At 62.3% G+C, this 99134-nt stretch carries 89 protein-coding genes, 1 tRNA gene, 1 pseudogene and 2 riboswitches (1 of these 93 cut by a window edge); of the genes and pseudogenes, 57 read left to right on the top strand and 34 right to left on the bottom strand.

Annotated elements, in window-relative coordinates; genetic code table 11:
- Nucleotides 1–106 (top strand): annotated as a pseudogene (locus tag LQK84_RS17785) (IS110 family transposase); the annotation flags it as partial.
- Between the two features lie 77 nt (nt 107–183).
- Here the strand turns inward: LQK84_RS17785 and infB are convergent.
- From infB to rimP, 4 genes are all read right to left on the bottom strand, one after another.
- On the bottom strand, nt 184–2850 hold the full coding sequence (infB, locus tag LQK84_RS17780) for a translation initiation factor IF-2 (RefSeq protein WP_230830063.1): 2667 nt from the start codon (nt 2848–2850) through the stop codon (nt 184–186).
- Nucleotides 2851–2952: 102 nt separating this feature from the next.
- The gene (locus LQK84_RS17775) at nt 2953–3615 is read right to left on the bottom strand and encodes an RNA-binding protein (protein WP_230830062.1); all 663 of its coding nucleotides are present in this window, start codon (nt 3613–3615) and stop codon (nt 2953–2955) included.
- 33 nt (nt 3616–3648) lie between these two features.
- The gene (gene nusA / locus LQK84_RS17770; protein ID WP_230830061.1) at nt 3649–5262 is read right to left on the bottom strand and encodes a transcription termination factor NusA; all 1614 of its coding nucleotides are present in this window, start codon (nt 5260–5262) and stop codon (nt 3649–3651) included.
- Between the two features lie 49 nt (nt 5263–5311).
- Nucleotides 5312–5917, bottom strand: coding sequence for a ribosome maturation factor RimP (gene rimP, locus LQK84_RS17765; RefSeq protein WP_230830060.1), 606 nt, complete (start codon nt 5915–5917; stop codon nt 5312–5314).
- Nucleotides 5918–6177: 260 nt separating this feature from the next.
- On the opposite strand from rimP, the gene LQK84_RS17760 reads away from it, so the two are divergent.
- On the top strand, nt 6178–7806 hold the full coding sequence (locus LQK84_RS17760) for an MFS transporter (RefSeq protein WP_230830059.1): 1629 nt from the start codon (nt 6178–6180) through the stop codon (nt 7804–7806).
- A gap of 199 nt (nt 7807–8005) precedes the next feature.
- Here the strand turns inward: LQK84_RS17760 and LQK84_RS17755 are convergent, their stop codons facing one another.
- The gene (locus tag LQK84_RS17755; protein WP_230830058.1) at nt 8006–8791 is read right to left on the bottom strand and encodes a class I SAM-dependent methyltransferase; all 786 of its coding nucleotides are present in this window, start codon (nt 8789–8791) and stop codon (nt 8006–8008) included.
- A 98-nt stretch (nt 8792–8889) separates the two neighbouring features.
- Here LQK84_RS17755 and LQK84_RS17750 point away from each other — a divergent pair, with 98 nt between their 5' ends.
- Complete coding sequence (locus LQK84_RS17750) at nt 8890–9663, top strand: helix-turn-helix domain-containing protein (RefSeq protein ID WP_230830057.1); 774 nt, start codon at nt 8890–8892, stop codon at nt 9661–9663.
- On the opposite strand, the gene LQK84_RS17745 is transcribed toward LQK84_RS17750, so the two are convergent.
- Together LQK84_RS17745 and LQK84_RS17740 are read right to left on the bottom strand one after the other, a co-directional pair.
- Entirely contained in the window at nt 9650–9856 is a 207-nt protein-coding gene (locus tag LQK84_RS17745) for a DUF1737 domain-containing protein (RefSeq protein ID WP_230830056.1), read from the bottom strand. The two genes, LQK84_RS17750 and LQK84_RS17745, sit on opposite strands and share 14 nt — an antisense overlap.
- A gap of 117 nt (nt 9857–9973) precedes the next feature.
- Nucleotides 9974–10828, bottom strand: a complete 855-nt coding sequence (locus LQK84_RS17740; RefSeq protein WP_230830055.1) for an HpcH/HpaI aldolase/citrate lyase family protein — start codon at nt 10826–10828, stop codon at nt 9974–9976.
- 116 nt (nt 10829–10944) lie between these two features.
- Between LQK84_RS17740 and LQK84_RS17735 the strand changes: the two genes are divergently transcribed.
- The 3 genes from LQK84_RS17735 to LQK84_RS25255 all read left to right on the top strand — a co-directional run bounded on the left by LQK84_RS17735 (nt 10945) and on the right by LQK84_RS25255 (nt 13006).
- Nucleotides 10945–11196: a hypothetical protein gene (locus tag LQK84_RS17735; protein WP_230830054.1), complete on the top strand. Its 252-nt coding sequence runs from the start codon at nt 10945–10947 to the stop codon at nt 11194–11196.
- A 119-nt stretch (nt 11197–11315) separates the two neighbouring features.
- Complete coding sequence (gene leuD, locus LQK84_RS17730; RefSeq protein WP_230830053.1) at nt 11316–11921, top strand: 3-isopropylmalate dehydratase small subunit; 606 nt, start codon at nt 11316–11318, stop codon at nt 11919–11921.
- Between the two features lie 98 nt (nt 11922–12019).
- Nucleotides 12020–13006 (top strand): glycosyltransferase, encoded by a 987-nt coding sequence (locus tag LQK84_RS25255; RefSeq protein ID WP_230830052.1) that lies wholly within the window; start codon nt 12020–12022, stop codon nt 13004–13006.
- Here the strand turns inward: LQK84_RS25255 and LQK84_RS17720 are convergent.
- Together LQK84_RS17720 and LQK84_RS17715 are read right to left on the bottom strand one after the other, a co-directional pair.
- Nucleotides 12957–14234 carry a TIGR03862 family flavoprotein gene (locus LQK84_RS17720; protein ID WP_230830051.1) on the bottom strand — a complete coding sequence of 426 codons (1278 nt, stop codon included), beginning with the start codon at nt 14232–14234 and terminating at the stop codon, nt 12957–12959. The genes LQK84_RS25255 and LQK84_RS17720 overlap by 50 nt on opposite strands.
- The gene (locus tag LQK84_RS17715) at nt 14231–15409 is read right to left on the bottom strand and encodes an alpha/beta hydrolase (protein WP_230830050.1); all 1179 of its coding nucleotides are present in this window, start codon (nt 15407–15409) and stop codon (nt 14231–14233) included. Before LQK84_RS17715 ends, LQK84_RS17720 begins: the two co-directional genes overlap by 4 nt.
- Before the next feature lie 207 nt (nt 15410–15616).
- On the opposite strand from LQK84_RS17715, the gene polA reads away from it, so the two are divergent.
- The 5 genes from polA (at nt 15617) to LQK84_RS17690 (ending at nt 21069) form a co-directional block, all read left to right on the top strand.
- A complete protein-coding gene (polA, locus tag LQK84_RS17710) occupies nt 15617–18601 on the top strand; it encodes a DNA polymerase I (RefSeq protein WP_230830049.1) in 2985 nt (994 codons plus the stop codon).
- A 63-nt stretch (nt 18602–18664) separates the two neighbouring features.
- Nucleotides 18665–19033: an ArsR/SmtB family transcription factor gene (locus LQK84_RS17705; protein ID WP_230830048.1), complete on the top strand. Its 369-nt coding sequence runs from the start codon at nt 18665–18667 to the stop codon at nt 19031–19033.
- Nucleotides 19034–19035: 2 nt separating this feature from the next.
- Nucleotides 19036–19461, top strand: coding sequence for an arsenate reductase (glutaredoxin) (arsC, locus tag LQK84_RS17700; protein WP_230830047.1), 426 nt, complete (start codon nt 19036–19038; stop codon nt 19459–19461).
- Nucleotides 19436–20161, top strand: a complete 726-nt coding sequence (gene arsH, locus LQK84_RS17695; protein ID WP_230830046.1) for an arsenical resistance protein ArsH — start codon at nt 19436–19438, stop codon at nt 20159–20161. The genes arsC and arsH overlap by 26 nt, the downstream gene beginning before the upstream one ends.
- Before the next feature lie 212 nt (nt 20162–20373).
- Nucleotides 20374–21069, top strand: coding sequence for an EF-hand domain-containing protein (locus tag LQK84_RS17690; RefSeq protein ID WP_230830045.1), 696 nt, complete (start codon nt 20374–20376; stop codon nt 21067–21069).
- A 42-nt stretch (nt 21070–21111) separates the two neighbouring features.
- Here LQK84_RS17690 and pcaQ read toward each other — a convergent pair whose 3' ends face one another.
- The gene (gene pcaQ, locus LQK84_RS17685) at nt 21112–22038 is read right to left on the bottom strand and encodes a pca operon transcription factor PcaQ (protein ID WP_230830044.1); all 927 of its coding nucleotides are present in this window, start codon (nt 22036–22038) and stop codon (nt 21112–21114) included.
- Between the two features lie 87 nt (nt 22039–22125).
- Here pcaQ and pcaD point away from each other — a divergent pair, with 87 nt between their 5' ends.
- From pcaD to pcaG, 4 genes are read left to right on the top strand one after another with little or no spacing between them, the layout of a single operon-like run.
- Nucleotides 22126–22920 (top strand): 3-oxoadipate enol-lactonase, encoded by a 795-nt coding sequence (gene pcaD, locus LQK84_RS17680; protein ID WP_230830043.1) that lies wholly within the window; start codon nt 22126–22128, stop codon nt 22918–22920.
- A 39-nt stretch (nt 22921–22959) separates the two neighbouring features.
- The gene (gene pcaC / locus LQK84_RS17675) at nt 22960–23337 is read left to right on the top strand and encodes a 4-carboxymuconolactone decarboxylase (protein WP_442966981.1); all 378 of its coding nucleotides are present in this window, start codon (nt 22960–22962) and stop codon (nt 23335–23337) included.
- A complete protein-coding gene (gene pcaH / locus LQK84_RS17665; protein ID WP_330166420.1) occupies nt 23334–24074 on the top strand; it encodes a protocatechuate 3,4-dioxygenase subunit beta in 741 nt (246 codons plus the stop codon). The genes pcaC and pcaH overlap by 4 nt, the downstream gene beginning before the upstream one ends.
- 1 nt (nt 24075) lies before the next feature.
- Nucleotides 24076–24693 carry a protocatechuate 3,4-dioxygenase subunit alpha gene (pcaG, locus tag LQK84_RS17660; protein ID WP_230830040.1) on the top strand — a complete coding sequence of 206 codons (618 nt, stop codon included), beginning with the start codon at nt 24076–24078 and terminating at the stop codon, nt 24691–24693.
- 49 nt (nt 24694–24742) lie between these two features.
- On the opposite strand, the gene LQK84_RS17655 is transcribed toward pcaG, so the two are convergent.
- Both LQK84_RS17655 and LQK84_RS17650 read right to left on the bottom strand, forming a co-directional pair.
- A complete protein-coding gene (locus tag LQK84_RS17655; RefSeq protein ID WP_230830039.1) occupies nt 24743–25339 on the bottom strand; it encodes a TetR/AcrR family transcriptional regulator in 597 nt (198 codons plus the stop codon).
- Entirely contained in the window at nt 25336–25854 is a 519-nt protein-coding gene (locus LQK84_RS17650) for a DinB family protein (RefSeq protein WP_230830038.1), read from the bottom strand. The genes LQK84_RS17655 and LQK84_RS17650 overlap by 4 nt, the downstream gene beginning before the upstream one ends.
- A gap of 273 nt (nt 25855–26127) precedes the next feature.
- Between LQK84_RS17650 and LQK84_RS17645 the strand changes: the two genes are divergently transcribed.
- Nucleotides 26128–26676 carry an RES family NAD+ phosphorylase gene (locus LQK84_RS17645; RefSeq protein ID WP_230830037.1) on the top strand — a complete coding sequence of 183 codons (549 nt, stop codon included), beginning with the start codon at nt 26128–26130 and terminating at the stop codon, nt 26674–26676.
- A gap of 190 nt (nt 26677–26866) precedes the next feature.
- Here LQK84_RS17645 and LQK84_RS17640 read toward each other — a convergent pair whose 3' ends face one another.
- Nucleotides 26867–29278: a methyl-accepting chemotaxis protein gene (locus tag LQK84_RS17640; RefSeq protein WP_230830036.1), complete on the bottom strand. Its 2412-nt coding sequence runs from the start codon at nt 29276–29278 to the stop codon at nt 26867–26869.
- Between the two features lie 314 nt (nt 29279–29592).
- Complete coding sequence (locus LQK84_RS17635; protein ID WP_230830035.1) at nt 29593–30354, bottom strand: IclR family transcriptional regulator domain-containing protein; 762 nt, start codon at nt 30352–30354, stop codon at nt 29593–29595.
- 130 nt (nt 30355–30484) lie between these two features.
- On the opposite strand from LQK84_RS17635, the gene LQK84_RS17630 reads away from it, so the two are divergent.
- The 4 genes from LQK84_RS17630 (at nt 30485) to LQK84_RS17615 (ending at nt 34432) form a co-directional block, all read left to right on the top strand.
- Nucleotides 30485–31192 carry a 3-oxoacid CoA-transferase subunit A gene (locus LQK84_RS17630; RefSeq protein WP_230830034.1) on the top strand — a complete coding sequence of 236 codons (708 nt, stop codon included), beginning with the start codon at nt 30485–30487 and terminating at the stop codon, nt 31190–31192.
- Nucleotides 31189–31890 carry a 3-oxoacid CoA-transferase subunit B gene (locus LQK84_RS17625; protein WP_230830033.1) on the top strand — a complete coding sequence of 234 codons (702 nt, stop codon included), beginning with the start codon at nt 31189–31191 and terminating at the stop codon, nt 31888–31890. The genes LQK84_RS17630 and LQK84_RS17625 overlap by 4 nt, the downstream gene beginning before the upstream one ends.
- A gap of 11 nt (nt 31891–31901) precedes the next feature.
- Nucleotides 31902–33107, top strand: a complete 1206-nt coding sequence (gene pcaF, locus LQK84_RS17620) for a 3-oxoadipyl-CoA thiolase (RefSeq protein WP_230830032.1) — start codon at nt 31902–31904, stop codon at nt 33105–33107.
- 266 nt (nt 33108–33373) lie between these two features.
- A complete protein-coding gene (locus tag LQK84_RS17615) occupies nt 33374–34432 on the top strand; it encodes a 3-carboxy-cis,cis-muconate cycloisomerase (protein ID WP_230830031.1) in 1059 nt (352 codons plus the stop codon).
- A gap of 29 nt (nt 34433–34461) precedes the next feature.
- Here LQK84_RS17615 and LQK84_RS17610 read toward each other — a convergent pair whose 3' ends face one another.
- Complete coding sequence (locus LQK84_RS17610) at nt 34462–35301, bottom strand: isocitrate lyase/PEP mutase family protein (RefSeq protein ID WP_230830076.1); 840 nt, start codon at nt 35299–35301, stop codon at nt 34462–34464.
- A gap of 154 nt (nt 35302–35455) precedes the next feature.
- On the opposite strand from LQK84_RS17610, the gene LQK84_RS17605 reads away from it, so the two are divergent.
- The gene (locus tag LQK84_RS17605) at nt 35456–36682 is read left to right on the top strand and encodes an AGE family epimerase/isomerase (protein WP_230830030.1); all 1227 of its coding nucleotides are present in this window, start codon (nt 35456–35458) and stop codon (nt 36680–36682) included.
- 457 nt (nt 36683–37139) lie between these two features.
- Here LQK84_RS17605 and LQK84_RS17600 read toward each other — a convergent pair whose 3' ends face one another.
- The 3 genes from LQK84_RS17600 to LQK84_RS17590 form a co-directional block, all read right to left on the bottom strand.
- A complete protein-coding gene (locus LQK84_RS17600) occupies nt 37140–37286 on the bottom strand; it encodes a DUF1127 domain-containing protein (protein WP_230830029.1) in 147 nt (48 codons plus the stop codon).
- Between the two features lie 320 nt (nt 37287–37606).
- Entirely contained in the window at nt 37607–38188 is a 582-nt protein-coding gene (gene phaR / locus LQK84_RS17595) for a polyhydroxyalkanoate synthesis repressor PhaR (protein ID WP_230830028.1), read from the bottom strand.
- Between the two features lie 170 nt (nt 38189–38358).
- Nucleotides 38359–38736, bottom strand: coding sequence for a DUF4189 domain-containing protein (locus LQK84_RS17590; RefSeq protein ID WP_230830027.1), 378 nt, complete (start codon nt 38734–38736; stop codon nt 38359–38361).
- 300 nt (nt 38737–39036) lie between these two features.
- On the opposite strand from LQK84_RS17590, the gene LQK84_RS17585 reads away from it, so the two are divergent.
- Both LQK84_RS17585 and LQK84_RS17580 read left to right on the top strand, forming a co-directional pair.
- Complete coding sequence (locus LQK84_RS17585; protein WP_230830026.1) at nt 39037–40218, top strand: acetyl-CoA C-acetyltransferase; 1182 nt, start codon at nt 39037–39039, stop codon at nt 40216–40218.
- A gap of 88 nt (nt 40219–40306) precedes the next feature.
- Nucleotides 40307–41032 carry a beta-ketoacyl-ACP reductase gene (locus LQK84_RS17580; RefSeq protein WP_230830025.1) on the top strand — a complete coding sequence of 242 codons (726 nt, stop codon included), beginning with the start codon at nt 40307–40309 and terminating at the stop codon, nt 41030–41032.
- 176 nt (nt 41033–41208) lie between these two features.
- Here the strand turns inward: LQK84_RS17580 and LQK84_RS17575 are convergent, their stop codons facing one another.
- Nucleotides 41209–41622 carry an acyl-CoA thioesterase gene (locus LQK84_RS17575; protein ID WP_230830024.1) on the bottom strand — a complete coding sequence of 138 codons (414 nt, stop codon included), beginning with the start codon at nt 41620–41622 and terminating at the stop codon, nt 41209–41211.
- Nucleotides 41623–42453: 831 nt separating this feature from the next.
- Here LQK84_RS17575 and LQK84_RS17570 point away from each other — a divergent pair.
- The 4 genes from LQK84_RS17570 to LQK84_RS17555 all read left to right on the top strand — a co-directional run bounded on the left by LQK84_RS17570 (nt 42454) and on the right by LQK84_RS17555 (nt 47458).
- Nucleotides 42454–45591, top strand: a complete 3138-nt coding sequence (locus tag LQK84_RS17570) for a helicase-related protein (RefSeq protein WP_269072169.1) — start codon at nt 42454–42456, stop codon at nt 45589–45591.
- A 15-nt stretch (nt 45592–45606) separates the two neighbouring features.
- On the top strand, nt 45607–46017 hold the full coding sequence (locus LQK84_RS17565) for an RNA-binding S4 domain-containing protein (RefSeq protein ID WP_230830023.1): 411 nt from the start codon (nt 45607–45609) through the stop codon (nt 46015–46017).
- Nucleotides 46018–46156: 139 nt separating this feature from the next.
- Nucleotides 46157–46495 (top strand): ferredoxin FdxA, encoded by a 339-nt coding sequence (fdxA, locus tag LQK84_RS17560; protein ID WP_112695207.1) that lies wholly within the window; start codon nt 46157–46159, stop codon nt 46493–46495.
- Nucleotides 46496–46879: 384 nt separating this feature from the next.
- A complete protein-coding gene (locus LQK84_RS17555; RefSeq protein ID WP_230830022.1) occupies nt 46880–47458 on the top strand; it encodes a CarD family transcriptional regulator in 579 nt (192 codons plus the stop codon).
- 124 nt (nt 47459–47582) lie between these two features.
- On the opposite strand, the gene LQK84_RS17550 is transcribed toward LQK84_RS17555, so the two are convergent.
- The 4 genes from LQK84_RS17550 to thiB all read right to left on the bottom strand — a co-directional run bounded on the left by LQK84_RS17550 (nt 47583) and on the right by thiB (nt 52577).
- Nucleotides 47583–49025: a M48 family metalloprotease gene (locus tag LQK84_RS17550; RefSeq protein WP_230830074.1), complete on the bottom strand. Its 1443-nt coding sequence runs from the start codon at nt 49023–49025 to the stop codon at nt 47583–47585.
- A gap of 277 nt (nt 49026–49302) precedes the next feature.
- Nucleotides 49303–49983: a thiamine ABC transporter ATP-binding protein gene (locus LQK84_RS17545; RefSeq protein ID WP_230830021.1), complete on the bottom strand. Its 681-nt coding sequence runs from the start codon at nt 49981–49983 to the stop codon at nt 49303–49305.
- Nucleotides 49980–51563, bottom strand: coding sequence for a thiamine/thiamine pyrophosphate ABC transporter permease ThiP (locus LQK84_RS17540; protein ID WP_230830020.1), 1584 nt, complete (start codon nt 51561–51563; stop codon nt 49980–49982). The genes LQK84_RS17545 and LQK84_RS17540 overlap by 4 nt, the downstream gene beginning before the upstream one ends.
- 9 nt (nt 51564–51572) lie before the next feature.
- Nucleotides 51573–52577 carry a thiamine ABC transporter substrate binding subunit gene (thiB, locus tag LQK84_RS17535; protein ID WP_230830019.1) on the bottom strand — a complete coding sequence of 335 codons (1005 nt, stop codon included), beginning with the start codon at nt 52575–52577 and terminating at the stop codon, nt 51573–51575.
- Nucleotides 52578–52619: 42 nt separating this feature from the next.
- A riboswitch (TPP riboswitch) is annotated at nt 52620–52728 on the bottom strand.
- 1236 nt (nt 52729–53964) lie between these two features.
- Between thiB and LQK84_RS17530 the strand changes: the two genes are divergently transcribed.
- The 11 genes from LQK84_RS17530 (at nt 53965) to LQK84_RS17480 (ending at nt 64224) form a co-directional block, all read left to right on the top strand.
- The gene (locus tag LQK84_RS17530) at nt 53965–54609 is read left to right on the top strand and encodes a thiamine diphosphokinase (RefSeq protein WP_230830018.1); all 645 of its coding nucleotides are present in this window, start codon (nt 53965–53967) and stop codon (nt 54607–54609) included.
- A gap of 1 nt (nt 54610) precedes the next feature.
- Complete coding sequence (locus LQK84_RS17525; RefSeq protein WP_230830017.1) at nt 54611–56437, top strand: ABC-F family ATP-binding cassette domain-containing protein; 1827 nt, start codon at nt 54611–54613, stop codon at nt 56435–56437.
- Between the two features lie 3 nt (nt 56438–56440).
- Nucleotides 56441–56902 carry a VOC family protein gene (locus tag LQK84_RS17520; protein ID WP_230830016.1) on the top strand — a complete coding sequence of 154 codons (462 nt, stop codon included), beginning with the start codon at nt 56441–56443 and terminating at the stop codon, nt 56900–56902.
- 96 nt (nt 56903–56998) lie between these two features.
- A complete protein-coding gene (locus tag LQK84_RS17515; protein ID WP_230830073.1) occupies nt 56999–57838 on the top strand; it encodes an AAA family ATPase in 840 nt (279 codons plus the stop codon).
- Between the two features lie 28 nt (nt 57839–57866).
- Nucleotides 57867–57944: riboswitch (SAM riboswitch) on the top strand.
- A 63-nt stretch (nt 57945–58007) separates the two neighbouring features.
- The gene (metA, locus tag LQK84_RS17510) at nt 58008–58946 is read left to right on the top strand and encodes a homoserine O-acetyltransferase MetA (protein WP_230830015.1); all 939 of its coding nucleotides are present in this window, start codon (nt 58008–58010) and stop codon (nt 58944–58946) included.
- Between the two features lie 68 nt (nt 58947–59014).
- A complete protein-coding gene (locus tag LQK84_RS17505) occupies nt 59015–59260 on the top strand; it encodes a BrnT family toxin (RefSeq protein ID WP_230830014.1) in 246 nt (81 codons plus the stop codon).
- Nucleotides 59260–59580 carry a BrnA antitoxin family protein gene (locus LQK84_RS17500; protein WP_230830013.1) on the top strand — a complete coding sequence of 107 codons (321 nt, stop codon included), beginning with the start codon at nt 59260–59262 and terminating at the stop codon, nt 59578–59580. Before LQK84_RS17505 ends, LQK84_RS17500 begins: the two co-directional genes overlap by 1 nt.
- A 130-nt stretch (nt 59581–59710) precedes the next feature.
- On the top strand, nt 59711–60898 hold the full coding sequence (locus LQK84_RS17495; protein ID WP_230830012.1) for a vWA domain-containing protein: 1188 nt from the start codon (nt 59711–59713) through the stop codon (nt 60896–60898).
- Nucleotides 60899–60926: 28 nt separating this feature from the next.
- Nucleotides 60927–61940 (top strand): aldose epimerase family protein, encoded by a 1014-nt coding sequence (locus LQK84_RS17490; RefSeq protein ID WP_230830011.1) that lies wholly within the window; start codon nt 60927–60929, stop codon nt 61938–61940.
- A 12-nt stretch (nt 61941–61952) separates the two neighbouring features.
- Nucleotides 61953–63617: a SulP family inorganic anion transporter gene (locus LQK84_RS17485; RefSeq protein ID WP_230830010.1), complete on the top strand. Its 1665-nt coding sequence runs from the start codon at nt 61953–61955 to the stop codon at nt 63615–63617.
- Entirely contained in the window at nt 63607–64224 is a 618-nt protein-coding gene (locus LQK84_RS17480; protein WP_230830009.1) for a ParB-like protein, read from the top strand. The genes LQK84_RS17485 and LQK84_RS17480 overlap by 11 nt, the downstream gene beginning before the upstream one ends.
- Before the next feature lie 56 nt (nt 64225–64280).
- Here the strand turns inward: LQK84_RS17480 and LQK84_RS17475 are convergent, their stop codons facing one another.
- Nucleotides 64281–65759: an NAD-dependent succinate-semialdehyde dehydrogenase gene (locus LQK84_RS17475; protein ID WP_230830008.1), complete on the bottom strand. Its 1479-nt coding sequence runs from the start codon at nt 65757–65759 to the stop codon at nt 64281–64283.
- Between the two features lie 3 nt (nt 65760–65762).
- A complete protein-coding gene (locus LQK84_RS17470; protein WP_230830007.1) occupies nt 65763–67043 on the bottom strand; it encodes a 4-aminobutyrate--2-oxoglutarate transaminase in 1281 nt (426 codons plus the stop codon).
- 135 nt (nt 67044–67178) lie between these two features.
- On the opposite strand from LQK84_RS17470, the gene LQK84_RS17465 reads away from it, so the two are divergent.
- Nucleotides 67179–67997 (top strand): MerR family transcriptional regulator, encoded by an 819-nt coding sequence (locus tag LQK84_RS17465; RefSeq protein WP_230830006.1) that lies wholly within the window; start codon nt 67179–67181, stop codon nt 67995–67997.
- 14 nt (nt 67998–68011) lie between these two features.
- Here the strand turns inward: LQK84_RS17465 and LQK84_RS17460 are convergent, their stop codons facing one another.
- The 3 genes from LQK84_RS17460 to LQK84_RS17450 form a co-directional block, all read right to left on the bottom strand.
- Nucleotides 68012–68404, bottom strand: coding sequence for a DUF5615 family PIN-like protein (locus tag LQK84_RS17460; RefSeq protein ID WP_230830005.1), 393 nt, complete (start codon nt 68402–68404; stop codon nt 68012–68014).
- Entirely contained in the window at nt 68401–69045 is a 645-nt protein-coding gene (locus LQK84_RS17455; protein ID WP_230830004.1) for a hypothetical protein, read from the bottom strand. The genes LQK84_RS17460 and LQK84_RS17455 overlap by 4 nt, the downstream gene beginning before the upstream one ends.
- 244 nt (nt 69046–69289) lie before the next feature.
- Nucleotides 69290–69364 (bottom strand) — tRNA-Gly (locus LQK84_RS17450).
- A 243-nt stretch (nt 69365–69607) separates the two neighbouring features.
- On the opposite strand from LQK84_RS17450, the gene LQK84_RS17445 reads away from it, so the two are divergent.
- From LQK84_RS17445 to LQK84_RS17430, 4 genes are all read left to right on the top strand, one after another.
- Nucleotides 69608–70117, top strand: coding sequence for a prolyl-tRNA synthetase associated domain-containing protein (locus LQK84_RS17445; protein WP_230830003.1), 510 nt, complete (start codon nt 69608–69610; stop codon nt 70115–70117).
- Nucleotides 70118–70172: 55 nt separating this feature from the next.
- Nucleotides 70173–71153, top strand: a complete 981-nt coding sequence (trxA, locus tag LQK84_RS17440) for a thioredoxin (protein ID WP_230830002.1) — start codon at nt 70173–70175, stop codon at nt 71151–71153.
- Between the two features lie 119 nt (nt 71154–71272).
- A complete protein-coding gene (locus LQK84_RS17435; RefSeq protein ID WP_230830001.1) occupies nt 71273–71941 on the top strand; it encodes an LON peptidase substrate-binding domain-containing protein in 669 nt (222 codons plus the stop codon).
- Between the two features lie 10 nt (nt 71942–71951).
- On the top strand, nt 71952–72140 hold the full coding sequence (locus LQK84_RS17430; RefSeq protein WP_230830000.1) for a Trm112 family protein: 189 nt from the start codon (nt 71952–71954) through the stop codon (nt 72138–72140).
- A gap of 66 nt (nt 72141–72206) precedes the next feature.
- Here LQK84_RS17430 and LQK84_RS17425 read toward each other — a convergent pair whose 3' ends face one another.
- Nucleotides 72207–73457, bottom strand: coding sequence for a ubiquinone biosynthesis hydroxylase (locus tag LQK84_RS17425; protein ID WP_442966978.1), 1251 nt, complete (start codon nt 73455–73457; stop codon nt 72207–72209).
- 77 nt (nt 73458–73534) lie between these two features.
- Between LQK84_RS17425 and tesB the strand changes: the two genes are divergently transcribed.
- The 9 genes from tesB to LQK84_RS17380 all read left to right on the top strand — a co-directional run bounded on the left by tesB (nt 73535) and on the right by LQK84_RS17380 (nt 84725).
- Nucleotides 73535–74419, top strand: coding sequence for an acyl-CoA thioesterase II (gene tesB, locus LQK84_RS17420; RefSeq protein WP_230829998.1), 885 nt, complete (start codon nt 73535–73537; stop codon nt 74417–74419).
- Between the two features lie 227 nt (nt 74420–74646).
- Nucleotides 74647–74997 carry a P-II family nitrogen regulator gene (locus LQK84_RS17415; protein WP_330166419.1) on the top strand — a complete coding sequence of 117 codons (351 nt, stop codon included), beginning with the start codon at nt 74647–74649 and terminating at the stop codon, nt 74995–74997.
- A 26-nt stretch (nt 74998–75023) separates the two neighbouring features.
- A complete protein-coding gene (locus LQK84_RS17410; protein WP_230829996.1) occupies nt 75024–76388 on the top strand; it encodes an ammonium transporter in 1365 nt (454 codons plus the stop codon).
- A gap of 255 nt (nt 76389–76643) precedes the next feature.
- A complete protein-coding gene (locus LQK84_RS17405; RefSeq protein ID WP_230829995.1) occupies nt 76644–77867 on the top strand; it encodes an ammonium transporter in 1224 nt (407 codons plus the stop codon).
- A 152-nt stretch (nt 77868–78019) separates the two neighbouring features.
- A complete protein-coding gene (locus tag LQK84_RS17400) occupies nt 78020–80698 on the top strand; it encodes an FtsK/SpoIIIE family DNA translocase (protein WP_230829994.1) in 2679 nt (892 codons plus the stop codon).
- 124 nt (nt 80699–80822) lie between these two features.
- Complete coding sequence (locus LQK84_RS17395) at nt 80823–81473, top strand: outer membrane lipoprotein carrier protein LolA (RefSeq protein WP_230829993.1); 651 nt, start codon at nt 80823–80825, stop codon at nt 81471–81473.
- 77 nt (nt 81474–81550) lie between these two features.
- Complete coding sequence (locus tag LQK84_RS17390) at nt 81551–82354, top strand: exodeoxyribonuclease III (protein WP_230829992.1); 804 nt, start codon at nt 81551–81553, stop codon at nt 82352–82354.
- Nucleotides 82355–82656: 302 nt separating this feature from the next.
- On the top strand, nt 82657–83691 hold the full coding sequence (locus LQK84_RS17385) for an aspartate-semialdehyde dehydrogenase (protein WP_230829991.1): 1035 nt from the start codon (nt 82657–82659) through the stop codon (nt 83689–83691).
- Nucleotides 83692–83906: 215 nt separating this feature from the next.
- On the top strand, nt 83907–84725 hold the full coding sequence (locus LQK84_RS17380) for a lytic murein transglycosylase (RefSeq protein WP_230829990.1): 819 nt from the start codon (nt 83907–83909) through the stop codon (nt 84723–84725).
- 89 nt (nt 84726–84814) lie between these two features.
- On the opposite strand, the gene LQK84_RS17375 is transcribed toward LQK84_RS17380, so the two are convergent.
- Complete coding sequence (locus tag LQK84_RS17375; protein WP_230830072.1) at nt 84815–85411, bottom strand: carbonic anhydrase; 597 nt, start codon at nt 85409–85411, stop codon at nt 84815–84817.
- Nucleotides 85412–85515: 104 nt separating this feature from the next.
- Nucleotides 85516–86430, bottom strand: coding sequence for a pyridoxal kinase (gene pdxY / locus LQK84_RS17370; protein WP_230829989.1), 915 nt, complete (start codon nt 86428–86430; stop codon nt 85516–85518).
- Nucleotides 86431–86679: 249 nt separating this feature from the next.
- Between pdxY and LQK84_RS17365 the strand changes: the two genes are divergently transcribed.
- Both LQK84_RS17365 and LQK84_RS17360 read left to right on the top strand, forming a co-directional pair.
- Complete coding sequence (locus LQK84_RS17365) at nt 86680–91452, top strand: NAD-glutamate dehydrogenase (RefSeq protein ID WP_230829988.1); 4773 nt, start codon at nt 86680–86682, stop codon at nt 91450–91452.
- A 42-nt stretch (nt 91453–91494) separates the two neighbouring features.
- Nucleotides 91495–92892: an MFS transporter gene (locus tag LQK84_RS17360; protein ID WP_230829987.1), complete on the top strand. Its 1398-nt coding sequence runs from the start codon at nt 91495–91497 to the stop codon at nt 92890–92892.
- A 55-nt stretch (nt 92893–92947) separates the two neighbouring features.
- Here LQK84_RS17360 and ispG read toward each other — a convergent pair whose 3' ends face one another.
- Nucleotides 92948–94195, bottom strand: coding sequence for a flavodoxin-dependent (E)-4-hydroxy-3-methylbut-2-enyl-diphosphate synthase (ispG, locus tag LQK84_RS17355; protein WP_230829986.1), 1248 nt, complete (start codon nt 94193–94195; stop codon nt 92948–92950).
- A gap of 87 nt (nt 94196–94282) precedes the next feature.
- Nucleotides 94283–94879, bottom strand: coding sequence for a TetR/AcrR family transcriptional regulator (locus tag LQK84_RS17350; RefSeq protein WP_230829985.1), 597 nt, complete (start codon nt 94877–94879; stop codon nt 94283–94285).
- A gap of 79 nt (nt 94880–94958) precedes the next feature.
- On the opposite strand from LQK84_RS17350, the gene LQK84_RS17345 reads away from it, so the two are divergent.
- The 3 genes from LQK84_RS17345 (at nt 94959) to LQK84_RS17335 (ending at nt 98165) form a co-directional block, all read left to right on the top strand.
- On the top strand, nt 94959–95417 hold the full coding sequence (locus tag LQK84_RS17345; RefSeq protein WP_230829984.1) for a (2Fe-2S)-binding protein: 459 nt from the start codon (nt 94959–94961) through the stop codon (nt 95415–95417).
- Nucleotides 95418–95421: 4 nt separating this feature from the next.
- The gene (locus LQK84_RS17340; protein WP_230829983.1) at nt 95422–97701 is read left to right on the top strand and encodes a xanthine dehydrogenase family protein molybdopterin-binding subunit; all 2280 of its coding nucleotides are present in this window, start codon (nt 95422–95424) and stop codon (nt 97699–97701) included.
- A 128-nt stretch (nt 97702–97829) separates the two neighbouring features.
- Nucleotides 97830–98165: a zinc ribbon domain-containing protein YjdM gene (locus LQK84_RS17335; protein ID WP_230829982.1), complete on the top strand. Its 336-nt coding sequence runs from the start codon at nt 97830–97832 to the stop codon at nt 98163–98165.
- Nucleotides 98166–98257: 92 nt separating this feature from the next.
- On the opposite strand, the gene LQK84_RS17330 is transcribed toward LQK84_RS17335, so the two are convergent.
- Nucleotides 98258–99134 carry the 3' portion of an NAD-dependent epimerase/dehydratase family protein gene (locus LQK84_RS17330; protein WP_230829981.1) on the bottom strand. It continues 77 nt past the right edge of the window, so the window shows 877 of its 954 coding nt (coding positions 78–954); the start codon falls outside the window, past its right edge; its stop codon occupies nt 98258–98260.

Raw genomic sequence — 99134 nt, 5'->3', positions numbered from 1 at the left:
CGGAAAAGCACCAAAGGTCGCCATCACCGCCATCATGCGAAAGCTCGTCGTCCTCGCAAACGCACTGCTCAAAAGCAACCGCAAATGGACACAAAAAACCGCTTGATCAACACGGATACTCTAGGCCCAAAACAAAAATGGCGGCCGAAGCCGCCATTTTCGAGATCTGGACCCTTGGCTCGATCAGAGCGTGCGGGTGATGTGCTCGACGCGGAAGCATTCGATGACGTCGCCGGCGCGGATGTCTTCGTAATTTTCGAAGGCCATACCACATTCCTGACCCATGTTGACTTCCGAGACTTCGTCCTTGAAGCGCTTGAGCGTCTTGAGCTTGCCTTCGTGGATGACGACGTTGTCGCGCAGCAGGCGCACGCCGACGCCACGTTCCACCTTGCCATCCGTAACACGGCAACCGGCAACCTTGCCGACCTTCGTGATGTTGAAGACTTCGAGGATTTCGGCGTAACCGAGGAAGGTCTCGCGACGTTCCGGCGACAGAAGACCGGACATGGCCGCCTTCACGTCATCCGTCAGATCGTAGATGATGTTGTAGTAACGGATCTCGATACCGGCCCGTTCGGCCGCATCGCGGGCCTGCGGGTTGGCACGAACGTTGAAGCCGATGATGGCGGCGTTCGAGGCTTCAGCAAGCGAGATATCCGATTCCGTGATGGCACCGGCACCCGAATGGACGATGCGCGCACGCACTTCGTCGGTTCCGAGCTTTTCAAGCGCACCGGCAATGGCTTCGATCGAGCCCTGCACGTCGCCCTTGATGACCAGCGGGAACTCCTTGAGACCCGAAGTCTGGAGCTGCGTCATCATCTGTTCGAGCGAACCGCGCGAACCGGCATGGCGGGCAACCGCCTTGTCGCGCGCCAGACGCTGACGATATTCGGAGATTTCGCGAGCGCGGCTTTCGTTTTCGACAACGGCGAAACGGTCACCGGCCTGCGGCGTGCCCTGAAGGCCGAGGATTTCCACCGGCATGGCGGGACCCGCTTCCTTCACATGTTCGCCGCGATCGTTGACGAGGGCGCGAACGCGGCCCCACTGATCGCCGGCCACGATGATCTGGCCCGGACGCAGCGTGCCCTTCTGGACGAGAACGGTCGCAACCGAACCACGACCACGGTCGAGCTGGGCTTCGATGACGCTGCCTTCTGCGGTACGCTCCGGATCGGCCTTGAGGTCGAGAATTTCGGCCTGAAGAAGGATCGCTTCGAGCAGCTTGTCGAGGTTGATCTTGTTCTTCGCCGACACTTCGACGTCGAGCACTTCACCGCCGAGCGATTCCACGAAGACTTCGTGCTGCAGCAGCTGCTGGCGAACCTTTTCAGGCTTCGCCTCGTGCTTGTCGATCTTGTTGATCGCCACGATGATCGGAACACCGGCGGCCTTGGCATGATTGATCGATTCGATCGTCTGCGGCATGACGCTGTCGTCAGCGGCCACAACGAGGATCGCGATGTCGGTTGCCTGGGCACCACGAGCACGCATGGCCGTGAAGGCGGCGTGGCCGGGGGTGTCGATGAAGGTGATCTTCTGGCCGTTATGTTCGACCTGGTAGGCACCGATATGCTGCGTGATGCCGCCGGCTTCGCCGCTGACAACATTGGCATTGCGGATGGCGTCGAGCAGCGAGGTCTTGCCGTGGTCGACGTGACCCATGATCGTGACGACCGGCGGACGCGAGGTCATCGCGGCTTCGTTGTCCTCGACATTGAAGATGCCGGTTTCAACGTCCGATTCCGAGACGCGCTTGACGGTATGGCCGAATTCCGAGGCGATGAGTTCTGCAAGGTCGGCGTCGATGACGTCGCCCGGCTTCATCATCTGGCCTTCCTTCATCAGGTACTTGATAACGTCGACGGCGCGTTCGGACATGCGCTGCGACAGTTCCTGAATGGTGATGGTTTCCGGCAGGATGACTTCGCGCATGACCTTTTCGCGCGTTTCCTGCATCTGGCTGCGGCGGAACTTCTCCTGACGGCGGCGCATGGCGGCCATCGAGCGGCCACGCTGCGAACCGTCTTCGTCCAGCGCCGTGTTCAGCGACAGCTTGCCCTGACGGCGACCGTCATCGGCCTTCGGACGGGCAGGAACCTTGGCCGGAGCCGGACCTGCGACCTTGCCGCGCGGAGCACCCGGACGAGCGCCACCACGATTTTCTTCTTCTTCGTCGTCAGCGCCACGGCGACCGCGGGGTGCAACGACTGCAGCTGCAGGCGCGCGTGCATCAGGACGCGGCGCGACCGGCTCAGGCTGCGCCGTGCGGCGGGTCTGGCCACCGGAAGGCTGGCCGGCGCGCGGTGCCGCGGCAGCCGGGGCTGCAACAGGTTCGGGCTCGGCGACGGGTTCTTCAACGACGGGCCGGTTGGCCTCTTCGATTGCGCGGGCTTCCGCCTCGATGCGCTCGCGCTCAAGACGCTCGGCTTCCTCGACCTTGCGGCGGGCTTCCAGTTCGGCGCGCTGCTTGGCTTCTTCCGCATCGCGGATCTGGGCTTCGGCAAGCGCGCGGCGACGGGCTTCCATCTCGCCGGCGGAGAGATCGTTGAGCACGGTGACGGGACGCGGGCGAGCCTGCGGCGGCGGCGCGACGGGCTGCTGGGTGCGCGTCTGCGATTCCGGCTGGCGCGGTGCTGCGACCGGCTGCGTCTGCTGTACGGGTGTGATTACTTTTTCGTCTTCGGGGCGGTTGATGCGACGCTTGCGCGTTTCGACCACAACGGCCTTGGTGCGACCCCGACCCATGTCCTGGCGGACGGTCCCCTGGTTGAAGCCGGAAGGCTTCAGGGTAAGCGTCTTCTTGCCAGCCATGCCGGTCTTGTCGTCTTTGTTGTCTGTCATTCCGTTCCAGTTCCTCAAGGACCGGGTACGGAATCGTCTTCACCGATCCGGTCGTTTAATCTTCGATAATGGGATTTCGCAAACCGGCGTGCGCCGGGACTTTCAACACTTGTTCATCAGGGCACCTGAACCCTTCTCCCTTGCATTGCCGAGGCTTCTGAAGCGCTCAAGCAGTCTTGCGCGCTTCACTACACCCTCTCCGGCCTTTCCTGCAAGCACACTTGCGTGAATAAAGCCGTTCTCGCCCATCAGTTTGACCATTTCTTCGGCAGAAAACGGCCTGTAGGCAGGAATTTCCTCGTCTGTCTCGGCAAGCATGTGAAATGCCTTGCGCGCCTGCCCCACCTTGCGCACGCCGTCATCAGCGGCATCCTGGGCATGAAGCACGGCAATCGCCTTGCCGGAACGCACGGCGCTATCAACCTTGGCGAAGCCCGAAACGAACTCGCCGGCCTTGCGCGCCATGCTGATCATGCCGGCCAGATCGGCAGCCATGAGATGGTCCACCTGATCGGCGAGACCCTCCGGCACGACGACCTTGACCTTCAGGGCGCGGGCAAAGAGGTTCTTCGCAATCGCCTTTTCCAGCACCGCCCGCTCGGCCTTCACCCAGCAGCCACGACCGGGAAGCTTGCGCTTCAGGTCCGGCACCACGGTTCCGTCGGGCGCAGCCACGAAGCGGATCAGGTCATCGACCGATCCGCTTTCGCGCGTCACGATGCATTGGCGGCCGTTCAATTCAGAAATGTCCTCATCTTCCATCATGAACGGCCCTTACCTTTTGAAGGAAGCCTGAAATCAGGCGTCCTGCTCGGCGTCGCCGGCTTCATCAAGCGCTTCGGCGTCGCTTTCGGTGGCAAGATCCTCTTCGGTGATCCAGCCAACAGCCAGGCGGGCCTGAACGACCATCGCTTCAGCTTCCGTGCGCGAAACCTCCATGTCGGAGAACAGGCCCGGGAACTTCTTCGTCTCGCCGTTCTTGCGCTCCGACCAGCCGATGAGATCGTCGGCTGCACAGCCAGCGAAGTCTTCCATCGTCTTGATGCCGTCCTTGCCGAGCGCGACCAGCATCTTGCGGGTCATGCCGTCGATGGAAAGCAGCTCGTCGGAGACGCCAAGTGTCTTGCGCTCTTCGTCGAGTTCGGCATCGAGGCGTTCCAGATAGTCGCGGGCGCGGTTCTGGATTTCCTGAGCCGTCTCTTCGTCGAAACCGTCGATCGAAGCGATTTCGTCGAGATCGACGTAGGCCACTTCCTCGATCTGGGCGAAGCCTTCCGAGGCGAGAACCTGGCCGACCATTTCGTCGACGTCGAGGGCATCCATGAACAGCTTGGAGCGTTCGTTGAATTCCTTCTGGCGGCGTTCCGATTCCTCGGCCTCCGTCATGATGTCGATGTCCCAGCCCGTCAGCTGCGAAGCCAGACGAACGTTCTGACCGCGGCGACCGATGGCGAGCGACAGATGCTCGTCCGGAACCACGACTTCGATGCGCTCTGCATCCTCGTCAAGCACCACCTTGGCGACTTCCGCCGGCTGCAAGGCGTTGACGATGAAGGACGCCGGATCCGGCGACCACGGGATGATGTCGATCTTTTCGCCCTGAAGCTCGCCGACAACGGCCTGAACGCGCGAACCGCGCATACCGACGCAGGCGCCGACCGGATCGATCGACGAGTCGTTCGAGATCACGGCGATCTTGGCGCGCGAACCCGGGTCACGGGCCACCGACTTGATCTGGATGATGCCGTCGTAGATTTCCGGCACTTCCATGGTGAAGAGCTTGACCATGAACTGCGGATGGGTGCGCGACAGGAAGATTTGCGGACCACGCTGTTCGCGGCGCACGTCGTAGACATAGGCGCGGACGCGGTCGCCGTAACGCATGGTTTCGCGCGGGATCATCTCGTCGCGACGGATGATGCCTTCGCCACGGCCGAGATCGACGATGACGTTGCCATATTCGACGCGCTTGACGGTGCCGTTGACGATTTCGCCGATGCGGTCCTTGAATTCTTCGAACTGACGGTCACGCTCGGCTTCGCGCACCTTCTGCACGATGACCTGCTTGGCCGACTGGGCAGCGATGCGGCCGAAATCCATCGGCGGCAGCGGGTCGGCGATGAAGTCGCCGATCTTGGCGTCGACATTGCGGTCGCGGGCCAGTTCCAGTGCGATCTGGGTCGCGTAGTCCTCGACCTTCTCGACCACTTCCAGAAGACGCTGAAGGCGGATTTCGCCGGTCTTCGGATTGATGTCGGCCTGGATGTTGCTCTCCGTGCCGTAGCGGGAGCGGGCCGCCTTCTGGATCGCGTCGGCCATTGCGGCCAGAACGATCTCGCGGTCGATGACCTTTTCGCGCGCAACAGCATCCGCAATCTGCAGAAGCTCAAGCCGGTTCGCACTCACTGCCATTTCATTCGTCTCCATTTGAGGACCGGGGCATCATAGTCAGGCCCGGCGGTCAATCGTCTTGGGGTTCGTCATTCTCGTTGGCGGCCTCGCGGGCGGCTGCCTTTGCATCCTTGTCGGCCTTCAGCGCATCGCGGATCAGGTCGTCGGTCAGGATCAACCGCGCTTCGGACAGTGCCGAATAGGGGATCTCCACCGTCAGCTCCTCGCCGTAGCCCGGCTGGTCGCGTTCGATCGAGAAGCCGTTTTCGCCGCTTGCCACCAGCTTGCCGCGAAAGCGCTTGCGATTGTCGACGAGAACCGAGGTCTCGCACTTCAGCAGATGGCCGATCCACTTCTCGAAATCGGACTTGCGCACCAGCGGCCGGTCGATACCGGGCGAGGACACTTCCAGATGATACGCCTTCTCGATCGGATCTTCCACATCGAGAACCGGCGAAACGGCCATGGAGACCTCTTCGCAATCCTCAACCGTCATCGTGCCGTCGAAACGCTCGGCCATGATCTGGAGCGTCAGGCCGTTCTGGCCGGACAGGCGCACGCGCACCAGATTGAAACCCATGGATTGCAGAAGCGGCTCGATCATTTGCGCGATGCGCAGGTCAAGACCCGTTTCGGTGATCAGACGCGCTTCTGGCGCGAATTCGGTATCGGACAAGGCCGTTTTCCCAAGGCTTGAAGAATATGCCTCTTGCCGGCAGGTAACAAAAAAGAGCGGGACCTCGCGGACCCACTCTTCATCTGCCGATCAAGAATTTGAGGCTGCTATAGGCCGATTTTCGCGAAAATGCAAGCCAATTGCGCGAACCGCACTTTTCACCAAACCCGGACACATTCTGCCATAGGTCCGCCTTGTCTTGCCGGCTATATTCGCTTCATCCTGACGACTCGATCCGCAATAGCAAAGCATTCCGCCCCATGCCCGATAGAAAACCGCTTTTCGCGCCGCTTTCCAACACGACGTTTCGCGACTTGTGGATCGCCAACAACATTTCCAATCTCGGCGGCCTGATCCAGGGCGTCGGTGCCGCCTGGATGATGACCTCGATTTCGGCATCTGAAAACATGGTCGCGCTGGTGCAAGCCTCGACCACGCTGCCGATCATGCTGTTTTCGATACTCTCCGGCGCGCTCGCCGACAATTTCCAGCGCCGGCAGGTGATTCTCCTCGCCCAGATCTTCATGTTCGTCGTGTCGGTCCTTCTCGCCGTCTTCGCCTATCTCGGCTGGATCGGTCCGTGGATGCTGCTTGCCTTCACCTTCCTGATCGGCTGCGGCACGGCGCTGAACAATCCGGCCTGGCAGGCCTCGGTCGGCGACATGGTGCCAAGGCAGGATGTGGCCGGTGCCGTGTCGCTGAACTCCATGGGCTTCAACATGACCCGCAGCGTCGGTCCGGCAATGGGCGGCGCGATCGTCGCCTTCGGGGGCGCGGCTGCCGCCTTTGCCGCCAATGCGGCAAGCTATCTGGCGCTGATCTATGCGCTCTTCCGCTGGCAGAACTCGGAAAAGGCCCGCACCCTGCCGCGCGAGGATATCGGCCCGGCAGTCGCCGCCGGCCTTCGCTATGTCGCGATGTCGCCCAAGCTTTTGAAGGTCTTTTTCCGCAGCTTCGTCTTCGGCCTTTCCTCCATCGCCATCCTCGCCCTCATGCCCATCGTGGCGCGCGACCTGATCAAGGGCGGCCCGCTGACCTATGGTCTTCTGCTGGGTGCCTTCGGCGTCGGTGCCATCGGCGGGGCCTTCGCCAATGGCTGGCTGCGCGAGAAACTGACGAGCGAGAATATCGTTCGCCTCTCCTTCGCCGGTTTCGCGCTCGCCGAGGCCGCGATGGGCGCAACCGAAAACGGCATCATTTCCGGCCTCGCAGCGGTCGTCGCCGGCGCCTGCTGGGTCGTGGCGCTGTCACTCTTCAACACGATCGTCCAGCTTTCGACGCCGCGCTGGGTCGTCGGCCGCGCCGTCTCCTTCTACCAGACCGCCTCCTTCGGCGGCATGGCGGCGGGCAGCTGGCTCTGGGGCGCGGTCGCCGAAAACGCCGGAAGCGGGACGGCCTTGTCCATTGCTGCCCTCGTGACGGCGGGCGGCGTGATCATCGGCTTCTTCATGCCCATGCCGGTCTTCGAGGACCTGGATCTCGACCCGCTCGACCGCTTCCGCGAACCGGACCTGAACCTCGAGATCCTGCCCCGCAGCGGCCCGATTGCCATCCATATCGATTATGAAATCGCCGATGCCGATGTCCGGGAATTCCTGTCGCTGATGGTGGAGCGCCGCCGTATCCGCATTCGCGACGGCGCGCAGGCCTGGGCGCTGATGCGCGATCTGGAAAACCCGCATATCTGGACGGAGACCTATCACACTCCGACCTGGGTCGATTATGTCCGTCACAACCATCGCCGCACCAAGGCGGATGCGCTGAACTTCGACCAGATCCGGGCGCTGCATCGCGGGGCAAGCCCGCCCAAGGTTCACCGCATGATCGAACGGCAGGTCATCCCGCCATCCGACGATGTCTTCCACAAGTCGCATATCGTGCCGCACTGAGGTTGTCCTGAAGGAGGAACCTCGACGGAGTGGATGTCATGCGGCACGACGGTCACTCTCCCTCCCCCTTGTGGGGAGGGTTGGGGAGGGGTCTTTCTCTCGCCAAACTCGGCGCCCGCGGTTAAGTCCCCCTCTGGCTGCCGCCATCTCCCCTTTGAAGCCGGGGAGACGGAAGGAGGCGCGCCCACCGCAAATAGCCTTACGCCTTCCCGGCAATCACCACGGCCGTATCGAGCATGAAGCTGCCATCGGCTTCAAAGGCAAAATGCGCCGCCACTTCCGCCGGAGCCTGCTGTTGCAGCGCGCGAATGGCAGCCGCATTGACCTCCGGCGTACGGATACGCTTGATCCAGGAGGCAAATTCCAGCCGGATGCGCAGGCGCTTGACCTCGCGCACGACAAAGCCGGCATCCGTGACCATGCTCTCCCACTCGCTGACCTTGAAATCACGGACATGCGAGGGATCGCGCAACAATTCGATCGATTGCAGCCATGTGTCGATCAACGGGTCTTCATGCGCCACCGCATCGGCAAACAGCGCCAAGGCTCCCGGCTTGGCCGCACGATGCATCTGGGCAAGCCCCGCTGGCACATCGCGCCAGTGATGCGCGCTGAAGCGCGTTGCCACAACATCGAAGGAGTTATCGGGACAGGGGAGTTGCTCCGCCGCGCCATTCTTCGTCACGACATTGGCAAGTCCGCGCTTTTCCGCCTCGCCCGCCACCGTCTGCAACATGTCGGTCGAGAGGTCATAAGCCACGATCTTCGCCACATGCGGCGCAAGCTTGAAGGTCACATGGCCGCCGCCACAGCCCATGTCGAGCGCAATGGCCTCAGGTCGCTCGCCGACCGCCCGCTCCATGATATCGAGATCTTCGCCGGCGCTATGCACGGCGCTTTCGAGATAGGCGCGCGCCTGCTGGCCGAATTGTTCGGTGACGAAACGCGCATGCGATTTCTGGCTGTTATCAGTGCTGGCCGACATGGGTCTTTTCCTCAAGCTCTTCTTTGGTTGACAACGGACAGTTCGCAGGGATTTTCTACTGGTACAAGATGAGCATTTATCCTGGTATAAAACCCACCATGAACGACGCCTCCACCAACAAGCGCCTTGGCGATTTCATCCGCGCCCATCGCGAGCGGCAAGCCCCGCCGCCCAATGCTTCAAGCCGGAGACGCACGCCGGGCCTGCGCCGCGAAGAACTGGCGGATGCCGCCGGCATCAGCGCCACATGGCTGACCTGGCTGGAACAGGGCCGCGAGGTGAAAGCCTCCGTCCCGGCGCTCGTCAGACTGTCCGAAGCACTGCGGCTGACGCCCGCCGAGCGCGCCTCGCTGTTCGATCTCGCCGGCAAGCGCGACCCGGATGAGACCGTGCCGGACGAGACAGAACTGCCGGCCGACCTCCTTGCCCTGCCCGGACAGTTTTCAGGCGCGGCCTATCTGCTCGATCATCTGTGGACGGCACGCGCCTGGAACGGCGCTGCAGCCGAACTCTTCACCGGCTGGCTCGATCCGCAATCCAGCGAGCGCAACCTGCTCGCCTTCGTTTTCCTGTCGGCAACGGCGCGCACCCTGATCGGCAACTGGCAGGACCGCGCCGGCCGGCTGGCGGCGGAATTCCGTGCGGATTTCAACCGGCATCCGGACGATGCCGCCATGCGCCAGCTCGTCGCCGACCTGACGGCGAAGAGCCCGGATTTCGCGCGACTCTGGAAAGCCCAGAGCGTGCTGGGCCGCGAGGGCGGCGAGCGGCATTTCAGCCACCCGACACGGGGGCCGCTGTCTTATCACCAGACGACCTTGCTGGTCGCCGCGCGGCCGGATGTAAAGCTCGTCTGCCTTACTGCTCGCTGAGCTTCATCTCGGGATCGTATTTCTTGCCCCGAACCTTCTTCACGACAGCCTGACCGCATTTCATCGTGCCGGTCGCCGCGTCAAAAGCATAGGTCGGCGAGCCTTCCAGAGACCAGCCCTTGTTCAGCGCCGCCGTCACCTTGTGACAGAAGGTGGCGTCATCGGGACCTGTGAGAAAACGATAGAGTTTCATGATTTTTCCTTCCCCTTAGAGCAATTCCAGCAAAACTGTCTCGCGGTTTTGCGTCCGGAATTGCGTACAAACAAACAGTTAGAGCGCTTCGGAGTATCAAAGAAACACTGAAGCGCTCTAAGATGAAACAAGCACAAGCAGTTTCCGCGCCTCTTCGAGATGCAGGCGCTCGACCATCTCGCCGTCGATATTGATCGCGCCCTGCCCCGCAGCCTCGGGCGCATCGAAAGCGGCGACGATCCTGCGGGCCGCTGCAATCTCGTCTTCCGACGGACCGAAGCGCCGGTTGGCGGGCTCGATCTGCGCCGGATGGATCAGCATCTTGCCGTCAAACCCCATGGCCCGGCCTTCCGCGCATTCCGTCTCAAACGCGACAAGGTCGCGGAAATCGTTGGAGACTGAATCAATGGGCGCAACGCCATAGGCCCGCGCGGCAAGCACGACCTGCATGAGCCACGGCACCAGCAAATGCCGGTCCGGCCCGCGCGGCACCTTCGTTTCCTTGCGCAGATCGTTGAGCCCGACGATGAGCGCGGCAAGGCGCGGCGCATGCGCCTCGGCAATCACGGCGGCATTCAACACGCCCTTCGGCGTCTCGATCATCGCCATCAGCCGCGTTTCGGTGAGCCCTGCCTGATCGAGCCGGGCGGCAACGGCGGCAAGATCGGAGACGTTTTCCACCTTCGGCACCAGCACGGCATCCGGCCGGCACCGGGCAACGGCCTCCAGATCGGCCTCGCCCCAGGGCGTCGAAAGCGCATTGATGCGGATGACATGCTCGACGCCCGGCTTTGCTCCTGCGGCAAAATGGCCGATCAGCGCGTCGCGCGCCGCCGCCTTCATCTCGGGCGCCACGGCATCCTCGAGATCGTAGATTGTTGCGTCGCATTCAAGAATCGCAAGCTTCGCCAGAGCCTTGGCATTCGAGGCTGGCAGGCAGAGCATGGAGCGGCGGAAATGTGAAACTGTCATGACGCGATATTTGGCGCGGAACGGCGACACTCGCAAGCGCATAATCTTGGAACCATGCCCTTGTGTCGACGCATTTGCCGTCCCAAATGAGTACCAAGCTGAAAGGAAAATTCCCAATGATCATGCTCAGGACAGTCGTTTTCACCGTCATCGGGCTCGCCGTCGCGCTGCTTGCGACGCTGTTCACCGCGTCCCTCGTCGTCGCCTTCGCGGGCATTGCCACCGTGCTTCTCGCAGGCCGCGCCCTGACGATGCGCATGCAGCAGAAAGCCCAGCCGGCCTATGTCTATGCCGATCGCCGCGAGGCCCATGGTCGCCAGCCGGTCCGCATCTGGAATGACGGCCGCGGCACGATCATCGACATGTAATTGTCGTCAAGGGTTCTGCGGGAGCGTCAAGCTTCCGCAAGATTCCCCTTCAATTCGCCGCCGGATTGCTCTAAAGGCAGGTCAGTTTCAAAGTTTCTGACACGATTGAAGGCGAGACCATGGACAAGTTTGTCAAGCTCACCGGCGTTGCAGCGCCCTATCCGGTCGTCAATATCGACACGGACATGATCATCCCCAAGGACTACCTGAAGACGATCAAGCGCACCGGCCTCGGCGCCGGCCTGTTTGCCGAAGCCCGTTTCAAGGAAGACGGTTCGGAAAACCCCGATTTCGTCCTCAACAAGCCCGCTTACCGCCACACATCGATCCTCGTTGCCGGCGACAATTTCGGCTGCGGCTCCTCGCGCGAACATGCGCCGTGGGCGCTGCTCGACTACGGCATCCGCTGCGTGATCTCCACCAGCTTCGCCGACATCTTCTACAACAACTGTTTCAAGAACGGCATCCTGCCGATCACCGTGACGCCGGAAGAGCTGGAAAAGCTGCTCGACGACGCCTCGCGCGGCTCTAACGCCGTTCTGACGGTCGATCTCGAATCCCAGGAAATCACCGGTCCGGATGGCGGCAAGATCTCCTTCTCGATCGACGAGTTCAAGCGCCACTGCCTGCTGAACGGCCTCGACGATATCGGCCTGACGCTCGAAAAGGCATCGGCCATCGACGCATACGAAAAGAAGACCGCGACCTCGCGCCCGTGGGCGTGATGCGCAGCCTGATCTGATGCGCCGTTTATGATGATCTAGCCCGGCAGCCGGACATGCGGCTGCCGGGTTTTATTTTGACCCCTGCGGAGGAAGGCCCCGTGCATATCGGTCTCTATGTCGATGCGAAACTCCCGCCGGAGCGCTATGGTGGAACGGAACGCGTCGTCCTCTGGCTCGGTCGTGCGCTGATCGAACTCGGCCACAAGGTCACCTATTTCGCCCATTCGGGCTCGCGCGTCGATTTCGCCGAAGTGCGCCCCGCCCATGGCGCAGGCCCAGACAGGTCCGCGCTGCCGGCAGACCTTTCGATCCTCCACTATCACGGCGGCGTCGTACCGGAAGATCCCGGCCTGCCGGTCTGCCAGACGGTGCATGGCAACTCGCGCCTGGCGCTCACCTATCACCAGAACTCGATCTTCGTTTCCGCCAACCATGCCCGCAATCACAATGCGACCGCCTTTGTGCACAACGGCATGGATGCGGTCGGCCTGCCGGAACCGGATTTCAGCGCGGGCAACGGCCCGTTCGTCTTTCTCGCCAAGGCGGCCTGGAAGGCGAAGAACGTCAAGGGCGCCATCGCCGTCGCCCGCAAGGCCGGCGGTCGGATCGAGGTTCTGGGCGGAACACGTCTGAACCTGAAGATGGGCTTTCGCCTGACGCTTGACCCGCGCGCCCGCTTTCACGGCATGGTGGGAGATGCGGAAAAGGCCCGCTATCTCAAGCATTCCCGCGGCCTGATCTTCCCCGTCCTCTGGAACGAGCCCTTTGGCGTGGCCGTCGCCGAAGCCATGTATTTCGGCACGCCGGTCTTTGCCACGCCCTATGGCTCGCTGCCGGAACTCGTCACACCGGAAACGGGATATCTGTCGGCCAGCGCATCGGAACTGGCGGAAGCCGCACGCGACCCCGCCCGCTACGACCGCCGCGCCATCCACGCCTATTGGCAGAACCACTTTTCCGCCCGGCAGATGGCGCTGAAATATCTCGACTATTATCAGCGCATTCTCGACGGCGAGACGCTGCATCCCGGCCCGATCAAGGCCCCGGTGACCCGGACGAGCGAGCTTCTGCCCTGGCTCCCCTGAGCCGGGCAGCGATCCCGACAGCCGCAGCACGGCCGGTCGCAAGGCAGGCCGTCAGCAGATAACCCCCGGTCGGCGCTTCCCAGTCGATCATCTCGCCGGCAACGAAGACGCCCGGCAGGCCCTTCAGCATGTAGCCGTCATCGACCGCATCCCACCGGATGCCACCGGCCGATGAAATCGCCTCGGCAATCGGTCGAGCCCGCGCAACGGCGAGCGGCAGCGCCTTTATAATGCCGGCTATCTTTTGCGGCGACTGGCTGGAAATGTCGGGCACGACTTCGCGCAGCAGCGCGCCCTTCACTCCCTCGATCCCCGCCGCCTTGCGCAGCCGGTTGGAAAAGCTGACCTTGGCCGGCAGGCGGGAAAGATCGCCGGCTATGCGTGTCTCGCTGCGGCCGGGTGCAAGGTCCAGCACAAGCTCCGCATGCCCGTCCTTTTCCAGCGCATCGCGAAGGGCTGCGGAATGCGCATAGACAAGGCTGCCCTCGATGCCGTGCCGGCTGATCACGAATTCGCCCGGAACCGTGCCCGCCGCCGACGTCGCCGTCACGGACTTCAGCGGCGCGCCGGCAAAGCGGTCACGGAAGCTCTCGCTCCAGGCGACATCGAAGCCGCAATTGGCGGGTTTCAGCGGCGCGATTTCAACGCCGGCAGCAGCAAGGATCGATGTCCAGGTGCCGTCCGAACCCATGCGCGGCCAGCTTGCCCCGCCCAGCGCCAGAAGGCAGGCGTCGAAGCGGACGAGCTTGGGCCCCGGCGGCGTCTCGAAACGGAGCTGCCCATCCGAAAACCCGGTCCAGCGATGGCGGGTGTGAAACTGCACGCCGAGACCTGCAAGGCGGCCAAGCCATGCCCGCATCAGGGGCGAGGCCTTCATCACTCTGGGAAATACCCGGCCCGACGAGCCGGTGAAACACGCTGCACCCAGCCCATCGGCCCAGTCGATAACGGCCAGCGGCGGAAAGGCATCCAGTGCTGCCCGCAGCCTCGGCGCCACCGCGCCATAGCGGGTCACGAAAGACGCGTAGGCTTCCGCATGGGTGAGATTGAGCCCGGTCTTGCCGGCCAGCAGCACCTTGCGGCCGAAGGAGGGCATGGCGTCGAAGACATGCACGTCGAAACCGTCCGCCGCCAGAACTTCCGCTGCGGCAAGACCCGCAGGGCCGCCGCCGACGATGGCCACGCCGACAGCTTCAACAGCAGGCGCGGCATCTTGAGCCACGCTCATTGCTTCGCCGCAAGCCGGCGGCCGATGGCGAAGGGCGCCGTCAATGTGCGGCCCACCGCATCGAAGACGAAAACGCCGGCCTGGCTGAGCCGCAGCGCATCGCCGCCCTTCTCGCTCTGCTTGCGCATTTCCGGATAGATCGCGGCAAGTGACGCAAAGCGATTATGCTTGAACGTATCGTCCGTCTGGACGCCTGAAATGTCGATGAACTGGATGTTCACCTCCCGCGCCCCGGCCTGGGCGCGCGGATTGTTGATATCGATGCTGCCGATGCGCATCTGGTCAAGCGAAATGAAGCTGGAAACGGAAAGCGCGATGTCGTCCTTCGAAACCAGAATGGTCATCGGCTTTTTCATCCGACCGATCTTCTGCATCTGCGCCAGAAAGACGATGCCATCGATATCCGGCGCGGCGAGAACGACCTTCAGCCGGTCGAGAACAGCCTGCTGGCCGGTGAGCTTGAGCTGGCGCAGTGCCTCGCTTGTCAGCCATCCGCCCATGCTGTGGGCAATGAGCGTGATTTCGCCGGTCGGCCGCGCCTTGACGGCCATGCCCAGGAGTTCGGTCAACTGGTCCCGCGAGGCGGTCGCGGTCGCCTTGTCGGCCAGATAGCCGGAAATGCTGCCAGACGAGGGCCAGGCAAAGAGAACCGACACATCGTCAAGCTCGGGATCGTTGGCATCGGCCGCCAGCTGCGCCTGCCGGAAGACGGCTTCTGCGAGGTTGGTGTTGAAGCCATGGACGAAAATGCCGAGATCGCCCTGCTTGCCTTTGCTCCGCGGGCTGATGCGGCTGAGGAAGGTCGCCCGGTCGAGCACTTGAGCGCTGACAACGGTGAAGGCGGTGCGCGGATCGGGCCGCTCACCCGGATATTCGATCATGCCCGGCTTGTGGGTCGGCGGGATGGAAACCTTGTACTCGGCGAAATTCAGCGTCTCGGAGGGCGTGTCGTTATAGCTGTTGAGACCGGGCCCGACCCGCTCGCGAGAGGTGGCGAGATAAAGCGTGACGATCTTCGCGCCCGGCACATTAGCGACACGCGGATCGAGCGTTTGTGGCCCGGGGCGGCTGGCGCATGCCGAGACCAGCATGAGCGAAAAAAACACGAGAAGGATGCCGACAATCCGCCCGGAAATGCCATCGCAAAGCTCGATCTTCGCCTTCATGAAACGCATGTCCGTCCGCAGATTCGCAATCACCGGAAACGGTGATACGAAATCCTGCAGCGCTAGGGAAGCTGGCCGAACTGACAGAGAGCAATTCGACAATGCGCGTGTCCTATAAGCAGCACTGCACATGCCTGTCAGGAGTGTTGGCAACGGGAGCCGTTTTCGCCGATCCGCGATGGACGTTTTGCGCGCCCCGCGCTATTCCATTCAGCCATGAAAAAAGGTGATCATCTCTTCCTCGTCGACGGCTCCGGCTTCATCTTCCGGGCCTTCCATGCCATTCCGCCACTCACCCGCAAGTCCGACGGCTTGCCGGTCAATGCCGTCTCGGGCTTCTGCAACATGCTGTGGAAGCTCCTGAACGACGCGCGCGATACCTCGGTCGGCGTGACGCCCACCCATTTTGCCGTCATTTTCGACTATTCGTCGAAGACCTTCCGCAACGAGCTTTACGATAAATACAAGGCCCACCGCCCGCCGCCGCCGGCCGATCTCATCCCGCAATTCGGGCTGATCCGCGAGGCGACAAAGGCCTTCAACCTGCCCTGCATCGAGAAGGAAGGCTTTGAGGCCGACGACCTGATCGCCACCTATGCGCGCCAGGCCGAAGCGATCGGCGCCGATGTGACCATCATCTCCTCCGACAAGGACCTGATGCAGCTCGTCACCGCCAATGTCCACATGTACGACGCCATGAAGGACAAGCAGATCTCGATCCCGGAAGTGATCGAGAAATGGGGCGTGCCGCCGGAAAAGATGATCGACATGCAGGCCATGACCGGCGATTCGACCGACAACGTTCCGGGCATTCCCGGGATCGGCCCGAAGACGGCGGCGCAGCTGCTGGAGGAATTCGGCGATCTCGACACGCTTCTGGCAAGCGCCGAGGAGATCAAGCAGGTCAAGCGCCGCGAAACCATCATCGCCAACCGCGAGCTGGCCCTGATCTCGCGCCAGCTCGTGACGCTGAAGACCGATACGCCGGTGGACGTGCCCCTCGAAGAAATGGAGCTTCATCCGCAGGACGGCCCGAAGCTCATCGGCTTCCTGAAAGCGATGGAATTCACGACCCTCACCCGCCGCGTCGCCGAAAAGACCGGCACGGAAGCGGGCGAAATCGAACCGGCAAACGTGCCGGTGCAATGGGGCGAAGCAGCCCACGGCCCCGATCTCGATCAGGGCGAAGCGGGCGCCAAGACTGGGAGCCCGGCCACCTCAACGACTGCCTCCGCCAAGGCCGCAGCCGTCGACGCCCCCGCCGATGGCTTCAAGCCAGCCGACCTCGCCGCCGCCCGCGCCTCCGCCTTTGCCGGCAAGCCCATCGACACATCGTCTTATGTCGCAATCCGCGATGCCGACACGCTGAAGCAATGGATTGCCGATGCCTACGAGACCGGCATTGTCGGCTTCGACACCGAAACGACCTCGCTGGACCCGATGCTGGCGGAACTCGTCGGCTTCTCGCTCGCCATTGCCGATAACAGCAAATCGCCGGATGGCGCGAATATCCGCGCCGCCTATGTGCCCCTCGGCCACAAGGACGGCGTCGGCGATCTTCTCGGCGGCGGCGGGCTGCTGGCCGGCCAGATCCCGATCCGCGCCGCCCTCGACCTCATCAAGCCGCTGCTGGAAGACCCGGCGGTGCTGAAGGTCGCGCAGAACATGAAATATGACTGGCTGGTGATGAAGCGCCACGGCGTTGTCATCGACGGTTTCGACGACACGATGCTGATGTCCTATGTGCTCGATGCCGGCAAGGGCAATCACGGCATGGACACGCTGTCCGAACGCTGGCTCGGCCACAAGCCGATCGCCTACAAGGACGTGACCGGCACCGGCAAGGCCTCCGTCACCTTCGACATGGTGCCGATCGACAAGGCAACGGCCTATGCGGCGGAAGACGCCGACGTGACCCTGCGCCTCTGGATGGTGCTCAAACCCCGCCTCGTCGCCGAAGGCATTGTCAGCGTTTATGAACGGCTGGAACGCCCGCTTGTCGCCGTTCTCGCGCTGATGGAAGAACGCGGCATTTCGGTCGACCGCCAGATCCTGTCGCGGCTCTCCGGCGAACTGGCGCAGGGCGCGGCGGCCTTGGAGGAATCGATCCAGTCGCTCGCCGGCGAGCCCTTCAATCCCGGCTCGCCGAAACAGCTCGGCGATATCCTCTTCGGCAAGATGGGACTGCCCGGCGGCTCGAAGACGAAGACCGGCCAATGGTCGACCTCGGCGCAGGTTCTCGAAGACCTTGCCGCCGAAGGCCATGAATTGCCCCGCCGCATCGTCGACTGGCGTCAGCTCACCAAGCTGAAATCGACCTATACCGACGCGCTCCCCGGCTATATCCACCCGGAAACCAAGCGCGTTCACACATCCTATGCGCTGGCCGCCACCACGACGGGCCGGCTTTCCTCCTCCGAGCCGAACCTGCAGAACATCCCGGTCCGCACGGCGGAAGGCCGCAAGATCAGAACGGCCTTCATCGCCTCGCCCGGCAATCTGCTTGTCTCCGCCGACTATAGCCAGATCGAACTGCGCGTTCTCGCCCATGTGGCCGACATCCCGCAGCTTCGCCGCGCTTTCGCCGATGGCATCGACATTCACGCGATGACCGCGTCGGAAATGTTCGGCGTTCCGGTCGAAGGCATGCCGTCGGAAGTGCGTCGCCGCGCCAAGGCGATCAATTTCGGCATCATCTACGGCATTTCCGCCTTCGGCCTGGCCAACCAGCTCAGCATCTCGCGCGGCGAAGCGGGCGATTACATCAAGAAATATTTCGAGCGCTTCCCCGGCATCAAGGACTACATGGAAAGCACCAAGACCTTTGCCCGCGAGCACGGCTATGTCGAAACCATCTTCGGCCGCCGCGCCTGGTATCCGGATATCCGCTCGTCCAACCCGTCGCTGAAAGCCTTCAACGAACGCGCCGCCATCAACGCGCCAATTCAAGGGTCAGCCGCCGACATCATCCGCCGCGCCATGGTGCGCATGGATGGCGTGCTGGAAGACGCCAAGCTCTCCGCCCGCATGCTGCTTCAGGTCCACGACGAACTGATCTTCGAAGTGCCCGAAGCCGAGGCCGACAAGACGATCGCGGTCGTCACCAAGGCCATGGAGCACGCCGCTTTCCCCGCCATCGACATGAAAGTGCCGTTGAAGGTAGACGCCCGCGCCGCACATAACTGGGACGAGGCGCACTAGCGCCTTAGTCCCTGTCAAGTGCAGGGTCCTTGACAACATCCATATATCCATTATTCTGGATATATGGATGAAAAAACCATGATCACCGCCCTGGCGGCGCTGGCGCAGGCAACGCGACTTCAGACCTTCCGCCTGCTTGTCTCGTTCGAGCCCGAAGGCGTGCCTGCCGGGGAGCTGGCGCGACGTCTCGGCGTTCCGCAAAACACCATGTCGGCGCATCTGGCGACGCTTGTTCAGGCGGGACTGATCAGGGGCGAGCGCCAAAGCCGTTCGATCATCTATCGCGCCAATCTGGATGTCTTCAGAGATGTGGCTCTCTACCTGTTGAAGGATTGCTGTGGCGGCAATGCCGAACTGTGCAAGCCGCTCGTCGATCAACTTGCCCCCTGCTGCGCTCCGATGCAGACCAACCCCGACGGAAAGGTGGCCTGACCATGGGCGTTACCATCTATCACAACCCCGCCTGCGGCACCTCCCGCAACACGCTTGAGCTTATCCGCCTGAGCGGTGTCGAGCCGACGGTCATCGAATATCTGAAGACGCCTCCCAGCCTCGAAACACTGGCCGGAATGATCGCTGATGCAGGTCTGACCGTTCGTGAAGCGATCCGGCAGAAGGGCACGCCCTATGAGGAGCTCGGTCTCGACAATCCCGCCCTGTCGGATGATGCACTTCTCGACGCCATGCTCGCTCATCCCATCCTCATCAACAGGCCCTTCGTCGTCACCCCGATGGGGACGCGGCTGTCGCGCCCGTCCGAAGTGGTTCTCGACATCTTGCCCGCCGATGCGTTCAAGGGACCGTTCGTGAAGGAAGATGGCGAGGCGGTTCTGGATGCGGAGGGCAAGCGCATTGTCTGACTTTCCCGCCGCCGACCCGCGCTTCCTCGAAAATCCCGACCTTGCAGCTCTGCGTCCGCCGTTTTCCGACCACCCGCCGCGCATTCTGATCCTCTACGGCTCGCTGCGACAGGTCTCCTATAGCCGCCTGCTGGCGGAAGAAGCCGGACGATTGCTGACCCGCTTCGGCGCGGAAGTCCGCTTCTTCAATCCAACCGGCCTGCCCCTGCCCGACGACGCCCCGGTGAGCCATCCCAAGGTGAAAGAATTACGCGAACTGTCGGAGTGGTCGGAGGGCCAGGTCTGGGTCAGCCCGGAACGGCATGGCCAGATTACCGGCATCATGAAGGCCCAGATCGACTGGATTCCATTGTCCATCGGCGCGATCCGCCCGACCCAGGGCAAAACGCTTGCAGTCATGCAGGTCTCCGGCGGCTCGCAGAGCTTCAACGCCGTCAACACGCTCCGTCTGCTCGGCCGCTGGATGCGCATGATCACCATCCCCAACCAGAGCAGCGTGGCGAAAGCCTATCAGGAATTTGACGAAAACGGCCGCATGAAGCCGTCGTCCTATTACGACCGCGTCGTCGATGTCTGCGAAGAGCTGATGAAATTCACGCTGCTGACGCGCGATTGCTCCGCCTATCTGACTGACAGATACAGCGAGCGAAAGGAAGACGCCGCCAAGCTGGAAAAACGGGTCAGCCTGCAATCCATCTGAGGCCGGTCTTGGAGCACATGATCGACGCTCGCGCTAGGACATGAGGCTGGAAGCAGGCTGGGTACAACGCCGAAGTCCAGCTTGAGCATTACGTGAGCGTTAACGACCATGACCAAAACGTAATCTTCCTTTCCCGTCTTTCATTATGAAAAGCCACAATCGGTCCTTACCTCTCTTCCTGCGCGGGCATAACTTGAACAGAGGAAGACACCATGAAATCGGGAAAACTGGTTCTGGCGGGCATTGCTTCGGTGATGCTGGTCAGCGCAGCCGCGATACCGTCCCTGGCCCAGCAGGCCAATGGCGAGAAGATGCCGGGGCCGCGTGGTCCGATGGCGTTTGCTTTTGCGATGCTGGACACCAATTCGGACGGCAAGATCACGCGTGACGAGTTCGACGCCGACAAGGCGAAGATCTTCGCCGAAATCGACAAGAATGGCGACAAGAAGCTTTCCTACGACGAGGTGAAGGCCTGGGCGAAGGATGTCATGGCGAAGATGCCGGGCCCGGGCGCGGGCCCTGATGCACCGCCTCCGCCACCGCCGCCGGCTGATGGCAAGGCTCCGCCGCCGCCCCCGCCGCCGGGTCCCGAAAAGGCCGATACCGGCCCGAGGGGTGCTCCCGACGAGATGGATGGACCGCGTGGCGGATGGGCTCACGGCCCGAAGGGTCCGCATGGCATGCACCACATGGGCCCCCGCCATATGGACCCGCGTGAACGCCTGGCCCAGATGTTCCTGCGGGCCGATGCCAATGACGATGGCTTCATCAGCCAGGAAGAGTTCAACGTCATGGCCGACCGCATGTTCACCCGCTTCGACCGCAATGGCGACGGCGTGATCGACATGAAGGACATGCCGCGCATGATGCGCGACCGTGGCCCTGCAGAACCGCCGAAGAAGGGCTGATCCCTTTCAGGCCTCAGACCTGATCAATCGCCTCAGGCTTGATCAATCGAAAGACGATCCGCGGCGGGTGACCCTGTCGCGGATCGTTTGCATGAGAAGGGTGAGCGACGGTGCAGGCTCGACGCCCGCCAGCCGCGTCAGTCCCACGGCGCCGCGGGTTTCCGCCATGTCGATATCGAGCGCCCGGAAGCGCCCCGCCGCAAGCTCGGACGCCACCACGCCACGCGAGATGATCCATACTGCCTGATGGCCGGCAACGAAGGCGCGGCCGAAACTGTCCGAGACGGTCTCGATCGTGGTCGGGAAGGCGGCAATGCCGTTGGTCAGCAGCAACCGGTCGACATAGGGCCGGATCACCGAGCCCCGCGTCGGCATCAGAACCGGGTAGTTCGCCAGCTCGCTCAGGGAAAAATTGTGGCCCGCCGCCAGCGGATGATCGGCCGCGACGACGAACACGACCTCCTCGTTATAGAGCGGCTCGAAGGTCAGCCCCGCCATCATCTCGGGCGCGGCCATGCGGCCGACCACGATGTCGAGCCCGCCGACGCGAAGCTCCTCCAGCAGCCAGCGGTTTTCGCCCGTCACCACCGTCAGCCGGCTGCCGGTCCTGAGTGCTAGAAAATCCGCCGCCACATCCGGCATCACCGTCGCGGAGACCGTCGGCAGCGCGCCGATGCGCAGCGGCGGCCCCTCCTCCTTCAAGGCAAGCGATATCGAATCTAGCCCGCGCCGCACCGAGGCGATGCTTTCGCCCGCATGGCGCAGGAAAATCTCGCCCGCATGGGAAAGCCGGATGCCACGCCCGTCCTTTTCCACAAGCGCCGTCTCCAGAATGTCTTCCAGCTCGCGCATTGTGCGCGTCACGGCCGGTTGCGTAACGTGAAGCGCCTCCGCCGCCTTGCTCACGCTTTTGTGGCGTGCGACTTCTATCAGCGTCTGCAAATGGCGGAACTTGATGCGGCTGTCCAATTCATAACCATCCTGTTATCAATTGAGCCAGAAATATCATTTTACCAAACAAAATACAGCATTTATCACACTCTTACGGAGGACATCATGGCTTTTGCTGAAATCGGCGGAACGGTACTGCATTACGAACTTCTGGGCGATCCGGAGGCCGACCGCACGATCGTCTTCGCAAACTCGCTGGGCACCGATTTCCGCATCTGGCTGCCGGTCTTTGACGAACTCGACGACGACATCGCCATCCTGCTCTACGACAAGCGCGGCCATGGCCTTTCCGGCCTCGGCAAGCAGCCGTCGTCCATTGAAGATCATGCGCAGGACGTCATCGATCTTTGCGCCATGCACGGCATCGACAAGGCCGTCATCTGCGGCCTTTCCGTCGGCGGTCTGATCGCGCAAGGGATCTGGAAGCTGAAGCCGGAACTGGTCGAAGCCATCATCCTCTGCGACACCGCCGCCAAGATCGGCACAGCCGACATGTGGAACACCCGCATCGCATCCATCGAGGCGAACGGAATTGCCTCGCTTTCGACCGCTGTTCTGGAGCGCTGGTTCACGCCGGACTTCTTCAAGGAGCGCGCCATCGATCTGGAAGGCTATCGCCAGATGCTCGAGCGCCAGCCGGTCGCCGGTTACACCGGCGTTTGCGCCGCCATCCGCGACGCGGATTTCACCGAATCGACCAAGACGATCGATGTCCCCGTGCTCTGCATCGTGGGCGATCAGGACGGCTCGACTCCGCCGGAACTCGTCCGCGCCACCGCCGATCTCATTCCGGGCGCCGCCTACGAAATCATCAAGGGCTGTGGCCATATTCCTTGCGTGGAACAGCCCGAGGCGCTCGCCCGGCTGATCTCGCGCTTCCTGTCGAGACTAGGAGACTGACATTTGAGCGAACAGCGTTCCCCCCGTTTCGTTGAGGGCATGAAGACCCGCCGGTCGGTTCTGGGCGATGCCCATGTCGACCGTGCGGAAAAGCTGAAGACCGCCTTTGACGAGCCGTTCCAGACGCTGATCACGGAAAGCGCCTGGGGCCATGTCTGGTCGCGTCCGGGGCTGACGAAGCGGGAGCGTTCGCTGATCACCATCGCGCTGCTGGCGGCCCTCGGTCATCACGACGAGGTCGCCATGCACACGCGTGCCACGGCCAATACGGGTGCGACGCCCGACGACCTGATGGAAGTCATGCTGCATGTGGCGATCTATGCCGGCGTGCCGGCCGCCAACCACAACATCAAAATCATAAAAGACGTGCTGGAGAAGATGCACCCTGAAATAATCAAACCGGAGGAAGGGAAATGACCAATTTTCAGCCCGAAACCGGCGGATTTTTTGCACGCGACCGCGACATGCATCCGCCAGCCTATACGCCGTGGTACAAGACATCCGTGCTGCGCTCGCCGCAGCGCGCGCTGATCTCGCTGGAAGGCACCAAGAGCGAGATCACCGGCCCGGTCTTCGGCCACAACATGCTCAACGAGCTCGATAACGACCTGATCCTCAACTATGCCAAGCCCGGCGAAATGCCGATCGGCCCGCGCATTCTGGTTCATGGCCGCATTCTCGACGAACGCGGCGTCGGCGTGCCCGGCGCGCTGGTGGAATTCTGGCAGGCAAATGCCGGTGGCCGCTATCGCCACAAGAAGGAAACCTATCTGGCGGCACTCGACCCGAATTTCGGCGGCGTCGGCCGGACGATCACCGACGAGAACGGCTATTACTGGTTCAAGACGATCAAGCCCGGCCCCTATCCCTGGCCGAACGGCGTCAACGACTGGCGTCCCGCCCACATCCACTTCTCCGTCTTCGGCCACGGCTTTGCCCAGCGCCTGATCACGCAGATGTATTTCGAGGGCGATCCGCTGATCTGGCTCTGCCCGATCGTCAAGACGATCCCGGACGAAGAGGCGATCAAGCGCCTTGTCGCGCCGCTCGACATGAACAACACGATCCCGCACGACATGCGCGCCTACAAGTTCGACATCGTGCTGCGCGGCCGCCGCTCCACCCTGTTCGAAAACCGCAAGGAGGGGAACTGACATGGTGCAACCGCTCGGTTACCTGAAGGAATCCGCCTCGCAGACGGCAGGTCCTTACGTTCACATCGGCTGCACGCCGAATTTCGTCGGTATCGAAGGCATCTTCGAAACCGACCTCGGCTCCGGCCCGCTCTATAACGACAAGACGAAGGGCGAACGCATCACGGTGCGTGGCCACGTCTTCGACGGTTCCGGCACGGCGCTCAAGGACGCGCTGATCGAAATCTGGCAGGCCGACGCCGAAGGGCTCTACAACAGCCCGTCGGAAACGCGCGGTTCCGCCGATCCGAACTTCCTTGGCTGGGGCCGCACGCCCGGCGACATGGCCACCGGCGAATTCGTCTTCGAGACGATCAAGCCCGGCAAGGTGCCCTTCAAGGGCGGCCGCTGGATGGCCCCGCACATCACCTTCTGGGTGGTCGCGCGCGGCATCAATATCGGCCTGCAGACACGCATGTACTTCCCCGAGGAAGAAGAGGCGAACGCCGCCGACCCGATCCTCGGCCGCATCGAACACCGCGTCCGCGTGCCCACGCTGATCGCCAAGAAGGACGGCAATACCTACACGTTCAACATCCACCTTCAGGGTGAGAACGAAACGGTGTTCTTCGACATCTGACAAAACCAGACCGCCGCGCTTCCGAAAGGGGCGCGGCGGTCGTTTGTATTCAGGCCTTTGCTTCCACCGTCCGCAGAAAATGCGCGGCAAGCGCACGCAGCAAAGCCACGCGCGCAAAACTGTCTGTCTCCAGAGCCGACATGCCGATCGCGCCATGCAGCGCATTGAACAGGAAGATGGCCGTCAACGCCGGCTCCTCGACCCGCCAGCACCCCGCCGATTGCCCGGCAGAGAGCAGGTTCCGCAGATCGTCGATCAGAATATTGTTGGTGAGCCCATCCTTCGGTGGCGGGGCAGCGGAAAAGGCGAGCTTGTGCGCGGCGGCCGCGACCAGATAGCCGTGGGCGCAGGCCCGCGCCCAGGTTTGCAGCCGTGCGCGGAAGTCGGGTTCCGGCTCCATCTCCACGGCCTTTGTGATCTCATTCAGCAAGCGTTGCACGAAACGGTCGCGCAGCGCCTCCGCAACCTCGATCTTGGTGGTGAAGTGGAGATAGAAGGCACCCTTGGAAATGCCAGCACCCTTGGCGATCTCCTCGATCGTCGCGTTTTCGAAGCCCTTGGCGAGGAAAACGCGCTCTGCGGCAATCATCAAGTCTTCGCGCCGTTCCGGTGCGGGCTTGGTGCGCGGCCTGCCTGCCTGTTTCAAGAGGTCACGCTCCTTTGACGGCGCGCCGGCTCGGCGCGGTGCAGATAGCCGGCAAACACGTCACGCATGGAGGCAGCCTCCACCTCAGGGATATGGCTCCCAGCTTCTCCGCGATGGTAACCCGAATGGGTGGCGACATGCAGGAGCATTTCGGCACGCGTCATCCGGCCCGACTGTCCGTCAGTGAACGTGAAACTGATCTCCTCGTCCAGCGCCTCGTCATCGAGCGTGTTGAGATGCGCAAGATAATTCTGGTCCACCTCTCGCGTAGCTTTTGCAAGGTCTCCCACCGCCGGCGCATCGGACTGCCAGCTCGCCGTGAAGCCATGGGGCTGCCCTTGCAGATGCGCCAGGAAAATACGGTCGACAATGTGTGCGTGATTGAGGATGCGCAGAGCGCGATGAAATTTGTCCTGAGGGACCGCCTGCTCCACGTCAGCCAGCGAATCGAGCAGGTCGCTTCCAGCAGAAGCCTTGTATTCAAAAAGCGAAGTCAGAACGGATCGAATGCTCATTGGTAACTCCCTTTTCTTCACCAATACATTATTGACCGAACGTCAGTCAATAAATTTCTGACCACGGGTGGCCAGTTCGTCAGGCCTCCCGGCTCGACACTCCACGACACGTCCAGGGGATGTCACAAACCTGTCATGAGTCGGTGCAAAGACACCGAGCGCGCCATATGGCTGCGAAACCATTTGACCTGCCCGACGTTAAGAGTTGCGTGGATCAACGTGCAGATCCAGCGCTCAGTTGCATGTCTGTAAACCGGAAAAAGGGACTGTGAGATGCCGCAAAGCAAGAGTGCCCCGCCCATCTTCCGCCTCATCAGTGGCCGCTTCTACCGCGCCATCCTTTCCGGGCGTGTCGACAGCGTGCTTGAACCGCCCGCGCCGCAAAGCGCCGGGCGCTATCACCGGCATGGCCAGCCGGCGCTCTACATGAGCCCCGAGCCGGAATGGGCGATGCGGGCGATTGCCGGATATATGCGCGAGGATGGAAAACCCCGCATGCTGGTGCCGCTGCTGGTGACGGAAGCGATGGTGCTGGATCAGCATGACGAAGCGCTTTGCGACCGGCTCGGCATCGACCGCACCCAGTCCAATCTCTCCTGGCGGACGGTGCTGGATGCGGGTGGCGAACCGCCCTCCTGGAAGACATCCGATATCGCAAGGGCCTCCGGGGCCGATGGCCTCATCGATCCGTCGCGCAACATTCCGGGCGGCTGGCATCTCGATCTGTTTCGCTGGAATGATCTGGGTGGCCCGAAGGTCGAGGTGGCCGGAGATCCGATGGAAATCCGCCTGTCCGCCACGGGCGGCAAGTGGGAGCTTTGAAGAAAAAACTGACCGGCGCGCCGTGGAGAGAGGGGCGGGCGCGCCGGCCATTCGGCCCCCGGAGGGGATGGGGGCCTGAATGCCAGGGCAATCCAGCGAAAGTGGAAACCGGTTTCGCGTCAGGAATTGCGTTCAGACAAAGAGATAAGGCATGTCCGGCGCTTCAGGTTTCGCCGGACGTGCTGAACGATCAGAACTCGGTCCATTCGTTGCTGACGCGACCGCCATTGGCGGCGAGCTTCGGACGGGCCGCCGGAGCCGCAGTCCTCGGTGCCATGGCCCGCGCCGTCTGCCGCAGGGCCTCGGCCTGCATGCCGGCGGAATGATCGAGCCTGAAGCGGGCAATCAGTTCCTTCAGCGTATGCGATTCATCCGCCAGCGCGCCGCTCGCGGCATTGGCCTCTTCCACCATCGCGGCGTTCTGCTGGGTCACCTGGTCCATCTGGTTGACGGCCGTGTTAACTTCCGCAAGCCCGACGGCCTGTTCGCGCGCCGAGGTGGCTATCGCGTCCATGTGCTGGTTGATGTTGATGACATAGTCGGCAATCGTCTTCAGCGCCTCGCCCGTCTCGCTGACGAGCTTCACGCCGTGACCAACTTCCGTTGCCGAAGACTGGATGAGCGCCTTGATCTCGCGGGCGGCCTGCGCAGAGCGCTGGGCAAGCTCGCGGACTTCCTGTGCGACAACGGCAAAGCCCTTGCCTGCATCGCCGGCTCTCGCCGCCTCGACACCGGCATTCAGCGCCAGCAGATTGGTCTGGAAGGCAATCTCGTCGATCACGCCGATAATGTTGGCGATCTGCGACGAGGATTGCTCGATGCGATGGATGGCGTCGACGGCACCGGCCACGACATGACCGGATTCCGTGGCGCTGACATTGGCGCGGGCAGCAATCTTGCGGGCCTCGTCGGCGCGCTGCGAGGAATTGCTGACATTGGCGGTGATCTCGTCGAGTGCCGCTGCCGTTTCCTCAAGCGAAGCCGCCTGCTGTTCGGTGCGCCGCGACAGGTCATCCGCGCTGCGGCTGATTTCGCGTGAGCCGCTGTCGATGGAGTCCGCAGAGGTTGCCACGGCCGACATGGCCTGGGCGAGCTGCGAGAGCGAGCGGTTGAAGTCCTGCCGCAACTGTTCGAAGTCGGCGGCGAAGGGTTCCGTCAGGCGGAAACCGAGATCGCCATCGGCGAGATGCTGCAGGCCAAGGCCGATCTGCTGGGTCGCCTGCGTCGTTTCGGCAGCCTTGCGATGCTCGGCTTCGGCAACGCGCTGGCGCTCAGCCTCCGACATCTGGCGCTGGCTGCTGGCATCGGCTTCCAGCTGGCGGGTGGCGATCGCATTCTCGCGGAAGACAACGACGGCTCCGGCCATCGCGCCGATTTCGTCAACGCGTCCTTCGCCGGGAACCTCGATCTGCAGGTCACCGCCGGCCAGACGCCGCATCGCAGCCGTCATCGCACCGATCGGACCGGCAATGCCGCCGGCAACGAACCACATGGCGAGAATGCCGAGCAGGCCCATCACACCCGAAACGACAAGCTGCAGGGTCGTGTCGCGCTGGCTGCGGCCGGAAAGCGCATCGCGGAGCGCATCAGCCTTGGCAAGAGCGACGCCGCGCGGGACATCGACGACAACCGACCAGGTCGACTGCGTGCGGCCGTTGACGATCGGGGCAAGCGCCGTGAAAGCCCTGTCGTCGGCGACGACCGACTCCAGACCCTTGGAAATATCCGCCAGAACCTTGGAGGCATCGCCGCGGACCGCCGAATAGCTGCCGCCGATCTTGTCGGGATGCTCGCTCGAGGCCACGACGAGACCCGCCGACGTCACGATATCGACCGAGGCCTTGCCGTCATAGATCGACGCCTTGACGCTCTCGGCAAGCTTCTGCACGAAGGCCAGATCAAAGTCGGCGCCAGCCACACCGGCAAACTTGCCATCGACCATGATCGGAACGGACATGGTGGCGAGATAGACGTTCCTGCCCTGCACGATGTATGGCAGCGGCGCCAGCAGGCTTTCCTTGCCGGTCGTGGCGGGGCCGATATACCAGCCGCCCTTGACGAGACCGTTCGGATGGGTGGCGCTGCTGTCATATTCGACCAGCGGCTGGATATCGATCTTGCCGTCGGCTGCGCGCGTCCAGTAGGGCAGGAAGCGGCCCGTGGCATCCGAGCCGACCTTGGCATTGCCCTTGAACGGATCGTCCTTGCCGTCGATGGCGTTGGCCTCCCAGGCACTGTAGGTGCCGTTGAAGCGCGGATTGTCCTTCAGCACGCTGAGGAGGATCGCATTGAAATGCGCCCGGCGCATCTCTGCCGGCTCGCCTTCCTTTTGCGATGCCGCGATTTCGAAGCTCCGCGCCATGTTGCGCGCCGCGCCGAAGGCCTCGTCCAGCGAGGCCCGGATGATGCCGGCCTGCGTCGAGGCCAGGCGCTTCAGCCCGTCCTTCGTCATGTCCTCGGTCAGCGACGACACATTTTCGGTCACGAATGTCTGCCGGCTCTGCGCCGAAATGATGCCATAGGCAAGAACACCGCCGACTGCCGTCAGGACGCAAAGCCCCGACAGCACGGCAATCTTCGATTTGATGGATTTGAACTGCATTGAACGACCCCCGATGCCCCGATGCGATCTCAAGCCGATCGCTTTGACAGAACGTGTGGGTCACAACGGGAACGATCAGAAACCCCCACGATTCTGAGGGATAGGCTGGCAGCTCTGGTTTTCGCGTCTCTTAACGAGAGCTTGCATATCTAGGGATAGATCCTGTCAAAATAAGATTTGACGTTTTCGATGACTGAATTCATTAAATAAAATCGGCAAATATTGACAATTATCAGAACAAGAAATGTCTCATTTGTGCGACAATTTCAAGCTTCTATACGTTTATATATCTTTTAAACCGGAATAATACGTCTTTAGAGGGAAAGTTTCCTGAACTCAACCTTGATTTTTAACAGGGATGGCAGGAGACGTTCGGCAACCGAGGCGGGCATTTCACCGCTCGCGGCAAGCCCGACATTGAGTGCGGCGACCGTCGCGCCACGCGCATTGACGAGCGGAACGGCAAGCGACCGGAGCCCGATCTCGACCTCCTGATCGATCACTGCAAAACCGCGCGCGCGGGTGTCCGCAAGGATCTCCATCAGCGCATCGAGATCGGTCACCGTGCGTTCCGTGCGCGCCGGCCGCGGCTGGCTGGCAAGGATCGCACGCGCCTCCGCCGGATCGAGCGCCGCGAGCAGCACCCGCCCCATGGACGTGCAATAGGCCGGCAGGCGCGAACCCGGCATGAGGGCGATCGACATCACCCGGCGCTGTGCGGCGCGCGCCACATAGACGATCTCGGCGCCGTCGAGAATGGACACCGACGTGCTCTCGCCAATCTCCTGCGACAGGGCGTCGAGCAGCGGCTGCACCACGCGCGGCAGCGGCATGGCGGCAAGACCGCCCGTGCCAAGCCGCAGCACGCGCGGCGTCAGCGTGAAGAACTTGCCATCATAATCCGCATACCCCCCCTCGGCGAGCGTCAGCAGACAGCGCCGCGTGGTGGCGCGATCGAGCCCGGCAATCTCGGAAGCCTCGGCAATCGAAAGCCGCGTGCGCTCGGCGCTGAAGGCCTCGATGACCTTCAGCCCCTTCATCAGCCCGCCCATCAGATCGCGGTCCTGGATTGCCATCCCCATCTCCATTTGTGCGATATTCGAACAAATATCGTATAACGCACAAATTATTTGCCGTCGAGCAGGATTCGTCTTATCCATCTCGCCACGATAGGTCGGGAGCCTGCCGACCGCGACGGAGGATTTCATGGACAAGACGATTGGAAGTCTGGCGGAGGCGGTGGCCGATATCGGCGACGGCGCAACCGTCATGATCGGCGGTTTCGGCGGCTCCGGCGCGCCGATCGAGCTCATTCACGCCCTCATCGACAAGGGGCCGAAGAACCTCACCGTCATCAACAACAATGCCGGCAACGGCCGCATCGGCATTGCCGCGATGATCGATGCGGGGCTGGTCAAGAAGATGATCTGCTCCTTCCCGCGCTCTTCCGACCCGCGCGCCTTCACAGACCGCTATCTGGCCGGTGAGATCGAGCTGGAACTGGTGCCGCAGGGCACGCTGGCCGAGCGCATCCGCGCCGGCGGTGCCGGCATCCCGGCCTTCTATACGCCGACCAGCTTCGGCACCGAACTGGCCAATGGCAAGGTGATCGCCGAATTCGACGGCCGCAAATATGTGCAGGAACGCTGGCTGAAGGCCGACTTCGCCATCGTCAAGGCGCATCTCGGCGACACGATGGGCAACCTCACCTACCGCATGGCCGGCCGCAACTTCAATCCGCTGTTGTGCATGGCAGCCGCCAAGACGATCGCCCAGGTTTCGAAGCTCGTCCGCCCCGGCGAGATCGATCCCGAACAGGTGATCACCCCCGGCATTTTCGTCGATGGCGTCGTTGAAGTCGCCAATCCGCAACAGGAAGAAGAGCTCATCCGAGCCGGAGTGGCTTACGCATGACCGACGCACCCACCATCAACACGCGCGAAGACATCAAGCTTTCCAACGCCCAGATCGCCTGGCGCGCAGCGCAGGACATTGAAGACGGCGCCTATGTGAACCTCGGCATCGGCTTCCCGGAAATGGTCGCCAAATTCCAGCCGCCCGGCCGCGAAGCAATCTTCCACACCGAAAACGGCGTGCTGAACTTCGGTGTAGCCCCCGCTGCCGGCGAAGAAGACTGGGATCTCATCAATGCCGGCAAGAAGGCGATCACGCTGAAGCCGGGTGCGGCCTTCTTCCACCATGCCGACAGCTTCGCCATGGTGCGCGGCGGCCATCTCGATGTCGCGATCCTCGGCGCCTATCAGGTTGCCGAAAACGGCGATCTCGCCAACTGGCGCGTTGGCTCCAAGGGCGTTCCCGCCGTTGGCGGCGCAATGGACCTCGTCCACGGCGCCAAGCAGGTCGTCGTCATCACCGAGCATGTGACCAAGGACGGCAAGCCGAAACTGGTCGAGCGCTGCACCTTCCCGCTGACCGGCGTCGGCTGCATCACCCGCGTCTATACGAGCCATGCCGTGATCGACATTGTCGACGGCAAGTTCGCGGTGCGCGAAAAGCTCGCCGCCATGACCATGGACGAGCTTCAGGCCATGACCGGTGGCAAGCTCCACACCGACGGCCCCGTTGCCGATCTCGTCGTGCCGGCACTGTAAGGAAGAATAAGATGACCGAAGCCTTTATCTGCGCCTATATCCGCACGCCCATCGGCCGTTTCGGCGGCTCGCTTTCCTCCGTACGCGCCGACGATCTCGGCGCCGTGCCGCTGAAAGCCCTGATGGCGCAATATCCGACCGTCGACTTCGAAGCGATCGATGACGTCATCTATGGCTGCGCCAACCAGGCGGGCGAAGACAACCGCAATGTCGCCCGCATGTCGCTGCTGCTCGCCGGGCTTCCCGTGTCTGTAACGGGCACGACGATCAACCGCCTCTGCGGCTCCGGCATGGACGCCGTCATCACCGCCGCCCGCGCCGTCAAGGCCGGCGAAGCCGAGCTGATGATTGCCGGCGGCGTCGAATCGATGAGCCGCGCGCCCTTCGTCATGCCGAAGGCCGAGACGGCCTTCTCGCGCAATGCCGAAATCTACGACACCACGATCGGCTGGCGCTTCGTCAACCCGTTGATGAAGAAGCAATATGGCGTCGATTCCATGCCGGAAACCGGCGACAATGTTGCCATCGACTTCAAGATCTCCCGCGAAGACCAGGACGCCTTTGCCGTCCGCAGCCAGGCCCGCGCCGCAGACGCGCAGGCCAATGGCCGTCTGGGCAAGGAAATCACCGCAGTCCACGTCGCCCAGAAGAAGGGCGACCCGATCGTCGTTGATCGCGACGAGCATCCGCGCGCAACCTCGATGGAAGCACTCGGCAAGCTGAAGCCGGTCAACAAGATCGAAGGCGGCACGGTCACGGCGGGCAATGCCTCGGGCGTCAACGACGGTGCCGCAGCCCTCATCATCGCCTCGGAAGCCGCCGCGAAGAAGCATGGCCTGACGCCGATCGCCCGCGTTCTCGGCGGCGCCACCGCCGGCGTTCCGCCGCGCATCATGGGCTTCGGTCCGGCACCGGCCTCGAAAAAGCTGCTGGCCCGCCTTGGGCTGAAGCAGGAGCAACTCGACGTGATCGAGCTCAACGAAGCCTTTGCCTCCCAGGGCCTGGCGACGCTGCGGGATCTCGGCATTGCCGATGATGACCCGCGCGTCAATATCAACGGCGGGGCCATTGCGCTCGGCCATCCGCTCGGCATGTCCGGCGCACGCATCACCGGCACGGCGGCGCTCGAACTGGCGCTCTCCGGCGGCCGCTACTCGCTCTCCACCATGTGCATTGGCGTCGGCCAGGGCATCGCGGTGGCGCTCGAACGGGTTTGATGGCAGCGTCTCCCCTTTTGGGGATAGCGAGCCCTATTCTCCGTCATCCCGGACTTGATCCGGGATCCAGCGCGCGATGTCCATCGCGCGGGAGACTCTTCTTGTAAGCGTCAATCAGCCCGCAGACGCGGGCTGGCTGGATGCCGGATCAAGTCCGGCATGACGGAAGCATGTGTGCCCGCAATTGCGACCGCTCCCGCTTCGTGACATCCTTCGCGACGAACATCACAAGCCGCCTCCCGGCGAGCGCAGGACCTGACCATTCCATGACCGAATTCTTCCCCGCCTTCCTCAACGACCTGCTCTACGATCCGGACGTCGCCGACCTGATCGGCACGGATGCAGATCTGGCGGCCATGCTGGCCTTTGAAGTGGCGCTCGGGGAAGCGGCCGCCGCCCATGGCTTCATCCCGGCCGATCACGCCAGGGCGCTGACCGACAAAGCCGCCACCTTCCAGCCCGACCGCCTCTCGCTGCAAAGCGCCACCCTGAAGGATGGCGTCGTCATCCCGGACTATGTCCGCCAGCTGCGCGAACATGTCGGCGGCGAGGCTGCAAAATCCGTCCATTTCGGCGCGACCAGCCAGGACGTCATCGACACGGCACTGGCCTTGAAGTTGGGCGACACGTTCGACCTCTTCGAAGCCCGCCTCACCGGCGTGGCGGCACTTCTGGAAGGCCTGATCGAGAATTTCGGCAGCATCGAAATCCCCGGCCGCACCCGCATGCAATCGGCCATCCCGATCACGTCCGGCGACCGCATCCGCGTCTGGCTCGCCGGCGTCACACAGGCGCTCAATGCGCTTGAGGCTGTCCGTGAACAGAGCCTCATCCTGTCGCTCGCCGGTGCCGCCGGCACGGCAGAGAAATACGGCGACCGCATCGGCGCGGTGCGCGAGGACGTCGCCCGGTCACTTGGCCTCACCGTCCCGGCCTACGTGCCGCACGCCGCCCGTGGCCGTATCGCCGATCTCGGCAACTGGCTGTCGCGCATCACCGGCGCGCTCGGCAAGATCGGCCAGGACGTGGCCCTGATGGCGCAGAACGAAATGGCCGAAGTCGCGCTTTCCGGCGGCGGCGCATCCTCCGCCATGCCGCACAAGCAGAACCCGGTGCGCGCCGAAGTGCTGGTCACACTCGCCCGCTTCAACGCAACGCAAGTCTCCGCCCTGCATCAATCGCTCATCCACGAACAGGAACGCTCGGGCGCGGCCTGGACGCTGGAATGGCTGGTCCTGCCGCAGATGCTGAATGCAACGGGCGTGGCGCTGAAACACGCCGCCAGCCTCATCTCCGGCATCAAGCGCGTCGGCAAGACGGGCTGACCTTTGCGCCCGAGCGACACGGCTCGGCCCTAGCCACCCTGACGCTTTTCGTCAGACATCAGCGCGTGCAGCTCGCTTGCGGGAATCGCCCCCTCTGCATAGCCAAACGTGCCTTGGCCCAGCACCTCCTCGCCCGCACGCTTGAGAGCACCCAAGGCCGCCCGGGCAAAAGAGCCGCCGACGCTGATGCGGCGAACGCCGGCATCTGAAAGCTGATCGACGGTGTAACGCGGCCCCTTGAGACCCATCACGACATTGACCGGCCTGTCCACCTCGCGACACACCGTCCGGATGGCATCCAGATCCGGCAGGCCGGGCGCATAGACCACATCGGCGCCAGCCGCGCAAAAGGCCTGCAGCCGCTTGATCGTGTCGTTCAAATCAGCACGACCCCAAAGATAATTCTCGGCACGCGCCGTCAGGAGAAACGGCTTTCCCCTTGCCGCATCGACGGCGGCCTCAACGCGCGCCACGGCAGCCTCAAGATCGTAAATGGGGCGATCACGATCGCCCGTCGCATCTTCGATCGATCCACCCACAAGACCGGTCGCGATCGCGAGCTCTATTGTGCGCGCACAGGCCGCGGGAGAGGCCCCAAACCCGTCCTCGAGGTCGGCGGAGACGGGAAGGTCCGTCGCCGCAACAATCTGGGCCGCATTGGCCAGAACCTCCTCACGGCTCAGCCCGGCAAAGGAATCGCGCTTGCCGACAGAAAAGGCATAGCCCGCACTTGTCGTCGCCAGGGCCTCGAAGCCGAGACTGGCAAGGATGATCGCCGACCCGGCATCCCAGGGATTGGGAATCACAAAGGCGCGGTCGCGCGCATGCAGCGACTTGAAGCGCTCAAACCTGCTCTGTTGATCCTGCAACGCCGCCTCCCCTGCCACAAATTTGAACAAAAAGAGAACAAAAATCCTCGCGCCTGTCAAGTCGCGGACGGTCGACCTGTCATCAAATCGATTGAGATCAGGCCGTATTTCCGGCATGTATCGCCGCAACAATCGTTTGACAGGGAGAGACACGATGTCCGCAAAACTCGGCAAGGGCTGGCAGAAGAGGCAATTTCACCGCGACTGGCTGGCGGCCGAAGCCGTCAACCTGCTCGATTTCTTCAGCCTGAACACAATCGACCCCGCTGGCGGCTTCTACGATCTCGACCGCGAAGGCGAGCCGATGGAAGGCCCGAAGGCCCTGCATGCCACGACCCGCATGGTCCATTGCCATGTCGTCGGCCAACTGCTCGGCCGTCCGGGCTCGGCCGAAATGATCGACCACGGCATGAACTTCCTGAAGAAGGGCCACCGCGACGAGAAATTCGGCGGCTACATGTGGTCGCTCGAAGACGGCCAGCCGAAGGATGACACGAAACAGGCCTATGGCCACGCCTTCGTGCTTCTCGCCGCCTCCAGCGCCAGCCTTGTCGGCCATCCGCTCGCCAAGGACATCCTGGCGGACGTCTCCGAAGTCCTCGACAAGCGCTTCTGGGAAGAGGCAAACGGCGCCGTGTCGGAAGAATACAAGCGCGACTGGTCGCCGATCTCCGATTATCGCGGCCAGAACTCCAACATGCACCTGACCGAAGCCCTGATGGCCGCCTATGAGGCAACCGGCGAACGGATTTATCTCACCCGCGCCGAGCGCATCGCATCGCTCATCATCGACAAGCATGCCCGCTCGCTCGGCTACCGTGTCGCCGAACATTTCCACGCCGACTGGAGCCTCGACAATGCCTATTCCGGCAACGAGATGTTCCGCCCCTCCGGCTCAACACCCGGCCATTGGCTCGAATGGGCCCGTCTCTGCCTGCAGCTCTGGGTGCTCGGCGGCAAGAAGCTCGACTGGCTGAAGGACGCGGCTATCGCCCTTTTCAAGGCCTCGATCGATCTCGGTTGGGACAAGGCCTATGGCGGCTTCTTCTACACGCTCGATTGGGACAACAACCCGAAGCGCCGCGAAAAGCTCTGGTGGCCGATCTCGGAAGGCATTGGCGCCGCCGCCTTCCTCAACGCCCATGCGCCGTCCGATTTCCATGAGGAATGGTATCGCAAGCTCTGGGATTTCGCCGCCTCCAACCTGATCGATCAGGATTTCGGCGGCTGGCTGCCGGAGCTTTCGGAAGATTTGCAGCCGGAGGAAAGCCTCTTCATCGGCAAGCCGGACATCTACCACGCCTTCCAGGCCTGCCTGATCCCGCTTTTCCCGGCGGAAGGCAGCCTGACGGCGATGATCATGGAAGAAAACAGGACATAACGCAGGCCTCAACGGTCTTGCGCATGCCTCGAGCGCGGCTTCCGGAAAGCGGAGGCCGCGTTTTTGTTTGCCGAGCGGAACCGCGGCGAAAACCGGAAATGCCTGGATGAAGTCGGGAAAGCCCTCCAGAATCGAAAAAGCCTGCCGCGGGAGGAGGTGCGACAGGCTTTTCGAAAAGAACCGAACAGCGACTGGGAGGAGGAGTGCCGCTGTTCCGACGGGGTCCCTGGGAGGAGGAGTAGGACCCGGTCACACGAAGCTCTGCGGGAGGAGGTGCATCGCTTCGATAAGTCTTATAATAGTGATTTCAGCCGCCGTTTGAAGCGTCTTTGCTGCAGTGCAGCTATGCATGAAACGCATATCGCAGTTGCGAAGAAGTCCGGCGGTTTCCGAAACGAACAAGGCGCCGCTCCACCGGAGACAGCGCCTGGATCAATGCCTTTTCAGGCGCAATCAATCAGCGGATCGAACCGCCGCGGGCAACGCGCGGAATGTCGGCGCGGGTCAGGCCGAGGTCCTGCAGTTCGCGGTGGTTCATGCGACCGAGTTCGTTAACGGTCTGACGATACTTGCGCCATTCATTGAAAGAGCGAGCGAGTTTCATGGGTGTTTCCTTTCTGAGGTCTTCTGGACGTCAGCGGCTTAACTTCAAGTCCCGGCGTCTTTGTGATGACCCCTATATAGCCCCGTCAATCGCCCATAAAAAGTGCTCATGCTGCACAGCACCTATGCACACAGCGCAAATATGAGGCAAATGCCCTGCTGCAAAGCAGGGTGCCGCGTCCCCACTGTCGGCCTCGATGATTGACGAAAGCAGACACGAAAAAGGGCGCGCTTCCCGCGGAAGCGCGCCCTTGTCCGGACTGGTGATGCCTTTGCTGAACGAGGCGGCCCGCGGCAACCGCGGGCAGCACCTCGAAGACCTCAGAGACTTTCGAGCTTCGTCTGCAGCGCCTTCAACTGCTGCTTCAGCTCTTCGATGTCGGAGGGCTCCGCCTTCTTGGCCGGCTTGGCTTCCGCCTGCGCGACACCGGAGAAGGGCGAGAACATCTTCATCGCATTCTGGAAGATTTCCGTATTGCGGCGAACCTGCTCCTCGATCATCTGGATCGGAAGCTGCAGGTTCTTGGTGAGCGGGGTCTCGCCAAAGGCCTTGGTGATCTGCTCCTGCATCTGCGCCTGCTGCTCGGCGAAGGACTGCATGGAATGTTCGAGGAAACTCGGAACGACCATCTGCATCTGGTCGCCGTAATAGGAAATGAGCTGCCGCAGGAACGAGATCGGCAGCAACGTGTTGCCGGTCTTGGACTCCTGCTCGAAAATGATCTGCGTGAGAACCGAATGCGTGATGTCCTCACCGGACTTCGCATCCTGAACGGCAAAGTTCTCGCCGCGCTTGACCATGCCTGCAAGGTCGTCAAGCGTCACATAAGTGCTGGTGCCGGTATTGTAGAGCCGCCGGTTGGCGTATTTCTTGATGACGATTTCGCCGTCGTTCTTAGCCATTCAATCCTCCTCACCTCCAGCGTCTGCTGCGCTGCCGAAGAAGAGATTAAGCGGAGAGTGGAACGGAACGCAATCGATTTGTGCATCGCCGCGAAATGCGCGCCGACTCGGGCCAAGCGCGCATTTCGTTCGCATTTACTTACACAAGGTCGATGGTCGCGTCTGAGGCCTCATTGGCTCGTGCAGGCCCAGCGCACGACGCGGCAATTGTCGCCGTGATTGTAGCAGGCCTCGAGTGCGTTGCTCTCCGCGGAGTAGCGGTCGTCGCCCCAGTCGGCACCCCATGCACCACGGGAACCGCGCGCGACGGCACCACAGGCATTGGAGAAATACGTCACGATGCGGCAATCATAGGCATAGCCGCGGCAGTTGCCCATGGCGGCGCGCTCAGCCCGGCGGCGCGATGGATGATCGTAGGACCAGCCGGTGGCCCCGGTCCGCGGCGAATAGGCGATGGCGCCGTAGTAATCGGCGCGAGCCTCGACGACGCTCACACAGGACGCAAGAATGGTGGCCGCCGTCATGGCGGCAAGATGGAATTTTCGCATGGTGTACTCCCTCAAAATACAGGGGTGACATTCGCGCAAATCCGCTAATTTTCAACTATCCTGAAAAATCACCCAGAAATGTTTCCGCTGACGAAGGCCGCCGCCGACTTAATACGTAAGAATTTACTTACATTGAATTCATATCCACTTGAGATCGACTTTCCGGCGACAGCAAATCGCCGAGAAAGTTCAAAGCCTTTTGGTCAGAATTCCCGTTTGACTCTTCTCGACGGGTTTGCCACGCTCACGTAAAACACGCAAAGGGCAAATCATGCCCAAAGGACGCGAGGAGACCAAGCCGTGAGCACCCCTTCCATCGTTATCGCCAGCGCAGCCCGCACTGCCGTCGGTTCATTCAATGGCGCATTTGCCAACACCCCGGCGCACGAGCTGGGCGCGGCCGCCATCAAGGCAGCACTCGAGCGCGCCGGTGTTTCGGCTGCGGAAGTCAACGAAGTCATCATGGGTCAGGTTCTGCCGGCAGGCGAAGGCCAAAACCCGGCCCGCCAGGCCGCGATGAAGGCCGGCATTCCGCAGGAAGCCACCGCCTGGGGCCTCAACCAGCTCTGCGGCTCGGGCCTGCGCGCCGTGGCGCTCGGCATGCAGCAGATCGCAACGGGCGACGCCTCGATCATCGTCGCCGGCGGCATGGAATCCATGTCCATGGCCCCGCATTGCGGGCACTTGCGCGGCGGCACAAAGATGGGCGACTTCAAGCTCATCGACACGATGATCAAGGACGGCCTGACGGACGCCTTCTACGGCTATCACATGGGCACGACGGCCGAAAACATTGCCAAGCAGTGGCAGCTGACCCGCAACGACCAGGACGAGTTCGCCGTTTCCTCGCAGAACAAGGCGGAAGCCGCCCAGAAGGCCGGCCGCTTCAAGGACGAAATCGTCCCCTTCACCATTTCGACCCGCAAGGGCGACATCATCGTCGACGCCGACGAATATATCCGCGCCGGCACGACCATTGACGCGATGACCAAGCTGAAGCCCGCCTTCGACAAGGAAGGCACCGTCACCGCCGGCAACGCCTCCGGTCTCAATGACGGCGCTGCCGCCACGGTTCTGATATCGGAAGCCGAAGCCGGACGTCGCGGCATCACGCCGATGGCCCGCATCGTGTCGTGGGCCACCGCCGGCGTTGATCCCCGCATCATGGGCACGGGCCCGATCCCGGCTTCGCGCAAGGCGCTCGAAAAGGCCGGCTGGTCGATCAACGATCTCGACCTCGTGGAAGCCAACGAAGCCTTTGCCGCCCAGGCCTGCGCCGTCAACAAGGACCTTGGCTGGGATCCGTCGATCGTCAACGTCAACGGCGGCGCCATCGCCATCGGCCACCCGATTGGCGCCTCTGGTGCCCGCATCCTCAACACGCTGCTCTTCGAAATGGCCCGCCGCGGCTCCAAGAAGGGTCTTGCCACGCTCTGCATCGGCGGCGGCATGGGCGTCGCGCTCTGCGTCGAGGCGCTGTAATCGGCCGCAACCGGCACGATGGAATGACCCGCGACCCCGGGAAGGTCGCGGGATAGAAAAGAATCCAAAAAACTTCCGGAGGACAATCATGAGCAGAGTCGCACTCGTCACAGGGGGCTCGCGCGGCATCGGCGCGGCCATTTCCATCGCTCTCAAGAATGCAGGCTACAAGGTTGCCGCAACTTACGCCGGCAATGACGAAACCGCCGCCGCCTTCACCAGGGAGACCGGCATCCACACCTACAAGTGGGACGTCTCCAGCTACGAAGCCTGCGGCGAGGGCATTGCCAAGGTCGAGGCCGAACTCGGCCCGGTCGACGTTCTCGTCAACAATGCCGGCATCACTCGCGACTCGATGTTCCACAAGATGACGCCGCAGCAGTGGAAGGAAGTCATCGATACGAACCTCACGGGCCTCTTCAACATGACGCACCAGGTCTGGGGCGGCATGCGTGACCGCTCCTTCGGCCGCATCGTCAACATTTCCTCGATCAACGGCCAGAAGGGCCAGGCGGGCCAGGCCAACTATTCCGCCGCCAAGGCCGGCGACATCGGCTTCACCAAGGCGCTCGCCCAGGAAGGCGCGATGAAGAACATCACCGTCAACGCCATCTGCCCGGGCTATATCGGCACGGAAATGGTCCGCGCGGTGCCGGAAAAGGTGCTCAACGAGCGCATCATCCCGCAGATCCCGGTCGGCCGCCTCGGCGAACCGGAAGAAATCGCCCGCTGCGTGGTTTTCCTCGTGGCCGACGACGCCGGCTTCATCACCGGCTCGACCATCACCGCCAATGGCGGGCAGTATTTCGCTTGATTGCCGAGACTGGGCCGAGCCTTCAGGCGCGGCCCGATCAAGCCGCAAACCCCAAACGTCGTCATGGTCGGGCCTGTCCCGACCATCTGCAACGTCTACTTGCTGCCGCACCGTCGATTGCTCGGGCTCGTCCGTAGATCCTCGCCACAAGGGCGAGGATGACGGTGGGAGTGGCCTTAATCCACCAGATAAGCCTTCGCCCCCTCGACCATTTCCGGCGGCAGCGGCGTCGATTTGCGCGCCACGAGATCGAAGAGGATCGTCACGGCGGTGATTTCCGCCGAGAGCGTCCCCTTCTCCGAGTTATACATCGCATGATGCGTCGTCAGCGACGTGCGCCCGACCTTCAGGAACCGGCTGCGCACTTCGAACAGGCTGCCCACCGGCAGCTCGTCGATGAAATCGATCTCGTAGCGCCGGTCCGCCCAGCCCCAGTTGCGCTCTTTCAGCCAGGACGGCTTGTAGCCGATGGCCGCGACCAGATGCCAGCCGGCCTGGTCAAACGCGCCGATATAATGCTGCACATTCATATGCCCCATGACATCGCATTGCACGGGATAGACAACACCGCGATAGGTGACGAGCTCCATGGTTCCCTCCCCAGTTTCATCCTGATTCCACTGCCGGCAACCAGAAAACAGATCGCCCGCCGCCGCAAGCGCAAAGGTTAACAAACGAGCGGTCAAGGGCCATTCCGCAGACCATTTGCTATGGTTAACAAATTGTTTTTACACCACATCTTGCGGTGAACAAACCGGGAAAGGAGACAGGTCGGTGATTCGTCTGTGATTCGTTCCCGCTTTGGTTCGAGGCTCGAAACGTTAACATTCCGCAGGTCTTACCGAGGGATGAACACGCGGCTTCAAATCGTTAACGCAGGCTCGTTCGGCACAGGAAACAGGAACGCTGCCGAATCGTTTCTATCCTCGGCGAGACACAGGACACACCACATCTTGTGGAGAACAGAACCGCAACATGAACAGATCTCTGATTCGTCGATGATTCGTTCCGTCTTTGGTCGAGATGTTAACGCGAGGCGCGAAAGGCGCCGAAAATGCCCAAAATTAACAATCCATTAACCATAAACACCAAAGCCGCTTGCCAGCCCTTTCAGCCGATTCCGCCCCTCCATCGCGAGTCGAATCCGGATTCCCCATCTCGATTCACGATCTGGAGTCGAATCGGCAATTCAAACTAGATATGGTATAGAACATAAAAGGAACGCGACGGAGTCATCGATTCGTCTCCGATTCGTTCCCAAGCTGTTCCGAGGCTTGCAGAATGCGGTTCGAAACGCCATCTGCAGGGCCAGTCCACATCACCTTCGCCCTTGCACTTCAACGCCCGAGCGGGCATGTCTCTGAGCGAGAGAGACCAGCAAGGCCGGCAACGCCCGGAACATCGATTTGACCATCAAGCCCATGATCCTGAGCGGCCGCGGCGTGACTGCAGTGCTCGGACCAACCAATACCGGGAAGACCCACTTCGCCATCGAGCGCATGGTTGCGCACGGTTCGGGCGTCATCGGCCTGCCGCTCCGGCTTCTGGCCCGCGAGGTCTATACCCGTGTTGCCGAACGTGTGGGTGTGGCCAATGTCGCGCTCGTCACCGGCGAAGAGAAGATCTCGCCGCCCAACGCGCGCTTCACCGTCTGTACGGTCGAGGCCATGCCCCGCGAGACGAAGGCGGCCTTTGCGGCGATCGATGAAGTGCAGCTCGCCGGCGATCTTGAGCGCGGCCATATCTTTACCGACCGCATCCTGCATCTGCGCGGCCGCGAGGAAACGCTGTTTCTGGGCGCCGCCACCATGGCGCCGATCCTCAGCCACCTCCTGCCGGGCATCACCATTGTCGAGCGCCCGCGCCTGTCGCAGCTGCTTTATGCCGGGCAGAAGAAGATCACCCGCCTTCCCGCCCGCTCGGCCATCGTCGCCTTCTCGGCCGAAGAGGTCTATGCGATTGCCGAGCTGATCCGCCGCCAGCGCGGCGGTGCAGCGGTCGTGCTCGGCGCGTTGTCGCCCCGCACCCGCAATGCCCAGGTCGGGCTCTATCAGTCGGGCGATGTCGATTTTCTCGTCGCCACCGACGCGATCGGCATGGGCCTGAACCTCGATGTCGGCCATGTCGCCTTCGCCCAGGACCGGAAGTTCGATGGCTATCAGTATCGCAATCTCAATCCCGGCGAGATTGGCCAGATTGCCGGCCGCGCCGGACGTCACCTGAATGACGGCACGTTTGGTGTGACCGGTCAGGTCGCCCCCTTTGACGACGAACTGGTGGAGCGCATCGAGGCCCATGTCTTCGATCCGGTGAAGGTCCTGCAGTGGCGGTCGAAGGCGGTGGACTATGCCTCGATCCGCGCGCTGCAGGAAAGTCTGAATGCCGCCCCCACCATGCACGGCCTGACGCGGGCACTCCCCGCCGTCGACCTGCAGGCGCTGGACTTCCTGGCCGCGCTTCCGGAGATTCGCGATCTTGCCGACCGCCCGGCACGCGTCGAGACATTGTGGGAGGCCTGCGCACTTCCCGATTACCGCAGGATTGCCCCTGCGCAGCACGCCGACATCATTTCGACCATTTATTCCGATCTTGTCCGCCGCGGTCATGTCAACGAGGATTACATGGCCGAACAGGTCCGCCGCGCGGACCGGACCGATGGGGAAATCGACAGTTTATCGGCACGCATTGCGCAAATCAGAACTTGGACCTATGTGTCGAACCGACCAGGATGGCTTGCCGATCCGACACACTGGCAAGAAAAGACGCGCGAAATCGAGGATAGGCTATCCGACGCGCTGCATGAGAGGTTGACGAAACGCTTTGTTGATCGCAGGACATCTGTGCTCATGAAGCGCTTGAGAGAGAATGCGATGCTGGAAGCAGAAATCAGTGTAAACGGTGACGTCTTCGTCGAGGGCCACCACGTCGGACAGTTGGCCGGTTTCCGGTTCACACTGGCAAACGCGGCGGAAGGTCAGGAAGCCAAGGCGATGCTGTCGGCAGCGCAGAAGGCGCTGGCGCTGGAATTCGAGGCGCGTGCCGCCCGGCTCCATGCCGCCGGCAATGGCGATCTTGCGCTGACGTCGGAAGGCGTCGTGCGCTGGCTCGGCGATCCCGTGGCACGCCTCACCTCGACCGATCATATCCTGCATCCGCGCGTCATCCTTCTCGCGGACGAGCAGCTGACCGGCCCGGCCCGCGATCACGTCGCGGCCCGCATCGAGCGCTTCGTCAATCATCACATCGCAACGGTTCTGAAGCCGCTGGACGATCTGTCCCGCGCCGAAGACCTTGAAGGTCTGGCCAAGGGCCTCGCCTTCCAGCTCGTCGAAAATCTCGGCGTGCTCTTCCGCCGCGACGTCGCCGAAGAGGTGAAATCGCTGAGCCAGGAGCACCGCGCAGCCCTCCGCAAGCTGGGCGTCCGCTTCGGCGCCTACCACGTCTTCATGCCGGCACTTCTGAAGCCGGCGCCGGCCGAACTCATCACGCTGCTTTGGGCGCTGAAGAACGACGCCATGGACAAGCCGGGCTATGGCGACCTGATCCCGGTTCTCGCCGCCGGCCGCACCTCGGTCGTTACCGATCACGCCATCGAGCGCAATTTCTATCGCCTCGCCGGCTTCCGCTTCCTCGGCAAGCGCGCCGTGCGCATCGATATCCTGGAGCGTCTGGCAGACCTCATCCGTCCGCTTCTCCAGTGGAAGCCGGAAACCGGCAAGCGTCCGGACGGCGCCTATGACGGCCGCCGCTTCGTAACGACGCCGGCCATGCTCTCCATTCTGGGTGCGACCCCGGACGACATGGAAGAGATCCTCAAGGGTCTCGGCTATCGCGCCGACAGCGTGACTGCCGAAGAGGCCGCAGGCTTCCTCGCCACGCAGGACGCCAAGGCGGCTCCGGCCGAGAGCGCGGCAGCACCGGCATCCGCTGAGACCGCCTCCGACGACGACACCGCAGACAGCGACGCTGGCAGCGAACATGATGAACAGCCGGCAGAGGCAGCAGCTCCCGCAGAAGCCGCCCCGTCGGAAGCTGTAGCGTCTGAAACGACTGCTTCCGAAGCTGCACCGGCAGAGGCCGCTGCAGCCGGTGGTGAAGCCCCTGCCGAAGAAACAGCGCCCAAGCCGGTTCTGCTGTGGCGTCCGGGTGGCCGCCACGAGCGCGAACCGCGCCAGAACGCCGGCCCGCGCCGTGACAACCGAGGTCCCCGCGACCAGAACCGTGGCGAAAATCGCGGCGAAGGCCGTGGTGAAGGCCGGGGCGACCGCAACCAGGGTGCAAACCGTGGCGGCAATCGCGATCGCGCCCAGGGTGAACGCGCGCAGGGTGATCGTCCGCAAGGCGACCGCAACCAGGGCGACCGCAAGGACCGCTTTGGCGGCAAGCCCGGTGGCAAGCCGCAACGCGACCGCGACGAGAACCGTCACGGCGGCGGCGGCAAGCCGCAGCATGACCGCAACAAGGGCATGAGCGCCGCACCGCCGCGCAAGGAAAAGCCGATCGATCCGGATTCACCCTTCGCCAAGCTAGCGATCCTCAAGGATCAGATGAAGAAGTAATCAGGTCGACACGCGATGTCAGGAGACCAGCCCCTTGTGACCGCGCGCCAGCGCATCGACAAATGGCTGTTCTTCACGCGTGTCGCCAAGTCCCGTTCCATTGCCCAGACGCTGGTGTCCGGCGGCAAGGTGACGGTCAACGGCCAGCGCATCGCGCAACCCTCCGTCCAGGTGAAGCCCGGCGACATGGTGGCCGTCACGCTCGAGCGGCGTGACGTCGTGCTGAAGGTCGTGGCCCCCGGAGACCGGCGTGGTCCCTATGAGGAGGCAAAGCTCCTCTATGAAGATCTTTCCCCGCCCCCGCCGCCAAGAGACGGCCTGACACCGTTTGAGCAGGCGCAGCGCGCCGTTGGCACCGGACGTCCGGAAAAGAAGGATCGCCGCGCGATCGACCGGCTGATGCGCGGGCGCTCGGACCCCGATTGACGATTGGAAAATCATGCCCGCACCTGCGGCAATTTCTGCAGTCTTTGCGCTTGCAATGGGATTTTAAAGCCGTTACCTGACGTTCGAAAAAGATGGCGTCGATTGATTTGAAAATCCGCCTGTTGAACTGGAGTGCCGCATGACCTATGTCGTGACTGACAATTGCGTTCGCTGCAAATACACCGACTGTGTCGAGGTTTGCCCGGTCGACTGTTTCTATGAAGGCGAGAACTTCCTCGTCATTCATCCGGACGAATGCATCGATTGCGGCGTTTGCGAGCCGGAATGTCCGGCAGAAGCCATCAAGCCCGATACCGAACCGGGCATGGAAAAGTGGCTGAAGGTCAACACGGAATTCGCCTCCATCTGGCCGAACATCACGGTCAAGCGCGACCCGATGCCGGAAGCCGAAAAGTTTGACGGCGAAGAAGGCAAGTTCGAGAAGTACTTCTCGCCGGAGCCGGGCCAGGGCAACTGAGCCGTCCCCCAGGGCGCAACGCCCGGGAAAGAACATCACGAAGCGCGGGTGCCACCTTTTGAAGGTGGCTGCCCCGAACGCTATTCGGTTTCCATATCAAATCGTTGATTTCCTCAGTTTTTTGTGATAGGGTATAGATACTGACCCAAACGCGTGACCTTGAACGCGCCAACCACCACGAAAGCAACTGATCCTGAAAACGCGATCAAACATCTGAAAAGCAACCGTCGCGTTGCTCATGTGTTTTTGCGTTGATGGATTTTGTTTTTGCGCCGGCTGATGGGCCAGCCAGTGCCAACGACGGCCTTGCCGTCTACCCGGGCCGAACTGACCCGGCCTCGGCTCTCTCACGAGCCGGGGGAAAACAGGGAGTTTTTTTGACGCATGACGATCCAGCAGAAAAAACCGGCAGCAATCAGACACGGCTTCAAGACGGGCGAGTCCATCGTGTATCCCGCTCATGGCGTCGGTCAGATTGTGACTATTGAAGAGCAGGAAGTCGCGGGCATGAAGCTTGAGCTTTTTGTCATCGATTTCGAGAAAGACAAGATGCGGCTGAAGGTTCCGGTCGCCAAGGCCGTCAGCATCGGCATGCGCAAGCTTTCCGAGAACGACAGCGTCGAGAAGGCTCTGAAGGTTGTTCAAGGCAAGGCCCGCGTCAAGCGTACCATGTGGTCGCGCCGTGCACAGGAATACGATGCCAAGATCAATTCCGGTGACCTGATCGCAATCGCTGAGGTCGTGCGTGACCTGTACCGTGCTGAAAACCAGCCGGAACAGTCCTATTCCGAGCGTCAGCTTTATGAAGCAGCCCTTGACCGCATGGCACGCGAAATCGCCGCCGTGAACCGCACCTCCGAAACGGAAGCCGTGCGTCTGGTCGAAGCGAACCTCAACAAGGGTCCGAAGCGTGGCAAGGCCATCGAAGAGGACGACGCGCAGGAGGAAGAAGAAGCCGCATAATCTGCGACGCTTCTTTTCCGAGACGTTCAAACCCCGGTCGAAAGGCCGGGGTTTTTCGTTTGCGGTCACGCATGGTCAGCCGCGAAGCGGACCAGCTCTGGCCCAGCCACGGATGGGCTGCAGATTATTCCGAGATGATCTTGAACTTGTCGCCGGGCCGAACCGGGCTGAAGGGCGACATGGCGTTCAGAAGGCGGAAGAGATCGGGTTTGCGATCCGTGCCCATCATGCGGGCAGAGAGCGTTTCGACCGTGTCCTTCGGTCCGGCGGTGATCACCCGGACGCGCAGCGGCTTCAGCGAGGCGATCTCGCTCGGTGTCATGCGGCGGAAGGAATCGCGGATCTCGCCGGCCACCTCTTCGAGCTTCGCATCCCCCTTCGGCACGGCCGTGAGGAACCGATAGATCTGCGAGCCGGAGCGGATGACGGTGACGTCGAAATCCCACTTCTGGGCCGAGGCGCGGGCGGTGGCGCCGTCCATGCCATTGACCTTGATCGACCGGATGGACGTCTTGTCGAGCCCCGTGACCCAGCCGCTGGCGATATAGTCGGTGAGCGAGATCTGGGCCTGGCCGGAGACGCCATCGAACCGCACCGCGATATCGCCGGGCCCGGTGGCCAGAACCGCTTCCGCCTTGTTGTCGATCTGGAACCCGTCCGGCACGTCGAAGCGGATGCCGAGATTGGCATGCAGGAAGGTCGTGCCGCGCACATAGCCTTCCTTCGGGCTGTCGCCGAACAGAAGGCCGTCGATGCCGGAGAGATAGTAGTCGCGCCCCTTGTCGCCGACCGTACCCTCCTGGCCGAAGCGGCGGGCATGCTGGCGCGCCAGTTCCACGCGCTGCGGCGCGCTCGGATGGCTGGAGAGGAAGTCGAGGCTCTGGTCGTCGCCGTTGACGGCGGTGAAGCGGCCGTAATTTTCCATCGAGGTCAGGAAGCGCGCGGCGGCGTAGGGGTCATAACCCGCCTCGCCCAGCATGCGCACGCCGATCTCGTCGGCCTGGAGTTCCTGGTTGCGCGAGAAGGCGGCAAGGCGCAGCTTGCCGCGGGCAATCGCCTGCTGGCCGGCCATGTCGTTCTGCAGAACCTCGGAGACCACCTGGCTTGCGATCTGCTCGGCCTCTTCCTTCTGCTGACGCAGGATGCCGTGATTGGCCGTGACGTGGGCCATTTCATGCGCCAGAACGGCCGCCACTTCCGAGGCATCGTTGGCGAGCGCGAGAAGACCGCGCGTCACATAGAGATAGCCGCCCGGCAGCGCAAACGCGTTGATGGCGGGAGAATTGAGAATGGTGATGCGATAGGACTGTTTCGGGTTTTCCGAAACGGCGGTCAGCGAACCGGCAATGCGGGCGACCAGCTTTTCCGTCTTCTCGTCATTATATTCGCCGCCATAGGTGGCCAGAATGCGCGGATGCTCCCGCGCGCCCATCGAGGCGTTCGGATCGTTCTTCTGCGCTTCGGAAAAGACCTGCGGATTGCTCGACGGGCCGATGGCGTTCGCACTTGCGGCCGAGTCGGCGACGATGCTCTGGCACGAGGAGAGGGCAATGCTTGCGGACAGCATGACGACAAGCGGCACCCGTCTGGCGAGGCCTGCGGGCAGGTGACGCGCCCTGACGCCTTCAGCAAACAAAAACAATGCCTTGTTCATCTCGCTCCGCATTCCCGCCTGAAGCCCGCCAGCACGAGCCTCAACGGCCCAGTCTTCGCTTTTGCAGCATGGCAAGCCCGGTCTAACCGATTGACCCTCGGTTGCATAGACTTTTACACAGAAAAATGCCGCAGATTTGCCCTCTGTTGCAGAGCCGCATCGCATCCCCGCCTGTCGGAATTGCGACGCGTCAGCCGCCCTGCGGAACAGGCAGGTCCGCGATCGCCCCTTGCGCCGCGACATGGCCGGCCTCGACGAGGATGAACCGGTCCGCAAGCCGCCGCGCCTCGTCGCGATCATGCGTGATCATCAGGACGGTGAAGCCTTCGTCCCGATGCAGCGCGCCGAGCAGATCGCCCATCTGGTGACGCAGTTCGGGATCGAGCGCGGCGAAGGGCTCGTCCAGCAGCATGATCGGCCGCTTGCGCACCAGCGCACGGGCAAAGGCCGCCCTCTGCCTTTCACCGCCCGAAAGCGTGCCGGGCATGCGCTTTTCGAAACCTGAAAGACCGACGCGGGACAGCGCCGATGACACCGCCGCCCGGCCAACCGTATCCAGCCGCAAGGACGGGCTGACACCGAGCGCCACATTGGTGAAAATATCGAGATGGGCGAAGAGATTATTGTCCTGAAACACCAGCGAGACGGGCCGCTTGCCCGGCGGAACGGAGGCCATGTCCTGCCCGCCGATCAACACGCGGCCCTCATCCGGCGCCTCGAAACCGGCGAGAATGTTGAAGAGCGTGCTCTTGCCCGCGCCCGATGGCCCGGTGACTGCAACGAAGGCGCCGGCAGGAACCACGAGATCGAAGCCGAAACGGTGGTCGCCGAGCGTGAGACCGACGCCCGAAACTTCGATGGCCTGCATCATCGCCCCGCCTCCCCTTGCCGCCGGTCGGACGGTGTGCCGAGCACGGCAAAGGCCATGCAGACGGCGGCCAGAATGAGCGTCAGCGCCGCGGCATCCGTGGTGCGATAGCTGCCGAGCCGCGCGTAGATCAGCCAGGGCAACGTCACGAAGCCTTCGCCGCCGAACAGCGCCACCGCCCCGAGATCACCGAGCGACAGCGCCAGCGCAAAGAAGAACGCCATCAGCAACGGCCGCGACAGCGCCGGCGCGTCGATGATGCGCAGCCGCTGAAAGCCGGTGAGGCCAAGGCTTTGCGACAGCCGCCGGGTCCGTTCGAAATGGCTCAGCACCGCCGGCTGCAGGACCCGCAGCGAAAAGGGCAGCGCCATCAGGGCATTGATCACCGCGACAAGCACATAGGGCGCAAACCCGCCGCCGCCCTTGAGCCACAGGAACCACCCGGTCGACAGCACGATGGGCGGCGTGAGCAGGATCAGCGACCCGCCCGCGTCGAGCCCGCCGGCAAAGACGCGGCTTGCCGTCGAAATCCGCGCCACCGCAATCAGCCAGGAGAGGATGAGCGCCAGAAGCCCGGCCGAAAGCCCGAGCGCAGCACTGGTCGACAGCGCCCGCCAGAACAGCGGATCGGCCAGAAGATGCGGAAAATCCGCCCGCAATCCATCGACCAGGATCGCCACGAAGGGCGCACCGCAGAAGATGAGAAAGACAAGAATGACCGCGCCATCCCAGACCTTCGAAACCAAAGAGCCGCCATCGAACCGGCGGATGCCCGCCCCCTGCTGGGCGCGCTCTTCCGCCGGCGTCGGAAAGGCCGCCAGGAAGAGCAGGACGAGGCCGGTCAACACGACCTGAACCAGAACCAGAAACACCGCCCGCCCCGGCTCGAAATCGAATTTCAGCGCCTGATAGATCGCCACTTCCAGCGTGGTCGCCGCCGGCCCGCCGCCAAGCGTCAGCACCAGCGTGAAACTCGTGGCGCAGAGCATGAAGATCAGCCCCGCCACACCCGGCAGCGCCGCCATCAGCGCCGGCCCCTCGACCAGGCGGAAGAGCGAGACGCGGCCGAGACCGAGATTGGCGGCAAGCTTCCAATAGGTCGGGGGAAAGCGGTCGAGCGCTGCTGTGAAGAGACGGGCGGCAAGCGGAATATTGAAGAATGTATGGGCAACCAGAATACCCGTCATTCCATAGACATTGAACTTGGTCGCAACGCCGAAGAAAGATAGCACACTATTGAATACACCTTCCCGCCCCCAGACGGCCAGCACACCGAAGGCGGCCGCAAGGGCCGGAAGCCCCATGGGCGCGGCCATGAAGCGGAGCAGCCAGACGCGGCCCACAAGCTGCGGCCGACGCGCGACGGACAGCGCCACGACCGCGCCGAAGACGACCGAGAGCAGCGTCGAAAGCGAGGCCTGAAGCAGCGTGAATTTGAGCACGCCGACAATCTGCGCATCCAACCCGCCGGCACTACCAAAGCGAAGCAGCGGGACAAGCGCCAGCGCGACAAAGCCGAGAATGAAGGCGAGCGCCAAGGCCCCGCCCATCCGCTCCCCGGTCATGCCGCGCTGAGGCCTCATCTCAGGTCCTTACTTCGCGCCCATGGCGGCAACCCATTCGGCCACCCAGGCCTTGCGGTTCTTCTCGACCTCGTCCGGCGACATCAGGAATGTCTTGGCCGGCTGCACCAGCTTGTTGAAGGCTTCGGGAAGCGGCTGGTCCATCTTGGCGGCCGGCAGCATCCAGTTGGTCGTCGGAATGATATCCTGGAATGCCGGGCTCACCATGAAGGAGAGGAAGGACTTGGCCAGCGCCGGGTCCTTCGACGTTGCTGTCATGCCCGCCACTTCCACCTGGATATAATGACCTTCCGAGAAGCTTGCGGCCTGATAGCGCGTGGTCTTTTCTTCGATCTCGTGATAGGCGGGCGAGGTCGTGTAGGAGAGCACCATCGGCGCTTCGCCCTTGGTGAAGAGACCATAGGCCTCCGACCAGCCGGGCGTCACGGTCAGGACGCGCCTGGAGAGCTTCTTCCAGGCGTCGCCTGCCTTGTCGCCATAAACCGACTTCATCCAGAGCAGCAGGCCGAGACCCGGCGTCGAGGTGCGCGGGTCTTCAATGACGATCTTCTCGTCCGGATTGCCGTTGACCAGTTCATCGAGGCTCTTCGGCGGCGTCTTCAGCTTTTCCGTGTCATAGACCACGGCGAAATGGCCGTAATCGTAAGGCAGGAAGACATCATCCTTGAAATCGCCCGGCACCTTGACGGCAGAAGCATCAACGCCGCTCGGCGCGAACAGCCCGGTCGCCTTGGCATCCGCCACGAGGCCGGTGTCGAGACCCAGCACGATATCGGCCTTGGTGTCCTTGCCTTCCAGCTTCAGCCGGTTCAGCAGCGCCACGCCATCTTCCACCGAGACGTAATTGACCGTGCAGCCGCAGGTCTTCTCAAACGCCGCCTTGACCTTCGGCCCCGGTCCCCATTCGGCCGTGAAGCTCTCATAGGTATAGACGTTCAGCACCTTGTCGGCCGAGAAGGCGGATGTTGAGGAAAGAAGTGCGGCCACGGCCGCCAGAAGAACTGTCTTGCGCATCTGCGCCTCCTTGCGTTTTTAAATACAGGGGAAGAGGCGCTTGATCTCGAGCCGTCTAATCCCTCCGCCGGTGCTAACCGGATCAGGTTCTTCGGGTTGGCGTTGAAGCCTCTCAGCCATTTCAGACGAAACAGCACCCCGTTAGAGCGCTTTGACATGTAAGGGCTGGCGGGAATTGTGACAAGGTTTTTGTGGGGCGGACGCGGTGGGTGTGCCTTACGCAGGTGCGTCAAGGTGAGGTGGGGCCGGTGCCTCCGGCCGATCTCCCCCCTTGCGGGGGAGATGCCCGGCAGGGCAGAGGGGGGTATGGTGCGGCATGCTCTGTCCCCATTGACGTTCTTCCGTGTGGCTCACCCCCCTCTGTCAGCTGCGCTGACATCTCCCCCACAAGGGGGGAGATTGACGTCGTGCCTCTTGCTCCGCCCTCATCCTGAGGTGCCGCCCGCAGGGCGGCCTCGAAGGATGCGCTTGTGGCGCGGGGCCCTTGAGCGTGTGGCTTTGACCCTTCGAGGCCTGCGCCTTGCGCAGGCACCTCAGGGTGAGGTCTCACGGGTGGGCACGTCAAAATCCCCGGGAAAAACCTTCCCCGAGTTTCACTCCGGTCTAACCGCCTCCGTCCCTTTCTCTGGACATCAGCTTCCGGAGAGCCACGCTGACGCGCCGCCCTGATGGGTAGTTTAAAAATAACGGCGGAGCGCCAGCGCGACCCGTCGAGATCTGCAAGGCAGGGCCTCATCCGACCCTGATCCTCAAACGCGGGCCGCCTCGCTAAGCCGTCTGCGGAGGCAGACGGGTTCTTTGGCGCAGCCAAGCCGCCGAGCCATTCGCGGCCCATCGGGGGAAACGTTTCGTCGGGATTTTTGCCCCAACGCTGCCCGCGTCCCCTGATGACATCTCCCGCACGTTACGAGGGATGCCACCAGGCTCTCCTCCCGCCTGGGCCAGTCGTCGCTGGTCCATCCGGTGGCGGGAGGGCTACAGGATAATGGATACCGCAGAGAGGGGGGAAAACGGTGTGGCATCCGCCCGCCTCTACCCAACGGGGAGAGGAAGGAAAATCAGCATCTTAGCGGGACGCTAAGTGCCAGATTTTCCAGGTGAGGGGGCCATTTTGTCCCCGCCGCTCACCACAAGTTCCCCCTCACCAAGCTCGCCACACCAATCGCCTTCGGCTCTTGGGGCGAGCTATCCTCTCCCCGATGGGGCGAGGAGGTGCCGCGCCGTCTTGCCCCGCCAATCCAAACTGCGACATCACCGTCTTTCTCAGACCATTCCCCCAAACGCACGCTCCCCAGCCCAAGCCAGACCTTATTATCCAACCCTCCCGAAACATCCCCTCACGCTTTACCCTTCCGGGCGGGCCGGTTTTCGGCTATCAGCGCCAGTCATGAGCCTTTTCACCCTTCTCCTTGGCGGCGACCTCGCCATGACCGACCGACTTGCCGCCCAGGTGGCCGGCACGCGCGTGATTGCGGCCGATGGCGGGATGCGCCATGCGGCGGCGCTGAAGCTGACGCCGGAACTCTGGGTCGGGGATTTCGATTCCGCGCCGGAAACGCTGCTTGCCGAATGGCAGGGCATCGAGCGCCAGCCCTATCCGCGCGCCAAGAACGCCACCGATGGCGAGATTGCGGTGGATACCGCCATTGCCCGGGGCGCGACATCGCTCGTCATTGCCGGCGCGCTGGGTGGCGAACGCACCGACCACGCCGTCATGCATCTGCTGCTCGCCCTGTCTCTCGCCGAGCGCGGCATCCCGACGCTGTTGACGACCGGCGAGGAAGAGGCGCAGGCCCTTCTCGGCGGCACCTTGCGAATTGATCTGCCGAAGGGCGCGCTCTTCTCGATCCTGCCCTTTTCTGCGCTTTCGGGCCTGACGATCGAAGGCGCGCGCTATCCGCTCGACCGCGCCGAGATCGGCAATGGCTCGTCGCGCACTGTTTCCAATGTCGCCGAAGGTCCGGTGACGATTACGCTTCAATCCGGCCGCGCGATGGTCATCGCAAGGCCCGCAGACATGTCTGGAGGCTAAGATGGCCCCGCCGATCCTGAAACTCGATGATATTTTCTTAAGCTTCGGCGGTTCGCCGTTGCTGGCCGGCGCCAACCTGCAGGTGGAGCCGGGCGACCGCATCTGCCTTGTCGGCCGCAACGGCTCGGGCAAATCGACGCTGATGAAAATCGCTGCCGGTCTTGCCGAGGCCCAGAGCGGCGAGATCTTCCGCCACCCCTCGGCCACCATCCGCTATCTGGAACAGGCCCCGGATTTCGGCAGCCACAAGACCGTCGAGGCCTATGCAATGTCGGGCCTCGGACCGGGCGACGATCCCTATCGCGTCACCTATCTGCTCGAGCATCTGGGCCTTCAGGGCGACGAGAACCCGGCCAACCTCTCCGGTGGTGAAGCCCGACGCGCGGCACTCGCCCGCGTGCTGGCCCCCGAACCCGATATCCTGCTGCTGGACGAGCCCACCAACCATCTCGACCTCAACACGATCGAATGGCTGGAAGGCGAACTCACCCGCAGCCGCTCCGCCATCGTGCTGATCTCGCACGACCGTCGCTTTCTGGAGAAAGTCTCCAATGCCACCGTGTGGCTCGATCGCGGCACGGCGCGCCGGCTCGACCGCGGCTTTGCCCATTTCGAGGAATGGCGCGATCAGGTTCTCGAACAGGAAGAGCTGGAACAGCACAAGCTCGGCAAGGCGATCGAGCGCGAGGAACACTGGCTGCGCTATGGCGTAACCGCGCGCCGCAAGCGCAATATGCGCCGGCTTGGCGAATTGCAGACCATGCGCAAGGACTATCGCGGCCACAAGGGACCGCAGGGCACGGTGCAGGCAAGCGTCACCGACGCACGCGAATCCGGCAAGCTGGTCATCGAGGCCGAAAAGATCACCAAGACCTATGGCGAGCGCTCCATCGTTGCGCCCTTCTCGATCCGTGTCCATCGCGGCGACCGCATCGGCCTGATCGGCCCGAACGGCGCCGGCAAGACGACGCTGCTGAAGATGCTGACGGGCCAGCTGGAACCGGACACCGGCACAGTGAAGCTCGGCACCAATCTGGACATCGCGACACTCGACCAGCGCCGCGAGGACCTGAACCTGAATGATACGCTGGCGCATTATCTGACCGACGGGCGCGGCGAGAACCTGCTGGTCAATGGCGAGCAGCGTCATGTGACCGGCTATATGAAGGACTTCCTCTTCCAGCCGGAACAGGCCCGCACGCCGATCCTGCAGCTGTCCGGCGGCGAGCGCGCCCGCCTGATGCTGGCCCGCATTCTCGCGCGGCCCACCAACCTCTTGATCCTCGACGAACCGACCAACGATCTCGACATCGAGACGCTGGACCTGCTGCAGGAAATCGTCGCCGGCTTCAACGGCACCGTCATTCTCGTCAGCCACGACCGCGACTTCCTCGACCGCACCGTCACCTCGACCATTGCGCCCGCCAATCCGGACGCGCCGGACGGCCGCTGGATCGAATATGCCGGCGGCTATTCTGACATGCTGACCCAGCGCAAGGGGCTTGAGGCCGAACGGCGTCAGGCGGAAGCGAAGAAGGACAAGCCGAAGGACGAGAGCGGTGCCGCTGCGGCAGCGCCCGAAAAAGCCAAGGGGAAACTCTCCTACAAGCAGAAATTCGCGCTCGAAAACCTGCCCAAGCAGATGGACGAGGCGGAAAAGAAGGCCGTGAAGCTCGAAGAGAAGATGGCGGATGCCAGCTTCTTCACCAAGGACCCAGCCGGCTTCAGCAAGACCGCCGCAGAGCTCGAAAAGCTGCGCAACCAGATCGCCGCCTGGGAAGAGGAATGGCTGGAACTGGAAATGCTGCGCGAGGAGCTGGAGGGCTGAACCATGGCCACCGACAACGGACAACCGCCACGCGGCGGATTTGCCGGCCTGGTTCCCGAACTGCTCGTCGTAGACATCGAGGCGAGCCTGCGCTTCTGGATCGACGGTCTCGGTTTCACCATTGCCTATCAGCGGACGGAGAGCAAATTTGCCTATCTGGAGCGTCCCGAAGGGGCGCAGATCATGCTGTGCCAACGCTGGGGCAAATGGGAGACCGGCCCGATGGAAATGCCATTCGGGCGCGGCGCGATGTTTCAGATCCATGTGGAGGCCACCGAACCGGTTCAAAAAGCGCTGGAGGCTTTGGGTATTCCGCTCCATGAAGGCCCGCGCGAGGTCTGGCGCCAATGGGGTGATCGGGAAGGTGGCAATCGCGAGATTTTCGTACTCGACCCCAATGGCTATCTGATCATGATGACGGAAGAGCTGGGCGAACGACCGCTGAGCCCGAAGGACGAGGTCTGAGCGCACGCCTGTTGCCTGCTATTCGTTCAAGCTTGCACAAACCGCACATGCTCATTACCTTGCTCGCAATTTGATAAGGAGCAGGTTCGAATGACCATGCAGTTTCAAGGCACCGAGACATACGTCGCCGAGAAGGACCTGATGATTGCGGTGAATGCCGCGATCCGGCTGGAGCGTCCGCTTCTGGTCAAGGGCGAGCCCGGCACCGGCAAGACGGAGCTGGCGCGCCAGATCGCCAGCGGCCTTGGCCTGCGCATGATCGAGTGGAACATCAAATCCACCACCAAGGCCCAGCAGGGGCTTTACGAATATGACGCCGTCTCGCGGCTGCGCGACAGCCAGCTCGGCGACGAGCGCTTCAATGACATTTCCAACTATATCCGCAAGGGCAAGCTCTGGGAGGCGTTTTCCGCCGACGAGAAGACCGTGCTTCTGATCGACGAGATCGACAAGGCCGATATCGAGTTTCCGAACGACCTGCTGCAGGAACTCGACCGCATGGAATTCCACGTCTACGAGACCGGCGAGACGATCCGCGCCAGGGTGCGCCCCATCGTCATCATCACCTCGAACAACGAGAAGGAATTGCCGGACGCGTTTCTGCGCCGCTGCTTCTTCCACTATATCCGCTTCCCCGAAGCCGAAACGCTCGAGAAGATCGTCGATGTCCACTATCCCGGCATTCGCCAGGATCTGGTGCGCGCGGCCCTCACCCGCTTTTTCGAAATCCGCAACGTGCCGGGCATCAAGAAAAAGCCTTCGACCTCCGAAGCGCTCGACTGGATCCGTCTGCTCGTGGCCGACGATATCGACCCCGCCGATCTGTCGGCTGACGCCAAGACCATCCTTCCGAAACTGCACGGCGCACTGCTCAAGAACGAGCAGGACGTTCACCTCTTCGAACGCCTCGCCTTCATGTCGCGCCGGGAGAATTGATTCTTCGTCACGTTAAGACTAAATAGACTCTGGAATTCGTGGTGATTTGCCGGCCGGCTTGCAGCCACGTAAAATAAGTCGCTAAAATGGGCCCAGATGACTGAGAAGTCTGGAACCGGTAGCGATTTTCGCCGCCGGTTTTTTTGTGTTTTGAGAAGAAGAGAAGACCATGCCGATCAAGATTCCCGATGGATTGCCCGCCAAGGAAACCCTTGTCAACGAAGGCGTGCGCGTGATGACGGAGGCGGTCGCCGTCCGCCAGGACATCCGCCCGCTGCGCTTCGGCCTGCTCAATCTCATGCCCAACAAGATCAAGACCGAGCTGCAATTCGCCCGCCTCTTGGGCGCCTCGCCCTTGCAGATCGAACTGACGCTTGTGCGCGTCGGCGGCCACAAGGCCAAGAACACGTCGGAGGAGCATCTGCTCTCCTTCTACAACACCTGGGACGAGGTGAAGGACCAGAAATTCGACGGCTTCATCATCACCGGCGCGCCGATTGAAACGCTCGAATTCCAGGACGTGACCTACTGGAAAGAGATGGAACAGATCCTCGACTGGACGCAAACCAACGTCCATTCCTCCATGAATATCTGCTGGGGCGGCATGGCCGCCATCTGGCACTTCAACCGCGTGCCGAAACACACGCTCGATCACAAGGCCTTCGGCGTCTACCGCCACCGCAATCTCGCGCCAGCCTCACCCTATCTCAACGGCTTCTCGGATGACTTCCAGATCCCCGTCTCCCGCTGGACGGAGGTCCGCCGCGCCGATATCGAAAAGGTGCCGGGACTGGAAATCCTGATGGAATCGCCGGAAACCGGCGTGTGCATCGTGCATGAGCGCAAGGGCAATCGGCTCTATGTGTTCAACCATATCGAATATGATTCCACGACGCTGGCGGACGAATATTTCCGCGACGTGCAGGCAGGCTCGGCCATCGAAGTCCCGCATAACTACTTCCCGGACGACAATCCGGCCAACAAGCCGCTCAACCGCTGGAAGAGCCACGCCCATCTGCTTTTCGGCAACTGGATCAACAACATCTACCAGACAACGCCCTATGACATGGCCAGGATCGGCGAGGAAGAACACAACCCGGGATACTGATCCGGTTGTAACAGCCTTCAATTTCCATCACACTGATCGTATTGCACGATTAAATGTGATACATTAAATTGAAGATCGTCTGGGATGAAAACAAGCGGCGAGCGAATCTGGCCAAGCACGGGCTGGATTTTGCCGATTTGACGCTGGAGTTTTTCGCGTTGGCCGATGTTGAGCGAGCCAAGCTAGGGCGATTCGTGGCGGTGGGTGATTTTCGAGGGCGTTTGGTGGTTGCGGTCATATTTCGCCCTTTAGGGGTGGAGGCCATTTCCATCATCTCGATGCGGCCCGCGAGCGAACGTGAAAGGAGGCGCTGATGCATACGAAATTTTCTTCGAAGCGGCCGCTCACGGACGAAGAAGAGGCCGAAATCCAGCAGATGATTGCCTCCGATCCGGATAATCCCGAACTGACCGACGAGCAGATTTCAAATCTGCGCCCCTTCCGCGAAGTCTTCCCCGACCTCGCCGCGTCCATCGACCGCGAGTTGGCCCGCCGCGGCCGTCCGCCGGTTGAAAATCCGCGTCGGCAGGTTTCGATCCGGCTGGACCCGGACGTGCTGGCGCATTACAAATCGACGGGCAAGGGCTGGCAATCGAGGATCAACGACGCCTTGAGGAAAGCTGCTGGGCTTTAAAGCAATTCCAGTAAAAGTGGAAAGCGGTTTTACGTTCGGAATTGCGGAGAGCAAAAATGCAATTCCAGTGAAAGTGGGAACCGGTTTCACGTCCGGAATTGCGGCAAACAAAGACAAGGGTAAGGCCCGCATGTTCATCCCCTTCTTCCTCGAATTGAAGGCCGCGAAAGTTCCCGTTTCGCTGCGGGAATATCTGATGCTTCTGGAAGGCATGAAGGAAGGTCTGGTCGATTTCGACGTTGAAGGCTTCTATTATCTCTCCCGCGCCACGCTGGTGAAGGACGAGCGCTTCATCGACCGTTTCGACCGCGTCTTCTCGCAGGTCTTCAAGGGGCTTGAGGCCGTGTCCGGCAGCGCCGACGCGGTTGATCCGACCGATATTCCCGACGAATGGCTGCGCCGCATGGCGGAGAAATTCCTGACCGAGGAAGAAAAGGCGCTCGTCAAATCGCTGGGCGGTTTCGAGGCGCTGATGGAGACGCTGAAACAGCGCCTTGCCGAGCAGCAGGGCCGCCACCAAGGTGGCAACAAATGGATCGGCACCGCCGGCACCTCCCCCTTTGGCGCTTACGGCTACAATCCCGAAGGCGTGCGCATCGGCCAGGACAAGTCGCGCAACCGCCGCGCCGTCAAGGTCTGGGATCGCCGCGACTTCAAGAACCTCGACGACAGCGTCGAGATCGGCACGCGCAATATCAAGGTCGCGCTGAAGCGCCTGCGCAAATGGATCCGGCAGGGCGCTGATGAGGAGCTGGACCTTTCCGGCACGATCCGCTCGACCGCCGAGCACGGCTATCTCGACGTGAAGACGCGGCCCGAGCGCCGCAATGCGGTGAAGCTGCTGATGTTCTTCGACATTGGCGGCTCGATGGACGACCATATCAAGGTGGCGGAAGAGCTCTTCTCGGCTGCCAAGTCCGAATTCAAGCACATGGAATATTTCTACTTCCACAATTGCGTCTATGAGGGCGTGTGGAAGGACAACAAGCGCCGCCGCGTCGATGTGACGTCAACCTTCGACCTCATCCGCACCTTCGGCTCCGACTACAAGGCGATCTTTATCGGCGACGCCGCCATGGCCCCTTACGAGATTTCCCATCCGGGCGGCTCGGTGGAGCACTGGAATGCCGAGGCCGGCGCCGTCTGGCTTGACCGGCTGACCAGCCATTTCAGCAAAAGCGTCTGGATCAACCCGGTCAAGGAAGAGTATTGGGGCTATAGCCAGTCCACGCAGATGCTGCGCACGCTGATGAACGGCCGCATGTATCCCCTGACGCTTGGCGGACTGGAAGACGCCACCCGCGAGCTCTCCCGCTAAGTCTCATTGAACATAGAGGAATATCAATATGGACGCTGAACTGTTCGGCAAGACGGCCAAGGGCGAGGATGTGCATCGCGTCACCATTTCCGGCGGCGGCCTGACGGCCCATATCATGACCTGGGGCGCAGTCATCCAGGACCTGCGTCTGGAAGGCCATGACGCGCCCCTTTCGCTCGGCTTCGAAAAGTTCGAGGACTATCCGCTCCACTCCTCCTATTTCGGCGCCACGCCCGGCCGCTGCTCCAACCGCATTGCCGGCGGCAAATTCACGCTCGACGGCAAGACGATCCAGCTGGAAAAGAACGAAAAGGGCATCGGCCACCTGCATGGCGGCTCGGACGGCATTGCCAAGCGCGTCTGGACGATCGACGCGCTGACCGCCAACAGCGTCACCTTAAGCATCCTCGATCCCGATGGTCGCGCCGGCTATCCCGGCAACGCGAAGATCAAGGCGATCTTCACGCTCAAGGACGGCGGTTGCCTCTCCATCGTCTACGAATCGACCACGGATGCCCCGACCCCGGTCAATATCTGCAATCACAGCTATTTCAATCTCGACGGCGGTCCGAGCATTGTCGACCACGAACTCCAGATCGACGCCTATAGCTATCTGCCGACCGATGCGGCGCAGATCCCGACGGGCGAAACGCCCGATATTGCCGGCACGGGTTACGATTTCCGCACATCGCGCCCGATCCGCAAGCTCGAAAACGGCGAACAGGTCCTCTACGACCACAATTTCTGCCTTTCGGCGGAACGCGTCGCCAAGCGCAAGGTGGCAACACTGAAGAGCCCGAAATCCGGCGTCTCCATGGACGTGCTGACGACGGAGCCCGGCGTGCAGGTCTATGCCGCCTTCAAGCTTGACGTCCCGGTCCCCGGCCTCGGCGGCCGCCACTATGGCCCCTATGCCGGCCTCTGCATGGAAACACAGGTCTGGCCGGATGCGGTCAACCACGCCCATTTCCCCAACGCGATCCTCCGCCCCGGCGAGGTGCTGCGCCAGGAAACGGACTACGTGTTCAGCAAACAAGTCTGATCGGGACCCCAAATGGCGGAAATGGCCCCCGGCGCCGGCAGTCATCTGAAGAAACCGGGCGGCCGCGACATCGTGGCCGGCCTTTCCGTCGCGGGCCTGCTGCTTCCCGAAGCCGTGGCTTATGCAACAATTGCCGGCCTGCCGCCGGGCCGGGCAGTCTATGCGGCAGTCGCCGGCTGTTTCGTCTATGCGCTCATCGGCAGAAGCCGCTTTGCCGTCGTTTCGGCCACCTCCTCTTCGGCCGCCATCCTCGCCGCCATGCTCGCGACCTTTCCGGGCGATGCGGCGACGAAATCTGTTCTCGCCACACTTTCCATTGCCATTGCCGGTCTCGTCTTTCTGGCAGCCTGGGCGCTGCGGTTGGGAATTCTGACTGGCTTCATCGCGCGGCCTGTGCTGCGCGGCTTCGCCTTCGGCCTTGCCGTCTCGATCATCCTGCATCAATTGCCCTCGATCACCGGCGTCCCGGTCAAGGCGGACGACATCTTCGAATTCGTGGCCGGTCTGGTGCGCAGCATTCCGCATTGGCAGCCTGCCGGCCTCATCGCAGCAGCGCTTTCGCTGGCCGTGCTGTTCGGAACGCGCCGCTGGCCGCTGTTTCCCGCCGCCTTCGCGGTGGTGATTGTCGGGGCGGGCCTTTCGCTGGCGCTGAACCTTCCACAATACGGATTGAAGGAAACCGGCGCTCTCTCGCTGACGCTCGAATGGCCGCAAATGCCGAGCCTCGTCTGGGCCGATCTTTCCCGCCTCATCCAGCTCACCCTGCCGCTGGTGCTGATCCTCTTTGCCGAAAGCTGGGGCACGATGCGGGCGCTGGCGCTTCGCCATGGCGATCCGATCGAGCCGGACCGCGAACTGGCAGCGCTTGGCTTCTCCAACATCGCCGCTGCCATCGTTCAGGGCATGCCGGTCGGTGCCGGCTTTTCCGCCGGCAATGCCAATGAGAGCGCCGGCGCCCAGAGCCGCTGGTCGAGCCTCATTGCAGCGGTAGCACTCACCATTCTGGTCGTCCTGGCCGCCGGCCTGATTGCGCATCTTCCGGAAGCCGTCCTTGCGGCCATCGTCATTTCGGCGCTCGCCCACGCGCTCGACCCGTCGCCGCTGATCCGGCTCTGGAAGATCGATCGCGACCAGTGGATCGCGCTTGCCGCCGCAGCCGGCGTCCTGGTCTTTGGCGTCGTCAACGGCATGTTGCTGGCGGTTGCCTTCTCGGTCGCGGCCCTCATGAGCCGTCTGGCGCTGCCGCAGATTGCCCGGCTCGGCCGCCTGCCCGGCACGCACGATTTCGCCGACATCGCCCGCCATCCGGAGGCGCAAGTGCCGGCCCATGTCGGCATCTGGCGGCCCTCCGAAGCGCTCTTCTTTGCCAATGCCGAGCGCACACTGGCCACCATTGCCGAGCAGGCGGAAGCCGACCCTGCCATCCGCGTGGTTGTGCTGAGCCTCGAGGAAACGCTCAATCTCGACAGCACCGCACTGGAGGCGATCCAGGAGACGGACAGGCGGATCGCCGCCTCCGGACGGACGCTGCTTCTGGCCCGCGCCCGCGACCCGGTGCGGGATATCTTGACCACAGCCGGAGCCGTTGCCCTGGTGCAGCGCGCCTATTACAGCGTCGAGGACACGGCGGACGCCGCACGCAAGATCATCACGGAGGCACAATCCCATGCGCCATGAATTTCAACCCCGGCTCCACCCGGTCCCGATTGCCGATCTGCGCCCGACGCAGATGACGGTCGGCATGCGGGAGGTCTATCGCAAGCGCCGCGAATGGCGAGACATGTCGGCAGGCGAAGATGCGGATTTTCTCGGCCAGCACATGCTGCCGGGTGTGCTGGGTCCGAAAGGCCGCTGCTGGATTGTCGACCATCACCATCTGGCGCTGGCGCTGCACAAGGAGGGGGTCAAGAGTGTGCTCGTCTCGACGCTTGCCGATCTGAGCGACCTCGGCAAGGACGAATTCCTGACCTTCATGGACAATCGCAACTGGCTGCATCCCTTCAACGGTGACGGCGAGCGCCGACCGGCGAAAGACCTGCCGAAGCGGATCTGGGACCTGCAGGACGATCCCTTCCGCTCGCTGGCGGGCGCGGTGCGCGAGGCAGGCGGCTTTGCCAAGGAATCGACGCCCTATACCGAATTCCTCTGGGCCGACTTCTACCGCCGCCGCCTGAAGCGCCCCGAAACCGACGACGATTTCGATGATGCGGCCGAAAAGGCGCTGAAACTATCCCGCAGCAAGGACGCCAGGCACCTGCCGGGCTGGGTCGACGGCGGCAAATGAAAAACCGGCCCGCTTGAACAGCGAGCCGGCTTCGATGATGTCAATAATCAGCTGACTCAGATGCTGAGGCAGAGATATTTGATCTCGGTATAGTCGTCGATGCCGTATTTCGAACCTTCGCGGCCCTGGCCCGACTGCTTGACGCCGCCGAAAGGGGCGACTTCCGTGGAAATCAGGCCGGTATTGATGCCGACCATGCCATATTCCAGCGCTTCCGCGACCCGGAAGATCTTCGAGACATCCTTCGAGTAGAAATAGGACGCGAGACCAAATTCGGTATCGTTCGCCATTTCAATCACATCGTCTTCCGTCTCGAACTTGAAGAGCGGCGCGACGGGACCGAAGGTCTCTTCGCGGGCAATCTTCATTTCAGGTGTCACCCCGGTCAGAACCGTCGGCTGGAAGAAGAGACCGCCGCGCTGATCCGGCTTGCCGCCGAGCTTGACGGAGGCACCCTTGGACAGCGCATCGGCAATGTGATCCTCGACCTTTTCCATCGCCTTGGACGTGATCAGCGGACCGGCATTGACGCCCTCTTCAAAGCCGTCACCGACCTTGATCTGGGCAACCTTGGCAGCCAGCTTCTCGGCGAAGGCATCGTAAACGCCGGCCTGAACATAGAGCCGGTTGGCGCAGACGCAGGTCTGGCCGTTGTTGCGATACTTGGACACGATCGCGCCTTCGACAGCCGCATCAAGATCGGCATCATCGAACACGATGAACGGCGCATTGCCGCCGAGCTCAAGGCCGAGCTTCATGATCTGGTCGGAGGCCTGACGCATGAGGATGCGGCCGACATTGGTCGAACCCGTAAAGGTCAGCTTGCGCACCTTGTCATTCTCGGTGAATTCCTTGCCTATTGCCGAGGAATCCGTGCCGGGGACGACGTTGAAAATGCCGGCGGGAACGCCGGCACGTTCGGCCAGGATCGCCAGCGAAAGCGCCGAAAGCGGCGTTTCGGCAGCCGGCTTGGACACCATGGCGCAGCCAACGGCAACGGCAGGCGCCATCTTGCGGGCAAGCATCGCATTCGGGAAGTTCCAGGGCGTGATGGCCGCAACAACACCGATCGGCTGCTTGATGACGATGATCCGCTTGTCGCCCTGATGGCCGGGGATCGTGTCGCCATAGACGCGCTTGGCCTCTTCGCCGAACCACTCCACATAGGATGCGCCATAGAGGATTTCGCCGCGGGCTTCCGCCCAAGGCTTACCCATTTCCATGGTCAGGATCGTGGCCAGATCGTCGGCATTGGCGACCATCAGGTCGAAGAGCTTGCGCAGAACGCCAGCGCGCTCCTTGCCCGTCTTCTTCGCCCAGGCCTTCTGCGCCTTGTAGGCGGCGTCAACCGCGCGCGCGGCCTCGGCGCGGCCCATATCGGGCAGCGTCGCGACATGTTCGCCGGTCGAGGGGTTCGTCACGTCGAACGTCTTGCCGCTATCGCTTTTTGCAAGCCATTCGCCGCCGATCACAGCCTTGTCGGTGACAAGGCTCGGATCTTTCAGCTTGGCTGTCAGCTTTTCAGAAATCGCCATGAATCACGCCTCCTTCGCGCATTCGACGAGAGTGTTTTCCAGAATGTCGAGCGCTTCGGCAAAGACATCGTCCTGGATGGTCAGCGGTGCCAGGAAGCGGATGACATTGCCGTAAACGCCGCAGGTCAGGAGAATCAGGCCCTTTTCCAGCGCCTTTTCACGCACCTTGTTGGTGAACTCCGGGCTCGGGGTCTTCGTTCCCGCCACGTTGAACTCAACCGCGTTCATGAAACCCGGACCACGGATATCAGCGATCTGCGGAACGGACGCGGAGAGCGACGACAGGCGCTGCTTGAGGCGATTGCCGAGCTGGGTGGCGCGATCGCAGAGGTTTTCGTCCTTGATGACGTCAAGAACGGCGAGACCTGCTGCAACGCCGATCGGGTTGCCGCCATAGGTGCCGCCGAGGCCGCCGGGGCCGGGCGCATCCATGAGATCGGCGCGGCCGGTGACGGCTGCAATCGGGAAGCCGCCGCCAAGGCCCTTTGCCATGGTGGTGATGTCGGCAACGACGTCATACTTTTCCATCGCAAACAGCGAACCCGTGCGGGCAAAGCCGGTCTGCACTTCGTCAGCAATCAGCACGATGCCATACTTGTCGGCGATTTCGCGCAGCTTGACCATGAACGCGCGCGGCACTTCGTAGAAGCCGCCCTCGCCCTGAACCGGCTCGACGATGAAGGCAGCGACCCGGCTCGGATCGACATCGGCCTTGAAGAGCTTTTCGAGAACGGCAAGCGATTCTTCCATCGTCGTGCCATGCAGCTCGACCGGGAAGGGAACGTGGAAAACATCGGGCATCATCGCGCCGAAGCCAACCTTGTAGGGCTGGACCTTGCCGGTCAGCGTCATGCCCATGAAGGTGCGGCCATGGAAGGCGCCCGTGAAGGCAATGATGGCGGAACGGTTGGTGGCGGCACGCGCGATCTTCACGGCGTTTTCAACCGCTTCGGCACCCGTCGTCACGAAGATCGTCTTCTTCTTGAAATTGCCCGGAACGGCATCGTTCAGGCGCTCGGCCAGCTCGACATAGTTTTCATAGGGCACGACCTGGTGGCAGGTATGCGTGAAGCTGTCGAGCTGCGCCTTGACGGCCTCGATGACGCGCGGATGGCGATGGCCGGTGTTGACGACGGCGATGCCGGCGGCGAAGTCGATATAGCGGCGACCCTCGACGTCCCAGATCTCGGCATTCTCGGCCTTCTGAGCATAGACCTGCGTGGTCACGCCTACACCGCGCGAAATGGCATCAGCCCGGCGGGCTGCAATCTGGGTATTCTGCATCGTCGTCTCCAAACGGATGGGGAAATCTTGTCGCCTCTTCGGCGCGACAAAAACTTTGCATTTTTTCTGTAGACTTGCAATACGGTCTGAGCGATATTTTTCCCGTAGAGACAAGCTGACAACCGGGGCGACGAGATGACTGAAACGGTGCGATTCAAGATTGCCGAAGCGGCCCGCATGGCCGGCGTTTCAGCGTCCACGCTGCGCCTGTGGGAAAGCCAGGGCCTGATCGAGCCGGTGCGCACCGAGACCGGACAGCGCCTCTATGAACAGCCCCATATCGACCGGCTGAAGAAGATCAGCTGGCTGAGATCGGAAAAGGGCATCAACCCCGCCGCCATTCGCGACAATCTCGCCGCCGAAGAGCCTGAGCCTGCCAAGCCGAAAAAGGCCCCGCGCCGGACGCCGGCCCAGCAGATGGGCGCCAAAATCCGCAAGCTGCGCCGCGATGCCGGCGAAACGCTGGAAAAGGTGTCGCAGGAGACCGGCATTTCCGCCTCGCTTCTGTCGACCTTCGAGCGCACCTCGCAAGGCCTGTCGCTGAAATCGCTGCACGACCTTGCCCACCATTTCGGCACGTCGTTTTCGGTCCTGAGCGGCACGGGCGGCACGCGCACCGCCGAATCACTGATCCGCCGCGGCCACTGGACCTCATGGCCGGCAACAACGACCGGCGTCAGCGTGCAGGTTCTGGCCGAAGGCCGCAACATGATGGACTGTCACCGCTTCGTGCTGGCGCCCGGCGCGACCAGCGAAGGCGCCTACGCGCATGAAGGCGAGGAATTCATCCATGTGCTCGCCGGCTCCATGGAAATCGTCCTCGACGACGACCAGTTCTTCGTCATCTCGGAAGGCGACAGCTTCTACTTCGAAAGCCGGAGGCCGCATTCTTGGCGGAACCTGAGCGAGGGCGAGACGGTACTGCTGTGGATCAATACGCCGGCGTCGTTCTGAGGTAGATTTCAAGTTCAAAGCTGCTTGAGACGTGTGCTGGACATTGGCAATTCAAACATGGCTCCGCCCTGAACTATGTTGGATTGGGCCTCTATCGTTTGCCAAAGCGCAAGGATTCGTTCCATTTGTTTTAAGAGAGATGATTTGTAGAGCCCCTTGGCCAAGAAGAAGCCAACGAGATTTGAATTGCGAAACGCGCTGTATTCAGCCTTGTTTCGGGTAATTCGCCGGTCGCCCGAAATCACAACCCAACGACCGTCAGCACTCAAATCCGTGATCCAATGAGTATCTTTTACACCTGGGCCATATCGGTCACGCAGGTGAATGATTTCGTGTTTACCGGCAAATAGCGCGTTCAGCGCACGCGCCAATGCAGGTGGAAGGTTTTCGTCGACAAGAACCTTCAAGCCGCTCTCTTTAGGTGACTTTCAAATTGTACAGCATCCCGCACCACAGAAACCGGAATTTCGAAGATCCTAGCGACGTCTTCCGGCGAGCCCTCAGCGTCAACCGCGTCAGCTAGAACGACTGTTGGGACTCCAAAATCAGTAGCTATCGGCTGTCCGAATGCACGATCTGGATCAATGACAATGGATTTCTTGCCGTTAAACGGCCGCCACCGCGCGACAGCGTCATTCTCGACATCAAGATCTTTAAACGTCTGCTGAATAATGTCTTTAAAGACATATTGGTGCTTCTTCAGGTCGAGAATTTTCGACTGAGAATCAACTTCAGCCATGCGGTCGATACTCTCAAGAAAGATCGTTCTGCCATCAGTCTGGAAACGTCTCGTTGAAAAGGGGTGGCCGTCATTCACGCAAACACGAGCATAATCTAGGCAGTTGCGAATGGCCAACAAACCAACGCCTGCATCGATAAATGCCTTCACGAAACGAAGCTCTATCAGGTCACGAAACCCAATCTCAAGTTGGCCTTCGACCAGAGGATGCTGCACATCCCAAAGTGGGGGTATCTCCCTCGATTCGCCGGCTCGCTTGTAAGTGTAACCTCGCAGCCAACGATTCAGGTTCGCCGGGCTGGTCTTCAACAGTCGTGCAGCTTCGCTCGCAGTGTATGACCCCACTCCGATCGTCCTTGGAAGCAAATCACGGCCATTCACGATTAGCATAACCTTAACCTACGCTTATCTTCCGGTTAGGCAAGCCCGCAGGTACTCGGAATGCAATGGCTCGCCCGCTGACCACACGTGAGCGGAACTGCGCAACGGTGATACCAAATCCATCTTTCATCAAGATGAACTTAATCACATACAAATCAAATCCTAGGAAAATTGGAGCGGGCGAAGGGATTCGAACCCTCGACCCCAACCTTGGCAAGGTTGTGCTCTACCCCTGAGCTACACCCGCTCATCCAAACGGCCTGGGTAGTGGTTGGCCGTGGAAGCGTCCCCGACTTGCGGCGACGGGCGCTATATGGCCCAAGCCCTTTTCAAATGCAACAGGGAAAATTGCAAACGGTGAAGTTTTTTTGACTGAGGCATTTTGTGAAGGAAGATCAAGGGGAACCGGGCGGGGTGCGGAACGATTGCATCATAAGGCTTTGCGGCCTATTGGGGATGCTCAGATTGCAAACCTCATGCGCGAGACTTGATGATGAGCGGCACACCGAAAACCGACAAGGACCTGTTTGAATTTCTCGATGGCCTTGGCATCGACTATATCAACCACGAGCACCGGCCGGTCTTTACCGTGGCCGAGGGCCAGGATCTGCGCGACGCGATCCCCGGCGGGCATACGAAGAACCTGTTCATCAAGGACAAGAAGAGCCGCTATTTCCTGCTCACCGTCGAGGAACATGCGACCGTGGACCTCAAATCGGTCCATACGCTGATCGGCGGCTCCGGCCGCGTCTCCTTCGGTTCTGCGGAAAAGCTGATGGAATATCTCGGCGTCGTGCCGGGCTCAGTGACGGCGCTCGGCGCGATCAACGACACGGACCATCAGGTGACCTTTATCCTCGACGCCGATCTGATGCAGAGCGAAATCATCAACTGCCATCCGCTGCGCAACAGCGCGACCACGGCAATCAAGCGCGACGATTTGCTGCGTTTCATGGAAGCGACGGGCCACGAGGCCATTGTCTTGAAAGTCACCGAGTGACATACGATCTGTAGGATGAAAAAAGTCTGCGCGACGGCGCGGAGGGAGCACTTCGATGAGCGGCGACTATAACCCTTATGGTTCTTCTTATGGCGGCACGATGAGTGCCTCGGCCTCGTTTGGCGGCAAGCCAGCGGCGCCTGCGGGCGGCGGCGCGGATCTGTTCAAGGAAACGACGACGGCGGCCTTCCCGCGCGACGTGATCGAGGAGTCAAAGAATCAGCCGGTTCTGGTCGACTTCTGGGCGCCGTGGTGCGGTCCCTGCCGCCAGCTGACACCGATCATCGAGCGCGTCGTCAAGGAAGCGGGCGGGCGCGTCAAGCTCGTCAAGATGAACATTGACGACCACCCGGAATATGCCGGCCAGATGGGCATCCAGTCGATCCCGGCGGTCGTCGCCTTCGTCAACGGCCGCCCGGCCGATGGCTTCATGGGCGCGATCCCGGAAAGCCAGATTCGCCAGTTCATCGACAAGATTGCGGGTGCTGCCCCCGGCGACGATCAGGCCGAAGCCATAGCCGAAACGCTTGTGCAGGCCGGCGAACTGCTCGCCGCTCGCGACGCCGGCGGCGCAGCCTCGCTTTATGCCGCCGTGCTTCAGGCCGATCCGGAAAATATCGCAGCCCTTGCCGGCATGGCGCAATGCATGATCCTCGCCGGCCAGCATGACCGTGCGCTCGGCCTCATCGACAGCCTTGATGACGAGAAGAAGGCCGATCCGGCCATTCTCGCGGTGCGCAAGTCGCTGGAACTCTATGAGGAAGCCCGCAAGCTGGGCGATCCGAATGCGCTGGAACACGAGCTGTCTCTGAACCCGGACAATCACGAGGCGCGCATGAAGCTCGCCAAGATCGCCAATGTTCAGGGCAACCGCCAGGACGCGGCCGACCACCTTCTCTACATCATGAAGAAGGACCGCACCTACGAGGACGACGGCGCCCGCCGGGAACTGTTGAACCTCTTTGATGTTTGGGGCCCGAAGGAGCCGGCGACGGCTTACGCGCGGCGCAAGATGTCATCGATCCTGTTTTCCTGATCCCGCCCGGCGTTTGTCCGAAGCAAAGGGACGCTGGTCCCGCCGCAAGACAGACGCGAGCAAAGAAGCGCAGAGCCTGCCTGGATCGATGACGAGCCGGCAGGCTCAAAGGAGTGACGATGCAAGTCGGTAACGCACGCTATCTGACCGAAAACGATCTTCCGAGAACGCTGGCCGTGTTTCCGCTCGCCGGTGCGCTGCTTCTGCCCGGCGCGCAATTGCCGCTCAACATCTTCGAGCCGCGCTATCTGGCGATGTTCGACGATGCGATTTCTGGAAGCCGGCTGATCGGCATGATCCAGCCCGCACTCGACGCGGCCGCCGCCGATCCGAAGCCGCCGCTCGCCAAGGTGGGCTGCATCGGCCGCATCACCTCCTTCGGCGAGACCGGCGACGGGCGCTATATCCTGTCGCTGACCGGCGTGACACGCTTCCGCGTGCTGGAGGAACTGTCCGTCACGACACCCTACCGGCAGGTCAAGCTTGCGCCCTTCCTCACCGACCTCGAGCCGGTGAACGAGGAAAGCGTCGATCGCAAGGGCCTGCTGCAGGCCTTCCGCGACTATCTCGACGCCAACAGCCTGGAAGCCGACTGGGACAACATCTCCCGCGCCAGCAATGCCACGCTGGTCAATTCCATGTCGATGATGTCGCCCTATGGCCCGGCGGAAAAGCAGGCGCTGCTCGAAGCCCCGGACCTGAAGACGCGTGCCGAAACGCTGATTGCCATCACCGAGATTGCCCTGGCCAAGGCCGGCTCGGATGGTGGCGGAAGCACCTTGCAGTAAGAGGCCGCCCATGAGCGCACGCACCAGCGGTATCGATCCGAAAATGCTGGAACTGCTCGTCTGCCCGCTGACCAAGGGGCGGCTGAGTTTTGACGCCGAGCGCAACGAACTCATTTCGGAAAAGGCAAAGCTCGCCTATCCCGTGCGCGACGGCATTCCGATCATGCTGATGTCGGAAGCCCGCAAGATCGAGGACTGAGCCGAGCAAGTCCAGCGAAAGTGGACGCCGGTTTCGCGTCCGGAATTGCGCAAAACAAGAAGCCGATCAGATCGGCTGGCCGCCCAGCAGTCTCGGGTCGCCCGAACCGCCGACGTTGGACGCCTGGCGGATGAAGAAGTTCTTCAGGCCCGGCAGCCGGTCGACAACGCTCAGCCCGAAATCGCGCGCCATGCGCATCGGCGTGAAATCGTTGGAGAACATGCGGTTGAGCACATCGGTCGTCACGCCCATGCGGAACGTGTCGAACCGCCGCCATTCCTGATAGCGCTCCAGAATGTTGAGCTGGCCGAAATCGAGCCCGAGCCGGTCTGCCTCGACAATCGTCTCGGCAAGTGCGGCCACATCCTTGAAGCCGAGATTGAGCCCCTGGCCGGAGATCGGATGGATGCCATGCGCCGCATCGCCGGCGAGCGCGAAGCGGGGCGCGACGAATTCGCGGGCGAGCGTCAGCGCAAACGGGAAGGCCCGCTTGCCGCCGACGACCTTGATCGACCCGAGCTTGTGGCCGAAGCGACGCTCCAGCTCTTCCTCGAACACCAGATCATCGGCCCTCAGAAGCGCATCCGCATCTTCCGTCCGCTCGTTCCAGACGAGCGAGGAGCGGTTGTTCTTGAGCGGCAGCGTCGCGAACGGGCCGGCGGGCAGGAAATGCTCCTCGGCAATGCCCTCATGCTGCCGCTCATGCTCGATCGTCGTCACGATGCCGGACTGGCCATAATCGAAACGCACGGTCTTGATGCCGGCAATGTCGCGCAGCTTCGAACGCACGCCGTCGCAGGCCACCAGCAGCCGCGCATCAAGCGTCTCGCCATTCGAAAGCGTGATCGTCTGCCAGGCATCGCCGGTCTTGAAGTCGACGGCCGAAACGCCCTGGCGGATTTCGACGCCCAGAGCATCGGCGCGCTTTCGGAGCGACCGCACCATGGCCGGGTTCGGAACCATGTAGGCGAAGGGCTCGCCGGCCTCCGCCTCACCGTCAAAGGTGAGGAAGACCGGGCGCACCGGGTCGGCGGTCTTCGAATCGGTGATGATCATCTTGCGGATCGGCTCGGCCTCGGGCGCGATATCGTCCCAGGCACCGAGAACTGTCAGCAGGCGCTTGGCGCCGGCGGCAATCGCCGAGGCGCGCTCGTCCTTTTCCCACACCCCTTCGGGTGCAGCATCATAGACGCGCACATCCAGATGCGGTGCTGCCGACTTCACGGCGACCGCGAGCGAAATCCCGACATATCCCCCGCCCGCAATACAGATATCGATCATCGCACCAACCTCGCTTGTATGACTGCCCTTGAGCAAACTACCTGACCTATATAGAGGATGGAAAACGCCATTCCTACCATTGAGCCCATTCTTACCATTGAGAAGGATCAAACATGTCGTCCGAAGCAGGCAATTTTTCGCCCATGCAGGAATTGATCGCCACGCTTGATCTGGAAAAGCTTGAGGAAAACCTGTTTCGCGGCACCAGCCCGCAGGTCGGCTGGCAGCGCGTGTTTGGCGGACAGGTGATCGCGCAGGCCCTCGTCGCCGCCCAGCGCACGGTGGACGACGCCCGCTTCGTGCACTCGCTGCACGCCTATTTCATGCGCCCCGGCGATCCGTCGATCCCGATCGTCTACGAGGTCGACCGCATCCGCGACGGCAAGAGCTTCACCACGCGCCGCGTCGTGGCGATCCAGCACGGCAAGGCGATATTCTCGCTCTCCGCTTCCTTCCAGGAAGACGAAGAAGGCTTCGAACACCAGCAGACGATCCCGCCGGTTCCGACGCCGGAACAATTGGGCGGCGAGGGCGACATCGTGTCGCGCTATGTCGAAAACGCCCCCGAGGCGATCCGCCGCTACTGGCTGCGCCCGCGCCCGATCGAATTCTGCCCGGCCTATCCGGAAGACTATTTCAACCGCCAGCAGCTCGAACCGCTGCAGAATGTCTGGGTGCGGACAACAGGCCCCTCACCGGACGACCGCCGCCTCCGGACGGCGATCCTCGCCTACCTCTCCGACATGACGCTCCTGGACACCTCGCTCTATGCGCATGGCACCTCCGTCTTCGACAGCAGGCTTCAGGTCGCCAGCCTTGATCACGCCATGTGGTTCCACCGCGACTTCTCGCTCGACGACTGGCTGCTCTACGTTCAGGACAGCCCCAGCGCCTCCGGTGCGCGCGGCATGACGCGAGGCAGCCTTTATGATCGTTCCGGCGTTCTGGTCGCTTCGGTGGCACAGGAAGGTTTGATTCGGAAACGTGCAACTGATTAAAATATCGGCAAATTGAAAAATATGCACAATATTTAAGCGATCAACAGCTCCACATTTTCGACAATTTTCGGCCAAGAACCGAAGCTGTCATTTTTCATTAATAATTTCAGCTACTTCCTCTGAATTTCGAATCTGGCACGGACCTTGAATGTGTCAATGCGGTCCCGGACGGATATCCGACCGGCGGCATGACGCGTTGCCCCTCCTTTGGGGCGTACACATGAAGGATGGGAAACCAGATGAAGATTGTGATGGCCATCATCAAGCCGTTCAAGCTGGACGAGGTCCGCGAGGCCCTGACAGCTGTTGGCATCCAGGGCCTGACCGTGACCGAAGTCAAGGGCTACGGGCGCCAGAAGGGACACACTGAAATTTACCGCGGCACCGAATATGCGGTCAGCTTCCTGCCGAAGCTGAAGATCGAGGTCGCCGTCGGCTCCGACCTCGTCGACAAGGCGGTCGAAGCGATCGTTTCCGGCGCCAAGACCGGCCAGATCGGCGACGGCAAGGTGTTTGTCTACTCGATTGACCACGCCGTTCGCATCCGCACCGGCGAAACCGATTCCGAAGCGCTCTAAGCGTTGCGTTCAGGGAGTTAATATCTATGTCCTCATCGAAGCTTTCCATTCTCGGCCGGGCAGGCCTCGCAGCGGCGGCGCTCCTCGCGCCCGTCGTTGCATTTGCGCAGGACGCTGCCGCGCCTGCAGCAGCAGCTGCTGCCGCCGCTGACCCGATCCCGAACAAGGGCGACACCGCCTTCATGTTCATCTCGACCCTGCTCGTTCTGTTCATGATCGTCCCGGGCCTCGCTCTGTTCTACGGCGGCCTCGTCCGCGGCAAGAACATGCTGTCGGTTCTGATGCAGACGACGGTCGTCGGCTGCGTCGTCATGCTGCTGTGGGTCATCTACGGCTATTCGTTCGCCTTTGGCGGCGGCACCAACGCCTTCTTCGGCGGCACCGCCAAGATGTTCCTCGCCGGCGTGACCACGTCGACGACGTCGGCAACCTTCTCCAAGGGCGTCGTCATTCCTGAAATGATCTTCATGCTCTTCCAGATGACGTTTGCGGCGATCACGCCCGCCCTCATCCTCGGCGCCTTCGCCGAGCGCATCAAGTTCGGCGCTGCCGTGCTCTTCTGCGGTCTCTGGGCAACCTTCGTCTACTTCCCGGTCGCTCACATGGTCTGGGACGCGAACGGTTTTCTCTTCAAGCTCGGCGCACTTGACTTCGCCGGCGGCACGGTCGTTCACATCAACGCCGGTGTTGCCGGTTTGGTTGGCGCGATCATGGTCGGCAAGCGTCTTGGCTACGGCAAGGACATGATGGCTCCGCACTCGCTGACGCTTTCGATGGTCGGCGCTGCCATGCTCTGGTTCGGCTGGTTCGGCTTCAACGCCGGCTCCAACCTCGAAGCTTCGGGCGGTGCGATGCTCGCAACGGTCAACACCTTCGTTGCCACCGCTGCTGCAACGCTCTCCTGGTCGCTGGTTGAAAAGATCGTCCGCGGCAAGGCCTCGATGCTCGGCGCAATCTCCGGCATGGTTGCCGGTCTGGTTGCCGTCACGCCGGCAGCCGGCATTGCCGGCCCGATGGGCGCAATCGTCCTCGGCGCACTCGTCTCCCCGCTGTGCTTCTTCTTCGTCTCCGTGGTGAAGAACAAGTTCGGCTACGACGACACCGCTGACGTCTTCGGCGTTCACGGCATCGGCGGCATGTTCGGCGCCATCGGCACGGGCGTTCTCGCATCGGCCAGCCTCGGCGGCATCGGCTATGCAGAAGGCGTGACCATGGGCCACCAGGTCTGGGTTCAGATCGAAGCTGTCCTGACCACCGTTGCATGGACCGGTATCGGCTCGATCATCCTCTACAAGGTGACCGACCTCATCATCGGCCTGCGGGTTGCTCCGGAAGCCGAACGCGAAGGTCTCGACCTCTCGTCCCACGGCGAAGCTGCCTACCACAACTAAGATCGGCGAGCAGCGCGGCGAGAACCGCGCGCTCCTTCAATCCCGTCGCAATCTTCGGATTGCACGTTTTGCCCGGGCCTCACTGTCCGGGCTTTTTTATTTGCACATGCCGAAACCATCGGCACAAGCTGCATAAAATATCACCAGGAGCAGCCAGAAAAAACACCGCAGGCGCCTGTTTTGCAGGCATTGCCCATTTGGCATGCATCTTGATTGCATCCGCTGCAACAAGAGAATAAAATTTGGGCGGATACCATGGATCACACACATATCGGCGGCGACGTCTTCTTTCTGCTGACGGGCGCCATTCTCGTCTTCGCCATGCACGGCGGCTTTGCCTTCCTGGAAGCAGGCACGGTGCGCCAGAAGAACCAGGTCAATGCGCTCGTGAAGATCCTTGTCGACTTCGCCTTGTCGACGCTCGCCTATTTCGCCATCGGCTTCCCGATTGCCTATGGCATTTCCTTCTTCGTCAGCGCCCATGAGCTTTCCGGCCTTGCCGGCGGAACCCTGTTCGGCGCGCAGGGGCTGACGCTGGTGAAGTTCTTTTTCCTCGCAACCTTCGCCGCCGCCGTGCCGGCGATCATTTCCGGCGGCATCGCCGAACGGATGAAGTTCCTGCCGCAGAGCATTGCGACGCTCGCCCTTGTCGGCCTCCTCTATCCGCTCGTCGAGGGCGTGGTCTGGAACGGCAATTACGGCATCCAGGCAACCATCGAATCACTGACCGGCACCAAGCTGCATGACTTTGCCGGCTCGCTCGTCGTTCACGCCTTCGGCGGCTGGGTCGCGCTCGGTGCGGTGATCACGCTTGGCGCCCGCAAGGGCCGCTACACCGCCGCCGGCCGCTCGCATCCCTTTCCGCCGTCATCGATCCTCTGGCTGTCGCTCGGGTCGTGGCTTCTGTGCACCGGCTGGTTCGGCTTCAACGTCATGAGCGCGCAATCGCTCACCAGCGTTTCCGGTCTTGTCGCCATCAACTCGCTGATGGCCATGGTCGGCGGCATCATCGCGGCCGCCGTCATGGGCCGCAACGACCCAGGCTTCGTGCACAACGGCGCGCTTGCCGGCCTCGTCGCGGTCTGCGCCGGCTCCGATGTCTTTCATCCGATCGGCGCACTCGTCACCGGCGCAATCGCCGGCATCATCTTCGTGCGCGGCTTCCATATCTGCCAGGAACGGCTGCGGATCGACGACGTTCTGGGCGTCTGGCCTCTGCACGGACTTTGCGGCCTGTGGGGCGGCATCGCCTGCGGGATCTTCGGGCTCGAACGTCTCGGCGGCATGGGTGGCGTTTCGCTCGTGGCGCAAGTCGCAGGCTCTCTCGCTGTCGCAGCCTTCGGCGCCGTCGCCGGCTTTGCGGTCTATGGCGTGCTGAAATCCACGATCGGCATCCGCCTTGATGAGGAACAGGAATATCGCGGCGCGGACCTGTCGATCCACAAGATCGGTTCGTCGCCGGAAGCCGAAATCCGCTGATCTTTCGGTGCCACGCTCTTTCGAAAGGAAAACAGTTTCTGAAGGCGGATGGTTAAAGGGGCTTTAACTCTCCGCCTGCTAACGTCGGCTCAACATGGCATCGCTGCGACCGGCGGTGCCTGATCGTGATTTGAGTAAACGAGCTGGATTCCATGGCACGGACGACGGTAGCGCTGGATGGCAGGCCCCAGGGCTTTGCGCTTTCAACCTTCATCATCAGGCAGGCAGGCCTTGCCGCCGGCATTGCGCTTTTCGCACTGCTGGCGCTGGGCGTGGCCGCCATGTCGACATGGAACGTCACCGATCCAAGCCTGAGCTTTGCGACAGGCAGGCCGGCGACCAACATTCTCGGCTATCCGGGCGCGGTCTTTGCCGACATCATCATGCAGTTCTTTGGCCTCGCCAGCGTCATTTCGCTGCTGCCGCCGCTCTGCCTTGCCATCGCGCTGATGTTCCACCGCCGAATCAACCGGGTGGCGCAGCGCTTTGCCGCCTGGTTCGGCGGATCGGTTCTGGCCGCCGCAGCCGTCGGCTGCGTGCCGCCCCCGATCACCTGGCCGCTTCCCAACGGTGCTGGCGGCGTGGCCGGCGATCTCATCCTGCGCCTGCCTGCCCTTTTCGCGGGCGCCTATCCGAGCGGGACCTTCGGCCTCATCCTCGGCATCGTTCTGGCCGTTCCGGCCGCGTGGCTGCTGATGATCGCCTGTGGGCTCCTGCTGCGCAATCCGCCGGAACGCGCTCCGAAGTCTTCCGCCGCCTCCAATGCCCGCACGGTCGCTCAGGGCCAGGCGGACGCCCGCGACGATGGCGAGGACGACGAAAGCTATTCGCCGATCGCCGTCTTCTTCGGTGGCGCAGCGCATCACTGGTATAACTGGCAGGCCCGCTTCCGCCGCATCTTCGGCATCCAGGCCTCGAGCCGCAGCAGCGGCCACATCGAAGAGCCCTACGATTTCAACGAGGACGAATATGCCAGCGTCGATCCGGACGCCGCCGAAATCGATGAAGCGCCCTATTCGCCTGCGCATGAAGAGCGCCCCGTTCACGCTGCCGCCGTTCAGCGCCGCGTGATCGCAGCTCCGCCCGCCGACCCCTATTTCGACGAGGACGACGACGCGCCCTTCGATATCGACGTGCCGCAGAGCCGCCCGGCGGCCGCAAGCCCGCGCGTCTCCATGCCGCCGCAGCCGCAGCGCGTCGCAGCCCCGCAGGGCCAGCCCGCCGCGGAAGCGCCCCGCCCGGCCCCGATGCGCACCACCCAGCGTGCGCCGGCCCCGACGCCGCGCGCCCACAGCAGCAATGACAGCTTCATCCTTCCCTCGACCGAGCTGCTTGCCGAACCGAAATCGACCGGCCGCGATTCGACGCTGTCGCCGGAAGCACTGGAACACAATGCCCGCCTGCTCGAAGGCGTTCTCGACGACTTCGGCGTCAAGGGCGAGATCATCCATGTCCGTCCGGGCCCGGTTGTCACGCTTTACGAACTGGAGCCGGCCCCCGGCATCAAATCGTCGCGCGTCATCGGTCTCGCCGACGACATCGCCCGCTCGATGAGCGCGATCGCCGCCCGCGTCGCCGTGGTGCAGGGCCGCAACGCCATCGGCATCGAACTGCCGAACCAGAAGCGCGAGATGGTTTACCTGCGCGAACTGATCGAAAACCAGGAATTCCACGACGCCAAGGGCAAGCTGGCGCTCAGCCTCGGCAAGACGATCGGCGGCGAGCCGGTCATTGCAGACCTTGCCAAGATGCCGCATCTTCTCGTAGCCGGTACCACCGGCTCGGGCAAGTCGGTCGCCATCAACACCATGATCCTGTCGCTGCTCTATCGGCTCTCGCCGGAAAAGTGCCGCCTGATCATGATCGACCCGAAGATGCTCGAACTTTCCGTCTATGACGGCATTCCGCATCTGCTGTCGCCGGTCGTGACCGATCCGAAGAAGGCCGTCGTCGCGCTCAAGTGGACCGTGCGCGAGATGGAAGACCGCTACAAGAAGATGTCGAAGATCGGCGTCCGCAATATCGACGGCTTCAACACCCGCGTCGAGCAGGCGCTGGCCTCGGGCGAGGCGATCACCCGCACGGTACAGACCGGCTTTGACCGCGAAACCGGCGAGGCCGTCTACGAGACGGAAGAATTCGCGCTCAAGCCCCTGCCCTACATCGTCGTCATCATCGACGAAATGGCCGACCTGATGATGGTCGCCGGCAAGGATATCGAAGGCGCGGTCCAGCGTCTGGCCCAGATGGCGCGCGCCGCCGGCATCCATGTCATCATGGCAACGCAGCGCCCCTCGGTCGACGTCATCACCGGTACGATCAAGGCCAACTTCCCCACCCGCATCTCCTTCCAGGTGACGTCGAAGATCGACAGCCGCACGATTCTCGGCGAACAGGGCGCCGAACAGCTGCTCGGCCAGGGCGACATGCTCTACATGGCCGGCGGCGGACGCATCCAGCGCGTCCACGGCCCCTTCGTGTCCGACCATGAAGTCGAAGACATCGTCGCCTATCTGAAGACGCAGGGCGTGCCGCAATATCTCGACGCGATCACGGCGGACGACGAAGACGGCGATGGTGAAGGTGGCGGCCCAGCCGGTACGTCGAACCTCGCCGATTCGGATGATCCCTATGATCAGGCAGTCGCGGTCGTTCTGCGCGACGGCAAGGCCTCGACGTCCTACATCCAGCGCCGTCTCGGCATCGGCTACAACCGCGCTGCCTCGATCATCGAGCGCATGGAACAGGAAGGTATCGTCGGTCCGGCCAACCATGCCGGCAAACGCGAAATCCTCGTTCCAACCGAATCGGACATTACCGGCGGCGTGTGACAGGCAGATCGCGCAAAAGTGTGCAGCGGTTTTGCGATAACGGCAGACCTAAGCATACACGCGGAACTCGCCTTGAAGGCGCCGCGTTTGCCTGAGAGATAAAGGAAGATTCGAGGAGACGAGAATGAAATTCCTGAAAGTTTTTGCGGGCATGGCTGACATGAAGCGTCCGCTTGCGACGATTGTGGCCACGCTGGCACTGGCGCTTGGGCTGTTTGCCGCGCCGGCCGGCGCGCAGAACAACAAGGCGCAGGAAATCGCCAACCACTTCTCCAGCATCAAGACGATGATGGGCGATTTCGTGCAGTTCGGTCCGCGCGGCGACCAGACCGGCGGCAAGTTCTACATCGCCCGCCCCGGCAAGGTCCGCTTCAACTATGACGCCCCCTCGCCGATGCGCGTGATTTCCGATGGCCGCACCCTCGTTGTCGGCAACATGAAGCTCGGCACCTGGGACCAGTATCCGCTGTCCAAGACGCCGCTGGCACTGCTGCTCAACGACAAGATCGACCTGACCGGCAAGATGGTCCGCAGCGTCAAGCAGGACCCCGATCTCGTGACCATCGTTCTGGGCGACAAGTCGATCTTCGGCGATTCGACCATCACCATGATGTTCGACCCCGCCACCAACGACCTGCGCCAATGGACGATCACCGACGCGCAGGGCAAGGAAACCTCGGTCATGATCTACAACGTGAAGGCTGGCGTCGATTTTGCCGAAAGCGTCTTCGCGCTGCCCTATGACCAGATGAAGCCGACGGCTCCGGGCAAGTAAACGCCGCTGAATTTGTTGGACATCCACGCCATCACCGAATAGGTCCTGCCGGAGAACCCCTGCAGGACCTTTTTGTCATGACCTTCACGCTTGCCACCTGGAACATCAACTCCGTGCGGCTGAGAATGCCGATCGTCGGTGAGTTCCTCACCCGCTTCCAGCCGGACATTCTGTGCCTGCAGGAAATCAAGTGCCGCGACGAAGAGTTTCCCTATGAGGCCTTCCGCGAGCTCGGCTATGTACACATGGCGGTGAGCGGCCAGAAGGGCTATCACGGCGTCGCCACGGTCGCGAAAGCCAGGATCGACATCCACGAGACCCGCGATTTCTGCGGCGTCGGCGACAAGCGGCACCTCGCGGTCGATTTCGAACATGCCGGCCGCAATATCCGCCTGCACAATTTCTACGTTCCCGCCGGCGGCGACGAACCGGACCGCACGATCAACCCGAAATTCGGCCACAAGCTCGATTTCATTGAGGAAATGCGGGCCATGCGCGCGCTCGACGGCACCGGCCGCTCCTCGATCCTCGTCGGCGACCTCAATATCGCGCCGCTCGAACACGATGTCTGGTCGCACAAGCAGCTGCTGAAGATCGTCAGCCATACGCCGATCGAGACCGACGGACTGAAGGCGATCATTGCAGAAGGCGGCTGGTCGGACCTGATGCGAGAGAAATTCCCCGAGCCGCAGAAGCTCTACACCTGGTGGAGCTATCGCGCCAAGGATTGGGACGCCGCCGACAAGGGCCGCCGGCTCGACCATATCTGGTCCTCGCCCGATCTTGCCCCGCATGTCACCGACATCGAAATCCTGCGCGAGGCGCGCGGCTGGACGCAGCCGTCCGACCACGTTCCGGTGATCGCCCGCTTCGCATTTTAGTCAAAAGCCGCGCCCTGCAAATATTGACTCTTCGCCAAAAGAGCGTATGAGCAGCAGCGGAAAAGGACGGGCCAATGCTTTCGTGTGACCAACACATGTCCGGCATGATTGACGCAGCGCTTTGCGACTGCGGTGCTTTCCGTTCTTTCGTTTCCAAAACCAAGGCCAAAACGACGACGACGAAAACCGTCTGACGTCTCTGGCCTGCCGCTCTCTCCCCGGCCCGGCCGGGGACAGGAAACCTGATTTCGGTCAGGTTCCCCCCTCACCGGACGAGGAGAGAAAAGAAAGAGAGCGAAGACATGGGTTTCAAGATTGCAGTCGCGGGCGCAACCGGCAACGTAGGCCGGGAAATGCTCAACATTCTGTCCGAACGCGGCTTTCCGGCCGATGAGGTCGTGGCGCTGGCGTCCAGCCGTTCCGTCGGCACGGAAGTGTCCTTCGGCGACAAGACGCTGCGGGTTTCCAATCTTGAGAATTACGATTTCTCCGACACCGACATCTGCCTGATGTCGGCCGGCGGCGACGTTTCGAAGAAGATGTCCCCGAAGATCGGCGCGCAGGGCTGCGTCGTCATCGACAACTCCTCGGCATGGCGCTACGATTCCGAAGTGCCGCTGATCGTTCCGGAAGTGAACCCCGACGCTGTTGAAGGCTTCACCAAGAAGAACATCATTGCCAACCCGAACTGCTCGACCGCCCAGCTCGTCGTCACGCTGAAGCCGCTGCACGACTATGCCAAGATCAAGCGCGTCGTCGTCTCGACCTACCAGTCGGTTTCCGGCGCCGGCAAGGACGGCATGGACGAGCTGTTCAACCAGACCCGCGCCGTCTTCGTCGCCGATCCGATCGAGACCAAGAAGTTCACGAAGCGCATCGCCTTCAACGTCATCCCGCATATCGACGTCTTCATGGAAGACGGCTACACGAAGGAAGAGTGGAAGGTTCTGGCCGAGACGAAGAAGATGCTCGATCCGAAGATCAAGGTGACCTGCACGGCCGTGCGCGTTCCGGTCTTCATCGGCCACTCTGAGTCGGTCAACATCGAGTTCGAAAACGAGATCACCGCCGAAAAGGCCCGCGAAATCCTGCGCGAAGCCCCCGGCTGCCTCGTCATCGACAAGCATGAGAACGGCGGCTACATCACGCCTTACGAATGCGCCGGTGAAGATGCGACCTATATCTCGCGCATCCGCGAAGACGCCACCGTCGAGAACGGCCTCAACATCTGGGTCGTTTCCGACAACCTGCGCAAGGGTGCCGCCCTCAATGCCATCCAGATCGCGGAACTGCTCGTCAACCGCGGCCTGATCAAGGCCAAGCGCAAGGCTGCCTGATCGGCACATTTCGCTCTCCGCTCCGCCGCAATTGCCGGCGGGGCGGAGCAGTCACCGAAATTTGATGGCCTCCACCGACGGGCCAGGTTGCGAAAAGCCACCATTTTCGCTCAATGAAGGCACGGCATCTTGATGCAGACCTTGAGTCGGTTCACTCGACAGAGATTGCGAATATGGGGCGCGGCTGCGCCGTTCTTTAAAAATGGGGGCGTTGAATGAAATTTTCGAAATGGTTGGGCCTGTCTGCAGCGCTGATGGTCACGGTTGCCTTTGCCAATCCTGCCGAGGCTGCGAAATGTGGAAACAACAGCGCCGGCTTTGAAGCCTGGGTGCAGGAATTCAAGGCGGAAGCTGCCAAGAACGGCATCAAGCCATCGGTTCTCGACAACGTATTTTCCAACGTTCACTACAACGTACCCACCATTCGCGCCGACCGCGGCCAGCACAGCTTCAAGCTCTCGCTCGATGCGTTCATGAAGAAGCGCGGCTCCGCCGGCATCGTTTCGCGCGGCCGCGCCATGCTGAAATCCAACGCTGCCCTCTTCAACAGCATCCAGAGCCGCTTCGGCGTTTCGCCCGGCCCGCTGATTGCCATCTGGGGCATGGAAACCGGCTTCGGTAGCTACATGGGCGACCAGCACACGCTGTCGGCAGTCTCGACGCTCGCCTATGACTGCCGCCGCACGGCATATTTCACCGACCAGCTCTATGCCGCACTGAAGCTCGTGCAAGCCGGCACGCTGTCGGTCAACTCCACGGGCGCCGCCCATGGCGAGGTTGGCCAGACGCAGTTCCTGCCGAAGAACGTGCTGCTTTACGGCGTCGACGGCGACGGCGACGGCCGCATCAATCTGGCTGGCTCGAAGGCCGATGCGCTGGCCTCCACCGCCAACTTCCTCAAGGGTCACGGCTGGCGCGCCGGTGCCGGCTATCAGCCGGGTGAGCCGAACTTCGGCGCCATCCAGGGCTGGAACGCCGCGACCGTCTATCAGCAGGCCATCGCCATCATGGGCAAGCAGATCGAAGGTCACTGATCTCGCTGCGACCTGGGAAAACGAATGAGAAATGCCCGGTGACCTGAGGTCGCCGGGCATTCTTTTTTTGAGGTCATGCGCTGACCGGCTCAGAGCTTCGGGCGGATGAAATCGCCGCTCGCCGCATCCATGATCCAGAGCTCGCCGGTCGAAATGTCGAACCAGGCGCCATGAAGCCGCATCTTGCCGGCGTCTTCGAGGATCTTCACGCACGGGAAGGTCCGGAGATTCAGCAGCGAGTTGCGGATGGAGACGCGCTCCAGCGCCCGCTGCCGCTCGGCCGCCGTCAGGATGCCGGCGCTGCGGATCTGTTCGGCCGGCTCATCGAGCAGGCCCATCCACTTGCCAATGAAATCGCCCGGCGAAAGCGGCTCTGTCGAGGGCGACAGCGCTGCGCCGATGCCGCCGCAACGGCCATGACCCATGACGATGATGTCGCGGATCTTCAGCCCCTGCACGGCAAATTCGAGCGCGGCGGATGTCGAGTGGTAATTCCCGTCCGGCTCGTAAGGGGGCACGAGATTGGCGACGTTGCGAACGACGAAAAGCTCGCCCGGTCCGCAGTCGAAGATGGTTTCCGGGGCAGCACGCGAGTCGCAACAGGCGACAATCATGGCCTTCGGTTTCTGACCGTCCTTGGCCAGGTTCTGGTAGCGGTCGCTCTCTTCAAGGTAACGGCCGCTCATGAACTTGCGATAGCCGTTCAGAAGTTCGTCAGGAAACTGCGCCAAGGTGATCCGCCTTTGCTGGACTGAAGCCAGCCATCCTTAGCATTCGCAGCAAACGTCAATCAAGGCGCGGGCTCATTATCGAGCGGGGTGATGGCGACATTGCGCCTGCGAAGCGAAACGGGGCTGACGAGATGCCGGATCGCAACGCTTGCCATCGGCGTGCTCAGCGATGCCGCCTCGGCCTGAAGCAGGAGTTCATCCGAGCCTGCGCGGATCGAGCGGGCGGCCACTTCGAACACGCTGGAGGATGACAGGCGAAGCGCCTCCTCAGCCGAACGGCCCTCAACGACATGCGACAGCAGGAGCGCAGAAAACAGGTCGCCCAGACCGTTTGGCGCGGCATCGAGCGCCTGATGCTCGGCCAGAACCTGACGGTCGCCCTCGACCAGGAGATTGGCGATCGCCCCCTTCATCATCGCATGGGCAGACGTGGACACGACACGGGCAATGCCTGTGAGGCGTGCGGCGGCGGCAATGCCGGCATTGTCGTCAACGGGCGCGCCGGCCAGCCAGCCGAGTTCGAACCGGTTGGGGGTCGCGAGATCCGCAAGCGGCAGCAGCTCATCGCGAATGGCGGCGGCAACCGCCTCGGCCACATAAAGTCCGCCCGCATCGCCAATGACCGGATCGCAGAGATAGAGAAAATCGGGATCCGCCGCCTTGAAGGCGCGAATGAGATCAGCCGCAGCGCGAACCTGTCCGGCATCGGCGAAATAGCCGGTCATCGCGGCGCGGACCTCGCCCCGCCATTTCGATCCCTTCAGGTCTTCGAGTGCACTGGCAAAGGCCGCCGTTTCCACCGGGATGCGCGTCGAACGCCCATGGCCCGGATGCCAGGGCAGGATGACGGTCGGCACCGACCAGACCGCATGCCCGCGCGATTCCAGCGCAAAGACCGCAGCGCGGTTGCCAACGCCACCCCGGATGACGTGGCTCGAAATCGACAGGATCGTCTTCTTCTGGTCCAAACGCATTACTCCGCTTCAGGGCTCTGTGATCACCCGCTCTGGGTCGCATGTCAACGTTTCGGCTTTATTGCAATTTCGGCAAAAAATCGCAGCGCTCGTGCAAAAATGCTTAAAAACGATCCGGAAATGGCAGAAATGTCATGAAAATCGCCGAGAATCTGACGGAAAGTTACGAATTTCGCCGATTTTCACATTCGGCTCAAAAAATTCATGTTTTCTGATATGGTTCCGTACAAATCATCGGGAGGACGTTTCATGGCAGGCCGCAGCAACCCCAAGCGCGACAAGGTTCTGGAGGCAGCCCGGCAGGCCGCCAAGGCTGCGGACTTTCCAGCGATCGATCCCATCATCCTCTACGGCCGGGCAAGCGCCGACGACATCGAGGCCTATGGCCCCGACATGCTGCTTGCCGGGAGCGCGCATGCCGCAGCCGAGATCGCTGCCTGGGACGGCAAGGGTGCGCGCGTCACGGTCGCCAATCTCGACGCCGTGGCGCCGGATGGCGTGGCCGCATCGGTCCTCTCCGTCACCGATCGCAACATGCCCTTCCTGTTCGACTCCGTCATGGGCGAACTGACCAGCACGCATCGCGACATCTTCATGGTCGTGCATCCGATCCTGATCGTGGAAGACGGCAAGGAGCCGCGGCTTCATGTCAGCGACGATGGCAGCACCCCGGAAAGCCGCGTCAGCCACATGCAGATCCATCTGACGCGCGTCGCGCCCGACACAGCCAAAGCGCTGATCAAGCGCATCGAGAGCGTGCTGGAACAGGTGCATCTCTCCGTCCGCGACTGGCGCAAGATGGTCTCGACGCTCGACCATGCGGTCGAGGGCATTCGCGCGCAGGATTCGCGACGCCGCGAAAAGGAAGAATCGCTTGCCTTCCTCGACTGGCTGCGCGCCGACAATTTCACCTTCCTCGGCATGCGCGAATATACCTATTCCGGCAAGGGCGCGGAGGCGACGGTCGAGCGTGGCAAGGGTGCGGGCCTTGGCATCCTCTCCGATCCGGAAGTCCGCGTGCTGAGGCTCGGCAAGGACGCCGTGACGACGACGCCGGAAATCATCGAATTCCTCGAAGGTCCGGACTATCTCATCGTCACCAAGGCGAATGTCAAATCCGTCATCCACCGCCGCGCCTACATGGACTATGTCGGCATCAAGCGCTTCGACAAGCATGGCGATGTGATCGGCGAACTGCGCATCGTCGGCCTCTTCACTTCCACGGCCTATACGCAGGGCGCCTCGCAGATCCCGCTGCTGCGCTCCAAGGTCGACAAGGTGGTGCGCCATTTCGGCTATGCGCCGGACAGCCATTCCGGCAAGACGCTGATGAACGTGCTGGAATCCTACCCGCGCGACGACCTTTTCCAGATCGACAGCAACCTGCTTGCGGGCTTCTGCGAACAGATCATGGATCTTTCCGACCGGCCGCGCGTGCGGGTTCTCGCCCGCATCGACCATTTCGACCGCTTCGTCTCTCTCCTCGTCTATGTGCCGCGCGAGCAATATGACTCAGAGGTGCGCGAGAAGATCGGCAACTATCTGAAGACCGTCTATGACGGCCGCGTTTCCGCCTACTATCCTGCCTTCCCCGAAGGGGGCGTCGCCCGCGTCCATTTCATCATCGGCCGCTCCGGCGGCAAGACGCCGCGTATTTCGCAGGCCGAGCTGGAACGGGAAGTCCGCAGCATCGCCACCTCCTGGGAAGAACGCTTCAGCGCGCTTGCCGGCAGCCACGATTGCGCGCTGACCACCGGCCCGGATTTCCAGGCTGCCTTCGAACCGAAGGACGCCTTTGCCGATCTTGCGAAGATCAAGCAGGCCGTCACCCACGACGTCTCGGTGGAATTCTACCGTGCCGGCGGCGAGGCCTCCGAAGTGAGCCTGAAGATTTTCCATGGCGGCGAGCCCCTTTCGCTCTCGCGCCGCGTGCCGCTTCTGGAAAATCTCGGCTTTCAGGTGATTGCAGAAAGCACCTACGCGTTCCTGCTGCGCGACGGGGCTGAGACCTCGCCCGTTGTCCTGCACGATATGGAACTCGCGCATGCCGGCGGCCGCTCCATCGATCTGGCAACCGAACGCAAGCCGCTGGAGGAGGCGCTGCTGGCCGCCTTCAGCGGCGCCATCGACAATGACAGCTTCAACCGACTCGTGCTCACCAGCGGCCTGACGGCTCGCGAAGTCATGGTGATGCGCGCCTATGCGCGCTATCTGCGCCAGACGCGGATCGCCTATTCGCAGGGCTATATCGCCGACACGCTGAACAAATATCCGGAGATCACGGCGCGGCTCTTCGCGCTCTTCGTCAACCGGCTCGATCCCGCCGCCTCAGCCAAGCAGCGCGGCAAGCGCGAGGACGACATCGTCGCAGATATCGAGGAGCGCCTTGCCTCCGTGCCTAGCCTCGATGACGACCGGATTCTGCGCCGCTACATCAACGTGATCCGCGCAACGCTGCGCACCAACTATTTCCAGAAGGGGCTCTACGGCCTGCCCCGCGCCACGCTCGCCTTCAAGCTCAACCCGCATGAGATCGACGGCCTGCCGGAGCCCAAGCCCTTCCGCGAAATCTTCGTCTATGGCGCCGAGGTCGAGGGCATCCACCTGCGCTTTGGCAAGGTCGCGCGCGGCGGTATCCGCTGGTCGGACCGCGCCGAGGATTACCGCACCGAAGTTCTGGGCCTCGTGAAGGCACAGCAGGTCAAGAACGCCGTCATCGTGCCCGTTGGCGCCAAGGGCGGCTTCTATCCGAAGCGCCTGCCGGCGGGCGGCAGCCGTGACGCCATCTTCACCGCCGGAACGGAAGCCTACAAGACCTATATCCGCACGCTCCTCTCCGTGACCGACAATCTGGAAGGTGCGGAGATCGTTCCGCCCGAAAAGACTGTCCGCCACGACGGCGACGACCCCTATTTCGTTGTCGCGGCCGACAAGGGCACGGCGACCTTTTCCGACACTGCCAATGCGCTGGCGCAGGAAGCCGGCTTCTGGCTCGATGACGCCTTCGCCTCGGGCGGCTCGGCGGGCTATGACCACAAGAAGATGGGTATTACCGCGCGCGGCGCCTGGGAAACCGTCAAGCGCCATTTCCGCGAAATGGATATCGACATCCAGTCGACCCCCTTCACCGTGGCCGGCGTCGGCGACATGTCGGGCGACGTCTTCGGCAACGGCATGCTTCTGTCGCGCAAGATCCGCCTCGTCGCCGTCTTCGATCACCGCGATATCTTCATCGATCCCGATCCGGACATGGCGGCCTCGTTCGCAGAGCGCCAGCGGCTCTTCAACCTGCCCCGTTCGAGCTGGCAGGACTATGACCGGTCCAAGCTCTCCAAGGGCGGCATGATCGTCTCGCGCAACGAGAAATCGGTGAGCCTGACGGCAGAGGCAGCAGCCACCATCGGCCTGCCCAAGGGATCAGCCACGCCTTACGAAATCATGACCGCCATCTTGAAGGCGGAGGTCGATCTTCTCTGGTTCGGCGGCATCGGCACCTATATCCGCGCGGCCTCCGAAACGGATGCCGAAGTGGGCGACCGCGCCAACGACCCGATCCGCGTGGCCGCCGCTGAGGTGCGCGCCAAGGTGATCGGCGAAGGCGCCAATCTCGGCGTCACGCAAAAGGGCCGCATCGCCTTCGGGCTCAAGGGCGGCCGCTCCAATTCGGATGCGATCGACAATTCCGCCGGCGTCAACACCTCCGACGTCGAGGTGAATATCAAGATCGCGCTGGCCAGCGCCATGCGGGACGAGCGCCTGACGCGGCCGAAGCGCAACAAGCTTCTCGCCTCGATGACCGACGAGGTCGCAGACCTCGTGCTGCGCAACAACTATCTGCAATCGCTGGCAATTTCGCTGACCGCCAGGCGCGGCCTTGCCAATGGACGCGAACTCGGCCGCTTCATGACGCGGCTGGAGGCTGACGGCAAGCTCGACCGCAAGGTGGAGAACCTGCCCGATGAGCAGACGATGGCGGAACGCTATGCGTCCGGGCACCCGCTGACGCGCGCCGAAATCGGCGTCCTGCTCTCCTATGCCAAGATCGTGCTCTTCGATGCGCTGATCGCCAGCGACCTGCCGGACGATCCCTGGCTCGGCGGGCTGCTCTCCGACTACTTCCCCGCCGGCATGCGCAAGGCCTATGCGGATGACATCGCCCAGCATCGTCTTCGCCGCGAGATCATCGCCACGGCACTTGCCAACCATGTGATCAACCGCGGCGGTCCGGCCTTCGTCACGACGCTTTCGGATGTGACGGGCGCGAGCCCGGCGGAGATCGTCAAGGCCGCCATCATCGTCCGCGACGGCTTCGGCCTGCCGGCGATCTGGCGCGAGATCGACGCGCTCGACACGATCATCCCCGGCAATCGCCAGAACGAGCTTTATGCACTGACCGAGGAGGTCTATCGCACCGCCACCCGCCTCGTGCTCAAGGCGGGCATGATATCCGGCTCTCTGGAGGAGGCCGCCAGCCGCCTGCAGAAGACGATGAAGGCGCTGAAGGGCAAGGCGCTCACCCTGCTTTCGCCCGCCGCCCGGCGCGATGCGGAAGACAGCAAGGCGCAGCTGACGGAGATTGGCGTGCCCGAAGCGCTCGCCAGTGACCTGACAGGTCTGAAGGCCCTCGTCCTCGTGCCCGAGATTGCCCTTGTCGCGGAAGCCTCGGGCGACAGCTTGGACCGTGCCGCCGACACGTTCACCGGGGTCACCGAGACCCTTCGCATCGGCCGCCTGCTGTCGCCGGCCAACCCGGTCACCACCGCCGACATGTATGAGGAGCAGGCACTCGCCCGCAGCCTCGACGACATTTCGTCGGCACGCCGGGCGATCGCCGTGCAGGTGCTGACTGATGCCAAGGGCGGCAAGGCGCCGCTCAATCAGTGGCTGATGACGCATGAGACGACGCTTGCGCGCATCACCGGCCAGCTCGCCTCCATCACCGAAAGCGGCGACCTGACGCTGGCCCGCTATGTGCTCGCGGCAAGCCTCCTCAACGACCTTGCGGTCGGCAAGGCGGCGTGACACAGTCCCCCGCAATTTGAGGCATGTTTGCGGGGAACATCAATGGTCAATGAGGCGGTGAAAGTCCTTGAAGACGCACCGAAAACAACCCGCCGGGGCATTCTCGGCTGGATGTTCTTCGACTGGGCGGCACAGCCCTATTTCACCGTCGTCACCACCTTCATCTTCGGCCCCTATTTCGTCTCGCGGCTGACGGACGATCCGATTTCCGCGCAGACCCATTGGAGCAATGCGGCAACGATCGCGAGCTTCATTATTGCGATCTTTTCGCCCATTCTGGGTTCCATTGCCGATGCGACGGGCGCCAAGAAGAAGTGGATCGGCTTTTTCGCGATGATCCAGATCGTGTCGCTGACGATGCTGTGGTTCGCCGCCCCCGGCTCGCCGATCGTCTACCCGATGATCTTCTGGATTCTGGCGACGCTCGCGGCGGAATTCTCCATCGTCTTCAACGATTCCATGATGCCGCGCCTCATCCCGGAAAAGGATGTCGGCAAGATTTCGAACCTTGCCTGGGGGCTTGGCTATCTCGGCGGCATGATAGCGCTGTTTGCCGTCATCCTTCTGCTGGCGGGCGACCCGGCGACCGGCAAGACGCTGATCGGCATACCACCGCTCTTCGGTCTCGACCCGAATCTGGGCGAGGATGCCCGCATCACCGGGCCGCTCTCCGCGCTCTGGTATTTCATCTTCATCCTGCCGATGTTCTTCTTCACGCCCGATGTGAAAAGCACCGGCGTCAGCATGGCCAAGGCGGTCAAGGACGGGCTTGTCGAACTGAAATTCTCTCTGGTGGAACTGGCGCGCACGCGGCGCTATCTCGCCCGCTTCCTCATCGGCCGCATGATCTATCAGGACGGCGTCAATGCGCTCATCGTGCTCGGCGGAGCCTTTGCCGCCGGCATGTTCCACTGGGCGACCATCGAGATCGGCATTTACGGGATCATCCTGAACATTGTCGCCATCGCCAGCAATGTCATCGCCGGCTGGCTCGATGGCAAGCTGGGCTCAAAGCGTGTCGTGGTCATGAGCCTGATCAGCCTGTTGATCGCAACTATCGGGATCATCTCGACCGACCAGGCCTCGACCCTTTTCGGCCTGATCTCGCTGTCGACGACGGATAACGGTGGTCTGTTCGGCACGGCCGCCGAGAAGATCTTCATCCTCTATGGGCTGCTGATCGGCATCGCCTTCGGTCCCGTTCAGGCCTCGTCGCGCTCCTTCATGTCGCGCAGCATCAAGCCGGAGGAGGCGGGCCGCTATTTCGGCATCTATGCGCTGTCCGGCCGCGCCACGAGCTTCATGGCGACACTCGCCTTCTCGATCGTCACTGCGGCAACAGGCTCGGCCCATCTCGGCATGGCGACGATCATCGTCTTCCTGGTGGTCGGACTGGCCATATTGCTGGCGACGCCCTATCCGGCGAAAGACGGGCAATGAAAAAGGCGGCCCGAAAGCGGCCTCACATTCTCAACGCGAACGGAACCGGCTGACCTTACTCCGCCGCTTCCGTCTTCCGGCCGAAGCGCTTCTCGATATAGTCGGCGACCAGCCCCTCGAAATCGGCGGCGATATTCGGCCCGCGCAGGGTCATCGCCTTCTGCCCGTCGATGAAGACGGGCGCCGCCGGCGTCTCGCCAGTGCCGGGAAGCGAGATGCCGATATCGGCATGCTTGGACTCGCCCGGCCCGTTGACGATACAACCCATGACGGCGACGTTGAGCGCTTCCACGCCCGGATATTTCTCGCGCCAGACCGGCATGTTCTTGCGCAGGTCGCCTTCGATCTTCTGGGCGAGTTCCTGAAAGACCGTCGAGGTCGTGCGGCCACAGCCGGGGCAGGCGGCCACCACCGGCAGGAACTGCCGGAAACCCATGACCTGCAACAGCTCCTGCGCCACGATGACTTCGCGCGTGCGATCGCCACCTGGCTCCGGCGTCAGCGACACGCGGATCGTATCGCCAATGCCCTGCTGCAACAGATAGCCCATGGAGGCAGACGAGGCGACAATGCCCTTGGAGCCCATGCCGGCTTCGGTCAGACCGAGATGCAGGGCATGATCCGAGCGCGCGGCGAGCATGGAATAGACCGCGATGAGGTCCTGCACCTGGCTGACCTTGGCGGACAGGATGATCTTGTCGCGCGACAGGCCAATCTCTTCCGCGAGCTCGGCCGAAAGCAGGGCAGACTGCACGATCGCCTCGCGCGTCACCTCGCGCGCCGTCAGCGGCGAGCCGTTGGCGGCATTTTCATCCATCAGCTTGGTGAGCAATTCCTGGTCCAACGAGCCCCAGTTGACGCCGATGCGCACCGGCTTCTGGTAGGCAATCGCCTTCTCGACGATCTCGGCGAACTGCTTGTCCTTCTTGTCCTTGAAGCCGACATTGCCGGGATTGATGCGGTATTTCGCCAATGCCTCGGCGCAGGCCGGATGATCGGCGAGCAGCTTGTGGCCGATATAGTGGAAGTCGCCGACCAGCGGGACATCGAGGCCAAGACGCTCCAGCCGCTCGCGGATCTTCGGAACGGCAGCGGCACTCTCGTCGCGGTCGACGGTGATGCGGACGATTTCGGAACCGGCGCGATGCAGGGCTGCGACCTGCGCCACCGTGCCGTCGATATCGGCCGTGTCGGTATTGGTCATCGACTGCACGACGACCGGTGCGCCGCCCCCGACAATAACGCCGCCGACGTCTACGGCAACGGAAGCGCGGCGCGGTTTCGGATCGTACGGATTGCTCATGGCTCGGGCTTTCAACGGGAATTGATGCTGTTCAGGTGGATCAAACATGGGCCGATGTCAACATCGTGACAAGCGGCCGGCTCCGCATCATGCGGTCGGGACCGCCAGCGGGCCGATCATCAGCCGGATGAAAGCCTCGAGACGGCGGGCAAGCTCCTCCGCGCTCGTCATCCGCAGCTTGAACCCTTCCGCTCCGTCGGTGATGAGACCGGCAATCTCCGCGGCACTCACCCCGGCAGCCTCAAGCGTCACACGACCCGCCGCCTCTTCCTGTTCGAGGATCTGGGTAATGGCCGTTTCGATCAGCTTCATCCAGTCGCGGAAGAGATCGGCTCCTATTTCGGATTTCAGCGCGAACAGCTCCTCGGCATGCGCAGACGCGCCGATGGTTTCATGCGGTTCGACAATGCCGGTGCGCGCCACTGCCATGATCCGCTCCTCCGCGTCACCCGTAGCATCGGTGATCGCGGCAAGCTTTTCGCGGAGGTCTTCGGTCATCGAGAGCACGCAGGCGCGAAAGATGTCAGCCTTGTTCTTGTAGACGAGATAAAGCGCCGGCCGCGACATGCCTGCCGCCCGTGCGATATCGTCCATCGTGGCGCGCTTCACGCCATATTGAAAAAAGGTCCGGAAGGCAGCCTCGATGATCGCTGCGGCCTTGGGATCCCGGTCTTTCGCTTGCATGATTGACATACTGACATTTTTCGTTATTTTGTCAAGAACTGACTGCTTCGGCGGAATCTTACAGGGGGAGCGCGCAAAAATGAAACTGCAAGTGAATGGGAAAGTCCATGAGCTCGATATCGAGCCGGACATGCCGCTGCTTTGGGCGCTACGCGACGAACTGAACATCAAGGGACCGAAATTCGGCTGCGGCGCCGGGCTCTGCGGCGCCTGCACGGTCATCATAGACGGACAGGCAACGCGATCCTGCCAGACGGCGGTTGGCGACGTGAAGTCCAACATCCGCACGATCGACGGTCTGGCAGCACCGGATGCCCTGCACCGGGTGCAACAGGCGTGGCTCGACGAACAGGTCGTGCAGTGCGGCTATTGCCAGGCAGGCCAGATCATGAGCGCGGTCGCCCTCTTGGAGACGAACCCGACGCCATCCGACAAGGATATCGACGACGCCATGAGCGGCAATCTCTGTCGCTGCGGCACCTATCCCCGCATCCGCGCCGCGATCAAGCGCGCCGCCGGCCAGCAGACGGGAGCTTGAGATCATGGCTTCGATCGGAAAAATTGCCCGCCGCACCTTCCTCGTCGGCGCTGCCGCCGTCGCCGGCGGCGTTGCCTTCGGCTACTACAAATACAAGCAGCCCTATGAGAACCCCCTGAAAAAGGGGCTTCCCGAGGGGGAGGCAACCTTCAATCCCTATATCAAGATCGCGAGCGACAACCGCATCACCGTCATCGTGCCCCGCGCGGAAATGGGTCAGGGCGCCTATACGACGCTCGCCGCCCTTGTCGCCGAAGAGCTGGACGTGGCGCTGGAGCAGATCGCCATCGAGCACGGGCCGGCCTCGCCCGCCTATTACAATTCCGCGGCGCTGCGCGAAGGCGCGCCCTTCCCGGCCTTCGACCAGTCGATGGTGGCTGAAACCGTTCGCGACGCCATGGGCGTCGTCGGCAAGTTCCTCGCCCTGCAGATGACCGGCGGTTCGTCATCGCTCGCCGATGGCTTCGAGAAGATGCGGCTGGCTGGCGCCACCGCCCGCGAGACCCTGAAGGCCGCCGCCGCGCAGAAGCTCGGCGTCTCTGCAGGCTCTCTCAAGACTGAGGCCGGCAGGGTCATCGACGCGAAATCCGGCAAGAGCCTGACCTATGGCGAACTGGCGCTCGATGCCGCCAGGATCGATCCGCCCGCCGACGTCACCCTCAAAACCCGCGCGCAATGGAAGATCCTCGGCAAGCCACAGCCGCGCAAGGACATGCCGGCCAAGGTCACAGGCCAACCGATCTTCGGCATCGACGTGCAATTGCCCGACATGCTCTACGCGACGGTGCGCATGAACCCGCAGCCGGGCGGTGCAATGAAGAGCTTCGACGCGTCAGAAGCTCTGAAAATGCGCGGCGTCAAGAAGGTCATCGCCATCGACAGCCTTTACGGCAAGGGCTTTGCGGTCATCGCCGACAATACGTGGCGCGCCTTCAAGGCGGCCGATGCGGTCAAGGTCGTCTGGGCTGACGGCCCCGGCCATCGCGACGACGCGGAGGCAAAGAAGATCCTCGCCAGCACGATTGCAGCCGGCGGCGGCTTCTCGCTGCGCTCGGTCGGCGATCCGGAGAAATCCTTCGCCGATGCGCCCCGCGAAAAGCTGGTGGAAGCCGAATATTACGCGCCCTTCCTCTCGCACGCGACAATGGAGCCGTTGAACGCCACGGCGCGCCTGAAGGACGGCGTTCTGGATGTCTGGGCGCCCAATCAGGCCCCGAGCGTCATCAAGATCATCGGCCCGCGGCTGACCGGTCTCGACAGCGACAAGGTGAACGTTCACACCACCTTCCTCGGCGGCGGCTTCGGCCGGCGCATCGAGCCGGATTTCACCGACTATGCGATCCGCATCGCCATGGAAACCGAAGGCCGGCCGGTGAAAGTCACCTGGACGCGCGAGGAGGACATCAGCCACGGGCCCTATCGTCCGGCGGCACTCGGCAAATACCGCGCCCGGCTCGGCAATGACGGCCTGCCGGTCGCAATCCACGGATCGATCGCCTCGCCCTCCGTCATGGCCGGCATGGTCGGACGCATCATGCCGAGCCTGCCGACAGCGGGTCCCGACAATCTCATCATCGACGGGGCCTATAACCAGCCCTACACGATCCCGAATGATCGCATCGATGGCTACAAGGCGCCGCTTTCCACGCCCGTCGCCTCCTGGCGCTCGGTGGGTTACTCGTTCAACTCCTTCATGCATGAAAGCTTCATGGACGAGCTGGCGCATGCCGGAAAGATCGACCCTCTGGAGTTCCGCCGCAAGCTGATGGCCGAGCATCCGACCGCGCTTGCCATCCTCGACAGGCTGCAGGCGCTGTCCGGTTGGGGCAAGCCGATCGACAAGACCCGCGCTCAGGGCATCGCCTTCACCATCTCCTTCGGGACATGGGTGGGCGAGGTCGTGCAGGTGAAGGACGAGAATGGCGCGATCCGCGTCGAAAAGGTCTGGATCGTCGCCGATCCCGGCATGGTTCTCGACCCGCTGAACTTCAGGGCGCAGATGATGTCGGGGGCGATCTATGGCCTGTCTGCAGCCATCGGCCAGCAGATCAGCTTCAAGGGCGGCGCTCCGGAACAGTCGAATTTCAGCGACTATGACGCAATGCGCATGAACCAGTGTCCGGATATCGTCATCGAAATCCTGGAAAACTCGGGCCATCTCGGCGGCGCGGGCGAACCCGCCACGCCGCCGGTCATGCCGGCTCTGGCCAATGCGATCTTCGCTCTCAATGGCAAGCGCATCCGATCCCTGCCCCTGAAGGACGAGATCAGCTTCATCGCCTGACCTTATCATTTGGCGTGCGCAACCGCTCGACAAGTTGTGGGCGACGCGCTAGGAGGGCAGCCATCCCAATTGAATTTTTGCCGAGCCTCCGGGGGTTTCTCGGAGGTTCTGGCATTGAAAGGACCGCCATGAGCGAGAACCCTGCCTGCCCGAAATGCCAGTCCGCCTTTGCCTATGAGGATGGCGGCCTGATGATCTGTCCCGAATGCGGTCATGAGTGGGCGCCGGGCGCGGAAGCGCAAGGCGAAGAAACCAGCTATCGCGATGCCAATGGCGTTCTGCTGGTCGACGGCGACACCGTGACCGTGATCAAGGACCTGAAGCTGAAGGGCTCCTCGCAGGTCCTCAAGGTCGGCACCAAGGTCAAGAACATCCGCCTCGTCGAGGGCGATCACAACATCGACTGCAAGATCGACGGTTTCGGCGCGATGAAGCTGAAATCCGAGTTCGTCCGCAAGGTCTGAGCGTCTCCGGGAAAGTCGGAAACCGCTTTCCCGTTAAAACAACGACATTCAGCGTATCCGGCGACACCTTGGTCGCCGGATACGCTCTCTGATCAGGCGGCTCTCGCCATCGGCGGTGCCACGAAACCATGGTCGGCCAGCGACTGGGCGATCGCTTCGTCTGCCGGCGTGCTCTCGACCTTCCCGAGGAAGGCTTCGAGCTTGCGGCCCGACAGCGAATGCGGCGTGAACCAGAGATAGTTCATCTTCACGACTTCGCGCACGACCGGCGAGAACAGCCCGACGACATTGAGCAGCGCCCAGGACACGCGCTTGCGGGCAAGCTTTTTCCCTGCGGCGCGCTCGGCAGCACGCACAAAATCTTCACCCGTCAACGTATGCCCCTCGAAATTGAACTGCGAGAACATCGGCAGTTCGTCGGCCCGTTCCGCCAGGCGCACGAAGGCATCGGCCAGGTCGGGGAGATAGGCAAAGGCATGCGGCAGGTCATAGGGACCCGGCCAGGAGAAGGAACCCTTGGCAATCTTGGTCGCGATCATCAGATCGAGCCAGGTGCCGACCTTGTCGGTGCCGTAAAAGTCGCCGGCGCGCAGAATGATCGTCTTCACGCCCTCAGCCGTCGATTGCCGGAACAGCGCCTCCATGTCGATGCGCGTGCGCGCCTTGTCCGTCGTCGCGGAAAAGGGCGTGTCTTCGCTGGCGGCCAGTCCGATCTCCTTGCCGTAATTGTAGACATTGCCGATGAAGAGATGCACGGCACCGTTCTGCTTTGCCGCCGCCATCACGTTGCCGGCCATTGGCAGGACAACGCCCTCCCATTTGTCATAGGGCGGGTTCAGCCCGTTGAAGATCATGTCGACCCCCATCGTGGCGGCAATCACCTGCGCACGGTCCATGGCATCGGCTGCGCGATACTCGACGCGGCCGGAAAGACCGTCGCAGCGACCGCTGCGGGTGACGGCAACAACC

Source organism: Rhizobium sp. C4 (assembly GCF_021026315.1).
Taxonomy (GTDB): domain Bacteria; phylum Pseudomonadota; class Alphaproteobacteria; order Rhizobiales; family Rhizobiaceae; genus Ensifer_A.
Note: the sequence above shows the minus strand (reverse complement) of the source record. Positions and strands in the feature narration are given on the sequence as shown.

What these genes read in the sequence shown, in the direction of transcription:
- LQK84_RS17755 (WP_230830058.1), bottom strand. Translation starts at nt 8,791, where the DNA reads ATGTCGGCCAGCACTGATAACAGCCAGAAATCGCATGCGCGTTTCGTC.
- LQK84_RS17340 (WP_230829983.1), top strand. Translation starts at nt 95,422, where the DNA reads ATGGCTTCGATCGGAAAAATTGCCCGCCGCACCTTCCTCGTCGGCGCT.
- LQK84_RS17445 (WP_230830003.1), top strand. Translation starts at nt 69,608, where the DNA reads ATGATGAGCGGCACACCGAAAACCGACAAGGACCTGTTTGAATTTCTC.
- LQK84_RS17775 (WP_230830062.1), bottom strand. Translation starts at nt 3,615, where the DNA reads ATGATGGAAGATGAGGACATTTCTGAATTGAACGGCCGCCAATGCATC.
- ispG (WP_230829986.1), bottom strand. Translation starts at nt 94,195, where the DNA reads ATGAGCAATCCGTACGATCCGAAACCGCGCCGCGCTTCCGTTGCCGTA.
- LQK84_RS17530 (WP_230830018.1), top strand. Translation starts at nt 53,965, where the DNA reads ATGAGCCTTTTCACCCTTCTCCTTGGCGGCGACCTCGCCATGACCGAC.
- trxA (WP_230830002.1), top strand. Translation starts at nt 70,173, where the DNA reads ATGAGCGGCGACTATAACCCTTATGGTTCTTCTTATGGCGGCACGATG.
- LQK84_RS17465 (WP_230830006.1), top strand. Translation starts at nt 67,179, where the DNA reads ATGACTGAAACGGTGCGATTCAAGATTGCCGAAGCGGCCCGCATGGCC.
- LQK84_RS17380 (WP_230829990.1), top strand. Translation starts at nt 83,907, where the DNA reads ATGAAATTTTCGAAATGGTTGGGCCTGTCTGCAGCGCTGATGGTCACG.
- LQK84_RS17480 (WP_230830009.1), top strand. Translation starts at nt 63,607, where the DNA reads ATGCGCCATGAATTTCAACCCCGGCTCCACCCGGTCCCGATTGCCGAT.
- LQK84_RS17615 (WP_230830031.1), top strand. Translation starts at nt 33,374, where the DNA reads ATGACCGAATTCTTCCCCGCCTTCCTCAACGACCTGCTCTACGATCCG.
- LQK84_RS17475 (WP_230830008.1), bottom strand. Translation starts at nt 65,759, where the DNA reads ATGGCGATTTCTGAAAAGCTGACAGCCAAGCTGAAAGATCCGAGCCTT.
- LQK84_RS17360 (WP_230829987.1), top strand. Translation starts at nt 91,495, where the DNA reads ATGGTCAATGAGGCGGTGAAAGTCCTTGAAGACGCACCGAAAACAACC.
- LQK84_RS17550 (WP_230830074.1), bottom strand. Translation starts at nt 49,025, where the DNA reads ATGCTGTCCGCAAGCATTGCCCTCTCCTCGTGCCAGAGCATCGTCGCC.
- LQK84_RS17580 (WP_230830025.1), top strand. Translation starts at nt 40,307, where the DNA reads ATGAGCAGAGTCGCACTCGTCACAGGGGGCTCGCGCGGCATCGGCGCG.
- LQK84_RS17375 (WP_230830072.1), bottom strand. Translation starts at nt 85,411, where the DNA reads ATGAGCGGCCGTTACCTTGAAGAGAGCGACCGCTACCAGAACCTGGCC.
- LQK84_RS17410 (WP_230829996.1), top strand. Translation starts at nt 75,024, where the DNA reads ATGTCCTCATCGAAGCTTTCCATTCTCGGCCGGGCAGGCCTCGCAGCG.
- pcaC (WP_442966981.1), top strand. Translation starts at nt 22,960, where the DNA reads ATGAAGACCCGCCGGTCGGTTCTGGGCGATGCCCATGTCGACCGTGCG.
- pcaH (WP_330166420.1), top strand. Translation starts at nt 23,334, where the DNA reads ATGACCAATTTTCAGCCCGAAACCGGCGGATTTTTTGCACGCGACCGC.
- LQK84_RS17650 (WP_230830038.1), bottom strand. Translation starts at nt 25,854, where the DNA reads ATGAGCATTCGATCCGTTCTGACTTCGCTTTTTGAATACAAGGCTTCT.
- LQK84_RS17715 (WP_230830050.1), bottom strand. Translation starts at nt 15,409, where the DNA reads ATGCGTTTCATGAAGGCGAAGATCGAGCTTTGCGATGGCATTTCCGGG.
- LQK84_RS17705 (WP_230830048.1), top strand. Translation starts at nt 18,665, where the DNA reads ATGGATGAAAAAACCATGATCACCGCCCTGGCGGCGCTGGCGCAGGCA.
- LQK84_RS17760 (WP_230830059.1), top strand. Translation starts at nt 6,178, where the DNA reads ATGCCCGATAGAAAACCGCTTTTCGCGCCGCTTTCCAACACGACGTTT.
- metA (WP_230830015.1), top strand. Translation starts at nt 58,008, where the DNA reads ATGCCGATCAAGATTCCCGATGGATTGCCCGCCAAGGAAACCCTTGTC.
- LQK84_RS17490 (WP_230830011.1), top strand. Translation starts at nt 60,927, where the DNA reads ATGGACGCTGAACTGTTCGGCAAGACGGCCAAGGGCGAGGATGTGCAT.
- LQK84_RS17435 (WP_230830001.1), top strand. Translation starts at nt 71,273, where the DNA reads ATGCAAGTCGGTAACGCACGCTATCTGACCGAAAACGATCTTCCGAGA.
- phaR (WP_230830028.1), bottom strand. Translation starts at nt 38,188, where the DNA reads ATGGCTAAGAACGACGGCGAAATCGTCATCAAGAAATACGCCAACCGG.
- LQK84_RS17605 (WP_230830030.1), top strand. Translation starts at nt 35,456, where the DNA reads ATGTCCGCAAAACTCGGCAAGGGCTGGCAGAAGAGGCAATTTCACCGC.
- LQK84_RS17335 (WP_230829982.1), top strand. Translation starts at nt 97,830, where the DNA reads ATGAGCGAGAACCCTGCCTGCCCGAAATGCCAGTCCGCCTTTGCCTAT.
- polA (WP_230830049.1), top strand. Translation starts at nt 15,617, where the DNA reads ATGAAAAAAGGTGATCATCTCTTCCTCGTCGACGGCTCCGGCTTCATC.
- LQK84_RS17400 (WP_230829994.1), top strand. Translation starts at nt 78,020, where the DNA reads ATGGCACGGACGACGGTAGCGCTGGATGGCAGGCCCCAGGGCTTTGCG.
- LQK84_RS17640 (WP_230830036.1), bottom strand. Translation starts at nt 29,278, where the DNA reads ATGCAGTTCAAATCCATCAAATCGAAGATTGCCGTGCTGTCGGGGCTT.
- LQK84_RS17525 (WP_230830017.1), top strand. Translation starts at nt 54,611, where the DNA reads ATGGCCCCGCCGATCCTGAAACTCGATGATATTTTCTTAAGCTTCGGC.
- LQK84_RS17500 (WP_230830013.1), top strand. Translation starts at nt 59,260, where the DNA reads ATGCATACGAAATTTTCTTCGAAGCGGCCGCTCACGGACGAAGAAGAG.
- arsC (WP_230830047.1), top strand. Translation starts at nt 19,036, where the DNA reads ATGGGCGTTACCATCTATCACAACCCCGCCTGCGGCACCTCCCGCAAC.
- LQK84_RS17555 (WP_230830022.1), top strand. Translation starts at nt 46,880, where the DNA reads ATGACGATCCAGCAGAAAAAACCGGCAGCAATCAGACACGGCTTCAAG.
- LQK84_RS17575 (WP_230830024.1), bottom strand. Translation starts at nt 41,622, where the DNA reads ATGGAGCTCGTCACCTATCGCGGTGTTGTCTATCCCGTGCAATGCGAT.
- thiB (WP_230830019.1), bottom strand. Translation starts at nt 52,577, where the DNA reads ATGCGCAAGACAGTTCTTCTGGCGGCCGTGGCCGCACTTCTTTCCTCA.
- LQK84_RS17600 (WP_230830029.1), bottom strand. Translation starts at nt 37,286, where the DNA reads ATGAAACTCGCTCGCTCTTTCAATGAATGGCGCAAGTATCGTCAGACC.
- LQK84_RS17470 (WP_230830007.1), bottom strand. Translation starts at nt 67,043, where the DNA reads ATGCAGAATACCCAGATTGCAGCCCGCCGGGCTGATGCCATTTCGCGC.
- LQK84_RS17745 (WP_230830056.1), bottom strand. Translation starts at nt 9,856, where the DNA reads ATGAAACTCTATCGTTTTCTCACAGGTCCCGATGACGCCACCTTCTGT.
- LQK84_RS17565 (WP_230830023.1), top strand. Translation starts at nt 45,607, where the DNA reads ATGTCAGGAGACCAGCCCCTTGTGACCGCGCGCCAGCGCATCGACAAA.
- LQK84_RS17635 (WP_230830035.1), bottom strand. Translation starts at nt 30,354, where the DNA reads ATGGCAATCCAGGACCGCGATCTGATGGGCGGGCTGATGAAGGGGCTG.
- nusA (WP_230830061.1), bottom strand. Translation starts at nt 5,262, where the DNA reads ATGGCAGTGAGTGCGAACCGGCTTGAGCTTCTGCAGATTGCGGATGCT.
- LQK84_RS17495 (WP_230830012.1), top strand. Translation starts at nt 59,711, where the DNA reads ATGTTCATCCCCTTCTTCCTCGAATTGAAGGCCGCGAAAGTTCCCGTT.
- LQK84_RS17430 (WP_230830000.1), top strand. Translation starts at nt 71,952, where the DNA reads ATGAGCGCACGCACCAGCGGTATCGATCCGAAAATGCTGGAACTGCTC.
- LQK84_RS17390 (WP_230829992.1), top strand. Translation starts at nt 81,551, where the DNA reads ATGACCTTCACGCTTGCCACCTGGAACATCAACTCCGTGCGGCTGAGA.
- LQK84_RS17405 (WP_230829995.1), top strand. Translation starts at nt 76,644, where the DNA reads ATGGATCACACACATATCGGCGGCGACGTCTTCTTTCTGCTGACGGGC.
- LQK84_RS17545 (WP_230830021.1), bottom strand. Translation starts at nt 49,983, where the DNA reads ATGATGCAGGCCATCGAAGTTTCGGGCGTCGGTCTCACGCTCGGCGAC.
- LQK84_RS17630 (WP_230830034.1), top strand. Translation starts at nt 30,485, where the DNA reads ATGGACAAGACGATTGGAAGTCTGGCGGAGGCGGTGGCCGATATCGGC.
- LQK84_RS17735 (WP_230830054.1), top strand. Translation starts at nt 10,945, where the DNA reads ATGATCATGCTCAGGACAGTCGTTTTCACCGTCATCGGGCTCGCCGTC.
- LQK84_RS17740 (WP_230830055.1), bottom strand. Translation starts at nt 10,828, where the DNA reads ATGACAGTTTCACATTTCCGCCGCTCCATGCTCTGCCTGCCAGCCTCG.
- LQK84_RS17515 (WP_230830073.1), top strand. Translation starts at nt 56,999, where the DNA reads ATGCAGTTTCAAGGCACCGAGACATACGTCGCCGAGAAGGACCTGATG.
- LQK84_RS17345 (WP_230829984.1), top strand. Translation starts at nt 94,959, where the DNA reads ATGAAACTGCAAGTGAATGGGAAAGTCCATGAGCTCGATATCGAGCCG.
- LQK84_RS17625 (WP_230830033.1), top strand. Translation starts at nt 31,189, where the DNA reads ATGACCGACGCACCCACCATCAACACGCGCGAAGACATCAAGCTTTCC.
- LQK84_RS17520 (WP_230830016.1), top strand. Translation starts at nt 56,441, where the DNA reads ATGGCCACCGACAACGGACAACCGCCACGCGGCGGATTTGCCGGCCTG.
- leuD (WP_230830053.1), top strand. Translation starts at nt 11,316, where the DNA reads ATGGACAAGTTTGTCAAGCTCACCGGCGTTGCAGCGCCCTATCCGGTC.
- LQK84_RS17385 (WP_230829991.1), top strand. Translation starts at nt 82,657, where the DNA reads ATGGGTTTCAAGATTGCAGTCGCGGGCGCAACCGGCAACGTAGGCCGG.
- arsH (WP_230830046.1), top strand. Translation starts at nt 19,436, where the DNA reads ATGCGGAGGGCAAGCGCATTGTCTGACTTTCCCGCCGCCGACCCGCGC.
- LQK84_RS17590 (WP_230830027.1), bottom strand. Translation starts at nt 38,736, where the DNA reads ATGCGAAAATTCCATCTTGCCGCCATGACGGCGGCCACCATTCTTGCG.
- pcaD (WP_230830043.1), top strand. Translation starts at nt 22,126, where the DNA reads ATGGCTTTTGCTGAAATCGGCGGAACGGTACTGCATTACGAACTTCTG.
- LQK84_RS17690 (WP_230830045.1), top strand. Translation starts at nt 20,374, where the DNA reads ATGAAATCGGGAAAACTGGTTCTGGCGGGCATTGCTTCGGTGATGCTG.
- tesB (WP_230829998.1), top strand. Translation starts at nt 73,535, where the DNA reads ATGTCGTCCGAAGCAGGCAATTTTTCGCCCATGCAGGAATTGATCGCC.
- pcaF (WP_230830032.1), top strand. Translation starts at nt 31,902, where the DNA reads ATGACCGAAGCCTTTATCTGCGCCTATATCCGCACGCCCATCGGCCGT.
- LQK84_RS17570 (WP_269072169.1), top strand. Translation starts at nt 42,454, where the DNA reads ATGATCCTGAGCGGCCGCGGCGTGACTGCAGTGCTCGGACCAACCAAT.
- LQK84_RS17350 (WP_230829985.1), bottom strand. Translation starts at nt 94,879, where the DNA reads ATGCAAGCGAAAGACCGGGATCCCAAGGCCGCAGCGATCATCGAGGCT.
- fdxA (WP_112695207.1), top strand. Translation starts at nt 46,157, where the DNA reads ATGACCTATGTCGTGACTGACAATTGCGTTCGCTGCAAATACACCGAC.
- pcaG (WP_230830040.1), top strand. Translation starts at nt 24,076, where the DNA reads ATGGTGCAACCGCTCGGTTACCTGAAGGAATCCGCCTCGCAGACGGCA.
- LQK84_RS17395 (WP_230829993.1), top strand. Translation starts at nt 80,823, where the DNA reads ATGAAATTCCTGAAAGTTTTTGCGGGCATGGCTGACATGAAGCGTCCG.
- infB (WP_230830063.1), bottom strand. Translation starts at nt 2,850, where the DNA reads ATGACAGACAACAAAGACGACAAGACCGGCATGGCTGGCAAGAAGACG.
- LQK84_RS17720 (WP_230830051.1), bottom strand. Translation starts at nt 14,234, where the DNA reads ATGAGCGTGGCTCAAGATGCCGCGCCTGCTGTTGAAGCTGTCGGCGTG.
- LQK84_RS17750 (WP_230830057.1), top strand. Translation starts at nt 8,890, where the DNA reads ATGAACGACGCCTCCACCAACAAGCGCCTTGGCGATTTCATCCGCGCC.
- pdxY (WP_230829989.1), bottom strand. Translation starts at nt 86,430, where the DNA reads ATGCGTTTGGACCAGAAGAAGACGATCCTGTCGATTTCGAGCCACGTC.
- LQK84_RS17365 (WP_230829988.1), top strand. Translation starts at nt 86,680, where the DNA reads ATGGCAGGCCGCAGCAACCCCAAGCGCGACAAGGTTCTGGAGGCAGCC.
- LQK84_RS17540 (WP_230830020.1), bottom strand. Translation starts at nt 51,563, where the DNA reads ATGAGGCCTCAGCGCGGCATGACCGGGGAGCGGATGGGCGGGGCCTTG.
- LQK84_RS17645 (WP_230830037.1), top strand. Translation starts at nt 26,128, where the DNA reads ATGCCGCAAAGCAAGAGTGCCCCGCCCATCTTCCGCCTCATCAGTGGC.
- LQK84_RS17415 (WP_330166419.1), top strand. Translation starts at nt 74,647, where the DNA reads ATGGGAAACCAGATGAAGATTGTGATGGCCATCATCAAGCCGTTCAAG.
- LQK84_RS17485 (WP_230830010.1), top strand. Translation starts at nt 61,953, where the DNA reads ATGGCGGAAATGGCCCCCGGCGCCGGCAGTCATCTGAAGAAACCGGGC.